The following is a 115,343-nucleotide window of genomic DNA, read 5'->3' on the forward strand; positions in this document are numbered from 1 at the left end:
TCTATTGATTTTCCAGGATCGTCTATAAAATCATCAATTCCTTTTAAAAAGTCTTTTCCCACTTGGAGGAGGCCCTTTTGGATGCCCTCCGCGGTTTCCAGCATAGTGACGATTTGTTTTTGGTCATCATCGAGATTTTCGATGCCTATTTCTTTCGCGATTTTTAAATACTCACTTGGCGTGGAAGCTTTTGCGAGTTTCTTTTGCAGTTCTTCAATTCGATCCACTTTTTCTGTCTCTACTCTTGAACAGGTACTTCCTACCTCATCCTTCAGCCAGCCATCTGATACTGACTTAATGTGCCGCTTGTATAGATTGGATAATTCTTCTAAGGCTTGACTTTGATTGTAATCAAATCAATCGACTTTTTCTATCCGATCTGTTTCAATGACCTTCCAGCCATGTTAAAAATTAAAAAGTCTCCCAATCTACATACTTGAGAAAGGGGAATTCTATAGCTTGTATTCTTTTGTTTAAATAGTTTTGGGGACAGACACCTAAACCTAAAAGTCAATTGACCAACCTACTGTTGTTTACACTAAGTATTCAGCTTCCCACTTATCCTGTTTTTCTTCAGAACTAATTTCTGATATGTCCTCATACCCATAGTTAAGTTTCATTCGCCCCATGTTATCTAAGATATATGTTAAATTTGTCCACTGTTCTTGACCTTGAACTTTAAATTCATTCCAAAGTTTTTCAAAACATTCGTACAGTTCTTGTTTTAATTTTCTATGCAAAGTTTTATCGATATTAAAAACATCTACAATATCCAAGCTATATACTGGTTGTTTTTGATTTATTGGATAGTAATAGAAATAGATTTGAGAAAATCCCTCTCTAACCTCAGCATATAGTAAAATCTTTTCCCATTCTTCTGGTATCATTTCAACTAAAATATTCGCTACTTTTTGGTAGGTGACTTCCATGTTTTTTGTCTCCAATTTTAGCTACCTCCCATTATAATTATTTAAATTAACTTCATACTTCTTTTCGTTAATTTTATACTCTACTTCAAACTTTGAAGGACGAGAAGAATTATCTTTATAAACGCGAAATTTTTTCTGTGAAGGGGGTACCCCCTTCACAGAAAAAAATAAAACAAGCCTTAAAAATACAAATCTTGGATACAAATGAAACTGTAACCTTGTGTTTTAATTTACACAATTCTTTGGACTTGACTTGGCTTCTTTTACTGTGGTCATTCCTATCTTCGTTACAGTGCCTAATCCTTTGGTGCCCACTACGGATAATACGACGTTTCCTAATGCATAGGAGATCATCTCGCTCGTGACTTGGCATCTCCATTGACCACATCCCGTTCAAATGCTAATGAATCCAATTAAAATAATTCGGATTTAAAAAGCCTTCAATTTTTGTAGAGATTAAAGACTTTATTTGTATCTTATTTTCAGAATTGTTTGAGTGCCTGACACCAAAACTTCACACCGAACTTTTAATGTTTTATAATACACTCTTCAATGCTTCATTAATCATTTCTTCAAAGCCGTTATATTTCTGAACAATATCCCCACTTGGCTTATCTAGTTCAAGAAACACATCCTTATCTATATCCATACAGTACCAAGAAATACTTGAATCTCCAAAAAACAAATAATTGTTATCCCATTCCCTATCTCTCCAAATTTCATTTGCTCCGATAAAACCATTATTTTTATCATTAGGTTGAGCATTGTAGATAACTAATCCATTAAATTCTAAACCATCTACTTTTTTTAATAAATTTTCGTATTCTTTTATCCATAGATTTTCACGTACATTCTTTGAAGTCCACTTTTTTATGGATTGAATATTTTTATCACTTGCAGGTAACATAATGGACTTTCCATCTTGATTTTTAATTTTCTCAATATCTTCTAATAATTCTAAAACCATATTTTCACCTCTATTTTTTAGTTGTTGGGTATATAAATCCTTCTGGGATTGGCCACTTAATATTTATTGAGTCTTCAACATTCAAGCCTTTAGTCAAATCTTTTTGTGAATTAGTAAGAACTTTATGGTATGGATCATTTTTAATTAGTATTAAATTTTTAAAATCATTTGTTCCTCCATCATCTAAAGGAAGTTTATGATGAATCTGATATCCATCTGGAACCAATCCTTTTTTTAGATTTTTAATATCTGTTTCTGTAATACCTGCCTTTATGAGCTGTTTAATTTTTTTCTCATTGCTGACTAGATCTTGTAGAAAGTTTTTTCTAACAGAACTATTAAATTTATTTCTCAATTGTTTAAATTCTTCTCGATCACGCTTAGTATAGATTATTTCTTTTTCAAAGATGTCCTTTAGCAATACTTCTTTACCTTTTAATTTACCCACATGTTCAGCATTCTTAGTGATACTTACCTTATCGCTACCCATCGTCTCCATTTTCGCCATAGAAATCAACTGATCTCTCAACCCAACACTATTCACCGTATTATAAGGCACAACCCCTGCGTTCACACCAACTAATTGATGTTGGGGCGCATACGGATACAGGTCGAGCGTCGGGATTTTTTGGGCTGCGCCTTTTACCTTGCGGACTCCTACTTTAGCGGTGGCTTTGACTGTGGTCATTCCTGTCTTCGTTACAGCGCCTAATCCTTTGGTACCCACTACGGATAATCCGAGGGTTCCTAATGCGTAGGAGATCCATTGTGCGCGTGACTTGGCATCCCCATTGATGACATCCCGCTGAAAGGAATCAGTAATGGATTTCGAAAGATAATCGTACGTTTCGATGGGATGAGCAATGGCATCCATTGTACTTTCTATTGTTTTTGCGGGATGAGTGACGAAGTCAAATATGCCTTTTACAAAGTCTTTTCCCGCTTTAAGGAGACCCTTTGAGATGCCCTCCGCGGTTTCCAGCATAGTGACGATTTGTTTTTGGTCATCATTGAGATTTTCGATGCCTATTTCTTTCGCGATTTTTAAATACTCACTTGGTGTAGAAGCTTTTGCGAGTTTCTTTTGCAGTTCTTCGATGCGATCCACTTCTTCTGTCTCTACTCTTGAACAGGTACTTCCCACCTCATCCTTCAGCCAGCTATCTAGCTGATACTTGCTTAATGTGCCAATGGTATAGTTGGCTAGTTGTAGCTTTCCACTCTTCATCTGCGCTTGGATGCCATCTATGTAATTTTGCATGTTCGACACATCATTGGATAATTCTTCTAAGGCTTTACTTTGATTGTAATCAAATCGATGGACTTTTTCTACTGTCGTCTGAATTTGTTTTTGCGCGTCCGTCACTTCCTCCAGAAAAGAGACATCATTCAATGATGGTGTAGCCACAATATCTTGGATGGAAAGAATGGTTTGGTTAGCTTCATCTGTGAGGGTGATGGTACGATTGGCTGTGTTTTGGAGGCTATTTTTTAAGTCCTCTGTTAAAAAAGCTTCGTCAATCCGGCCATTTTCGGCGGATTCTAGCTTTTGTAATTCATGGTCCATAGCTTTTAGTTGACGCTCGTAATCGGCTATAAAAGCTTGATAATAGGAGATAAATGGCAGGTGCACTTCTTGATAATAGGCTCGAATTGCATCCCCACTTTGTCCTTTAAAGGCATCTTCCAGCGCCAGTATCCCTTGTACCGCTTTTTGAATCTCCGCCATCTCAGTTTGTTTATTCTTTAAGGACTTGAGCGTTTTCTCGATGCCATTCTGTAAACCTGCAACATCTAGTACCTTTGTGATAACGATCCACCTGCCTTTACGTTTCGTTCAACTTGATCCGTTTTGTGTTTCACTGTGTGCTAGCTAAACCAGTCGGGGGTATCCACCACTTTTTACTACTTCGTAATGAAATGGATTTTCCTACCTCTTCTACCCCTTCATAAACGGCTCATTTCAGCATTTGATGGTGATCTCCCAGCTTTTCATCCAATTCGACCATGCTTTGAACAGCTTGTCGGCTGGTTTCCTCGTTTTGTATTAATAGAACTTTGTAGGATTCTAACACTTGTCCGAGTGCTTGATGGACGTCTTTCCATTTCTGGATGACCGTTAGAACATTATCCTCACCGATTGCAGAAGGGAGCGAAGTATGAAGCGTATTTGTGGAGGATTTCATCTTAGAAAGGGCTTGGTCAATGTCCGTTTGTTTGATTTTAATTTCCGTACTCATCCCATCGCGTCTCCTTTGATTTCAGCTATTTTGCTTTTGCCTTCTCTTTCTCCTTTTCAGCGGCAAGAGCTTCTTCCAGACTTTGAATCGTCTGCTTGATCGTACTGATTTCACTTTGTAAGCTGCTCGTTTTGTCGCTTATGGCCTTATAAACGGCATCAAATTGTTGCGTGTCTAGCTCAAGATATTTTGTCTTCATTTGTTCATGGCGAGTTTGATCAAACTTATTACCTAATACCCCTTGCCAGGTATGACTGGAGAGGTCAGGTTGTGTCAGCTTTTTTTCATACCCAATCAATTCTTGTTGATATATGTGTAGCTGATTGCTACAGTTCTGAAGCCTTTGAAGTTGATATTGCTTTTCACTTAAAAGTGCATAGTAATACGTTAAAGACACAGGTTCCTCCCCCTTTTATAAAGTGAAGCTTCCATCAGTGGATGGTTAGCTAAACCAATCGGGCTTTTTGGGCAGTTAATCCCCCACCTATCTTTTTTGGTTCTCTCTAAACCTTGTGATGGGGATCTTTACTGCCCATTAAAGCGGGATAAAAAACAAAAATTTTCTAAAATCTTTCAGGATCATTCAATAATTATTATCATCCATTAAAAATGGAATTCTATTATGTTAATATTTATCAATTATACCATGTAAAAAACATACTATTGAGATTATTTTTGCCTATTTGTTCTAATGCAAAATAGGAAATATAAACTAATTTACTGGTACCCAAATCTAAGACTATCTAAAGAAAAAGTCCTTAACCCCTAAAGAGATGAAGGACATCATTTGCACACTATTGTCTGAATTGTTTCAGCGCCTATCACCTGCAGATTTTAGAAGAAAACAAGAATAATCCATACACTGTACGCCGATGTTATGACAAAAAAAGAAGCGTTTCCCCTTCTAATCTTTTTAATCTAGCTTGACAGATATTCCTTTTAGAAGCGCTTTGATTTCCTTATGAACTTTAAGGACTTTCACCCTAAAATAAAAGTAAACACAATTGTGGATAAATATATTAAGATCACTAAAATCGTTCGGATAAAAGCCAATACAGAAACAAACCGTCCAATTATTAAAACTCCTTTATATTTGGACAATTATGCCATCAAATATAGAAGGAATGAGCAGTTGAAGAAAAAGTATACAACATACATTTTTCACTCTCAAAAGAACGTCAACCTGTATTTTAATCATGAGTAGAATGAAATCCTCAGCAAAGGAGATGAATGGTTCAGATATGCTGCCTGACACCTGATTTTTTTGTAATCTTTTGTGATTTTTTAGGACCTTTTGTTAACTTTTATTGACTTTTTAAAGTGTCATATTTCCACAGGGTACCCCCCATCCCTTTATTTAAATGGAAATCTTTGATACACTTTATATGAGAATGCTTCTTCCAGTGAGTTAGAACGCCTTCTCCTTTTCTATATTTCATGCATGGATTGAAAACCCAAAGCTCATGAATGTTTAAATTAAACATCCCCTGATTTGTAAATAATTATTTATAAAGTGAAACTCCATCCGTGGGGGTTCTCTTCATCCCCCACGGATGGTTAGCTGAACCTATCGGACTTTTACGGGCAGTGGATAATCCCCATCTATCTTTCTTATTTCTCTCTATATCTTGAGATGGGAGTCTTACTGCCCGTTAAAGCGGGATAAAAGCGCTTACTTTTCTTACCTTTCCATATTTTATTTGTAATATTTTTGAAAATCAGGGTAATTTGATGTGAAAAACAATAAGGAGTGAGTTTCATGCTAAAAATGGAACATGTATCTAAAATCTATAAGGGAGGAAAAAAAGCGGTTGATGATATGAATATCGAAATTGAGCGTGGCGAGTTTGTCGCTTTTATCGGTACAAGTGGCAGTGGAAAAACGACTGCGCTTCGTATGATCAACCGAATGATCGAACCAACCAAAGGAACCATCACCGTAGATGGTCAAGACCTCTCTAAAAAAAACCCAGTTTCTTTAAGACGTAGCATTGGCTATGTAATCCAACAAATTGGATTGATGCCACATATGACGATCCGCGAAAACATTACACTAGTACCTCGACTTCTTAAATGGTCAAAAGAAAAGAAAGATCAAACAGCGGAAAAATTGATAGAATTGGTCAATCTACCACAAAATTATCTTGACCTATATCCAGTACAATTATCAGGTGGACAGCAACAACGGATCGGCGTACTTCGTGCACTTGCTGCAAACCAGGACCTTATACTAATGGACGAGCCATTTGGCGCATTAGACCCCATTACGCGAGACACCTTACAAGACCTTATCAAGGATTTACAGCAACGTCTTGGGAAGACGGTCATATTCGTTACCCATGATATGGATGAAGCCATCAAATTAGCAGACCGAATCTGTATTATGCATAATGGTAAAGTTATACAGTTTGATACCCCCGATAATATCTTGTCACACCCTGCAAATGACTTTGTTCGCGAGTTTATTGGTTCTCACCGTTTAATCCAAGAAAAACCGAGCGCCAAAATAGTGGACGATGTTATGATCACCCCCGTTACAATCTCTCTTGAAAAAAGTATTGATGATGCCATCCGTACAATGGTGAAGAAACGTGTAGATACATTATTTGTAGTAGATGGGCAGAATCATTTAAAAGGATTGATCGACGTAGAAGGATTGACAGCAGCGCGTCATAAAACGAACTCTGTTTCGGACGCAATGGAAAAAGAGATTTTCTATGTCAAAAATGGCACTAAACTTCAAGATTCTGTTCGTCGTATTTTAAAACGTAATTTAAAAAACATCCCCGTTGTCGATGATGAACATCGACTATTAGGTCTTGTCACTCGTGCCAATATTGTAGATATTGTTTATGACACCATTTGGGGAGATGAGGATGAGAGTCAATCAAACCAACAACAAGAACAATAAGAAACAAAATAGAAGGGATATGAGAAGATGATCGATTTTATCACCAACAATAGTGATGCCATCATCCAGAAAACTTGGGAGCACTTCTATATATCTGCAATCTCTCTACTTCTTGGTATTATTGTTGCCGTTCCGTTGGGTGTGATCTTAACCAAAACACCAAGAATAGCGAAGATTGTTTTAAGTATTACAAGTATCCTTCAAACGCTGCCTTCCCTTGCGATCCTTGCTATGATGATTCCATTTGTAGGGATCGGGAAAGTACCTGCCATTATCGCATTATTTATCTATACACTTTTGCCTATTCTAAATAATACTTATATTGGTTTAAATAATGTCAATCGAGATCTTAAAGCGGCAGGCATCAGTATGGGAATGACTCGTGTACAATCGATCTTCATGGTCGAACTCCCATTAGCCATTCCTGTTATTATGTCAGGTATTCGACTATCCGCTGTATATGTCATTTCATGGGCAACTTTAGCCTCCTATATTGGTGCTGGCGGACTTGGTGATTTTATCTTTAATGGATTAAATCTATATCAACCTGATTTCATCATTGGTGGTGCAATTCTTGTCACTTTACTAGCATTATTAGCTGAATTTATATTAGCTAAAATCGAACGCTTAGCAACACCAAAAGGACTAAAAATTGAACGGTAGAAGGGAGCAAACAAGATGAAAAAGATGAAAATGCTTGTCATTGTCCTTGCTAGTTTGCTGCTAGTTTTATCTGCTTGTTCATGGAATAGTTCAGATGACGAAGAAACAGTCAAAATAGCTACAATGACAACAACCGAAAGTAACATTATGGGAAATATGATCAAACTAATGATTGAACATTATACGGATGAAAATGTCGAAATGATTAATAATCTTGGTTCCAGTGTTGTATTACATCAAGCCATGGTAAATGGCGATGCGAATATTTCAGCCGTACGTTACACTGGTACGGATTTAACTGGCGCTTTAAAAGAAAAACCCCTCAAAGATCCTGAACAAGCCATGGCATTAGTACAAAAATTATTCCAAGAACGTTTTGATCAAACATTCTTTGATTCGTATGGTTTTGCCAATACGTATGCTTTTATGGTGACCAAAGAGACAGCTAAAAAGTACAATCTTAAAAAAGTAAGTGATTTAAAAAATATCGCCAAAAACTTACAAGCTGGTGTCGATTCCTCATGGGTCAATCGTGCTGGCGATGGTTATAAGGATTTTGTGAAAGCCTATGGATTTGATTTTAAGGATGTTTACCCCATGCAAATCGGTCTGGTATATGATGCTTTAGCGGCCAATAAGATGGATATCGTCCTAGGTTATACAACAGATGGTCGTATTGCCAGCTACGATCTTGTCGTCTTGGAGGATGATCTGCACTTCTTCCCTCCTTATGATGCTAGCCCATTAGCAGTCAATCAATTACTAGAGGAAAAACCACAAGTTAAAAAAGCCATTGAAAAACTCATCGGCAAGATTTCAACGGAACAAATGCAAAAACTGAACTATGAAGCAGACAATGATTTAATCGAACCCGCAATTGTTGCTAAACGTTTTTTGGAGAAAAACAACTATTTTGAAGATCAAAAGGAGGAATAACTTATGAGTGATATGAATACGTTTCAGCAATTCCTCTACTACTTTTCTGAGAATGGGACCTATGTATTTCAACAATTTTTAGCACATTTTCTGATCTCTGTTTACGGCGTACTTTTAGCAGCCATTGTCGGCATTCCACTTGGTATTTTAATCGCCAAATATAGTAAATTGGCTGGTTTTATCATTACGATCGCCAATATTATCCAAACCATACCCGCTTTAGCGTTACTGGCTATTTTAATGCTAAGCATGGGGCTTGGCAAACAAACTGTAATAGTAGCCGTATTCCTTTATTCGTTGTTGCCCATTATTAAAAATACTTATACGGGGATCAAGAATATCAACAAAAACTTGATCGACTCTGGTAAAGGAATGGGCATGACCCGTACTCAGGTGCTCTATATGATTGAGCTCCCACTGTCACTATCCGTTATAACTGCCGGCATCCGCATAGCATTAGTAGTAGCCATTGGCGTAACCGCTATTGGCGCATTTATCGGTGCTGGTGGACTCGGTGATATTATCATTCGAGGGACCAACGCAACAAATGGCACAGCGATTATACTTGCTGGTGCAATACCCACTGCATTAATGGCTGTATTTACTGATGTGATCCTCGGTATCATTGAACGAAGACTAGACCCAGTCAAACGGCACAAAAAAATAACAACACCTACTATTCAGTCTTTAAAGGACTGATTGTTTAACAAGAGGCTAAGAGGAACGGAACTAAATGAGCCTCTTCCAAAGCTGAATAATTGAACTTATAGAATTATGGTCAAAAGAAAATCCGAACTATGTGAAATCCTAATTAGGATTTTGATTCATAGTTTGGATTTTTTATTATATTTCTATTCATTTGAATCAATTTCATAATGCAAGATTCAGATAAAAAACACGAACATTTTAAATCAGCATGAACATTAATATTCAGAAATTTTTGTTCCTCTCCAGACGGCGCTTTCCACGGGCTTGGCTTCAATCTCCTCGTCACTACGTTCCTGCGGGGCTTTCAGCTCAAGCTTTTCCCGTAGGAGTCGCCGTCTTCCGTTCCACAACTATCAAAATTAGTTATTATTAAACGTTCGTATTTTTTTAGAAGAAAATGATTTATGAAATTGATTCATTTACTTTTTAATTTAATTAATACATAATCTTTTTTGACTTTATAATTGGTAGACTTATCAGCACGAGATGATAATATAGTACCTACATTCGGAGCATAATAATTCACACGGTAATCTTTTCCTATACTATCACTTATTTTAACAACAACTACATTTTTAAAAATACCAGCTTTTGTTTTAATCGTTTTTTTAGAATCTATTATTTTAAATTTATAGTTATCGTTATACCACACCTTTCCTTTTTTAACTGGGTAAGAAATGATTTTTGTTCTAAATGAATCATAAAGGCCTTTTTTTGTTTCTTTATATGCAAAGCAAGGTACATTATCTTTATTTACCCACTCGTCATAGCCATAACTAGTTTTTTGCTTAAATTTGACAGTGATAGTATCGGAGGAATAACGATAATAAGTATATAGTTTTTTCTTATTCATTAAGTAGCTCGTTTTCTTAGAAGCCTCAGCTGATAAATTTATAAACGATAAAGCAACAAAATTTAAAAGTGAAAGTGATAATATGATTTTTAATAAATTTTTCAACGATATCTCTCCTCGAATACTATTTGATATATCAATGTGTAAATTTTAATTACTTTTAACTACCTACATTTCTTGGACTATATATACTTTTCGTTTTAATTCTATAAACTTTTATCTTCAATCATTTCTTCAAATACTTTCCTGGTACAGGTACATATTTTATGCCACCTGCAAATGAAGCGACCTCATATGGATCGAATACGACTTGAAGACCTTTTTTCGTCCAGATGAATGAGTGACCGGCAATGGTTGTTTGTTGATCAGCGAATGGGTAATTGTTCGGATGATTCAACATATAGTTCTTCGCATATTTCTTACCAGCTGTATAGTTACTTTCGGATTTGAATGCAGATTTAAGTCTGATTACTTTGCCTTTGTAAAGATTAAAAGATTTCACATATGGCATACCGTGCGCACCACCATCGTATGTATCATTTATACATAAAATACTGGTTTTGTTGGTTGTGTTGTATCTTTTCCTGCAGCTGACAGTTGACCAATACTTCATGCCTTTCATAGCTCTTCCTGCTTTCAAATCTTTTTTCAATCTTGTTTGAAGCTTTGCATTTGCTTGATAGACGGTTTTCGTGTATTTCAACATCTTCGCGTTCGCATTCTTATATTTTGTACCGCTTATGACTGCATATTGGAAGTTCTTGTTGTTTTTATAGTGCTTAATTTTAACGGTCGGTCCTGTTGCGGATACATTATTAGAAAATGTCGTAATTACTAAAAGACATATCATTAACATGCCCATCATAGAAATGAATCTTTTCTCCATGTAAATCCCTCCTAATTTTATATTTCTATTTTACTATAAAATCAGGATTTGAAAACCTATTTATTTTCATGATTTTTCCATTATAACATCCTCTAAGTTCAGGTGCCAGTCACCGAAACAATTCTGAAAATGAATTATAATTTAAGTCCTATACTCCTTTTGGGACTTTTTATATGGGTATGAAAAAATGAATTGGCGAGAAATTAATCTTTTATAGTAGCAATTAAGAAAGGACAGATTGGTGAGTGATCCTTTCATTTCAAATGGAAGTTTCTATTTGTTCATTAGCTTTGATAAAAAGTAGTTTCTAAAAATATTGACATTACATAATAAGTAAATCAGTACTTTTTATAAATAGTTTTATGAGTCTATCATATTTTTACTAATATTCAATAAATTTTAAAAGTATAAAATAATATTATTAGATATATTTAAAAGGAGGCTTAGTAGGGGGCTTATGAGATTGAAGTTTGAATCAAAGCCCTTATTACTAATATACGAGGAGAGGAAATAATGATTGAGAAGATAAAAATTGAAAACTTCAAATGTATTAATGGAAGCTTCATATTGGATCTCAAGAGTGGGATTAATATTTTAGTAGGAAATAATGAAGCAGGAAAATCAACTATACTGGAAGCAATTCATTTAGCTTTGAGTGGGATTTTTAGAGGGAAATCTATAAGAGGAAACCTAACTCAATATTTGTTTAATTACAATGTCGTTAATCAATATATAGAGGATGTAAACAATGGTATTCCAACAGAACCACCGTATATTCTTATTGAATTGTATATGAATGGAAGCTTTCCAATACTTGAGGGAGATAAATTCTCTGAAAAGAATACAGCTGGCAAGACAAGTGGAATTGCACTAAAAATAGCTTTAGATGAAAAATACAGAGAAGACTACGAAGCATTAATTACTGCTGGTGATATAGCAAGTTTACCAATAGAATACTATGATGTGGAATGGTATTCATTTGCCCGAAAAGCATTAACATCTAGAAGTATTCCAATTAAATCTTCGTTTATTGATGTAGGTTTTAGCAAATTTCAAAATGGTTCAGATATTTATATATCAAGAATTGTTCAAAATATACTTGATCCAGATGAAAAGACAAAAGTTGCTCAAGCTTATCGGAAAATAAAAGAAACATTTTCAAAAGACCCATCAATTACTAATATTAACTCTAAGATAACAAACATTTCAAAGTTAAGTAATAAAGAAATAGAATTAACAGTAGACTTAGGCTCACGCTCAACTTGGGATGGTAGCCTTATCACACAACTTGATAAAATTCCTTTTGATTTTATTGGAAAGGGAGAACAGGCTATAGTAAAAACTGATTTAGCATTATCCAATAAAAAAGCTGAATCTTCTTCAGTTATACTTATAGAAGAACCAGAATGTCATATCAGCCATACTCGACTTAACCAATTATTAAAAAATATAAAGGATAATTATGATGATAAACAAATTATCATATCTACTCATAGTAGTTTGGTTTCTAATAAATTAGGTTTAGATAATTTGATATTATTAAATCAGCAAAAAACAATCCGTTTTGATGCTTTAGAATCTAAAGATTTTTTTGAGAAAGTGTCTGGCTATGACACTTTAAGATTAATACTTTGCAAAAAAGCTATTTTAGTTGAGGGAGATTCAGATGAATTAGTACTTCAAAGAGCTTATATGGATAATCATAACGGAAAACTTCCTATTGAAGATGGAGTAGAAATTATCTCTGTTGGAACCTCATTCCTTAGATTTTTAGAGATTGCTAAACATTTAGATTTGCCTGTGAAAGTTGTTACAGATAATGATGGAAGTATACAAGCATTAGAAAAAAAATATAGTGACTATATTGGAAAAAATAAAAAAAATAACATTGAAATTTGTTATGACAAAAACGAATACACTGGAGCATTAACTTTAGGAAAAGATAAAAAACCGTTTAATTACAATACTTTGGAACCACTTCTTTTAAAAGCAAATAGTTTAGAAACACTTAATTCTATATTTGGCACTGATTATTCTAAAGATGACGAATTACATAAGTTTATGAAATCCCATAAAACAGATTGTGCTTTAAAAATATTTTCATCTAATAACAAGATTGACTACCCTAAGTATATTATGGAGGCAATATTATGAAAAATAAACTTCTTATTGCCTCTGCTGGTGCTGGAAAGACAACTCTTTTAGTCAAAGAAGCTATTAAATGTACTGATACCGTTTTAATCACAACCTTTACTGAAGAAAATGAAAGAGAAATAAAAAGAAAATTTATTGAATTAAATAATGGAATCATTCCATCACACGTTACAATTAGGACTTGGTTTTCTTTTCTGATAGAACATGGTGCAAAACCATACCAAGGAAAATTAACAAATAAAACAATAAACGGTTTATTTCTTGTAAACCAAAAATCTGGAATTAAATATAGAAATGGAAAATTCCCAGTATATTTTAAAGAAGATGAAATCGAGAAACATTATTTCACAAACGATTTTCAAATATATTCTGATAAGCTTTCAAAATTTGTAGTTCGTTGCAATGAAAAAAATAATGGATATGTAATTGAACGAATCTCCGCTCTTTTTAAATACATATTTATAGATGAAGTACAAGATATGGCAGGTTATGATTTAGAGATTATAAAACTTCTGTTCAAAACCGACTCTATAATTAAAATCGCTGGTGACCCCAGACAAGTAACCTACCATACACACTTTGCAGATAAATATAGAAAGTATTCAGACGGGAAAATACAAGATTTCATAGTCAACGAGTGTAAATCTATATGTGATGTTGATACGGATACTCTTAAAGGAAGTTGGCGTAATAATCAAATCATATGTGATTTTGCAAATAGTCTATTTCCAGAATATCCGCAATGTGAATCATTGCAAGATAAAAAAACAGGACATGATGGTGTGTTACTGGTAAAAGAAAAAGACATTAAACGATATTTAAAAGAATATTCTCCGACACAATTAAGATATTCCAGAGCAAAAAAAGTGAACAGCAATTACGAAATTAAAAATTTTGGTGAATCTAAAGGAGCAACTCGCGATAGAGTTCTGATTTATCCAACACAAAAAATTTCAGATTGGCTGTTTAATAACATGGATTTCAATAGCTTTGAAATAAAATGTAAATTCTATGTAGCTGTGACAAGAGCAAAATATAGTGTTGCTATTGTATGTGAAAATAATACTGAAACAAATATACTGCCAATATATTAAGTTCAGATACCAGTCACCGAAACAATTATTCGATCCATACGGAGTCGCTTCCTATACTGGTGGGATAAAACATGTCTTTGTGCCAGAAAAGTATTTAAAATAGTGGGCTGGCACCTGTGTTTAAAAAAGGGATACTAGTTGATAAAAAGTAGAGTCTATTCTATTTCACATAAACTCTACTCTTAAGAGAAGGATAATTAAACTACCATTTAAGATAACCGCCTTCTCTAAAAATACTTTTATATTTTTTAAAAGTCCCTTTTTTTACATTAAGTTGATAATAATTAATTATATATCCCGGTGGATTATATGCATTGTTGTATATAGCAACTTTAAATTTATATTTGCCAATATTTTTGGGCCTTAGGGTATTGCCTAAACCGTTCTTAGCCTTTTTTAGTTTGCCATTATACATATAGTAGACTGATGTCGAACGATAACTACTAGTTTCTGCTGATGAGATAAGTAGTAAATCTGGTTGTCCCTTATATTTTGAAGAAATTTTGTAAACCATCTGTTGTGTCTTATTATAGGTGTAGTTTCTTAATTTTTGTGAGCTTTTTATGTTATTTACATAAAATTGAAAGTTTCCATGATAAATTCGATCTCCCTCATTTGCTCCTGCCCAAACCATCTCATATGGTTTGTCCGAATTCCATGATGCAATACCTGATTTATCATTTATCCCTGCCAGTTTGATCTTGTATTGTTTTCCAGATGAAGATTTTAAAGTTGTAGAATATCGAGTCTTATTCCCTTTTGCCAGAACATCTCCTATATTGGGTGTTATTAGGCAAATAAGAATCATAAAAACGAAAATTCTTTTCCAAAATTTGAGCATTTATATTCTCCTTTTTTAGTTATTGTTAGGCTATATATCTATTCTGCAATTAAAGTCTCACAATTTTCTATCGTAAATTTTTGATATTTTTGGTATCTATAGGTGACCATCGTTTGTCTTACACTACTTATACTAAGTTCAAGTGCCAGGCACCGAAACAATTAAAAAGTTGATTTTTATCATATTTTATAAAAAACGAACTTTTTCAGTGGTCTGCACATGCACATCAAGAAAGTGAAAACTCAAATACCATTTGACAACGAGTCAAGTTCAGGTGCCAGTCACCGAAACAATTCTGACAATGAACTACAAATTAAGTCCTTAACTCTTCCAACGAGTTAAGGACTTTTTGTATGGTTAGGATGGATTTGGCTGTTGTGCTTGAGATGTTTTTTCCATGAAATGGCTTCGTCTATGGCTGTATCTGTGATGTCTTTTGTTCCTGCAAGGTCTGTAATGGTTCTTGCGATTCGGATGATTTTAAGTTGTGTGCGGTTGTTGCTCCATTTTTCGTGGAAACAGGTAACGGCTAATTGATCGAGTTGTTGTTTGGTGATGCCACAGAGCTGTATAAGTTGATCAGATGGTACTGTGCTATTTAAAAATGATGGATGATGATAACGCTTTTTTTGTTGATTTCTTGCATTTGTTACTCGTTGGCGGATGGTATTTGAGTCTTCATTTGTTTCTTGATGTGAGAGGTGAACACTTTGTAAAAATAATTGAAAATCGAAACGATCAAGCAATGGACCAGATGCTTTTAGCTGGTATTTTCGAATTTCGTTCGGTGAGCAAGTACAATAATGATCGTTTGAACCATAATAGCCGCACATGGACAAGGATTGGTTGCTGCAATAAGTGTAAAATCGGCAGGGTAAGTGACTGTTTGTCGCACACGACTGATGCTGACCACACCTGTTTCCATTGGCTGACGCAACATATCAAGTGTTTTTCGTGAAAATTCGCCTAATTCGTCTAAAAACAGTATGCCTCGATGTGCTAATGAGATTTCCCCAGGCTTTGGATATGTTCCTCCTCCGATTAAAGATGTAGAGGAGGAGGAATGATGTGGCGCTCTATAGGATGGACGCATCGAAAAGGTAAATGGTTCTTTGGCTAAATGATAAATGCTGTATACTTCTAACATCTCTTCCTGTGTTAACTCAGGAAAAATGGTTTGAAAGGCATCTGCCAACATACTTTTCCCACACCCAGGAGGACCATTGAGCAGAATATGATGTCCACCTCCTGCTGCAATTTCCAATGCCTGTTTGGCTTTTGCATGACCAAAAATCGCAGCAAAATCCGTTTCTTTATTCGTTTTTTCCCTTTCTCGTATAAAAGGTTGAATCTTAGTATCTGGTAAATGTAAAAGGGTTTGTCCCTTTGCGTATTGTACAAGCTGATGCAAATCATCTATCGTGATGAATTCCACATGTGGTACTTTTCCAAGGAAATATAAATCAACTGCTGGTAAAATGATCCGTTTAAATCCTAATTCAATCGCCTGTTGAATGGATGGAATCATGCCATGAAAAGAAACGAGCTTACCATTTAATGTTAATGCGGCCAATACACATGTGTCTGCATCTATTTGAAGAGGCATATCGACTAATTGCTCGATCACTGCTAAGACCATTGCTGCATCATAGCCGGTTCCTGTTTTTCTTTTATCAGATGGAGACAGCTACAAGGTGATTTTTTTCATGGATAGATCGTAGTCAAGTGCATGTAAATTACTCAAAATCCGTTCTTTCAATTCTTTAATCGAAATATCAGGTAGTCCAATAATCGTACATATTTCCTTTTCTGTTCGAATATTCGCCTCAATCAGGACACGATAACCTCGCATCCCTTCAAGACCAACACTCCATATAGTCATAAATAGCTCCTTTCTTTATCCTGCCATAATGGGCAGTAGACATATTTAGTCATTCATTTCCTTCTCATCTTGCTCACAAAAAAGACAGTAATCTTCAATCGTTTGTTTGGAGTATACAGGCATACAAGACGGCAAAAATGTAGTTATCATATAGGGGATATTGTGGGGTTGGTTGGTTTTGTAAAGATAATAGCTACTATAAGAATAATGCTCCATTCGCTCAACCATTGGTTTTTTCGTCGCAATGGGGTTGCGATGAATATAGCGACTAGCTGCAAGAATTCCCTTTGCATCCATCGTAGCTTCAGCAAAATATCTACTCTCATATAAATGACCACAATAGTGATATTTTCGCTTGAAATAGTCACTGTATCGCTTATTCAGCGTACCCATGACCTTACTCAAAGACTCGTTTGGGGAACGAATCAAAAGGTGATAATGGTTATTCATAATACAATACGCCACAATCTCAAAAGGATACCGATTATACGTATAATAGAGCGAGCGAAAAAATTCCGCATAATCCTCCGCATGTTGGAAAATCACCTGTCGATTATTGCCACGCATCACCACATGATAAAACAAATCAGGACTCCAGGCCCTTCTTTTTCTAGGCATATATAACCTCCTTTCTTCTGATTATATAAGATAGAAAAGGAATATACTAGAATAATATATTGAATATTGGAATAAATTTTTGCTGGATATTCATAAGCAGAATAAGCAAAAAAACCTTCACCCTAGGAATGAGTTAAGGACTTAAATTGTTTCGGTGACTGGCACTTGAACTTATGAACTCGTTGGAAGAGTTAAGGACTTAATTTGTAGTTCATTGTCAGAATTGTTTCAGTGCCTGGCACCTGAACTTGGCTAACAGTTCCTACTGCCAAGTCTGTAGCGGACTTTCACCACCAAGTAATCACTTATGCCGGGCGCACCTAAAAAACTCCTATCTTCCGAAGAAGATAGGAGTCTCTTTGAATCCGTTCGCCCAATAAGGTAAGGGAGTGGATAAATAATCGGTTAGATTATTTTAAACCTGATAGAAATTTTTAATTAGTTTAAAGTAACTTTAATACCAGTTGAAGCGATATCTGCTGTGTTGGTTGCAGTATCTACTAATTTGTAATCATCAGATACTAGTGTTACACCATTAGCAATATCGGTAGAAGTTAATTCTTTATTAACTGATACAGTTACAGTTTTAGAAGCTGTAGGATTTGCAGTTACTGAAGCCACTGTTCCTGAAACTTCTTTACCAGCGATGTAAACTTTGTAATCTTGGTTAGCAGAAACTTTAACTTCTTCGCTTAATGTTAAAGTAATAGTTGTTGTACCAGCTGTAGCACTTGCACCAGCAACACCACCAGTAGTTGTTACTGTAACTTGTTCACCACCAGCTAGAGTTGCACCAACTGCTGACGCTACATTTAATCCACTAATTACATCACCAGAAGTATATTCCCATGCAGATGTAGTATTGTTATAAGTATATACTGCTGAACCATTTTGAGTACCATCATAAGTAGCAGTAGCTAAAGTTTCATCACTAGAAACAGCAGTTGCTTTTACTTCTGTTACTGCGTCAGTTGCTTTAACAACATTAGTAACTTTTGCAGATTGAACAGTTGGTTTTACGTTTTCATTAAATGATTTAGTTGTAGTAAAGTCATCCATAACATTACCGTTTGTAGCTTTAACACCAGTTACTTTAACAGTACGGTTACCAGTGTAATTGTTTGAACCAGATACAAGTTTAACTGTAGCTTTACCTGAGCCATCTAAAGTAACAGAATCAATTGTCGCACCTGCAACATAGTAATTTGCTTTGTTTACAACAGTTGAATTATCTAATTCAACAGATGTACCAAAGTCTACTGTAAATGTGTCGTTGTCAACAACAGTAATATTCCCAGCTGTTAATACAGGTTTAGAAGCATCCTTATCAGCACCACGAGTAAATGAGAATGCTGCAGTTTTAGCTTCGTTTTTGTTACCAGTTACATCAGCAAATACATCTGCAACTAAGTCTACTGTATAAGTAGTATCTTTAACTAAATCTGCAGCTGAACCACTAGCAGGAGTGAATTTAACATCAGCTAATGCAACTGTATATTGAGTTGAAGAGCCTGTTACTGGTACTAATTTAGAAGCATCAAATGTAAGTGTACCAGTAGTAGTTACAAAGTTTTTAACAGCTTTAGCTGGAAGTGTAACTGTACCTGATACAGCTTTAGTAGTATCTTCACTTGTAGTAAATGTTAATACTTGGTTACCATCTTTGTTTACAGAAATAGCAGCTGTTGCAGTTGGTTTTACTGTATCAGCAGTGAAGTCTACTAATTGTGTAAATGCTTTACCTGGTTCTCCTGTTAAATCTGCATAATCAGTAGATACGTCTACTTTTGTTAAACCAGATACAGCAGTATCTAATTCAACAACATATTTAGTTTTGTCAGTTTTATCTTGAGTAACAGATTTTACTGATGAATTAGCAACTGTTAAATCTGCTACATCAAATCCTTGAACTTCTTCAGAGAATTTGATTGTGAATTTTTTAGCATTAACTGGAGTTAAGCTAGATACTTCTGGAGCCACACCATCTTTAGCACCTTTTTGAATAGTTACTGAGAAAGGTGTTTCTAGAATGTTAGTAGCGAAGTCAGTTAGTCCAGCAAATGATACTGTAATATCTTTACCAGCTTCTACTGATGCAGGTAGAACAACTTTAATTGAAGAACCATCTACTGTAATGTCAGAAGAAGGAACTGTAAGAATAGAGCCATCTGCATTTTTAAATACGATTGAACCTTTGTCATTGATTGGTTCAGAGAAGTTAAATACAAATGTTGAAGCATTTTCTTTAGTGAAGCCTACATATGTAGGAGCTACTTTATCTTCAACTTTCACAAGTTTAGTAGAAGCTTCTACTTTATCTCCAGCTGTTGTTTTTACTGAATCAGTAACTGCCACATTGTATTCACCATTAAATGTTGTACCTGAAATAATAGTTAATGATTTTTTATCGTCAGATAATTTAGCTGTTAAGCCAGCTTCAGCTGTTGCACCAACTTTAGCTACTGTGATGTTAGTAAGAGCATCAGAAGTGCCAATTACAGAAGCTTCATCGATTGATTTATTGAATGTAACTTTAATTTCTTTAGCGTTAATCGCTTTTTACTAACCATAAATTGGAAACTTATAAACACCTTCACTAGACCATGTGCCGCAAGAGATTCTTAAAAAGTGGCATCATTTCCAACAGTTCATCAAAAGCAAAAATAAAGAAACTTCTTGCATAAAAAGCTGTTAAAAAAAAAGAATCTAAAAAGTCCATCAATAGTTTTCTTCCACATAAAATTCTTTCATTGTACTACTCTTCCCTAGTTACCCCTCACATCATTTCTTTCATCCCTACTAGTAATTCATGGTACATAACACTTTCCAAACAAACCCCAATTTCCCCACTTTAAATCAACCATAATAAAAAGTTCAATCTAATCATTTTAGAGAGATAGGGTGTTGCCGAACTTTGCCCTGCTCCGCATTCTTTGGATAAAGCAGAATGTACTTAGTTCCTCTTGTTCCATTTACCAAAAACCATTCAAGCTTTGCAATCTGTTAGACCTAAAAACTGGTATAATTTATTCAATTACATAATTATAAAAACATACATTGGTAATTACTTACATAAGAAAAGAGGTTGAATAATGGTTTTTGGTTTTCTCTTCAAGAAAAAGAAGCAAGCTGAAAAGGAAATTACCAATAGTTTTGGTAATAAATAATGACAATAACTAGCTCTATTATAATAGTAGAAACTATTATTTTTCGGATAACTTTAATACTAATTGAAGCCTTGTTTTGAGAACAAGGCTTCAATCATACATCAATCTTTAATGAACAAAAATCCCAAAACGACTAATAGCAAAACTACCCATAAGCAAAATACTGCTCCAAAACAGTTGTCACCATAACTCACTCTTCCAAACCCATAACGTTAAAAAAAATAATCCTCACAGATAATGTTCTGTGCTGTTACCAGCATCATGTGTTTTAGGTATAAACAAGCTAATCATTAATAAAATAATTCCTAGAATTCCTCCAATAAACTCTGCAATGTAGAAATCTCCATCTCTTACAAATCGAATTAAAAAACCTCCACCAAAAATGATATATAATGATATACCTAGAGACATCAATGTTCTTTTCATTTGACTTCAACTCCCATCTCTTGATGAAATCGCAAACCTTTCGTAACTATACAATTCCTAAAAAGGTTGTATCCATTCGAAGAAATTCAAATACAAAGTAATTGAAAATGAAAATAATACAATAGTTAACGCAAATCTATTTTGGATGATTTCTTTATAAATAACAGGCTTTAACTTATCTTTTAATACAAATAATAAACCAATTATTAAAGCTGGTATAAAGCTTTCAGGAAAAGCCATAAATATAGTGACATCACCAATTGCTAAAAATGCTTCTATTAAAACACCAAAACCAACTAACATTAATTTAGTCCAATGTAATTGAATGAAAAAAATTGACTGATTAAAAAATACTTTCAATCTATTGAATAACTCCATATGATTCCTCCATTATCAAGGCAGATATTATTTCCATTATTATATAATTTTATCAAAAAATATTAACGAAGAACAATATTGAATAAAAAGTATTGAAGCCTTGTTTTGAAAACAAGGCTTCAATCATACATCAATCTTTAATGAACAATAACCCAAAAACAACTAATAGCAAAACTACCCATAAGCAAAATACTGCTCCAAAGCAGTTGTAACCATAACTCACTATATAGACAAAAATATTATTTACACTTATTTATGTACTTTGTTTTCAAAGGTGGGGAAATTGGGGTTTTAGTGGTCAGCCCTTGTTACAACTGGTTTTGTGAGTGGGAATGTCTTTGTGTCATGGAGGGGAATGGGGCACAAAAGAAACCGTTGTGCCCTTTGGTTTAGGTATTTTTCAACAGGTTTTGTACTTCAAAATGATAGCCGTACTTTATCAAACATTCAATGATTGCTACTTCGTAGAATTCTTTTTGTACAATGTTAAACTCTTGGCAAAATTGATTCGCTACTGCTTGTAATCCCAAAGCCATTTGAATGGATTTAACCTTTGCATCCCCACGAATTTTGTACCGAGGAAATTGTGAAGAGTCTTTAGTTTCTTCATCTGAAATCAATTTTTGTAATTGTGGAAGATGTTCATGTAACCATTCAATGCTTGATTGGTATTGAGTCAATTCATTTGTACCTGTCTCTTGTTTCTTTGGCTCTTGATGAATGACTGTGGTGTTCTTTGGTTGACCTTCCATTTTGTTTGGAATGGATTGAACTACACCATCGGAATCTACTATGCCTGCTAACTCAATGTAGGTACGTTTATCTGCATCCCATTTGTAGCCTTTTTCCGTCATGTATTCCCCTAAGGTTTCAATATCATCTAACCCTACACGCTGAGCTATTTCATCTAATTCAATCCCTTCTGAAAGGTATTCAATGATTCGTTGTGTTTTTCTTTGTACTACCTGTTTCGTTTTCTTTTGTTGTTCGTAAAATTTAGGGACATAGGTTTTCTCAACCTTGTCCCATGTAAAATTTCTTCTACGCATGTACATATCAATGGAATGATAATCTGTATGACCAAAATCCTCTGCCAATGTATCTCTATCTTTTCCATTCTGTAACCCTTCTAGTATTTCGTAAACTCTTGTATTGTAGATTGGTTTAGCACTTGTCATTCTAATTATCCTCCCTTTTACAGAACTGAAACGGCATCTACTAGTTCTTCATTAGCAAGATGAAGGTAAAACGATGTTGTTTTTAGGCTTGAATGCCCTAGTAATTTTTGCACTGCTACAATATTTACATTAGATGAAACCAAATTGGTCGCAAAACTATGTCTTAGAACATGGGCAGTAACGTGTTTATTCCAACCAAGTTGTTTCGTTACCTTGTTTAATTCACGATTAACATATTGTCGAGAAAGGCTATTGGTTTTCTTTAGCGAAAAGAACATATTTCCTGTTCCTTCTCGTACATTAGTGAGATAGTTTTGTAGAATTTGCTCCAATTTATCGTTAATTGGTACAAATCGTTCTTTATCCCCTTTCCCGTGACGGACATGAATCTTTTTCAATTCTAAGTCAACATCATCCAATGTAAGTGTTAAACATTCATTGATTCGTAGCCCTGTGAAATAGAGAGTTTGTACACAAGCATGAATGTGAGGATGCTTAATGTTAGCGATTAGAACTTCTACTTCTTTTGCTGTTAGGAAGCATCGTTCTTTCTGTGGACATTTACGTTTTTCGATTGGGTCTGTGACTAGAATGGAAGCATATCTCTTTTTCACACAATACTTTGAAAATGAACGATAGGTACTAAGATGGCGGTTAATGCTTACAGGTTGGTAATGATGCTCTTCTTGCAAGTTTATGAGAAATGCTTCGATGGATTCGGTTGTGAAGTCTTTTAATGTCATGGGGCGATTTAGTTGATTTTCAATGTGTCTTTGAATGAGTCGTAAATCTTTACGGTATCCATCAATGGTATTCGGACTCATATTTTTAGCTTCTAAATCTGATAGAAATTCTTTTGCAGCTGTTCCAAAAGGTATTTTAGCGATTGTTATTTCCATTTCAATAACTTCCTTTCAATTGTTTTGTACAAATTGCTACATTGTTTTCTAATGAAGAGGTGCAAAGGTAGAAACATCTACCTTTGCACCATTAAACGTTTTGATTATTCAAGAATGGCAAGCCAATATCTTCCTCTGCCACTGGTTCTACAAAAATATCGTTACTTTGTTTATCAACATATTTTTGTAACAAGGAGTGTTCTACTAGTACAACATAAACTGTTTCTCGTTCGTTGTTTGTTACAATACGACGATTAGTATTTTTTCCAGCCTCTGTTTTAAGGTAGCCTCTTTGTTTCCAAACCTTTAGGACTCCTTTTAGATTCGTCACCTCTGCTTTTTCAATTAATTCTTTAAATCTATTTTGCAAAATGGATACTTCTGCTTTTGGTGAAGTCATTTGGATTTTGCCCCAACACTCATTTCCAAATTGTCGATTATTTACAATAAAATTCTTATGATTAGTAATAATTTCTTCGACGATAAATTGATATGCTTTGTCATCTGCATCTCTTTCTTGTCTTGATTCTTCTTCCATTTCGTACATCACACTCATCATGCTGTCTAAATTTAGCGTTAAGTTGAATACTTCGTTCATCATTTCAGCAGTAGCAAGAATAATACCAAATTTTTCAGAAACTCGTGACAAGTATTCAGATGAAGGTAGTGAACTCTCACATTGTTTTCTCCATTTCTTGCATCGTTCATGAATAGTATCAATGCCTAGTTTTTGGAGATATTCTACAAAGACGATTCCTGCATGACCATAGTTTTTTAACACACCTTCTGAGATTGCATTGGCATGTTCCGCTGATTCAGTCCAATAGACATTTCCTACTTCAAATGCTCTTACACGTAATCCCTCATTACTATTGGTTTTTTCAAAGAGAGAGTGTTCAGCAGTTGATATGATGGTAGTAGCCCATTTACCTTGTTCACGTAGTTGTCCATCCTTGGTCATGCGTTCTTTTTCTCGATTTTCTGCAAACATGTAAATCATAGAAGTGAAATCTTTAATTTTTGACATAGATGCTTCGTCAAAAACGATTGGAACACCAAAGTTATTACGGAGCGGAACAAAGGTAGCATTCATGGTAGCTCCCCAACTTTTGATGAATCCATCTCCCGTCTTAGTGGGCTTACCAAAAGGTGAAACGGCTAATTTGGTTGCAGTCGTTTTCCCTCGTGAACTTTTTCCGTAGATGTGAAACAGTAGGGAATCCCCATCAAATTCAGTTGAAAATAGTCCAACGACTGGTGCAGAAAAACCCACAGCTAGAATAAACTCTAAATACTTTCGATTGATTACATGCTCTTTGATGATGTGTAACCAACCTTCAAATGAACCTTTAGGTTTTATGTCAAACTTGCCACGATACTCTGACTGGTTTTCATCGTGACCAATTTGTTTGAAGTGTTTATACACTAAGTCACCATTGTCTTTTTTACACCATCCCAAGTGAGTAAAAACATGTTGGTAAGGTGCATCGTTTTCTTGTTCTCTTAAATAGTAGCTCACTATCTTTTCATTTCCGTCGTAAATATCTACACCTTTTTTAGCTAACTTGCGTAATTCACTGACAACATAAATCTGGTCTCGTGTAACTTCTTCTGTATGGTACTTACCATTAAAAAGATACTCTAGTGTAATGGTTACATCGTTTGTTTCTTCACACTGTTCAATTAATTTCACTTTTAAATATTTGCAAAGAGAGTAATACTCATAAGCAGGAGCATCGGCACTCTTTTTTTGTTTCTTCTCTTCAAAGAGCTTTTCAACATGTGTTGGTGAAATACGAAAATACCTTTTACCATTCACATATTCATACTTGGAATGAGAGCTACTATTTTTCGTAACATTCGTTGTAGATTGTTGCACTGATTCAACTGTTTTTTTTACCTTTACAGATTTTACTTTTTTTATTTCCATTAAAACTCCTCCTACATACTTGATTGGTTGCCTATAACGTACTAATTATTTTTCGGTTATAGCACTATGTAATTGTCAATGTGCAAGTTCAGTAAGGAGTATGGTTAGACAAAATAAAAGATGCCTATTCCAAATAAAAAACCCTTACTTTATAGAAAAGGACATAATTATCCCCTCTATTTATAAGGATTAAAAATTTAAAATAAGCATCTAAAATTAGTTATATTAAATTAGTTTTCTTGAATAATATCTGATTTAACTCTATTATAGATTTTAAATTATGTCAAATAAAAATCTTTTCCCTTTTTACATTTGATTTTTCCATTTTCAATAAAGAAGAGCAATTTAGCTCTCCTTTACATTTATTTAGTACGGGTATTATTATTTTTTCGGAGCTGGATAAACATCTACAACATTTTGATAAATTTGCCCTTTCCATAGTTTAGGCTTTATTTTCAACCCAACACGTTTACCAATCAGTTCTTTTAAATCAAAGAAATCATAATCTTCACCTACTGCTATATTGCAAAGTTTATTTATTTTATAGTCATATCCTATTCCCGTTAGAAATGACTGCTTATAAAGCATGTGTTTTTCAGAAACAAAATTAATTAACACTGTTGGAGAATATATCTTATCGTTATCAACTGTTTTCCCTTCTTTTGCACTTACTATTGTTGCCACTTCTAATCTTTCTGAAAATGGTAAAGCTGGATTTTTATAATTAGTCATTCCAATTGCCCCCTTTTTGATAAATCCATATTACATCCTAAAAATTTATAGTCAACCCCACAAACTCTTTCATATCAAGGGTTTCAAAAGACTCTCTCAGACTTTTACAATTGTAGACCAAGTCTTCCCGCCTGAAGCAGAAAGTGTTTTTATGGTAAATAAAAAATTTTTTAAGCGTTATTTTTCATGATTTATAATAGATTAACAGCGTTCATCTTTTCTTGTTTAGTAGTCTGAATGTAGAATTTGGCAGTAATACTTACCGAACAGTGTCCTGCAATTTTGCTAACTGTAGTTAAATCTACTCCTTTTTTCAATAGCCTTGTGCAAAAGGTGTGTCTAAACAAGTGTGGATGTATATGGAATCCTAACTCTTTTGAGATGTTGGCTAACCAATCTCTTACAGCATCACGATGCATCTTTTTTGCTCGTTGGCTTACTAAAAGATACTCACTTTGATTAAAATTGGACTCAGAACGCTCTTCTTTTATGTACTGTTGGATTAATTGCACAACATCTTGCCTAAGACCAATCTCTCTCCATTTACCCCCTTTTCCGATGACTGTTAATTGACATGTTAGAAAGTCAACATCTACAAGTTTGATTCCAACTAGTTCGCTAACCCTTACACCCGTATATAGCAGTATATAAACAATCAGCTTGTTTCTAGTACTAACCTTATTTCGATTTTCCACGTAAAAAAGGAGTTGCTCTACCTGTTCATCTGATAAAGCATCTACTGACTCTTCACTTCCGTTAGCTATTTTAATCTTATCTCTCTTTAATTTAATGAACGTTTCATTTACTACCCCTTTGATTCTTAGAAAATCGTTGTAAACCTTTAGACTGTTAATCTTCTTGTTAATTGTTGAAATAGCATAGTGCTCCTTTAACAGATGTTCCTTATATCGAACAAAAGAAAAGCGTGAAAGGTTTGGAATATCCTTCGACTTTTCTTGTAAGTAAGATTGGAATCCTTTGACATCGTTTGTGTAGGACTGAATTGTCTTTACTGCCTTTCCTTCTTCTAGTAACCACTCTGTAAATTCTTCTATTAGGTTCATTCGTTATCATCCTCTTATTATATTTTCATTAAAAAAAGTAAACCCTAAACCATTAATGGTTTAGGATTCTTTTGTCTTTTCCTGTAATAGTTTTACGACTTCTGTTAAAACTGTTACTGCAATTGTTAAAATAGCTTTTGATTTCATACTCTTTTCCCTCCTAAAATTGAAACTCACGACAGTTATATAATAATGTCGTGAGTTTTTTTGCACACAAAAATAGCCCATGCCTTGTGCCGCATGAACTTGTCCTTTTTACTATTCTATTGATTTACTTTTGTCGTGAGATTTCGAGTAGTTTTGTCGTGAGTTTAATCGTTCTCTAACTGAATTTCTCCATTCTTTAACCAAATTGTTTTGACATGGTGTTGGTTACTTTCATCGTAAACATCCATCATTAAGTAATCTTCATTACTTTTTGTTAAGTAACTAATGGCTGTTACCATGCAAACTTTCGGTAATGTTTTAAACTCTTCTTCTGTAAAGAATCGCTCGTCCATTTCAGACTTAAAAAAACTAATAGTCTCGTAACCAATGGAATCCAAGGTCACTTGTTCAGTTGTTCTTAGTGCCATTCCTTTTAAAAATCGCTCGTAGCTGTATGTCATGTGTTAATGCTCCTTTACTTGTAGGTTTCGTAGGCAATTACTTCATCATTCTTCTTCCACAGTTCAAACAAAACACCCGTTTCTTTGCAGATGAAATATACTTCCCAATGATTACCTCTAATATCATCATGTGCACAAGAGTAGGCACTAGTTGCTAGTTTTAAATTCCATTTATTCTCCATTAAATGCATGTACCGTTCTAGGTCTGGATGCTTTAAATCAATGACGTTAATTTCTACATTTGATGCTTGTGGGTACACATGAAATACCTGTCTTAGTTGCTTCGTAAACCATTCTTTCACAAAAATCTCTTCCATTTGGATTCTCCTTTTCTATTAAAACCTTGAATTAGACTTGTAAAACGATTACTTTTAGAACTCCTAACTTTCTTAGGCTCGTTTAAAGGTAATCGCTTTTTAGGTACTGTATGTTTCTTTGAGAGCACTCATTCATATTCCCTCCTAACGAAAAAAGCTCACATGTACAAGTACATGAGAGCTAGAATTCAAGATAATAATATATATTTAAAAAGAGAATCCAAACGCTATAAAACAAAAAAACTCCCATCTTCCGAAGAAGATAGGAGTCTTTGAATCCGTTCGCCCAATAAGGTAAGGGGTGGATTTAATAATCTGGTAGATTATTTTGAAGCAGAAGCTGTTAATCCAGCTTTAGCAACGTTACCAGCTGCATCAGCTGTAGTATTACCAGTACCTAGAACTTTTACAGATACTTTAGCAATTGTACCAGCTAAGATATCTTTACCTGCAGTATATGTTTTATCGCCATCAACATCGATATAATTACCTGCAGTTGCATCATTTTCATAATTGAATGTAGCTACAATGTTACCAGCATCTGAACCAGTACCAGCAGTGAATGTGTAAGCTGTAGTTGGAATTAGAGTATCATTAACTTTAACTTCATAACCTGCTTCAGCACCAAGAGTTGAAATATTTTCATTGAAATCTAATGTGAATGAACCGTTTGTATTCCAAACAACTTTGTTTAGTTGTGGAGCAATGTTATCTTTTACATTAGCGAAACCAACGAATGCTGATAATGCAGAACCATCAGCTGCTTTTACATTGTTAACAGTAAATACAGCATTTGAATCTGTTTTTGCAACAAAATCAGAAGGTAATGTAATTGTTACTACTTTACGAGCAGAGTCAATATCAATATTTGTATCAGCTGGAAGAGCTTGACCAGCTAAAGTATAGTTTGCTGGGTTATTAGCAGCAGTTGCACCGAAGTCACCTATAACTTCTTTAGCAAAAGTGATTTTGATAGTATTTTGAGTAGTAGTATCTAAATCGCCTTGTACTAATTTGAAAGCAGAACCTGCTTTATCAAATGCTACTGTTTTAGAAAATGCAGTTGAATCATTTGCAGTTAAAGCAGTATCTTGTACAAATGCTTTACCAAATGCAAAGTTATATTTATTTCCTTGTGCAGCTGCTTTTACTCCAATTTCAACAGTTTTCTTATCATCAGATAATTTAATAGCTGTAGCATCTAATAAATCAGTAACTGTTGCAGTTGTACCAGTACTTGCATCTTTAGCAGAAATACCAGATAAATCAGTAGGTGCAGCTTTTAACTCTTCACTGAAAGTAACTTTTAGAGTTTTAGCATTACCATTTGCATCATTTTCTACAACAACATTAGAAGCAGTTGGAGCAGTTACATCTTTTGTTAAAGTTACTGCTTTAGTTGTTGTTGAAACTTTATTTCCTAGTGCATCTTTAGCAGCATCATCAACAACTACTGTTAATGAACGTGAAGCAGCATTATCATAAAGTGTTGTACCGTTAATTGTAACTAAGAATTTTGTTTTACTTGTACCAACTTGAGTTACTGTAGAACCCACTGTGCCAAGTTTTTCATCAAGAACTTTAACAGCACCTGCTACAGTACTTACAGTCATATCTTTATCGAAAGTTAATAGAATAGCATGGTCACCACTTGCTACTGTTGTTGCAACTGGAGCTACGGTATCTTGATTTACTGTGAATGTTTTAGTTTGTAATGGAGTTACATTATTATTGTAGTCAGTTGCATTAAGAACTTCTACTTTGTGTTCTGAAGATGTGCTTAATGATAAACCATTGAATGTTAATTCATCAGTACCAGTACCACTAGCTGCTGAGTAAACTGTTCCATCAATTTTAACAACAGCAGCTGAAACTGGTTCAGAGAATTTTACTTTTGCAGAAGTTGCAATAGTAGCATTTGTGTTTGCAGTTACTGATTCTACAGTTGGAGCAACTTTATCAGAAATTGAGAATGCTTTAGAGAATTCTTCAATACTTTCTTTACCAGTAGTTTTTACTGCTTTAGTTGCACTTAAAGTGTATGCACCATCAAAAATTTCACCAGTGCCAAGTGTAATTACTAATGTTTTAGCATCTGTAAATTCACCAGTTGCATTTGCAGCAGTTACTGTAGCAGTAGAATTTGAAGCTGATTCTTTAAAAGTAATAGTACCTGCTACTAATTTTGAATTTGAATCAAGAACAGTATCTTCATCGATTGATTTGTTAAATGTAACTTTAACTTGTTTAGCGTTAATCGCTTCTACCGATTTAACTTTAGCGCCAACTTCAACACCGTTTTCGAATGCTTTTTCAACACCGTTATCATCATAAGTACCATCAGCTAGATCAGCATCGTAGTAATATTTGTCTTCATATTTTTCTAAACCTTTGTTAAGATCTGCATCTTTGTAAAGTTTACCGTCTTTAAGTGCATAACCTACGTTAAGTACACCGTCTTTATAAAGTTTTTCTTTGTAAAGATCAAGGCCTGTTTCAAGAACACCTTTGTTGTAAAGTTTTTCTTTGTAAAGACCAGTTACTAATTTACCGTTAGTGTAAACTTTGGCTTTGTATTCGCCTTCGACACGTTTACCATTGTAGTAAGTGTAACCGTATTTTGTTGTACCAGTGTAACGTTTACCATCTACATAAAGGTTACCGTATTTTGTTTTACCATTGAAACGTTTACCGTTTACATAGTAATAACCATATTTTGTTGTACCTGTGAAACGTTTACCGTTTACATAGTAGTAACCGTATTTTGTTTTACCAGTGAATTTTTTACCTTTCACATAGTAAACACCTGAAGAAGTTTTGCCAGTGAATTTTTTACCGTTTTTATAAAGTTTACCTTTATAAGTTTTGTAACCTTTCACCGCTTTGTTAGTTTTTGCGTTTACAAGTGTACCGTTCTTGTTCACTTTGTAAGTAGTTTTTGCTGAAGCATCCGCGCCAGGTACTACTACAGCAGTAGTTAGTACAGAAGCACCAAGTACAGCCGCTGTTGCTGATTTAACAAATTTGAAATTTGCCATGAATAAAAATCCTCCCTTATGAATATGATTAGCATTTTGCTGGTTATAAGTTTCATCAGCTAATCATGCTTAGCCTAATTATCGACTATCAGAGGGAGAATTTCCACCTTTTTTTCTGTAAAATTATTGAACATAGTAATCCGAATATCATATTTTTATAAAATAATCAAAAAAATATTATCCAATATTTTCATTTATGATTTTTTATTACAAAATAAATGATATTTTTATCATCATGACTTTATTAATAGTTATAAAGTATCATTTTATAGATTAGCAATTTGCTATTTTTGAGTGTTTTTTACATCAAATAACTTTGTAATATTTATATAAAAATGAAATATACGCATTCTTTTAAAGCCGTAGAATGATCCTTACTTTTTCTGCTATTTATTTTGAGTTTCTTCCTTTATATATAGCTATTTTTTACATACTATTATTTTTACCACTTTTTTTATCCTTGATTTTCAAGCATACCATCTTTTGGTACGACTGTTACAAATGTTACGAAAACAATGAAGTTTGTAATAAAATAGCATATCGTGTTGAAGTGTCTTTCTCCTTTTTGTTAAATTTCTCTTGTATAACTTTTTTTATGTCCTGATAAGTGCTAAATATGTGTAAAAATTTGCGATTACTTTTCAATAGTTTAGAAAAATCATTTTAATTGAGGTTACTAATAAGAGATTTTGAGGGGAAATTGATATAAATCTTTTTTACAGCTATTTTTAAAAAGCTAGTTTTGCCACCTATATGGGGGAATTCACGTTCATTTCAAAGAATCAGCATTTGATGGCTAATAGATTCTTGCTCTTTTTTGAATTATATTTTTAGTAATTTAGATTACTTTTTTGTTGCCGCTTCTTTTAGACTAGTGATTTCGAAGGGGATTTGCTCTTATAATGAATTGTGTCTTTGGTTTGAGGAATTTTGTTATGATCATCTAGATTCGTTTGGCATAATCGAGAAGGAAAACAGCACACGCTATTCAAAATTGCTGTGTGCTGTTTTGCTTGAAAAGCTGACTATGGCTGTGGTTGTTCTGTTGTTAAGGTTGAAAAGAAATCAGTTGCGTTTGTACCAGTTACTGTTACTTTTCCTTGAGTGGTATTTGCCTTTAACTCAAAAGTATCGCCATTTGCTACTGCTGTAATTGCTACATTGGCCGTTTGGAGTTGGCTGTTTAGATATGTTACAAGATTTTCCATACTATTAAATTTACGAGTTAGCTGAATCGTTGCTGTATTCGTCCCATCGCTTACTGTGAACATACGATTTTTTGAATAATCAGTAGGTGTGCTAGTATACGTTGGCTGTTCAAAGAAGTAATTCCAATCTGGTCCACTCAATGTAATTTGATCACCTGTTTTGAATGCAGTGAGATAGAAAGTATCGCTAAATCCAAACGCTCCAAATGGTCTTTCCATAAGTGAAATACCATTTGCATTACAATAATCCTGTATTGTGCTATCGATAGCGGATGCTACGACCTGCGCAATCGTAAATGTCTGTTCTCCGTTAAAAGTCGGGATATTCCAATATAGATTGATTGGGATCGTTACTTGACCGTTAGAAATACTAAATTGCTTTGGATTGTCTCCAAAATTGGAGGTTGTCATTGTTTTGCTCGTTGCTTGTGCTTGTGTGCCATTGATCGTAGCAAAATCTAAATTTGGAATGGTTTTGCTGACTAATTTAGGCGTGCTTAGCGTTGTACCTTGTATTGATATCGTTTGAGCTTGTACATTGTTATATTGATCTTTCGCTGCCATATAAATCGTATACAAAGTTGCTGGATTAAGGTTTGGAATGGTGAAAACTTGAGGGGTAAACCCTTCATTTACAGACCATTGTCCTTTCCATGCAGCTTCTTGCCCATTGCCATCTTTCCCATCTATTATTTGTTGAACACTTGGTGGCGTATTAATGTCTGCATTAGGCACTGCAACGTAATAGATTGTGCCCTTTTCGTTTAGTATTGACGTAGCGCTTATTTGATCTGTAGTTGTATTTGTCACACTCGGTAGCGGTGGCATAAACACAGGAGCTACTGTATCCACTACATTTACTGGTATTGTTAGAGATGATATACCTCCTTTACCATCGTTTGCTGTGATAGTAATGTTGTCAGTACTAATATTAGGTCCCCCTGACAACGATATACTGCTCCCATTTATAATGCCACTTATATTAGTATTTGTTGAAGAAAATGTATACTGTAAACTGTCTTCATCAGGATCATTAAAATAATCGGTTAAGTTTATATTAACTCCAGCACCTGATCTTTCGAGAATGATCATACTTGGGTCAGGTTCAATAATTGTAGGTGGTTGATTTGCTGCTACAGCAGGTGTTGTTGGGCTACTTGTAACTGTTTGACCTTCTCCTTTAGCATTTTTAGGTGTTACTTTTACTGTGATGGTTTTACCAATTTCGGATGCAGTGAGTTGATAAGTTTTGTTTGTGGCTCCTTGAATCGCTGTTCCATTTGCATACCATTGAATCGTAGTACCATGGTCTTCGTCATTTTCTGCATCTTGGTAGTCATAGCTTACTGTTAGGGTTTGTCCTTCTTTTACTGTGCCTGTGATGGTTACGTTGCTTGCTATCGGCGGTGTATCGACTTTGACTGGCGGAGGGTTCCAGCTTCCTCCACTGTTTGATGTTGTCTCTTCCCCATCAGTGACCGTAATGGTTCGTCCATCTGGAGTTGTAATGGTGCCAGATGCTAAAGTTGAACCATTGTACCATTTTCCTCCAACATACATGATGCCTTCGTTTAATGTTTCCCCATTGTAGAGTGCACCGTTGAATAAGATAAATCCTTTGTTCAATTGTGAGCCATAATATAATTTATCTTTGTATAGGATAAGTGCTTTATTTTCGGAAGGACCGTTATATAATTTATCTTTAAACAAAATTAGACCTTTATTCGGTGCTGAGTCATTGTACAATGTCCCTTTATAAAAGATTAAGCCCTTGTTCGTTTCTGTACCATTATAGAGTCTGCCTTGATAAAGGACTAACCCTTTATTTGCCAAGGAGCCGTTGTATAATTTTCCTTTATATAACGTTCGACCTTTATTCAAGGAATAGCCATTATATAGCTTATTTTTATAGAGAATTGACTGCTTGTTAAGTGATGGTCCATTATAGAGTTTCTTTTGAAATAAATACAGACCACTATTGATTTTACCATTTACAAATAGCTGATTCGATGATGTTTTGATTCCTGTTAATGGTCTACCCTTTTCATACCACTTTCGATTTTTACCGATTCCATACCATGTAGCGACTGCTACTTTTCCGCTGATAAACAGTCTACCTGTATTTTTGCCGAAACCGGTTAATGGTCTGCCGTTTTCATACCATTTTCGGTTTTTGCCGGTTCCGTACCATGAAGTTGCTTTTTTACCAGATAAATAAAGGATCGTTTTATAAATCCCTGTTAATGGCTTACCATCTTTGTATAGTTTTCCTTTGTATGTTACTACACCTTTTTTTAGTTTTTTTGTTGATTTGGAAATTAGCCTTCCTTTTGAAACTTTTAAATCTGATGACTTTGCTACGGCTGTTGTGGCTGGAAATAGTGTGGATGTATTGCTCAATAACGCAGCTACTAACGCAATAGATGTGAGTGGTTTGACGAATTTTAAATGATAATTTTCCATATAGCACCTCCTACTTTTCAATTAGTATTGATATCAAAAATTCAGACCTATGATGTTTTATACCATTTATATTGAAAATATAATATAGTATTTTTTTGATATTATTGTTCTTTATTTTGGATTAAATATTGAAAAATAAAGATATTAATGTTTTTATATGTAAATACGTTCTAAATAGTAATAATCTATTATTTTTGTTTATAAAGATAGTTGAAAGTATTCAAGATATCATATGTTAACTATTTTTATTAATTGGTTGTCATTTTTGAATGGGAGGATGAAGTGATAGGCTTATTGGTCAATTTTGGTCAAAAGTATTTCTTTTGGGATGAGTTATTATAGATATATTGAATTGTTTCGATGAGTTTATTGGGTGCTTTTTTAGGGATTTTTCCAATTAGCTTAGAGTTAAAGGTATTAGCACTTTTCGACAGATTATTTGCTCTTACTAGGGACCTATCTGTTCTTTTTCGAATTGTATTTGCTCTTTCAACACTTAGCTCTTTTTCGTGGCAGAGATTCGTGATTTTCCCTGTGTTATTGAATCAGCATGAAAGTTTAGACTTTTTCTAGGAAGAAAAACCCCAACAACCTTTCCGTTGCTGAGGAATCTTATCCATATTTGCCTCCATTCACTACTACTAAGTTTGGTGGTGGAGGGGTGATTGTTTTGGCATTGGCTATTCGTATGAGTGTTTCTCTTAGTGTATCGGCATCCTGCTCTAGTATGGAATCGAGCATCTGATAGAGTTTTTGCTTGTCGATGGGTTCTGCTTTTCCGATAAAGATTTTCGGGAATACTTGTTTTTTTTGGATTTCATCTTCATTTAATAGTTCTTCGAATAGTTTTTCGCCAGGTCTGATGCCCGAGAACTTGATGCCAATTTCTTCTTCTGTATAACCGGACAGTGTGATGAGATTTCGAGCCAAATCCACGATTTTGACGGGCTCCCCCATATTTAGGACGAATACTTCTCCCCCTCTTGCCAATGTGCTTGCTTGAAGAACTAGCCGTGATGCTTCTGGAATGGTCATAAAGTATCTCGTCATTTCTGGATGGGTCACCGTTACGGGTCCACCCGCTGCGATCTGCTTTTGAAAGAGAGGGATAACGCTGCCCCTGCTTCCCAGCACATTGCCAAAACGCACGGCTACGAATTTCGTACTACTTTCTTTTGCTAGGTTTTGAACAATCATTTCTGCGAAGCGTTTCGTTGCGCCCATGATATTCAATGGGTTGACGGCTTTATCGGTCGAAATCATGACGAAGCATCCGACCCCAAATGTGTTTGCTGCTTCCGCTACATTCTTCGTACCAAAGATGTTATTTTTCACCGCTTCCGTGGCATTGAACTCCATCAACGGTACATGCTTATGGGCTGCGGCATGATAGACGACATCTGGTACATACTGTGCAATGATTCCATATATTCGATCTCTATCTCGAATATCGGCAATGATCGGGATTAATTCAATCTCATTTTGATAGGCTTGTCTTAGTTCCATGTCGATGTTATAAATGCTATTTTCACCGTGCCCTAAAAGGAGTAGTTTTTTAGGATGGAATTTACAGATTTGTCGGCATATTTCGGAGCCGATCGATCCTCCCGCACCTGTTACTAACACGGTTTTGCCTGTTAGCTCTTTTGAGATGCTCGTCATATCAAGCTCTACAGGTTCTCGTCCTAGTAAATCTTCTACTTGTACATCACGAATATGATGGACAGCTATTTTCCCTGTGCAAAAGTCTTCAACGGATGGCATGATTTTGGTATTCACTTTTGTTTTCGCACATTCCTTGTAAATTCGATTGAGTTCGGATTTTTTCAATGAAGGAATAGCAATGATGATGTTTTCTATTTTTAATTTTTCTACTAGCTGTGGAATGTCTTGAATGGTCCCTTTTACCTCTACCCCATAGATTTGGAGTCTCATCTTTTTTAGATCATCATCTGCAAAGGCGATCGGATAGAGATCCGTTTCAGTGCTTTTGAGTAATTGCCGAGCGATCATCGAACCCGCAGAGCCAGCTCCAACAACGAGTGTCCGCTTTTTATCGGTGTTCAGTGTGATAAAACGATCACGAAATAATCGCCATGAGAATCGGGAGCCTCCAATGAGTAGCATATGCATCATCCATGTAATGCCTAATACCCGTATATCTATCGTTCGAAAGGCGATCACCTGAACGATGATCGTTGTTAAAATCGAAAATGTAATCGCCTTTATAATCGCCAGTAATTCTCGAATACTTGCATATTCCCATGTGTTGCGATACATCCGATACACAGCAGCAAATATATGATGACTAGTAAGTAATGTGATGGAACTAACCAACAAGAATGACATGGCGGTATATGGTAATGCAGGATAAACGATCAAATAGCTCAAAAATATTGCTGTAAAAACGATAGTAGAGTCTAATAGTATTAATAACAGTAGTCTTTTATTGTATAGCAGTGTGTATCCTCCTCTAATGTTTAATTGAAGCCATTTCATTATATGGGGCTTTTTTAGTAGCTATGACTGAAAAATATTTTTCTTTATTGGAAATTGGTCAAAATGACTGAGATTTGGCTAACCAAGTAACTATGAGAGATGACGCATGCGGTTTAGTCTATGAGAATAGTGGGAGTTTATGGATAGATGGTTTTATTTATTGGGGAGGGAGCCAGGATTGAAGGACTCCCTGCGAATGGACTTTATCCATGGGAAATACTCTCTTATCCACGGGAAATAGACCTTTATCCACGGAAGGAGAGGTTCTATCCACGAATGAAGCTCCTCCATCCACGGAAAAACGAATTGTATCCACGAACAAGAATATTTAAGTCTTAAATTGCTTACTCAGAGCTCCAAATGATGGTTGGTTTTTCCAAAATAAGAGTAGTCAAGGGTTTTTCTTTGGAATTAGGAGCTGTTGCTCTAGTGGGAACGATCTCCTATTCGAAGATTTGAACCTCTATCTGGGAAAATAGCTTTCTATCCATGAAAATGGAGAGAGTTCTACTTATGGGATAAGACTCTCCCATGATGGAGAAGGACAATCTGCGAATGAGAAACTTTCTATCCACGGGAAATACTCTCTTATCCGCGGGAAATGACCTGCCATCCACGAAAGGAGAGGTTCTATCCACGGACGAAGCTCTTCCATCCATGGAAAAGCGAATTGTATCCACGAACAAGAATATTTACGTCCCCCAATCGCTTATTCAGAGCTCAAAAACGGATTATTTTACCAAAATAAAGTAATCATCTTTTAAATTAGGAAGTGTTGCTCTATCGAGTAGAACTGCTACTTTATCGATAGCGTTATCCCATTAGAAAATCCCCCTCACTGTCCACGCCACCTCTCTTCCCACCTGATATTTTGTGAAAAAAGCTCATTAAAAAACACCATCTGTGATTGATCCATCAGATGGTGTTTGAATTTGCCTTTGGTATCATTAGAAATTAGTATCACTAGAATCATTAGAATTTTGTCACGATTGTGGAGCTGACCCACCCTTTTGTTGTTTTGCCAGGAATAAAGACTTGATACCATGTTGTTCCAGCTTCGTCTGTTGATGTTGCTACCGCTCCTTTGGCATCTGTTACAAGTTTTAGGTAGGTATCTTTTTCTAATTTTACGATGACGGTTGAATCTTTGGTTGTAGCTTTGTTACGGACATTTGAATCGTCATAATTGGTGACGGCTAGATTTTGAATGTTTAAGTAGTCGCTTCTGATCCATGCTTGGTCATTGCCGTTGTAGCTGACACGGAACCAGCGTCCTTTGAAATTGCCGTTGCTGTCTTTATAATCTTTGATGTCTGCGTTATGTCCTAAAATAGTAATCTGTTGTCCTAATGCTAGTGTCCCGATTTGTCTAGCAGACGTAGCATATGGCATAGAGTAGACAGGTGTTAATAATGTTGCAGATGCCACGATTCCTTGATCGAATGTGTAGAATGTATCTGGTAGCGGCTTGTCCGCTGGAATAATGTGACTATAGACTTTGGTGATCGGCGCTGGATTTAATGTGCTAACTGGTTGAGCCGTGTAATATTTGCTGTCGTACGGTTTCATCTCTTCCATCAGTCTAGCAATGCTCCGTCCCCAATTTGTGTCTGTTGCATATTTTGTATTCATCCCGGCAATGTTGACACCATAGTTATAGATGGCGCCCGCTTTTAAATATTTGTTGTAGATGGCGTCTGCGTAGTATTCGAGCCCTTCTTGTCCAGATGGAAAATATAAGGCACAGGTAAATGGTGCTGAATCATAGGCTTGATAGCCGAAGAAATTGTTTTTGTATTGTGAGATGGCTGAACCTCCCCAGCCTGTTTCCCAAATAGCATGGGCCAGCATAAATTGCGCATTGATGCCATATTCTTTTTGGACTTTGAGAAATGCTGGAATCATTTTGTAAAGGTTGTTTGTTTGGATGCTCGTTCCTTTTTTCTTTACCAAATAATCTTCCATTTCTTTTTGCGTGATATTCGATACTTTTCGCAAGTTTTCTGCTATATAGCTATTCCCGGTCTGTTCTGGTGAAATCCAGACGGTTTTACCACTGATGGTTCCTTGATAGTAGGTATTGCCATTGATGACTTCCGTTTTCTTAGCTGTGAAAGCGGTTGCTCGGTAGTCTGCAAGTGAGTCATATACCACATTGTTCGTTGTACCGTTTGAGATATTATAAGCTTTACCGAACCCTGTTAAGAACAGTTTTAAATTGGATGTAGTAGATGAAGTGATATTAGACAGAGTGATCTGCCCTTCTTCTACCCACCCGATTGCTTTTGTTGAGGTGCCATCTGTTCGGCTGATTTCGTAATAGGTTTTGTTATCAATGGTTGCTTGTTTGTATACATAGAAATTTTCTTTTGTGTATATCGTACCTGCTTGTTGTGATGTAGCCAAGTCTGTTAGATCTTGATAAATTTTAGTTGATGTACTTTTCAAGATACCTACTTTCGTAATGGCTGCTGTTTCTGGTTGAACGGGCGTTTCCGTATTCGTTGATGGAGCATTTTTTACTTGTGTTGATGAAACCCAGATGCTTTTATTGTTCGGTGTTATACCTTGATACCAGATTTCATTGCCTGCCTTGATCGCTTTTTTGATCGTGAATTTTTGATCTTTGTAGTTCGCTAATGATTTTTCGGCAATGCTATTCGTACCGCCCCATTGAATGTTGTAGCCCTTGCCCGTACCCTTTAGTACTTGGGGAGTGGTTGGCACTTTAGCAGTTGTTTGAGCTACACTTTTTAGATCCGTGCTTTTGACCCAACCAATTATAGAAGTTGTGCCTGTTTGAGATGTGCTCAGTTGGAAGTAGATCGTTTTTCCAATTGTTGCTTGTTGATTGATGTAATAAGTTTTTTCCGTCTTTTTAGATGTTGCGGCTGCTGATTTTTTTAGGTTATTGATATCTGAATAGATTTTAGCAGTTTGGGTGTTGATACGACCAAGTCTATTTACCTTTTTTAGTACGGGTTTAATCGTCGTTGAAGGTTTTTTCGTGGTTAATTGATTCGCTTTTAACCAAATGGTTTGACCATTCAACGTGCCGCTATACCATGTATCGCTGCCCACTTTTTCGGTTGTTTTTGTTTTAAAAAGGGTGTTTTTATCCGTACTAAGAGAAATAAAAAGGATATTTTTTGATCCTCCCCATGGTCTTGTATAGCCTTTGCCAGTGCCTAATATATATCTTTTAGTTGTACTGTTTTTGAGTAATTGATGCGCTTTTGTTGTGAGATCTTTTGCCTTCACCCAACCGATTGCCGCACGGGATGCGCTTTTGTAATTACTGATTTGATAATACGTTGTTTTATTGTAAACGGCTTTTTTATTTATGTAATACGTAAGTTGTAGTTTTTGAGCACCAGCCTTTGTTCCCTTTGTAGCGGTTGGCACTTTATAAATGATGGCTTTTCCAGTTTTGAATCTGCCTAGTCTACTCGTTTTTGTTTGTTTGACGGTTTTTGTTGGTTGTGTAACTGTTGTTTTTGCAGTTGCTTTTAGTGCCGGTAAATACATTGTCGCAGTTGATGCAAGCATGGCTGCTGATATAACCGCTGTCGTAAGTCTTTTATGAGACTTTTGCCGTGTAAACATCTATAATCTTCCTCCCTATTAAAATAGTGGATTTTTACTAACTATAGCATATATTTGAGTGATTTGAACAGATTTTCACAGATTAGAAACAAAAGCTGGGAAGGGCGTAAGATATGGCTAGGATCTTTTGATTTGTACAATTTGTGATAAAGTTGAGACTAGTGTGAAATATAGCTAGATTCTTTTATTGACCTTGAGGATAAGTCAGGTATCTTGAAATTGATTCAGAAGAAAAGCTAGAATGCTTTTTCAAATTATCATCTGTCGAATAGGCTTTCTTGAGAGTGATTCAAAAGCAAGCTAAATATTTTTTCAAACCATTATCTATCGAATGGACATCCTTGAAATTGGCTCAAAAGCAAAGCCAGAAATGCTGATGTTTCAACTTTTCTGGCTTGTTTCATTATTTTGGCATGATTTGTTTCATATTGGCTACGATATCGTTTTCAGACATTTGGCCGGTGATGATTTTTTCGATCTTGCCTTCTGGGCTGATAAGCAGTGTTGTTGGTAACGGATCGATGTTGTATGCTCTCATCACTGACTTGGTATGGTCGATCAGGACTGGAAAAGTTAATTCTTTGCGATCGATATATTTTTGGCCAGAGAGTTTCGGTTCTGCGATGTTGACCGCTAATACTTGAACACCTTGATTTTTGTACGTTTGATATTGTTGATCGATTAATGGAAATTCCCGTTCACAAGGTTTACACCAAGTTCCCCAGAAATTGAGGAAGACGCCTTGTCCTTTGTATTCTGATAATTGATGCTCTTTCCCGTTCATATCGACTAGCACAAAATCAGGTGCTTTATCACCTACTTTTATTATCTCTGCCTGATCTTTCGTTGCTGTATTGTAAATGGTATACACAATGGCTGCGAAAAGGACAAGCAAAATAACTAGGCGCAGATAGAATCGTTTTTTCTTATTCATAATCCCCTTCCTTTCCTATTTGCGAGACCGCTTGAAAAGTCGTTCATATCCAACGAAATAATAAAAATCAGCTTCTTATCGGCAAAAACATATTTTTTTATCATAAAAGTGAAAATGCTATCATTTTTCTAATGGTTTCCTTCCTTATTTACGTTTCCAAAGTACAAGCATTGAGATCGTAATGATGGTAAAAGCAATCAATGCTAAAAATGGAATGGTGATAAAACCAAGCCAATTAATATATTGACCAGAGCATGGAACGCCACTTGTACATGTTGCGAATTCATGCATGGATGGGATCTTTTGGAGCGCATAATGATAGCTCGAAGTTGCCATCCCAATGATGGATATCGGTAAAATGTATTTGTAAATGGTTTTTTCTTGATGATAAAAAGCGATTCCTAGAAAGATGACAAGCGGATACATTAAAATTCGCTGATACCAGCAAAGGGTACATGGGATGAAGTCCATCACTTCGCTAAAAAATAGGCTACCTCCCATAGCGATAATGGACGTCACCCATGCAAGCAATAATGGTTTATTGATCATTTGGAAGCCTCATCTACCATCTTATTGAAATCGTCCATTGTCTTTCCCTTAAATTCCTTACCGCCTATGAAAATCGCTGGTGTTGCTTGTACTTTTAATTTGTTTGCTGTTTTCATATCTTTCTTGAAAGCATCTTTTGCTTTGTTTTTTTCGAATGCTTTTACTACTTTTTCAGTTTCAGCTTTATTAGCAACTTGACCTAATACGGCTTTCAAGAAATCTTCAGTCATTTGATTTTCTTTGCCGGCTTTTGTTGTTTGGTTCGCAAATAGTAATTCGTGGAATTTCCAAAACTTTTCGTTGCCTAGTTGTTGATAGACTGTTTCAGCAAATTGTGCAGCTGTTGTTGAATCCGGTGCAATAAATGCATAGTTCATGAAATATAATTTTGCTTTTCCTGTTTCAACAAATTGTTGTTGGATGTAAGGAAGTAGACTTTCATTGAATTCGGCACAGTGAGGGCATTTATAATCGCCAAATTCAACGATTTCTACTGGTGCAGACTCTTTACCAATATAAGGTTGATCCTTATAATCGATGGTTGAAGCTGCAGATTTATCACTTTTTCCATTTAATACAATTAGAGCGATTAGGCAGATTGCTATAACGCCTATAATCCAAAATATTTTCTTAGACAAATGATTTCTCTCCTTTTATAACTATATAATGTAGTGCTGTTTATGATTGACATTCCAAAAGTTTGCTTGATGTCCAGCCTTTATAACTACACAATGTAGTGTAATTGTGCAAAAAATTTACGCACTACGCAAGCACGTAAATAAATACGATGCAGATCAAGCTAAAAATCATCACTGATTTGAAAGCTATGTCTACTGGGATTTTCAGTTTAAAATCTTTTAAAGGATTTAACATATATTCGATTCTGTAGTTGATCGATGTATCCGCAAATGATACGTAAACCAAAGGCGTTGCGTCTGCCTTCCCTACTTTCAACATTTTCAACAGTGCACTACCAATATTCATCGATGTGGCTTGCTTTTCAATCGCTAAATTATCCGCCAATAATTCTTGAATAATTCGATACTGACTGCTAAACCATTTTAAGATCGGGATGTAGAAAAACGATGATGCACAAAATGATAGCAAAAAGATTTTTAGTGGATCAAAGTTTTTTTGGTGATGCATTTCATGGTAAATAACCGCGTCGAGTTCGTCATCATTCAGTAAATTCATAAGACCTGTTGAGATAATCACTTTAGGTGATAAAAATCCCATTGTAATGGCAAGTGGAACAGGATAAGAAATGACGATAATCGATTCTTTTTTTGCGCCGTATTTTTTGTTTAACTCTTTCGTTAATGCAGAATTTTGATATAGACGGAATTTTATCTTCAACGTGAAGTAGCGGACCATTTCCGAACCCAATTTCCATAGTGCAAATAGTAATGTAAAGACAACCAAGGTATCAAGAAGGTATTCAAATGATGATAAGCCGATCGCCTTTAATGTCACATGGCATACTTCAACAAGGTTGTGGAATTTTAAACTTGCACAACCAGTAGTCATAGCTATGACATACAAAACCATCTGTAAGAAGATCGTTCCAGAGATCAAAAATGTGGCGATTAACATCATGCCGGATATGCGTTTTTGGCGTTTTTCCATATGTTATCGTTCCTTTTTCAGTTCTTTAATCTTCATCTCAAGTTTGGCCACTAGTTCGTCATCTACATCCTCTAGCGCATCGAGCATATGACTGACCACGACATTGCCAAATTCATCCATCAGCTCAGTGGTCATTTCTTTGGATTGCACATTGAGAAATTCATCTCTAGACTGAACAGGCTTGTACAGGGAAGATCTTCCTTCGGTTCTCTTTTGAAGGATCCCCTTTTCTACTAACCGGTTCATCACCGTCATGACCGTATTAAAATTTTTCGTCTTGTCTTTTTCAAGAATATGTTGGACTTCTTTGATGGTCATTTCATCATGATTCCACAATATGTCCATAATCTTGGCTTCAAGCGGCCCAAAGAAACGATTGAGTCCACTTTCATGCATCTTAAATTTACGAATATTCATATTGGACACCTCACATCGTTACATTACTCATTGTAGTGTTAGGAAGAGTGGGCGTCAACTGTTATTTCTTTTTGGAGGGAAGTTGATTGGTGATAGTGGAGCTTGGGCGATTCTTTGAGAGGAGTTGATTCGTAGTAGTGGAGAGGCGCCGATTCTTTGGGGTGGATGGGTTGTAGCAGTGGAGAGGCGTCGATTCTTTGAGCTGAATGGGTTGTAGCAGTAAAGCTAAATAATTGAACTTATGGAACTATAATAAAAAAATCCGAACTACTGTGAAATTCTGGTTAGAGTTTCGTTTCATAGTTCGGATTTTTATTAGCTGAAATACTTTCGCCTCAGCGTCTTTTGAATTAGTTGTACATTTGAACGAGTGAACCACTAATCCAGACTTTTTTGGTGGTGCCTGGTTTGTAGATTTGGTACCATACGTTTTTATTTTTATCTTTTTTTGTGACGAATTTGTTTCCTGTTTTCACCAATTTAACAGGTGTGTTTTTCTTGACGGATGCTACTTTTGTATATTTTGTATCAGCACCAGCTCTTAGGTTTGATCCATCACTTGTTGTGAAGGCTAGGTTTTCGACTGCAATTTGATCACTGCGGACCCATGCCTGTTTGCCGCTATAACTAATCCGATACCAGCGAACCGCTTTACCGCTTGTGTTTTTGAAATCGCGGACGTCCGTGTGATAAGCCTTTAGTGTGATAGATTTCCCTTTTTTATATGTGCCATAGTGCGATGAATAGATATAAGGCAAGCTATAGACCGTCGCACCTGTCGTAATATTGACTTTCGCTGTAATCGCTGATGGCATGGCACGATATTGTTCTGGCTGTGCCTTTGATGACGGAATGACGTTATCGTATTCCTTTGGTGCTGGGAATACTTTTGTACTTGCACTTTTTTTGCTGTAATAGGAACTGCTATATGGTTTCATTTGCTTCATCAGGTTGGCGATCTTTTCACTCCAGCCTTTATCTGTCGCATATTTGACGTTCATACCCAGTAGTGTTGGCCCGTTATAGTAAGCACCTGTTTTTGTTAGATAATCTTGATAAATTTTGTAGATATATGCACTTAAGCCATCTTTCCCTGTTGGGAAATATTTTGCACATGTTAACGCGCATGTGTCATATGCTTGGTAGCCAAAATAGTTGTTTTTGTATTGTGCGATGGTCGAGCTGCCCCATCCCGTTTCTAGAATGGCATGTGCAAACATAAATTGTGCGTTGATGCCTGCTTCATTTTGCAATGTGATAAATGTTGGTGCTAGTTTATAAAGGATGTTGTTTGGTAATTTTCCTTTACTTAATAAAAAGGTCTGCATTTCCTTCGCTGTCATATTAGATGTTTTTCGAAGGTTCAGTGCGATATATGGATTTGTTTCGATATTTGTTGCTGAAATCCAAACTTTTTTGCCACTTAGTGTTCCTTGATACCAAGTTGCTGTCCCTATTTTTTCGGTACGGACTATTTGAAATGTTTTTGCGCGATAGTTACTTAATGTGTACTTTTTGTTTTTGGTGCCGCCCCATGGTATGTCATAAGCTGTTCCTGATCCCGATATGTATGCAATGGATTTTTTCGTGTTGAGGAGCGTACGTTTATTGCGCTTTAAGTCGCCTGAAGCAACCCAACCTATTTCTTTAGAACCTTGGTAAAGTTGGTAATACGTTGTTTTGCCGATTTTTGTTTTACTTTTTGCGTAGTAGGCTCGCCCTGTGTAGGTTGTGTTCGCCAATTTAAATTTATTTTTATCATCAGGACTTTTGTAGATTTTATCAACTTTGGATTTGATGTGCGCAATCTCGTTGATTTTTGTTTTGACAAAAGATGTTGATTCTTTTGCAGAGACTTGTCCATTTGTGATGTAAATCGCTGCTAATAGGATTGAGAGAATCAAGCCTATACGTTGAATACTGGTTTTCATTTTTGGTCTCCCCTTCTTTCCGTCCATCCTTATAAGATTATTGTATAGGAATAATTCTTCCAGGTGAACGGGTATTTCAGACTAGTTCTGAAAAGTTTTGAGAATTATACATAACTATTTTTGCCAAGAACGCTCTTTTTTAATATCTTTTTCTGAAAAAAATGCATTTTAGTGACGAATTATAGCTTTTTGAATGAATAGTTGGGGGATGGTTGTGGAGAGATAGGAAGGGAGGGGACTTAAATTATTTGGTTCGTGGATACAATTTGTTTTTCCGTGGATGGGAGGGGATATTTCGTAGATGGAGCCCTTTCTTTCGTGGATTGGGGGTCTGCTTCCGTGGATGGAAGCGCTCCTTCCGTGGATTGGATTTCTTCTTCCATAGATGGAACCTCTCCTTCCGTGGATTGGATTTCTTCTTCCATGGATGGAACCTCTTCTTCCGTGGATGGAATCTCCTTTCCTTGGATTGGACCCTTTTTCCGGGATTGGATCTCTCCTTCCATGGATGAAACGTCTCCTTCCGTGGAGTGAATCTCTCCTTCCATGGATGGAACCTCTCCTTCCATGGATGGAATCTCCTTTCCTTGGATTGGACCCTTTTTCCGGGATTGGATCTCTTCTTCCATGGATGAAACCTCTCCTTCCGTGGATTAGAACTTGTTTCTCGTAAATAGAAGTGTTGAATTTTTTCTAAGCACATTTATTTGTCAAAAAATTTTCATAATTTCTATAAAAAATGAACGAAATTGGATTTTGAATGACTTTTATAATATTTTTACATCATTTTTAATTAATTTAATCAAAATATTATTATTTTAGATTATTCATTATTAATTTCGGTTTTGCATAAAAATTGGCTCCTCTATATAATTCTATTTAAAAAATAGAAGCGATGGAGGGGATTTCTTGATTGGTAAGGCTTTTTCTGAAACACATTACTTGGATGCATTAGATAGGATGATTCGACGGCTTTCGACATTAAATCCGAAGCGAGAAGCATTAATAGATGAGTATAACCGTATTCAGGCCGGGGATTTTGGTGAGAAGGTCGTGATAGAAGTATTGGAACAGCTTCAACTTCCTTATCATTTTTATGTATTTCACAATCTTTCTTTATTGCTAGAAACGCGTGTCCAATTTGATGTTTTGTTTTTGACTGCATATTATATCATCATTTTAGAAGTTAAAAATATTAAAGGGACTGTTGTATTAAGGCAAAATCCAAGCCAACTCGTCCGAACATTACCTAATGGAGAAGTTAATGTGTTTAACAGTCCGGAGCCCCAGCTAGAAGAATATATGTATCAACTCAAAAATTTCTTTTTGAATAAGGGATTGAACATCCCCATATATGGCGCAATAGTTTTTCCTTTTACATCAAGTTTCATCGAGCAAAATTCTAACAAAACAACAATTCTGCGGAAAAATGAATTGAAATCTTTTATACGAAATATACCTGTAAATACTGAGTCTATAACTGACAATGATCTAGAATCTTGTAAAAACTATTTTTTGAGTCATCATAAAGATTTTAATCCATACCCATTAATTGATCGATATAATATTTTACGCAAAGATATACTAAATGGAGTTTTTTGCGAAAAGTGTGGGAAAGTCGGCATGCGGAGGATTCCTCGTTATTGGGTATGTCCAAGTTGCAATCATAAGAGTACAGATGCTCATAAGAAAGCAATATATGATTATTTGCAAATAATTAATAATTCTATTACTAATACAGAATGTCGAGAATTTCTTGGCATCCGTAATCCAAATCAATCTTATAGAATGATACAAAATATGAACTTAATAAGGGTGGGGAAAAATAGATGTGCTAAGTATATGCTTCATGATCGGTGATATGTTTTATAGGAATATTAGGAATATCAGTTGGATTAGGTATGAGGAATGGGATGGTTGTAGAGAATGGAGAAAGTGAATAGGACGACTTAAGTTGTTGTGTTCGTGGATACAATTTGTTTTTCCGTGGATGGGAGGGATTCTTTCGTGGATGGAACCCTTTCTTCCGTGGATTGAGGGTCTTCTTCCGTGGATGGCACCCCCTCTTCCGTGGATTGGATTCCTTCTTCCATGGATGGAATCTCTTCTTTCGTGGATGGGATCTTTTTCCGTGGATGGAGCCCTTCTTCCGTGGATGGAATCCCTTCTTCCGTGGATTGGAACCCTTCTTCCGTGGATTGGAACCCTTCTTCCGTGGATGGAATCCCTTCTTCCGTGGATTGGAACCCTTCTTCCGTGGATGGAATCCCTCCTTCCGTGGATGGAATCCCTCCTTCCGTGGATGGAATCCCTCCTTCCGTGGATGGCACCTCCTCTTCCGTGGATTGGATTCCTTCTTCCATGGATGGAATCTCTTCTTTCGTGGATGGGATCTTTTTCCGTGGATGGAGCCCTTCTTCCGTGGATGGAACCTCTCCTTCCGTGGATGGAACCTCCTCTTCCGTGGATGCCCCCTCCTCTTCCATGGATTTTCAATAAATTAAAGGCAGATAAAAAAACTACACCGCCAATTGTTAGATAGCGTCTAACAATTGGGGTGCAGTTTGCAACTGAGGCTGTTTTTTAACTTTCTATAGAAGCGGTTTTTGCATGTTTTCGGCAATGGTTTGTTCGATTAGTTTGTGCCATTGGTTGTAGTAGGTTTCTGGTGTGTATGATTCTTGGATCAGGTTAAAGGCGTTATCGCCCATTCGTTCGGCATCTGTTGGGTTTTCTAGTAGACGTTTGATGCGATCGGCTAGGGCTTCGATGTCACCGTTTGGTACGAGATAGCCCGTTTCGCCGTCTTTGATGACTTGAGCTGGACCATAGTTGATTTCGTAGCTGACCACTGGTGTACGATTAGCGAACGATTCAAGCATCACTAGGCTGAATCCTTCTGCTGTGGATGTCACGAGTGAAACAGCTGAGTTGGCGAATACTTCATCGGTTCGGTTCGTATAGCCTTTTAGTTTTACACTGCGATTTATTTTTAATTTTTTAATCAGTTTTTTGAGTTCTTCTTCTTCTTCGCCTGCTCCATAGATTTCCAGCTTGGCGCCTGGTACATCGCGCGCTACTTCTAGGAAAGCTTCGATGGCCTGATCGATCCGTTTTTCTTTGGCATAGCGAGCTACCATGGACACAAGGAGTGGATCTTTTTCAACTTTTACGACTGGTATATCTACACAGTTCGGGATGACGTGGATATTGCCACGATTACCGATTTCTTTGTGTAGGTCGAGTTGTTGCTGTTCCGTTAATACGACGACTGGATAACCTTGTGGAATAATATCCAAAATCGACTGTACGGCTTTTCGATATGGGCTTCCAAGTGTATACGGTTGTTCGAAATGATTGGAATGGAGCATGAAAATTTTGAATGCTAAATCATCATCCATATTGATCACACGCTCTGCGGTTGCTGCTCCGTCAACGATGATCACAGGTTTTACGACTTCTGTTCGGCATAATTCTTCTAACCAGAACGTATGGAATTCTCTACGGTTGGCAAAGTCCAGCACTTTTTTATGTGTCGGCTCGAACAAATAGATATGTTGTTGTTTCCCCGTTTGGTGGTTGAACCACATCGTTAAAAAACAAAATCCGTCCGGTGTGAAGTAGCGTTCTTGGTTTTTTTTGTTGTTTGCCGGATGATACAATGTTTCGCGAATTTTATAGCCCTGTGGATGATATTCTTCGCGACGAATACGAACACGATTTTCATCGAAATAATCAATAAATTTCAGGATGCCATCGTTGTCCCATTGTTTATATTTGATATAAGTTCCATTCCTGAAATAACGTGCAAAATAGTCTCCGTCTTGTACCCAGTAATCCTCTTCATATTTTTTGATATTTTGTGCGTATTGTTCTTTTTGTTCACTTGTAACCTCTTTTGAAGAAAATTGTTCACGGTAATAGTCGTAGACGTTTATGATTTTGACATCTTGTTTTAGCTGACCTGTTGCGCGTAATTCTGCTTCAATTTCAGGGTAATTCATTTTAAAATCCATTGTTAGAAGGACTGAACAATAGTCTTGGTTTGAGAATAGTCCAGAACGGCGAAGCATGACTTTGTTGACGCCGCCTTTTTCAACATCCATATCCCATGCAGTCATAAATATGGTTCTTTTCATTAGAAAATTCACATCCTTTTGCGATATGTAAATGGTAAATGAAGAGGCTAGGACAAGACCTCATTGAAAATGAATAAACTATATGAAATCAAATTTATAAGCCTTGCTTTAATACAGTTCTATCTTCAAGACTTGTGCTAAAATCGATTAGTTTTCAACTTATGTCCTAGCCGATCATTAATTATATGGTAAATATTCAGATTTTTGTTTTATTCATCCGGGTTCATTATTTTGCTATGTTTTCGTCGGTCTGCTAATTGATCTCGGAATGCTTTTTGTTCGGCTGGAGGTAGTCTATGATATTTTTTGATAAAAGCTGCGTAATTTTTCATCACAACATTTGTTGGGCCGAATTCTCTTAAATGCCCACCTTCGATCCAAGCGATTTTTGTGCAGAAACTACGTACCTGGCTCAAGTTGTGACTGACGAAGAAAATCGTTTTGCCGCGTTTCTTATATTCATTCATCTTCTCAAGTGACTTGTCCGCAAAGGTTTGATCCCCTACAGAAAGAGCTTCGTCGATGATGAGAATATCAGGATCTGCCGTCACACTGATAGCAAATCCTAATTTAGACTTCATACCACTTGAATATTTTTTCACAGGTTGGTAGATGAAGTCCCCTAGCTCTGAGAATTCGATGATTTCAGGCAACACTTTGGCGATCTTCTCTTTGCTATAGCCCATAAGCAAGCATTTAAATTCGATATTTTCAATGCCTGTTAGTTGATTGCTAAGACCGGCATTAATGGCGATGACGTTGACTTCCCCATTGACGATGACCTCGCCAGAAGTAGGAGGAATAATTCCACCTATAATATTCGAAAGTGTTGATTTTCCTGAGCCATTGATGCCAACAAGACCGACAACGTCCCCTTTTTCAACTGCAAATGAAATGTTCTCAATCGCATTGAAACTACTCCCTTTTTTACCTGGGAAGATTAAATCACCTAGCTGTTCGCCCTTTGTTTTATACATACGATATGTTTTGGTTACATTTTTGATAATGACTGATTCCGCCATGTAAATTCTCTCCCATATTATTTTTAGATAAAGTCAGAGAAGCGATTTCTGAATTTGAAATGTGCTTTCGAGCCAATGAGTAATAGGACAAAGATAAGCGCCCAATTGTACAGTGTAAGTTCCCAATGGGACACGATATACCAATCATGAAATAGCAATGATGCACGATAGCCATTCGCTAAATAATAAAATGGATTTAACATTAAAATTTGATGAATCCATTCTGGCATTTTTGTTGTGCGATCCCAAAGAATCGGGGATAGGAAGAACATTACCTGTAATAATGATTGGATCAGCATTTGAATATCACGAACTACAACTGTTAATGTTGACGTTAGCAGTGTGATGGCAAATGCCAGAATATAACTCATTGCTAAGAAATAGATTAACTGTAAATAGTAAATACTTGGAGGATAGCCTCCAATCCAGCAGACGACTATAATGGCACCGACTAATACGAGATGTCCGTAGTATTTCCCCATTATAATGTAGCTAGGCAATACGGATAGCGGGAAGTTCATCTTGGCGACCATTGCATATCTTTGATAAATGGCTTTCGAACCATTTAAAATGGCTTTGTTGATAAAGAACCACATCGAAATCCCAGCCAGCATCCAGTAGACATAAGGAACCTCCTCGAGACCGTTTTCGCTTTTCATTACACCACGATCCATCGCAAAGCCGAAGACAAACCAGTACATCGTCATTTGAATTGCGGGATTGAGAATTTCCCAAGCAAAGCCTAAATAGTTATTCTGATTGTCGATCCGTAATTGGAATTTTGCTAAGCGCATGATCAAATAAAATGAATTGAATTGTTCTTTTATAATTTTAATAAATGCTCTCATTTCGTTTCTTTCCTCAATTCATATATTGAATTTGTTCTGAACTAGTAGTTTTGTGTTTTTTTATTAGTATAGCTAATTTGGTAACTTTTCATAACCTTTCTATTAGTTATGATATTTAGTTATGATATTTTTGAAAGAAATAGTAAGATTTCTTTGGATTTAGCTCTATTGTTTTAGGCGAGTTTTTTCATTGGTCTGTTTTCTAACGCCTTTTAACACTTCTGAACGTTTCTTAACATAAAACGTTACTTTGCATTTTATGTTTCATATACTTTATTTTCAATATGATATCGTTTCAAATGAAGCTTTTTTTAAGTGATTTGTTGGTACCTATAGAAAAACACTTCACATAGTATAACATATTAGTGGAAAATATTCCGAGCGTGTGATGAGAGTTTTTTAATAGTTACGAGAAATTGAATTTTGGGATAAAGCATAGATAATGGATCAGTAATGGAAATCTTAATATCGTAAAATTGATGTGATTCAAATGATTTTCTGGTTGTGAGTTGTTTTGGATTATTTGCTTTTTTATGCAAGTAGAGTATTGAGGTTTTTAGGCTGATTTTTTGTGAAAGAATCCTAAGTGCATTGGATATTTTATTTCTGAGGCTGAATGGTTGAGTTTTGGATGGATTTGATGGGATTTTAGTTGGATTTTAAGACTTAAAATTTTCCGTTCGTGGATACAATTCGTTTTTCCGTGGATGGAACTCCTTCTTTCGTGGATGGAGCCTCTCCTTCCGTGGATTGAACCTCTTCTTCCGTGGATTGAACCTCTTCTTCCGTGGATGAAACCCTTCATCCGTGGATTGGATTTCTCCTTCCGCGGATGAAGCCTCTTCTTCAGTGGATAGAACCCTTTCTTTCGTGGATTGGGCTCCTTCTTTCGTGGATTGGGTCCCTTCTTCCGTAGATAGCCCCACCTCTTCCACGGATAGATTTCTCATAGGAAAAGCCCACCAATCTTGGCGGGCTTTTAGGAATTATTTTCCGAACACTTGGTTTACGACACGTTCTGTTGCTTTGCCGTCTTCCCAAACGCAGAATTTTTCGTTAAAGCGGTCGAATTGCGCTTGTGAATAGTGGCCTTCTTTTAGGGCACGTCCAATTTCTTCAAATAGGTCTGCTTCGTTCTGAACAATTTTACCTGGTGCATCCGCTTCGATGTCGATGTAGAAGCCACGGAGACGATCGCGATAATCTTCTAAATCGTACATATAGAAGATGATTGGACGATTTAAGATAGCATAGTCAAAGAATACGGATGAATAGTCTGTGATCAACAAATCACTGATTAAGTATAGGTCTGCTATATCATAGTAGTTTGAAACATCTTTGATGAAATCACCGTATTGACTGAAATCAAAGTTTTCAGATACAAGATAGTGCATACGTGCCAGTAGTACGAAATCATCACCGTATTGATCTTTTAATTTTTGAATGTCAAATTGGAATTGGAATTTGTATTTTCCTCTTTGGAAGAATTGGTCATCACGCCATGTCGGTGCGTAAAGGACGATTTTCTTATCATCTGGAATATTGAGCGACTTGCGGATTTTTGCAATTTTCGCTGTATCTTCGTTTTGTAATGCGTCATTACGTGGATAGCCCGAATCAATCATTGTTCCATTGAAATGGAATGCCCGTGCAAGAATTTCATGTGTGTATGGGTTAGGGGCTACTAAATAGCTCCAGTTTTTAGATTCAGCTTTGATATTCTTACGATATTTTTTTGTTTTTGTACCTGGCATATGCACTTCTTCAATGTCTGTTCCTAGCTTTTTAAGTGGCGTACCATGCCATGTTTGAAGATAGGTCGTATCCTTTGGTCGCGTCATCCATTTTGGATAGCGTACATTATTCACCCAATATTGAGCGCGCGGGAAAGTGAATAACCATTTTAATGTGAAACGTTTCATATAAGGAACGCCTAATTCTTGGAACAAAGGGATACTATCCTTAGCAACACTCCAAATAAGTTTGTATTCTGGATTATGTTCCTTCATATATTCATATATCGCGCGTGGATTATCGCTGTAGCGTTTTCCGTGAAAACTTTCGAAAATAACTAAGTTTTTTATACGCGGCGCTTTTCGACCTATAAATCGAAAGGCTTTACCAAAATACTTTCTAAATGTTTTATTTTTCAACATTATCTTTTCACTCTTTCATATGGTATTAAAAAGTTGCATCAAAATGAAAACCTCATTGATGGGGAGGAAGTATTATTATATGTAAAAATTTAATCTGCCAATTATCATAACATAGTTGATGACGTCCATCAATCCTTAAGAGACGGTAATAGCAACGTTTCAATTCGTATATATTGCCTTTTAAAAGGCGATAAGCGGACATACTCATGTCATTTAAATGAAGATATTTTATTCCTCAAAGTTCCTTACAAGGCAACCCATATAGCTTAGGTAGAGACCACTGAAAAAATCTATTGATCTCCCATATATAATGAAAATCAATTTTTTAAATCCCCAAAATGAAAGAGCAGATAGATTTTTGTCAGCAAAAGGACATACTAAGTTTTTCACTGTCCTCAGTTAGATCGAGGTGCAATTGCCTGTATAAGGTCGTTTCGTTCAACTAACACTAATAGTAGGTCGAAGAAAAACGCCACTGTGTGAAGTTTCGCTTATAATAAAGAATATATGCTACCAACTATCTATTTTGCCAGCCTAAAAAAAATGCTACTATACGATAGGTATAGTTTTTAGTAAACGAGGTGATCTCCAATGATTTTGAATGAATTCTACAAAAATTTCAAAGAAGTATTAGATGACCGTTCACAAAAAGAACAACATCGAAAAAATCAATTATATGCAAAGTTCTATGACACTTTGCCAATCGTAGATCATTCCATTTTATATGAAGTTCGAGATGGGCAAAGTATAACTGACTCTCCCTTTGCTCTTTTCAAATATATATTAGAGCACGATCAGGAGAAAAAATACCAACATATTTGGTCTATTCAATCTTCTGAAGAGCTAGAGAAAGCGATTTCTCCTTACCTTGCTATGTCAAATGTTACTTTTGTAGAGCGTGATAGCGAGGATTATTTAAAATGGCTTGCACAAGCACAGTATCTTTTGAATAACTCTACTTTTCAATCTTTCTTCGTTCCTCGCCCTGAACAAACATATATTAATACATGGCACGGAACCCCTTTAAAACATATGGGCTACGATATTCCCGGCAACCCAGCTGGAAGTCAAAACGTGATTCGTAATTTTTTGAATGCGGATTATATTATTAGTCCGAATGCTCATACAACAGAAATTTTTTCAAAAGCGTTCCGTTTAGAGGGCATTTATGAGGGGACCATTTTGGAAATGGGCTATCCTCGTAATGATTTGACCTTTCATTCAAATCGTCAGGCAATTGTGGAAACATTAAATCAACAAGGCCTCTCTGTTTCGCCTAATGAAAAAATTGTATTGTATTCTCCTACTTGGAAAGGTACAGATACAAAGAATGCTCAGGACAATATGAAGAAAATCATTGTAGAGATGAATTTTTTGGCTGAACAGCTTGGCCCTGAATATCATGTACTCTTTAAAGTCCATCCATTTTTGTATACTATTGCGACAAACTATCCGGAAGCTCGCAGTCGGTTGATATCCGATCAAATGGATATGAATGAGTTGCTAAGTATCGTCGATATTTTAATCACCGATTATTCTAGTGTATTTTTTGATTATTTAGTAACGGATCGTCCTATTTTATTTTACGCATGGGATCAGGATCTGTATGCTCAGGATCGTGGGATGTATTTAGATGAGAAAGAATTGCCTGGACCGATTTATGAGCATATCGATGAGGTAGCAAATGCGATTCTCCATATTGAAGATATAAAAGCTTCTTATCAAAATGTCTATCAAGCAGCCAAAAAACGGTTTGTTGGTTATGATGATGGAAATGTTGCTGAACGTTTGTATCACCTAGTCTTTTGTAAGGAAAACGTTGACCATGTGAAGATCGTTCAGTTGAGAAATGATAAAGAGAAAATATTGATCTATCCAGGTGGCCTTTTAAATAATGGGATTACTAATAGTTTTATCAATCTAACCAATAATATCGATTATGATCGCTATGATGTCACTTGTTTTTTAGGTGCCTCTCATCACGAAGACATCCTTTATAATCAAAATCGGATTCATCCAAAAGTTCGTCTGCTTTTTAAACCGGGCATCCCTGTTTATAGGTTTCAGGAGGCTATAGCAGACCGCTTGATTCGTTCACATGGATTAACATCAAAGCTAAAATCCCGTTATCCAGATAAAGCCTATCAACGTGAAATGCGCAGATTGACAGGCGGCGTACATTTTGACTATGCCATCGACTTTAGTGGTTATAGCTATTATTGGACAAAATTAGTATTGGCGGCGAATAGTAAACGGAAGATCTGCTTTTTACACAGCGATATGATGGCCGACCGTATGCGTACAATAGACGGAGTTCGCCCTCACTATCAAAATTTACTGACGATGTTCTCCGTTTATCATAAATTTGATAAGTTATTGGCGGTTTCAGAAGCAACGATGAAACTAAATATATCCAATTTGGGTAAATTCACAACGACCGAGCAATTTGGTTATTGTATGAATACGATTGATCCAAATCGGATTTTAAATCCTCCTAAGAAAACGGTTACCCAAAAGGATGAAACTTCCCAACTTATTTTGGTCAATAAAACCGGCAGATGGGACTCGTCCATTCAATCCGTTGCTATTTATCGTACTTTGGCTCAATTGAATGAGGGGAAACCTGCCACACCATATACTGTTCAAGCTGATGATCAGATTCACGTGTTTGCTTATAATCATTGTCATGGTGAGGATTATTATAAAATAGCGATCAACGATATCTATGTAGGCTGGTGCAATGCTTCTTCTCTAAATATGACAGGTACTGATACTAGCGAGGAACAGGGTGAACAGATTTTATATGAGGATATGCATGCAATTGGTAGATTGGACAATGTTTCTCCTAAGTACTACTTATGGGATTTACCATTTGGCGCTCCTGATGCTCATAAGAAGTCTGATATTTCCTTGTTCAAAGATGTCATTGTCTATATTTCGAACGTAGCTAAAACAAGTCGTTCCTCTTATTATTTAATTGAAATTGACCAACAAGAAATTGGTTGGATTGACTATCGTGCCGTTACTTTAATGGACAACCTGACTTCAATGTTCACAAATCCTTTAACAAAACTTGTGGCAAATTCATATATTCAGGCCAATCATAAGAAACATCACGCCGCACTTAGAACCGTAAGTGAAATTGCTTCTTTAGAAGAAAATGTGAAGCAATATGGATATATTTTGAAAGATATTGAAGGCTATCAAATTTTGACGCAGCCACCTATGCATCCTGACAGCCGAGTGATCCGACATAAGAAGGATCTACGTGGAAAAGTGTTATTTGTACACAAAAGAAAAGTTTATAAAAAACGTACCTATTATTATGTAAAAAAGGGCTCGATCATTCAGGGATGGATCGATAGTCGTTGTATTCGACTAGTGCCGAACGATTATTCAGAATTTATCTCTGAAAAAGAAATTACGTATCCTGCAATTGTTGAAAGAGCAGCTATCGAAGTCTACAAGGAACTGCCTACTACTGCGGATAGTGGCGATTTTATCCTACCAGATGAACTGTATTTGAAACCATTAACTATCCAAAAAGAATTGCGTACAGGACATGGTTATTCTGTGTTGCTTTACGATGGCGATACTAAGATTGGCTGGGTGGATAAAGATGCTACCTCACCATATAACTGCTGGATCGATATTCATAACCATATTATTACGCTTGAAAATGATGATTCCTTTAAATTCGTAACAATGGGGCGCCTTTCTCCTGAGAAGGCACAAGATAAATTGATCAAAGCGTTTGCTCAGCTTCATGAGGAGTTCCCAAATACCAAGCTATACTTGCTCGGTGATGGTCAATTACGAAAACCTTTAGATACATTGGTTCAAAAGTTGAAATTAAGAGATTCTGTATTTTTAACAGGTCAACTTGATAATCCTTTCTCATTCATGAAGCAATGTGATGCTTTCGTTCTTTCTTCCAAGTATGAAGGACAGCCAATGGTGTTATTGGAAGCATTAACATTGAAGATGAAAATTGTAGCAACGGATATTGTGGCCAATCGTGCAGCCCTGGCAGATGGCGACTATGGCCTATTGACGGAAGATACTTCAGTTGAAAGCATCTATCAGGCAATGAAGAAAATCTATCTTGAGCCTGATATCACCTTTAAAGAATTCGACTATCGTGCTTATAATCAAAATGCGATTAACCATTTTTATGAAGAAATCCGAGGATAACGGATGAAGGATATCCTGTTCGAAAAGTCAGTTGGTTGGTTATTACTGATTTTTCGGATGGGCTTTTTTGGTGAGGTATTGTGGGGGTATTCGCTCTCTCCGAGGGTTTATTTGCTCTCTCCGAGGGTTTATTCGCTTTCTCTGGGGATTTATTCGCTCTCCACGGAGGTTTATTCGCTCTCTCCGGGTTTATTTGCTCTTTCCGAGGGTTTATTCGCTTTCTCTGGAGGTTTATTCGCTTTCTCCGGAGGTTTATTCGCTCTCTCCGAGTTTATTCGCTCTTTCCGAGGGTTTATTCGCTTTCTCCGGAGGTTTATTCGCTCTCTCCGAGTTTATTCGCTCTTTCCGAGGGTTTATTCGCTTTCTCTGGAGATTTATTTGCTCTCTCTGGAGATTTATTTCGCTCTCTCCAAGTTTATTCGCTCTTTCCGAGGGTTTATTTGCTCTCTCCGGAGGTTTATTCGCTCTCTCCGAGTTTATTCGCTCTTTCCGAGGGTTTATTTGCTCTCTCCGGAGGTTTATTCGCTCTCTCTGGAGGGTTTATTCGCTCTCTCCGAGTTTATTCGCTCTTTCCGAGGGTTTATTCGCTTTCTCTGGAGATTTATTCGCTCTCTCTGGAGGTTTATTCGCTCTCTCCAAGTTTATTCGCTCTTTCCGATTTTAAAAGCTCCATGTCTAGATTAAAACGTAATTGGGTCATTCTGATCTACCTTTCTTAAAATGTATTCGTGGTTGAAAACATTCTAATCAAAGTAGATAAAATGACCCTTTTTTATAAATTATACGAACTTAATCGATTTATTCGCTCTTTCAACAATTTACGTCATAAAATGTCTAAAAAATATTTATTTTGATAACGTGTATTTAGTACCTTTATAGTTCCCTATTTTTTCCAAGTTCATTCTCCTTAACATTTTATTTGTTTGATTAATATCTTCGACTTTGAGAAATTCTCTGCATTCTTTATTTGTTATCGTGGGGTGAATAAGCGTCAAATAATCGTATATGGCACTCTCATGTGCATGAGTGCTTTTGTGATGACAACGCTGGCAAGACCAATAGTATGGAAATCGTTTCATACCAATTGTTCCACATCTGGGACAAATAACTCCATTCGATATGGTCTCTTTTTGAATGCTATATCGATTGATTAATGGATAGGGATTAAATTCTTGATGATTGTTTAAAAAATATTGTTTTAATGATTTCATATGACCTTCAGTAAGTGGTTTTCTATTGATTGGGATATTGCGTAAAAAGGTTTTTATTTCATTTTTCCGTAAAATTGTTATCTTTTCTGCAGGGTGTTTTATGAAACTTGATGAAAAAGGAAAAATGATTGTTCCCAAAACGGGTATTTCCATGCGATGATTTGAGAGAAAATGCTTTAGTTGATACTTATATTCCTCTAATTGAGATATAGGACTGTTAAATCCCTGTATTATTCCATTCGGTAAAGTTCGTATAAGTTGACTTGGGTTTTGCTGAAACTCTATAGTACCTTTGATATTTTTCACTTCAAAAATCACGAGATAATATTTAGTTAAAAGTAATATATCCACCTGAATATTGGACTCTATACGTAAGCCAAGGTTGTGAAAAATATAGAATTCATAAGGAAGCTGAAGTTGTTCAAGTGTTTCCATAACCATTTTCTCACCTATATCCCCAGCGTTTATGCGATTGAATTCATCTTCTAGTTCTTGTTTCTTTGAATCCGTTGGTGAAAGTCGAAGAATCAAATTTTTTAATGCGTTTAGATAATGTGTTGTTGAATATGCTTTGATAATCAAAAGAATGTCCACCATCTTTCTTTTTTAAACAAAGCATATAGGTTTTGGTGATTGAATGCAAAATGGCGAAATACGTAAAACACATAGTTTTTTGGGGATGAAATTTCATTTTGAATAGTAAATTTGCTATTTTAGGTAGTCAAAAATTTGTTTTGCGCATTTTTTAATTTATTTTTTAATGATAAGGTGTTTGCTCTTTCTGAGGACTATTTGTTCTTCCAAAGAGAGGAGTTTTATTTGCACAATTCGAGGATTTATTCGCTCTCTCCTGGGGATTATTTGCTCTCTCCAAGGGGTTATTCGCTCTCTCCAAGGATTTATTCGCTCTCTCCAAGGGATTATTCGCTCTCTCCAAGTTTATTCGCTCTCTCCAAGAGGTTATTCGCTCTCTCCAAGGATTTATTCGCTCTCTCCAAGGATTTATTCGCTCTCTCCAAGTTTATTCGCTCTCTCCAAGGGGTTATTCGCTCTCTCCAAGTTTATTCGCTCTCTCCAAGTTTATTCGCTCTCTCCAAGGGATTATTCGCTCTCTCCGAGGATTTATTCGCTCTCTCCAAGGATTTATTCGCTCCCTCCGAGGGGTTATTCGCTCTCTCCAAGGGATTATTCGCTCTCTCCAAGTTTATTCGCTCTCCACGGAGGTTTTATTTGCTCTTTTCGAGGATTTAATCGCTCTCTCCAGAGATTTATTCGCTCTTCGGGAGGATATTCGCTCTCTCCTCCGGGCATTTTCCTTCTGCTTGTTACTATAAACCATAGGAAAATCCTTAACCTTTATAAAAAAATTAAGAATTTTAATTGTGTGGTGCTATTAGAATTATTTGAGTGCCGAACAATTGGAGATTGGGAGCTTAACACCATTTTCTTATAGACATACAGGTAGATCAATTTGTTTGTTGACTGTCGTTAATCAAGAACAGTGAATGATGTAATTAAATAATCTGAAAATGGTCTTTTGATGATGGTCCTAGATAAATGCTTACCGTTCTTTAGATCGAAAGCATTTATTTCTCCGCGTTCTATATCTTTTTGTTCATCTCTGACTCTATAAGTAGTCTGAATGTAAGCGATGTGATTTTTAACTTCTATCCCTTCAGTAAATGTTATATCATTTGATAAAAAGTTCTTTTGTTTATCGTTTACACCAAATTCTAGTTTTGTGAATTTTTCTTTTTTATTCATCTTATAAGCATAGTTATAATCATCTAATATCACTAATTGCCCATCTACTATATCAAGCGAATCTGGTCTAAAATATTTATCAGGAATATTAATCTTTTTTATAGTATTCAAAGTTTTGGGGTCTATTACTACGATTTTTCCATCTTCCTTACTATCATCAATTCCTCCGCTTATTGGATAATATAAATAGTTATGATATAAAAGGAGGGAAGGATTGCTTGGTAAACCTGAATGATTATTTTGGTCTTCTGGAAGATCCAGTTTTTTAGTAGATAATACTTTTCCCGTTTTTAAATTACATCGATTAATATAAGCCACAGCATCAGGATCTTCTGTGATGATAAATGCGGTATCTCCTTTAATATATACGGAATGTAAAAATCCATTAGGAATGACTAAAGTTTTCTTTTGATCAGAATTTTTTCCTTTCCAGTAAACCAAAGTCTGTCCATTCTCTAAATCATCTGCCACATCATAAAGTACATAGTCTTTATTTGCATATAAGGAAAATGAATGACTGATATTTAAATCTGGAGCATTCATAGATTCAATTTTTCCTGAATGCAAGTCTATTTGATAGCGTCCTGCAGATCTATTACTGATTACATACGCTTTTTCACCATCATTCACCATACCAATAGGTTCAAGCATATTTATTTTTTTACTTTGTGATACGAAATCACCATTTTCATCTACTACATATAAGGCGCCTGATTTTTCAGGCGAAAAATTCCCTACCTTAGAAAAGGCAATAAGATATTTACCCTTAGTATTTAACGTTTCTGATTCGGCAGGGAGATTTTCAACTAATTTTTGTCCATTAGTATGACTTGGAGAATAAGCTAAATATAATATAAATCTTGGTAAAATAGCTGCACAAATCATAACGACAATAATGAATGAAAGGCTAATCAATAGCCATTTTCGTTTTCTCATATTTTCCTCCAATTGAAAAAATGCCAGTCACCGATGCCATTTAAGTCTTATGGATACGATTTCATTCAATATTGGATGTGGTAGCATCATTTCATCAGATTAGTGTTAATTTATATCTTAACTTGCTTGGTTACCTGACATTTTTAACATTTTGCCTTTTTGTTAACTATTTTTGCATTCATCATCGATCATTTATGGCTGCCATAATGTATGAAGCGTTGCCTGTAATAGCTGTGATTTCTGTACTAATTCCCTTTTCATGAGCCAACCATTTTGGATAGTAAGGAAAGACTTTTATAAAGTTATCTTTGTAAATAGTACGCGGACTTTTTAATTTGCTAGATGGTTGTCTATTTGATTGGCGTACAGTTAAATGCTTACCATTAGAAACTAAGTTAAAATGGAGCCCCGTCTTTGTTTTAAGTTCTATTGGCTTTTCTGAACCACTTACAATCAAGCTTTCCCATACTTCTTCTGCATCCATCTCTCCTTCGCCCTTTCTGTTTAAGTATCTTGTTTCCTATTTTCTCTTCTCTTTGCACTTGCACTTTAGCAATGCCATTCTCCCCACAACCGGCAAGCATCTTCATAAAAATTCGCAAAATTCAACTGATTTTGAACTTGACGGAATTCTTGCTCTGTCAAAGAAACCTCATTGAGCACATCTTTATTATTTTCTAGCTTTTATTTGAAGTTCTCCCATGACTGCTCTTCTGTATGCAAATCCTCTCGATATGTCCATTGTGATTTTCCACTGATTAATTGCTTGATCAAATTATCTTCCAAAACCGCTTCCGGTGTAACACTTCTATTCATTGATATCACCTCATCCAATTCAGCTGTTTGTGTTTTATGTAAAGTGTGAATCGATAAAATTTCCGTATATACATACATTGCTCATTACATTTAATATACCATTTTCAAAGTTGTCAAAAAAAGAGAATTTTTTTGTTTGGGAGCAGCGTAAAATGTCCGATATGAAAGATGTCCGAGATAGTACGCACAATTCTCCTAAGTACCACAATGAAGGTCATCCGCTTGTAACTTCTAAGAATTTGACTAATCACGGACTTGATATGACTGATGTTTCGCTGATTTCGGATGAAGATTTTGAAGCAATCAACCAACGTTCAAAAGTCGATATTGGTGACATAATTTTCGGGATGATTGGGATTATTGGGAATCCAGTAATCTTAGACCGTGATGATTTTGCCATTAAGAACGTAGCACTATTGAAAAATGGTGGTGAAGTCGATAATACTTTTTTGATTCAGCTTCCGAAATCGCCAGTATTTGACCGCTATATGCGAAAAGAAAATGCAGGGCGGAACTCAAAAACTCTTGGGGCTCAGTCAAATACGAAATTTCTAATTTTTGACACCAACGATGGATGCGCAACTTAAAATTGGTGAGTTCTTTGGCTTGTTAGACCACCTCATCCCCTTCTTCAGCGTGAGCCATAAATCTAACTCACAGGAGGATAAAATCATGTTAGATGAAACAATCAAAACTGAACTCTTCCACGTTTATTACAAGCGTTGGATTACTGTCTACAAAGAAGGTGCAATCCGCAAAGTCACAATGGCTAAGTATTTGATGACACACCAATGGCTCGTGAAACTTGTACCTAATCTTAAGCTCTGTGATTTGACTCGCATTTCTTATCAGCAATTGCTTAACGACTACGCACAAGAACACGAACGTCAAACAACAATGGACTTTCATCACCAACTTAAAGGAGCAATCCTTGATGCAGTTGATGAAGGTTTCATTGATCGCGATCCTACTCGTAAGGCAATCATCAAAGGCAAAACACCACGTGAGAAAAAGCCAAAGTATCTCAACCAGTTTGAACTTCACACAATGCTAGCCAATCTCAACCTTTCTCAGGATATTAACTGGGACTGGTTTATTTTGCTTGTAGCAAAGACTGGAATGCGTTTCTCTGAAGCATTGGCACTCACACCTAAAGATTTTGATTTTGCCCATCAAATGCTATCTATTAATAAAACTTGGGATTACAAAGCGAATGGTGGATTTTTACCAACAAAGAATCAATCCTCCGTTCGTAAAATCCAACTTGACTGGCAAACTGTCATTCAGTTCTCTGAGTTGCTCAAAGGTCTTCCAGAAGATAAACCAATCTTTGTGTATACCAAAGGGAAAATTTACAACTCAACAGTAAACGGGATTCTTGCCCGTGTCTGCAAAAAGTCTAAAGTGCCAACAATTACAATTCACGGCCTTCGTCATACTCACGCATCACTTTTGCTCTTTGCAGGTGTTTCAATCGCCAGTGTGGCTCGACGACTTGGACATGCTAGTATGACCACAACCCAGAAAACGTATCTCCACATCATCCAAGAACTTGAAAACAAAGATGTTGATTTGATTATGCGTTCACTTTCTGGATTAAGTTAATCATCAAATCATCAGCGGCTCACGACTCACGCTGATGAAGGGTGATAAGAATGTCTAAACTTTTAAAAAAGCTTCCAATTTGTTTCTGTTCTTCATCACATGGTAAAGTAATCTCTTGATTTTTTACTAAATCAGAATTTAAGTTAACTTGACTACCAGGCTGTCCATATTTTTTCCAACTCGGGCGGAACATCTCCAACCACTGAAACATAAATTCACGTTCAAATTTCGGATTCATAAATATTAAAAATCCATCGTGTACACCCGTTTTAACATAGTTCACAACTGGTTTCCCAACGGTTGCAGCTATACTCAATAATAAATGTGATTCAGTCAGTACACGGGTTTTTTTTTGACCAGCTTTTGATATATGTTGTTTTAAATAATGAATATGTCCGTCTTGTTCTGTTACATCTGAAATTCTTAACCATCCAACATCAGAACTATCATCAAACCACTTCGGATCTTGAATAGGTCGAGGACTCGCACCTCGTACAATATTGGCAAGTTCCCCCAACTTACGCTGTTCCCAAGTGTTTGCATTTCACAAATTTTGTGACGGCAGATTGAGTATCATTCGAGTTTCAGCTCTCGCTTGGGAACAGCGTAACTGGAAAGATACCGTTGATATTTCAACAAATATGGTTGACCCCAAAACAGGTGAATACGATGATTTACCACACATCGGACCAGGTAACATTGAATCATTTAGTGGTCGCTTATTGAATAACGTCAACACAGTTGCTGAGGACAAACTCATCAGCGGAAAGTTCCACTTCAACACTGGTGATGTAATCTATGGAAAAATCAATCCACAGTTAGGAAAATACGTATTTGCTCCGTTCGAAGGGCTTGCTAGTGCTGACGCTTATGTCCTTAATGCAAAAAATGGATTGAATCAAAAGTATTTGTACACCATGCTTCAGACACGAGATTTCTTTAAATATTCGGTCTCAGTTTCGAGACGTACCGGTATGCCTAAAATTAACCGGGATGAACTTAATATGTACAACTTTGTTGCTCCATCGGAAGAGGAACAAGCTAAAATTGGTGACTTCTTTATGAAGATTGATGATCTCATCACCCTTCATCAGCGTGAGTGAAACTACTGAAAAATAGTTAAAGTGTAATTTCTTGAAATTACAAAATTTAAAATATTGACTTTAGAAATTTTTGGTGATAGAATAATTTCATGATTAAAAAGTAATTTTAGAAAGGCACAAAAAATAAATGAGAAGAGTACAAGATGTAATCGAACTCGTCAGCGGATCACCACAGTTCCGAATAAAAGAAGTTTTGGATGATACAGCACCTCTTTATACCTATTACGGGCAATCCGAAATCGAAGATGATTTAGTGGGATTAGATATAAATAGTGTTGAAAACAAGCAGGTGCGTACTTTAGATAAAATCAATACTGTTAATCAAGGTGATGTGCTGTTTAGTCTAATATCTGGAAAGGCAACGCTGGTCAGAAGTATTCATCAAGGTTATCTGTTCACGCAAAATTATGTGAAACTCATTCCTAATGATGATATTGAACCAAAATATCTAATTTACTTGTTAAATGAAGATATAGGTATTAAACGGCAACTTCAAATGAGTTTACAGGGTTCAATGGTGCTGAAGTACACCGTTAAGCAATTGAAAGAACTCGAATTACCTAAAATGCCTTCTATAGAAAAACAGAAATTGATTGGCGAACTCTATTTCAACCAACTTAGATTGCAAGCTTTACGAGAACGAGCGGCAACATTAGAAACTACTATAGTACTAGAAAAACTCAAGGAGGCTAAAAGCGAATGAACGAGAACCAATTTGAAACAGAGTTGATTCAGTACATCACAAGTGGAACCATTACCAAGCCAGAACACCTAGATGGTATTGGTGATTTCGAGGTAAAAGAAAAAACAATTGACTATGTGATAAAAACAAAGCTCTGGAAATACGAACCAGAAATTAAAACAACTGAACAGCTTTGGGATAACTTCAAGCAAATTCTTGAACAGCACAATCAAAACACATTAGAACACCCGCTTAGTTCTGTTGAATTTAACCAAGTCAAGAAAATCATTTCTGACATTCAAACGCCTTATGAAGCCGGTCAATTCTTATATGGACTGAACGGCGTTTCTCAAATCGAGATTGATTTAGATGACGGACGTCACGTTTTTCTTACTGTGTTCGACCAAAAACAAATTGGTGCTGGTGATACGGTCTATCAAGTAGTTAATCAAATTGAACGACCAGCGGTAATCACTGGTAAACAAAACCGTCGTTTTGACACAACTTTGCTTATCAACGGTCTTCCAATCATTCAGATTGAAGAGAAACGTGATACTCACGATGTTAATGAAGCATTGAATCAAATGCACCAATACACCAACGAAAATCAGTACCGAGACATTTTCTCAACATTGCAAATCCTTGTTGCGATAACACCAAACAATGTCAAATACATGGCGAATACGACTCCAGATAAATTCAACAAGGACTTTGCCTTCAACTGGCAACGCAAGAGTGACAATGGTATTGTTCGTAATTGGAAAGAGTTCGCTGACTCAATGCTTTCAATTCCAATGGCGCATCAAATGGCGACAAACTATATGATTTTGGACGGCACAAAAAACAAGCAAACGCTTAAGGTGATGCGTCCATACCAAGTCTATGCCACACAAAATGTCATCGAAGGATTAAAGCGAGCTGACTTTGAACTCGGCACTAATAAAATTGGTTATATTTGGCACACAACAGGTTCTGGTAAGACAATCACAAGTTTTAAGACAGCTTGGCTTGCTAGTCGTATGCCAAATATTGACAAAGTTGTCTTCGTTGTCGACCGTATTGCCTTAACGAAGCAAACGAACGAAAACTACAAAGCTTATGATCCGGATGCCACAGACGATATGGATGGTAGCGTTCAAAACACGAACAACACTACGGATTTGAGCCGTAAACTAAAATCGAAAGACAACAGCATCATTGTAACATCTGTTCAAAAACTCGATACGCTGGTTAAACGTAAATCATTCAAAGCACCAGATAAGAATATTGTCTTTATCGTTGATGAAGCGCACCGTTCAACTGGGGGTGACTCATTCAAGAATATTCAAAAAGCATTCAAACGTGCTGCTTGGGTGGGCTACACGGGTACACCTATGTTTGATGAAACAACATCTGGACTGCGTACTGAAGATATCTTTGGACCTCTGCTACACGCTTATACGATTCGTGAAGCGATTGCTGACCGTAACGTTTTAGGTTTCAAAGTTGACTTTGAGACAACAATTAACGAACAAGAAATGAAGGAGAAATACCTTCCTGCTTTCTATCGTGAACGTTATCCAAAATGGACTGAGGAGAAGATTCAAGAGAAAATTGCTAATCTGTCTCAGGATGATATGGATGATGCTGTTGAACCAAGTTTCTATGATGAGAACCCAGACCATGTTCGAGAAGTAGTTAAAGACATTTTTGATAATTGGCGCAATCGTTCAAATGAAGGTAAGTACAATGCTTTGTTTACAACTCACGTTGGTGGTGGAAAAGCAAGTACCCCAATGGCAATGATGTACTTCAATGAGTTTCAACGTATGAATGCAATCATCAAATCTGAAGGAAAACAAACCCTAAAAGTAGCGGTTACTTTCAGTCAAAATTCATCAAATAATGATAGTATGCTTGCGACTAACAGTGGACTTCATACTGCTATTGATGCTTACAACGCTGAGTTCGGCACGAAGTTTGGTATGGATGATGTTTCTGGCTATACGCAAGATGTCACTTCACGCTTGAATAAATCAGCAAGCGATGGTAATTTCCTAGATTTAGTTATTGTCGTCGACCAGCTACTAACAGGTTTCGATGCACCAGAATTAAATACACTCTACGTTGATCGTACTTTGAAAGGTGCGGGGCTAATCCAAGCGTACTCACGTACAAACCGTATTGCTGATATGCAAGAGAAGCCATGGGGACGTATTGTCAATTATCGTTGGCCAGCTCAAAACGAGAAGTTGATGAATCAAGCATTGGCGATTTATGCCAACAAGAATTCAGCAAACTTGTCAGATGAAGAACGTAGCAATCAAAACGTGCAAGATGGTATTACAGCACCTATGTTTGAAGATGTGTTCGCAAAGGTTAAAGAAACGGTTACCAAGCTGTCTAGTTTGACGAATGACTTCATGCAACTGCCACCGTCCGAAAAACAAAAGAATTTCATGCTCGACTTGCTTCGTGACTATAATACCGGCATGGCCAAGTTGAAACAATATGATCATGACCCTGAAAGTGCTAAAGGCGAAGGATTCGACTATGATAATCCAGATGATTTAATTAACGCTTTAGGGATGACTTCAGAACAAGAAGTGATGTTGACAACTGTTTTGACTAACGAGTTGAAAACACATATTTCTAAAGAGAAAAAGATTCCGCTTTATCAGATTGAGCTTCGCATGACTCACGTTAAAGACGTCAAAATTGACTATGATTACCTAACCGAACTGGTTGAACAATTGTTGAATGAAGTTCATGAAGGTAAAACGGAAGAAGCAAAAGAAACGCAAGAGAAAATCAATCAATTTGCGAATGGTTTGGATGACCGTAACTATGCGACGAAGATTATCAATGCGGCAGTTGCAATCATCAAGGGACACTTCCCACCAGCCGGTTCAGATTTTACTTATCCAGCCAAGTTAAAAGATAGTGAGACGATTATCCAAGCTGCAAACAACGTCAGCCTAGATAGAACCTTTCTTGATTTCCGTGTGAAGTGGGGAATTACTGATATTATCACAAGCGCACAAATGCGTGAGTTGTTCAGTCGCCATCGCTATGGCATGCAAGATTTAGATGACACTGGACAAATCCGTGACATCATTGCAAAGGCAAGTACTGATTATAAGACATTAGCGCATGATGAAGCCGTTCAAAAACTTTCGAAGATTAAATATCGTAATGGATTACGTGAAGCAATCTACGAATTAGCCGATGAATTGGCAGAAAACTAATTAAAGAATGGTTATCAACTATTTGTTGCGAACCACTCAAATAAATCTAATAATAAAGTGGAGGAAGACATGAGCGACAATTTAAATGAGATTCAGTTTCTAGTTTATGAATCAGATAGTCCGATTGAGGTTATTGTTCAAGATGAAACTATCTGGGCGACTCAAAAATCAATTGCTCAACTGTTTGATGTTGGTGTACCTGCAATCAGCAAGCATTTAAAAAACATTTTTGAGTCAGGCGAGTTGGATGAAAAAGTGGTTGTTTCCATTTTGGAAAATACCACTCAACATGGCGCAATCGAGGGAAAGACTCAGACAAACAAAGTTAAGTACTATAACCTGGATGCTATTATTTCTTTAGGGTACCGTGTCAATTCGCAAAAAGCGACGAAGTTTCGTATCTGGGCAGCTGATGTCTTAAAAGAATATATTCAAAAGGGCTTCAAGATTGATGTTGAGCGTATGAAACAGGGCGAAGTTGCCTTTGGTAAAGATTACTTCCGTGAGTTGCTTGAAACGGTTCGTAGCATTCGGGCAAGCGAACGACGTATTTGGCAACAAATCACAGATGTGTTTGCGGAAATTTCTTATGACTATGACAAGAACTCAGACATCACGAAGAAATTCTATGCAACGGTACAAAACAAGTTTCATTACGCAATTACAGGAAAAACAGCTGCTGAGATTGTCTATGATAGCGCTGATAAAGACAAAGACCATATGGGACTTACTAATTGGAAAAACTCCCCAGATGGTAGAATCTTGCAATCAGATGTAGTAGTGGCGAAGAACTATTTGTCAGAAAAGGAAATCCGTAGTCTTGAACGAAATGTATCAGCTTACTTTGACTATGTTGAGCGGCTTCTTGAAGATGAGACACTTCTTGGGATGCAAGACTTTGCGACAAGTATTGATGAATTCTTGAAGTTCAACCGTTATGAAATTTTAGAAGGCAAAGGTCGAATTAGCCATAAAGCAGCCAAAGAAAAGGCAATCGGTGAATACAGAGAATTTAACAAACACCAAAAAATAACATCAGACTTTGATAAAGTCATCAAAAAGTTGCAAAAACCACAAGGAGGACAAAATGAGCGAAAATAGTAAAAAAGAACCAAAATTAAGATTCCCAGGATTCACTGACGCTTGGGAACAGCGGAAGTTCTCAGATGTCGTTGATGTTCGTTCAGGTCGTGACTACAAACATTTGAACGAAGGCAATGTTCCAGTATATGGAACTGGCGGTTATATGTTAAGTGTTGATGAGGCTCTTTCTTATGATGAAGACGCAATTGGTATTGGTCGAAAAGGAACAATCGATAAACCTTATCTGCTAAAAGCTCCTTTTTGGACTGTTGACACGCTATTTTATGCAGTTCCGAATAAAGGATTTAACTTAGACTTTGTGAATAGTATTTTCCAACGTGTAAATTGGAAGAAGTATGATGAATCAACTGGTGTTCCAAGTTTGTCGAAAACAGTGATTAATAAAGTACCAGTTATTGTTCCAAGTGAAGATGAACAAGTCAAAATCGGTACCTTTTTCGCCAACCTCGACCACCTCATCACCCTTCATCAGCGTAAGCTTTCTGATGTTCAAAATTTGAAGGCAGGATTGCTTCAAAAAATGTTCCCGAAAAATGATGCTAATGTCCCAGAAATTCGCTTTCCTGGATTTACTGACGTTTGGGAACAGCGAAAGTTGAGTGCAGTAGCAAGTTATAGAAATGGAAAAGCACATGAGAAAGACATATCTGATTCAGGTGATTTCGTTGTAGTAAACTCAAAATTTGTATCTACAAGTGGACGAATAAAAAAATATACTAATAAACAAATAGAACCACTAGAAAAAGATGAGATTGCTTTTGTGCTAAGTGATGTTCCTAATGGTAAAGCAATTGCGAAGACATTCTTGGTACCAGAGAACAATAAGTACTCATTAAATCAACGAATAGCAGGGATAACTCCATACGACAATACTGATCCATATTTTCTTAGTGAATTAATGAATAGACATCATTACTTCTTGAGGTTTGATGATGGTGTTGGACAGACAAATTTGTCAAAAAAAGATGTTGAGGATTTTGAAGAGTTTTATCCGGCAGTTGAAGAACAAAGGAAAATTGGGCAATTTTTCAAACGAGTAGACCACCTCATCACCCTTCATCAGCGAAAGTTAGAACACTTGCAAGAACAAAAGAAATCATTGCTTCAACAAATGTTTGTATAAGAGAGGAATCAAATAACATGAGCGATTTACATACAATCACATCCAAACTGTGGGCCATGGCTAACGAGCTCCGTGGCAACATGGACGCAGCAGAATATAAGAACTACATCTTGGCATTTATGTTCTATCGATACTTGTCAGAGCACCAAGAGCAATACTTGGTTAACAACAACGTCATTGATGTTGAGCCAGGACAATCCATCAACAAGGCATATTTGGAACAAGCAAATGGAGATGACTTGAATGACTACCTTGAAGATATTTCATCAAGCCTTGGGTATGCGATTGCACCACTCGATACTTGGGAATCATTGATTCAAAAGATCGATAATAGCATGGTCATCCCAAGTGACTATCAAACCATTTTTGATAACTTCAATAAGAATGCTGAACTCAATAAAGAAGCTGTGCAAGACTTCCGTGGTGTTTTCAATGACATCAATCTTGGTGATTCACGTCTAGGCTCATCAACAAATGAACGTGCGAAATCTTTGAACCGTATCGTGAAATTGGTTGATGGAATAGACTACAAAGGTAATGACGGGGAAGATATTCTAGGTGCTATCTATGAATACCTGATTGGACAATTCGCCGCATCAGCTGGGAAAAAGGGCGGAGAATTCTACACGCCACACGAAGTTTCTAAAATCTTAGCCAAAGTCGTAACGGATGACGTTGAAGAATCCGATCAAACCTTTTCTGTGTATGACCCTACCTGTGGTTCAGGATCATTGTTGCTTACAGTTCAAGGAGAAGTGCCTGGCGGAGATAAACCTGGTGCTATCAAATTCTACGGTCAAGAGAAGAACACGACAACTTACAACTTGGCTCGTATGAACTTGATGATGCATGGTGTTTCATTTACTAATATGACTTTATCAAACGCAGACACTTTGGAAAGTGACTGGCCAGACGGCATCGATGCTAAAGGTGTCGATCATCCACGTTCGTTTGATGCGGTCGTAGCAAATCCACCCTACTCTGCACATTGGGACAATAACGAAACGAAGTTGAAAGATCCTCGTTTCAAAGATTATGGGAAATTGGCACCAAAGACAAAAGCAGACTACGCCTTTATCTTGCATAGTCTTTATCACTTGAACGAAGAAGGAACAATGGCGATTGTCTTGCCACATGGTGTTTTATTCCGCGGAGCAGCTGAAGGGACGATTCGTGAAAATTTGATTGAACATCCAAGTGGAAACCGTATCTACGCAGTAATTGGTCTTCCTGCCAACTTGTTCTACGGAGTGACAATTCCAACAGTTATCATCGTGTTTAAGAAGAAACGTACAACGAAAGATATTCTCTTCATTGACGCTTCAAACGAATTTGAAAAAGGCAAAAATCAAAATCGTTTGACAGATGAAAACATCAAGAAAATTGTTGAAACTTACCATAATCGTGTCGATGTTCCTAAGTATGCTCATTTGGCATCAATTGAAGAAATTCGTGAAAATGAATACAACTTGAACATTCCTCGTTATGTGGATACGTTTGAAGAAGAAGAAGCGATTGACTTGAATGAAGTTCAGAACCTATTGGCTCAGGATAAACAAGAAATCGCTGAACTTGAAGCAACCATTGCAGAACAGCTTAAAATTCTAGGTGTTTAATAACTCGGAACGGAGGTGCAATATTGGCTATTGATTTTGAAAAAATCTGGTCCGATATTGCAGTAGACAAAATCGACAGTATGACTATCTCTGAACACAAGAATTATGTCTTTGCCTTTTTGTTCTATCGATATTTGTCTGAAAATCAAGCACGCTAGCTAGTTGATAATAACGTGATTGATATAGCAGATGGTGTCAATCTGTTAATGATGCGTATGTGCTGCAGAATACTATGATTGAAAGTATCTTGATGATATACGTGGCTCAAGGTCCTACTTCTAAAGGAGTTAGTCAATGACTAACTCCTTTATTATTTGCTTATTTCAGGCCAAACATATGCCAATCAACCTTGTTATTGTAGGACTTAAAAATTCTCGTTCGTGGATACAATTCATTTTTGCGTGGACGGAAGAGCTTCATCCGTGGATAGAACTTCTTCTTCCATGGATGGGAGGTCATTTCCCATGGATTGAACGATATTTCCCGTGGATAGCATTATTTTTTGGTTATGAAAGTAAGGCTGGATTGACTGGCACTTATCACTCTTAACAAAGACTTTTATCTTCTATTAAAAAAATAAAAGACCAGTATCTAATTGATCGACTACTGATCTTTTATTAAAATAAATGTGATTGATCGTAAATTTTGCCTTCAACAATGTATTTCTTCAAAATCTCAATTACTGTTTCTAAATTCTTAACATTCGTATGTTGACGTTTAGCCGGATCATATGGAATATGATGATGGTGATATTGATCCTTTTCAAACATGGGTGGACCTGAATGATCTTCATTCCCAAATGCAGTTATATGTCTTCTTTGCTTACTTAGTTTTTCTACCTCTTGGGAGAGTTCCCAACCATAGTGATATGACGTGATTTCTCCATTATCATCTAAAATCTCTGAAATATTTAAAATGGTGGCACTATATTTTGGATGGTTGATTAACGGCAATGTTGCTACGACTTTACTGATACCTTTGGCTTTGATCTTTACCATTAAAGGATTTTTTCTATCAAATAAATCAAGATTCTCTTCGAATAAGCGCTGAATCTCGCTAATTCTTTGCTGTTGAACGACATTCATTTAAAGATTATTCCCTTGAACCTTTTCAAGATCATTTAATAAATCTCGCCAATCCTTATAATCATCTGGCTCATCTAAGTCGTAAATATCTAATTTTCCATTAACGACATCTGCAAATACCTTATTGAACGGCCCACCATATTGCTTTTCATATTCTTGTATTTCCTTTTTGATTTCTTCAATTAAGTTTGTTTTACTTTGATCCCGCAATTTGAAGTTTTGTTGTAAGGCTTGAATACGTAATGCCCAAACACTATCTTTCCAGTAAAAAGCATTGTGCTTTGGATAATGTTTATGACCTATTCCTTTTTTATTGACTGTCTCCATACCATTATCAACATACCGTTTGATTGTCGCGCGAGATACTCCCATTTTTTCGCCTAATTCCTTGCTTGAAACTAAATAATTGCTTCGATAGCAAAATTCAAGTACACCTGTCTCGGTCATCTCATAAAACAACTTCTCCAAATAATATTTCACGAGAGCAAAATTGTTAACTGATATATCGCTAGAAGCGGCTTTCCGTAAATTTTCAAGAATATCTATTTCTTCTACATCTTTATTAGAAAAAATGGTATTTTCACTGTGAGTAATGTTGACGATAAAATCTCGGAATTTAAGCTGAATAAAAAATGCAAGTTTATAAAACGTGCCTTGATTGTCAAGAAATTCATTGTTCTCTATCATATTCGGATTAATCTCTCCAATTGAATGCTTTGTACCATTGGGTCGTAGAGCAATCATTGCGTATCCCTCCTTTTATTTTAGAATAACACATTTGATACAAAATAGCATTTTTGTTTCATTGTATGCAGAAAAATCAGAAATTATTCTTTTTAATGGTGATTTGTCAAATTAAGTGCAACAGTTGTTCATAAAAGGCCTTGTATACCTTTTTAACCAAGAGATTTTCGTGATCGATTACGACAAAGTTTTAAAAAATGCCAGTTACCCATATGATTTAAATCTTATGGATACGATTTCATTCAATATTTGACGAGATATCATTAAATTTAGAATAATTTAGACCTAAAAAAGCTGTTCGTGACATGGATCTGTCATAATCTCTGTTATCGTAGGACTTAAAAGTTCCGGTTCGTGGATACAATTTATTTTTGCGTGGATGGAAGAGCTTCATCCGTGGATAGAACTTCTTCTTCCATGGATGGGAGGTTATTTCCCATGGATTGAACGATATTTCCCGTGGATAGCATCATTTTTAAGTATATTAGTTGGGAGACTAGTATCGAAAAAAGCGCAAAATGTTGGTGGAACAACATTTTTGCGCTTTTTAATTACCATTTCAGCATCAACTAGGCTACAATTTAGACCCTTAGCAATCCACGGAAACCTCTAGCTGCGTAGTAGGAATCTGCTCCATTGTGGTAGACAAAAACAGTGTCATAGCGACGATCACAAAAGATGGCGCCACCGAGGTTTCGAATATGAGGTGGTGTTTGTATCCAGCTTGAGGTTTTTAAATCGAATTTTCCGAGTTTTTGTAGTTCGCGATATTGTTCTTCGTTTAAAATTTCAATGCCCATGTCCGTTGCCATATCAATCGCGTTATTTTCTGGTTTGTTTTTCTTCCTAGACTCTAGCGCTTCTTGGTCATAACAAACACTTCTTCGACCTTTAGGGCTTTCCGTTGAACAATCATAAAAAATGTATTCGTCTGTCTCTTTATCGTAGCCAATGATATCTGGCTCACCACCAGTGTTTTCCATTTCATTCAGCGACCATAGTTTTTCATTGTTGGCTTCTAGCTTTGCCTGTACATGAGCCCATTCAAGTTCTTTGTGACGATTCATGTTTCCCTCAAAGCGAGCTCTCAATATTCCGAGTATTTCTTCACATTGTTCTGGTGACAAGCTCTTTTTTTCTTTTTTCATACTAAAACCTCTCCATATAATATGTTTAGAATTACTTTTTCAAAATGGCTTCATTCTTAGCACTTTTTAATCCCATCTCTTGAACCTGACTATACACTCCATCTTCTATTACAAAAAGTTTAAGGTTGGTATTTTTTGAATAGAGTGCGATCTTTCTATTTTTAAACTTTTTATATTTTCTACTGTCTTTTAAAGTATTGAACTTTGCTTAGAATATAATTTCCAAGTTTAGCTTTTATTTTTCTTCAATATATCATTTATCTTCACTCTTCGTCATTATCATAATTTATAACGTCTCAATATATACTACTCGATTGAGTTTTTAAAAGTGATGCAAAATTCTGAGGACCAATCTTTCACTACTGACGGCATTATGAAATTGACTGATCTCATTAAATTTCCTTTTTTATTCAAATGAAAATCCCCTAATTGAGCCGCCTTCCCAGCTTCCACTTTTTATTTAGCTTCCCAATAGGAGGAAAATATCTCTACCTTTATAGAATTTCTACTTATCAAAGGGTTTACCTTGTATAAAACACGTCAGAATAGAAAATTTCTTCCCCTTTAAAGGATTTCTACATACCCTTCTGCTCCATGTACACGAATTCGTTGCCCATCTTTTATCAGTTTGGTGGCATTTTCTACTCCGACAACTGCGGGTAAACCATATTCACGTGCGATCACTGCTCCATGAGTCATCAGCCCACCCACTTCGGTGACTAAGCCTTTTATGGATACAAACAAGGGTGTCCAACTAGGGTCCGTAAAGGTAGTGACTAATATGTCTCCCTCTTCTAGATCAGCACCTTCTATGTTTAAGATAACACGTGCTCGTCCCTCTATCACTCCGGAAGAAACAGGTAGACCCACAAGAGCTTTGGCTGGGAGATTCTCACGTTTGTACTCACCTGTAACAATTTCTCCATCAGATGTGATTACACGCGGTGGCGTTAGTTTTTTATATCATCAAACCAATAGTACATACAGAACCTACGTTTACCAAAACAGTAATTGTGATATAATCTATTTTAAACTATGGATTTTGCGGAGGAGTAACGGATCATTGCCAGAGATTAACCCTCCGCATCCAAATTATCTTTCGATGAAGAAGGCGGATCAAACGATGGCAAAACGTCAGTATATCATTTTATTAAGCTCTCTTTATGTAATTTTCATGATCTTTGTAACCGTTTACTCTTTTGAAACCGGGAATCGATTTTCAGGATCAGTCGGTCTTGCCGGTATTCTGTGCGGAGCGGTACCTATCCTGCTGACGGTTTTGACTCGTCTCAAATTGGATTTGCCGCTTGTCATCACTTATCTTATTTTTCTGTTTGGATCGCAATTTCTTGGGTCAATTCTGAACTGGTACCATAATTTTAGCTGGTGGGATCTTTTACTACATGGCTTAAGTGGTATGATTATCGCCTTTTTCGCGATCGCTATTTACAAAAAGCTGGTTCTTCAAAGGGTGAATGGACAGGTTTCTTCAGGGTTCCTTTTCCTTTTTATTCTGTCTTTTGCCGCGTTTTGCGGTGTCTTATGGGAAATCTATGAGTTCAGTTGCGGTGGATTATTCGGTGTGATTATGCAGAAAGACAACACAGATACGATGACAGATCTGATAGCCGGAATGATCGGCGCGCTTATGATTGCCTTATGGACAGAAATAAGATCAAAGTGAAGCTTGTCGGAAAAGTAAGCTGTCATGTTCTAAATGCCGATGCCGGTGCTCTTTGAATACATTGTTCCTGTTCAATGTGTTCTCAAAAGAAGAATGGATTTGCTCATTCTAAATAGTTCAATCAAAGCATGAATCGCAAAATGCGCGCGATATTTTATATTAAGAGGAAACTTTAAATCTTTCAGCAGAGTAGGTTTACGCCCGCTCTGCTGTTTTAATCTAGCCCGTAAACCCGAACATTATGGAATGGGTAGCACTTTACTTTGGTTAATTGTAGCATTTAATTAACCACTTGAAGTAGAATTGAAAACTATTATATAAAATCCGTTTATCACTAAAATAACGAAACATATTGAAAGGCGGATTTATAATATCTTATACTACAACTTTAAGCCATTAGAAATCGGATTAACCCTAATATGGCAAAGCTGAATAACACTGTCCCAGCTCCAATACCCGTTATGGCACTGTTAGCAACATTTAGCTTTTTAGAAAGCCACAACGAAATAATTGCCACTCCAATGAGAAGTACGGCTAATATATATAAACTAAAATCATTAAAAATATTTTTCAACCAGAAAAAATGAGTACCTACTATCAAGACAATCCATGGGGCAACATAATCATTCTTTTTTAATCTAATTAGTAAGAATGCTCCTATTCCTGCCAAAAGAAATTCAACAAATACAAAAATTAAGTAATTGTGAAATACAGACGAATTGGATAAAGCCGTGCGTTCATGCCAATTTGTAACACTTAGGTATACGCCGATTAAACAAACAACAAGTGACAATCCAGAGGCCATTCCAATATACTTGCGCCAACTTTTTCTAGGGTTTTCCTGAGCCCATCCAAGATGCCTAAAGTTTAACAGATTCCCTGCTATATAAGACTTAAAAAGTCTAATTCGTGGATACAATTCATTTTTGCGTGGATTGGAAGGAGAATAGCGTGGATAGGAGTGTGAATTTCGTGGATTGAACAGTATTTCCCGTGGATTGAGTGTTATTTCCCGTGGATAGCATTGTTTTTCGGTTTAGCAAGATTGGATTAGGAGATTGGCACTTATAAAAAGGCATAAAAATGTTGCAATAATAACATTTTTATGCCCCCTACGCATACGAGTAGAGAGCAAGTCTCGGTGATGATCTCATCCTATAACGGTTCCCTGTAAATGGAAATATGTAGAGAAAAAGGATTCAAATCGGATATCCTATCTATCATCATATATAATTTCCTTTTCTCACGATAAATCCATTAAAGTTAGTCGGCCTGCATCTTCTTTCTGAAAATGACAATTGCCAGTATGGTTAAAATAATGGCATAGCCTAAAACCCACCAAAGATGTGGAAACATTGCACTGTATTGGCCATTAAGCACTGCTTTGCCCATAGCGACTGCATGTACAAAGGGCAGTAAATAAGCAATGTCTTTGAATAGACCACCAACTAAATCTAAGTCAAACCAAATGCCTGACAACCATGCAGACAAATTAGTAAGAAGAGCTCCACAAATCCCCACTGCCGCTTTTTCGCTTAGCAAGGAACCGCAGATAAGTCCTATACTAACAAAAATCAAAGAAGGCAGGATTAGTAATAGAATGGAAAAGATCATAGAAGCTGTGATGGATAAACCAATTAAAATAGCTACGATATAACAAATGATTCCTTGTGCAATAGACATTACAAGTAATGGTACGCTATAACCGATAATAAAGTCCTTGGATGTCATTGGTGTTGTAAAAAGTCTTGTTAAAAATGAGTTTTCTCGATCTTTGGAAATCACTTGTGCTGCAAAAAGCCCCATAAATGACAGTCCAAATACTGCAATTCCAGGTGTTATTTCATTGATATCGAAAAGCGTGACAGGGATACTTCTGTTTATGGCCGATAAGAGAAGTAATAATACAATTGGAAAACCCAATCCAAAAAAAATAGAAAGTGGATCACGAACAATCTCTTTCGTCGTTCTACCTGCGAATAAAAAAATTCTCATTGTATGTCACCTCCCGTTACAAAATAGACAAATGCATCCTCGAAAGTTGCCGCTTTAGAAATTTTAATGAGTTCTTCAGCTGTACCGATTGCTTTCATTTTCCCATCTTTCATAATGCCGATTCGATCACAGAGTGCCTCTGCCTCTTCTAAATAATGGGTCGTTAAAATAATGGTTGTTTTTTCTTTCAACTTTTTAATAAGTGACCATAATTCGCGTCTTCCGAGTATATCCAGTCCCAATGTTGGTTCATCTAAGAATAAAATCTGTGGCTCACTAATTAATGCCATAGCGAGGCTGAGTCGACGCTGCCAACCACCCGATAATGTTTTGCTTCGCTGATTTTCATATGGCTTCAAAGAAAATCGCATGATTATTTCATCAGCTTTTCTTTTTCTATTTACTTTATTTAACCCTTGTATACCAGCCATCAGCTCTAAATTCTCACGCACCGTTAAATTTGGCGCAATCGCCGTTTCTTGTGGCGATACCGCAATCAATTGATGGACTTGTTCCGGATGCTGAGTAATATTTTTTCCTAGTAATTTTGCATCGCCATTTGATGGCTTTATCAAACAGGAAAGCATTTTAATAAGCGTCGTTTTCCCTGCACCGTTCACACCAAGGAGACCAAACAATTCGCCTGCATTGATCGAAAAAGTAACGTTGTCTACAACAGTTTTTTTATCATATTTTTTGGTTAACGATTGGACTTCAATGGCTATCGTCATGTTCATTCCCCTTGTCTAAAGTCGTTTTAACTAAATTGAAAAAAGCGCTCATCATCTTTTCTGGAACAAGAGCTATTCCTCGTTCATCATCACCAACAATGATCAACTTATCACCAGCACTTAATTCAAATACTTCCCTTGCTTTTTTTGAAATAACAATTTGTCCTCGTTCCCCTAACGTCGCAACGCCAAAAAAATGTTTGCCTTTCGGTGGAATACCTAATTCACTTACATCATCCTTAAAATTCACTAGATCATCCAAAGTAACATGATATAGGCTTGCCAGTTGGACACAATACTGAATATCAGGAGTAGACTCCCCTTTCTCCCATTTCGCAATAACTTGGCGAGATACATTTATACGTTCAGCCACTTCCTCTTGCGTTAGTTGATGGCGCATTCGTAAGTTTTTTAAATTCATACTTATCATACTTTTCCAACCTCCTAATTTTATTATCAAGCAGAAATGAAGGTGCGTCTATCAATGATCTGTAACACTTATGTTAAAATTCGTAGCATTTTATCCCGCTTTAACGGGCAGTAAGACCCCCATCTCAAGATATAGAGAGAAACGACAAAGATAGATGGAGGAACAACTGCCCGTAAAAGTCCGATTGGTTCGGGCCAACAAGACGTTGGTCACTCAAGTGTTGCCACAGGACGTGGCGCTTTTAACCTGAGTTCCTCTATTCCAGTGGGAGGATGAAGAAAACTCCCACTGATGGAGTTTCACTTTATTATTTCCAGTTTGTCTTGAATTCACCATAAAAAAATAGCCGAACCAAGATTGGTTCAGCCTTAAATATGGATTTTATTTACTTATTAATAGAAGAAATGACTCAGGAATAAATGGATTTATATTTCTTATTTGATACATCCAATTATAGATCTATAACAAAATGAAAATATAATGCTTGACAATTACATATTGTATTTCCATTGCACATAAAAACCACTTGCCAATATGCCTAATCCTCATAAGCTTATCTTCTAGCTATGATGCGATCTTCACTCTAGTTAAATCGGTATGATCAAACAAACCAGAGAACGTGTTCGAGTCATTCAAATCTGTGATTCTCTAGCATCACTTCTACACCTTGCAATAGTTCTGACGCAAGTATCACTGCATTATCAGGCAACTCCATAGCTATACCTCTGTTATTTCTTTTCTGTGATTCAGATGAATTCCTATATGTCCGATTCCTAGAATAATAACAGCAATAAGCATCCATAGGTTCTTCCCATACACTCCAAGTAAGAAAAAGGCACATACCGGAAGTGTTGCGCCTGCTACAGGAATTCCAAACAGGCTGCTGTAAAAGTCTTTCATTGTCTTTTCGCTTTTGAAATATCTTATCCAATATATTTCATACAGTAACATCAGTATCATAGCTGCTACTAACCACAATATCCACACAGACCCTGTTCTGATATTAAAATCCGAAAATATTAGTGCAACACAGGTAACGAGTACTTCCCCGATTCTCTCAAATACGAGCAGCACCTTGTTTTCATGAGATACATATTTTTCATAATCCTTGGGCCGATTTTTTGTCCATACAATATTGGGTACCATCAACATGGTCAGAAAAATTAATCCCATATAAGAAAATCCAAAATTCATCTACTTCTCCTTAATCGGATGACGGATTACTGTTTTCCATTTCTCCGGAACAACTTTTCTGATATCAGACATATAGATTTCATGATGCAGGCGCTTGTCTGTCATATCATTCACATATTCGTTTTCAGCAAGATATGCATCCATTAATACAACTGATGCTGGTTCATCATCAAAAGCCCCTATATGCATCATCTGCACACAAAGCCCTTCCTCTAACGTAAGGTATTCCGCAGATGAACAGTCCATCTTTTTTTTCTTGGATGCAGTTTCCACAGCCCATTCAAAATCTTTCTTCGCAACAAAATCCGGAAGACGAATCACAGAAATCCAGTTGAAAGTAGATTTATCAGCGTAATCCACACCTGCCACATCATCCTGCCACCAGAAACCTTCTAACGGAGGCACCACATATTCGAAAAATCCTTCGATTTTGTAATCACTTTTGTAGCTCATTTTTAATGTGTATGCGACTGCATATAGCATACTGATTGCCTGTTGGTAAGTACCGCCTTCTTCGTTCGGATTGCCTTTCCCGCGAACAGCGATATAGTTCGCCTTTGGAACTGTCACAATCTCCGGCTTGCTCTTCGGCATATAAAATTCTTTATATTCCTTCTTAAAATCAAAAGCCATGTTTTATTCTCCTTCCAAGTAGCTGTTCTCTGATTTAACCAAGATCTGTAGTTGTTCTAGTGTATGAAACAATGCTCACCATTCTTCATCACGGTAAGTTTGATATGAAAACTTTCGTAAAATTCATCAATGATTGCTCTGTCTGGCATATGAACATAAGTGCCAGTCAACCGTATGAAGATAAGTACCAGGCACCCATACAATTTAAGTTTTCCCAATTCGATTTCATTCAATATTTGATAAGATATCATCATTTCATCAAAATGATATCTGTTTGTGACTTAATTTATCTCGATGGTTGGTAGTTGTTACTTTTCCCCATAGTTTAGATCTTTTACTCAACAAATTGCATTTAAATATAAGTCAAGAGATTCTTCGACTACCTGTTCAACTAGTAAGATAAAATCGCTATAATTTTCTGTTGTATGTGCTTTATCAAGTGCTTCGTAATAGGCTAATCGATTTTCTACTTTAATAATTACTGGAGGAAACCCATTCTTCATTAATTCTAAATTAAGTAAAAGCCTGGAAGTCCGCCCGTTTCCATCGATAAATGGATGGATTCCAACAAAAATAGCATGTAACATAGCTCCACGTTCAACTGGGTGTAAATGTATTCCTCTATGATGGTACCAATTCAACAAATCTTCCATTTTTTCTTGAATCAGAAAATGAGGTGGTGGTGTATGTTTGGCACCTGCTATGAAAACTTGCGCTTTACGATAAATTCCAGCGTATTCATCATCAATTCCTTTTAATACCAAACGATGTATATTTTTTATTTGCCATTCAGAGAGCACCTCGTTCTTTTGAACAATTTCTTCAACATAACGAATGGCGTCACGATGATTAATGACCTCCAAATGCTCTCTCAATGTTTTACCGCCAACCGTTATCCCCTCTAGAACCACTTTTGTTTCGTTCATTGTGAGTGTATTTCCTTCGATTGCATTAGAATTGTACGTCCACTCTAGAAATAGCTTTTCTCTAAGACTTTTCAGTGTATATTGAGACAATGGACGAGAAGCATCTAATTGCGCTTTCTTTTGATTAATGGTTTCAAACACTCTCTTCACCTCATTTTGTTTACCTGGGGATTATTTCTATATATTGTAACAAAGTCGTGTATGAATGCATAATTTTTCAGGCGTGTTGATTAGGAAAAAATAGGTGACAAATTTAGCATAATTCTATAAAAACATGTATTTTATCTCCATCTATATAGATTGGAGCGGAGGCTTGCTCTACTCCCTCGGGAAAAGCGAATAGATGAGACCCCGCAGCGAAGCGAGGAGGCTCAGCGTTCGCCCGCAGGAAAGCGAGCAAGCCGTAGCGGAAATCAGCGAATACACTATATTTTGTGGGGAAAATTGGATAATCAACACGATTGATAATTTTTATAAGTTAATTAACACTAGAATTTATTATGTTTTTAAAATTATTAAATTGAGGTCAACCATACAATTGAAGTCTTCCCAATTCGATTTCATTCAATATTTGATAAGCTGGCATCATTTCACCAAAATGATATTCATTTAACATTTCATCTGTTTATGCAACTTGTTACTTTACTTAACTTTTCCATTTTCTTTTTACATGTTCCATCTTTCTCAGCAATCCATATGAAACATGAATTTTTTCATTTTGTAATGGAATACCTGGCGTAATATGCATCCAAAGAGATTTTGAGAACGCAACTAATTGATCAGGATATACACTTCTATGCCCTATAACAATATAAGCGGTGATACAAGCACCTACTACATAAATTCCTATGTTACCACTAAATAGCTCATAGCCCATGAAAACTGCAGATAATGGTGTATTCGATGCAGAGGCTACCACAGCTACCATGCCAATTGCTGCTCCAAACGCCGGATCTACACCTAATAAATTGGCAAACATATTGCCTGAAAGAGCTCCAATAACAAATTGAGGAGTAACAATTCCTCCATAAAATCCCGAACCTAATGTAATAGATACTAATAATATTTTCCAAAATATACTTGAATAAGGGATTGATTTTCCGTCAAGAGCTCCCTCCATTATTGGAAGACTCAAACCTAAATAGCTGGTTAACGTTGGAATGCCAAAAATAAGAAGAGCGATTATAATGCCTCCAATAAAGGGCATAAAAGGAGGCCATATTCCGAACCTTTCTTGGAGAAGATGAAAAATAGTCGTTGTTTTTTCAAATACTTCAATAAACAACCACGCTAACAAGCCACACAGAATACCAATGACAATAACCTTTAAAAACAACGTTTCAGAAAAATGGGGCGGTACTTGGATGGGAAAATAGCGATAAGTCATTCCCCACCATTTACTAATCTCAAAAGATGCAATACTTGAAATAATTGCTGGAAAAATGATGTCATACCGTAAACGTCCGATCGTTAAAATTTCAATACCATAAATAGCTCCCGCAATGGGCGTCCCAAACACACTGGCAAAACCTGCACTCACTCCACATGCAACCATTCTTTTTTGGAGATTTGGCTCAAGTTTCAAAATATGCCCTATCCATGAAGCGAGCGAGCCCCCTATGTGTGAACATGGTCCCTCTTTCCCAGCAGACCCACCAGATGCTAGTGTAATAATAGCCGCTATCGGTTTAATGGGCATTGTCTTCATCGGTAATTTTCCTTCTTGCTCATGCACTGCGGCAACTACTGAATCTTTATTTCCTGACTTGACATGACGATACGCATAAAAAAGCATCAAGCCATTTAACAATCCTCCGAGAGGTAAAATGACCATCTGTACCCACAGAGGAATTGAAGCCGTTTGTCCAAGAATACTATATAACCCCTTTAAAAATAAGGTCGTACCACATCCAACAACTGAACCTGTTATGACCGCCAATATAAACCAACGACATAATGTTGCTATCATAATAATAGGTTCAATATAATTGATGCGAAACAAAATGATCACTCTCCTCTATAAATACTGATATATCAACATTTTGCCCATTTTTAATAACTTTTTAAAAATTTTTTATTGTATGGATCTATTAGTATTTTCTAATAATGCAACAGCTTAAGAATACGCTTCACTCCTTATAACTTTCAAAATTGCCTACATACCGATGATATGAACTTGTTTCAATAATTAATTTCTTATTATTCCCATCATATCATCTATATTCAAACTTACTATAAAAAGCGCTTTTCTTCTACATGGCTATGCTGATCTATTCGATAGCTTTTCACACATACTACGGTTTAAGTTGGGTGGATGGATATAGTATGAATTCCACCTATAGTGAGTTTCGTGTTCGAGCTAAACTTATATTAGGACTTAAAAATTCGAATTCGTGGATACAATTCATTTTTGCGTGGATTGGACGGAGAATACCGTGGATAGAGATGTGAGTTTCGTGGATTGGATAGCATTTCCCATGGATTGAACGTTATTTCCCGTGGATAGCATCGCTATTGTTCCTTAAATCAATCTAACTCAAAAATAAAAAAACGCCAGATGTTCGAAAACGCAACTGTTTACGTTTCAAACACCTAGCGAAAAATCTTAATCACTCACAAGCCCACATTGAGCATACTTCTGTACCAACATAGTAAAGTTCTACTAAAAGTCTCTCGGAAACCTGCATTTCTTTGTCTTATACCCACCACCTTCTAAACTTTCAAGTCCCGAGCCAGTGTAAATAGGTCACAAGATACATAAACAATACGGCTTTAGACGCGCTGTTCTAAAATTGTCTTCAACAGCGATTTGTCACAGCTTTTTATTGGTGGGGCGATCATCAAGACATATGTAGCTTTGCCTTCTTTATTCCTCACTCTACTATTATTTATTGATTTTCTTCCATCTCTATATTCTTTCTATCAATCTTTAGCAACTTTCGAAGTTTCATTGTAACGCAAAATTTCTTCATTCTTATCCGAAATGATTCGAACCCTTTTTGCTCCATATAAGACATAATATAAAATTGAGACAATGAAGATAAAACTGATTACGTAAAGTAATGGAACTTCGTTGCCAAACACCCCAAGAGAAGTCGTTAATATACTATATTTAATGATACTATATAAACAAACAATTCCTAGTATCAAGGCAATTCCTGGTACAATCGGATACATAACTTTAAAAGGGCGTTCCAGATCAGGTTCCTTTATTCTCAGAATAAACAAGGATACCATGCTGATACAATACATAACGACTGCTCCAAAAACAGCTAATATAATAAGGGCATTAGCAAAAGTCGCAGAGCCGGCACAAATAACGCCAATAGCACCAGGGAAGATTAGCCCCCAAGCAGGGACACCTCTACTGTTAAGTCTTGATAAAAAACGAGGCAAATATCCTTCACGTGCTAATGCAAAGGTTTGACGTGAATACCCAATAATAATTCCATGCAAACTTGCAATAACACCAAACAAACCTATAATGGCTACAATCGTTGGAATGAAGCTTCCTTCACCATAAACGCTTTCTAGCGCCTGTGGCAATGGATAATCGGCCAGTTCCCCTAATCCACCACCTAAACCTGCAGTTACAAACAGGGTGAAAAATGTTCCAACCGCTAATGTCAAAATGGCGCTAATAAAGCCCTTTGGAATATCTTTTTTAGGATTTTTTACTTCTTCAGCTGACATCGCTCCACCTTCAATAGCTAAATAGAACCAAATCGCAAAAGGAATAGCCGCTAATATTCCTGTACCCCCATTAGAAAATGAGTTCTCATTAATGATGTTGCTTATTTCAATATGCGGCAGGCCTGCCACATAAAAGATTGCCAACCCGACCAAGGCTGCAATAGTTGCGATCAATTCAATAATCGCCGCTTCTTTTACACCAATTAAATTGATTAATATGAATAGGATGAAAACACCGATCGTCGCATAAACCGGGTTGATTGCTGGTATTAGGAAATGAAGATACGCCCCAGTTGATACTGCGATGGCAGGAGGAGCAAACACAAACTCTATTAAACAGGAAACCCCTGCCATGAATCCAGCGAAAGGCCCCATCGCTCTTTTGGCATATGCAGAAGGTCCACCTGCATGCGGAATCGAAGTGGTAAGCTCTGCAAAACTGAAAATAAAGGTTGTATAAAAAACCGTGACAATCAGTGCAGCGACCGCAAGTCCAAGAATTCCTCCTTCTTTAAATCCATAGTTCCAACCAAAATATTGCCCTGAAATGACCATTCCAACTGCAATTGCCCATAGATGAACAGGTTTCAAAAACTTTTTCAACTCTTGTCTTTTTTCCATTTTTTTCACTCCCTCTATAAATGTCGATATATCAACGATTTGCCCCGTTTTTTTATGATTTTAAAAAATTTTTTAGATGCTCCTCTTTAAATAACCAAACTAACACCGCTTGTCTTTTGTTCTAGCATTTTGTGAATCATCGTACCCATGTGTGCAGCAGCCTCTATCGGTGTGGTACCCCTTTGATGAATATTCGAAATGACCATTCGATCGGATTCCTTTGTTCCTACTCTTGGTCTATAACACATATAGGCACTAAGAGAATGCGCACAAACAAGGCCCGGACGCTCCCCAATCAATAGAATAAAAGCTTCTGGCTCAAGCAATTCTCCAATTACATCCATACAAGCGACTCTCCCTCCTCTAACAAAAAAAGGTGTTCCTGTTGTTAGATTGTAAGATTCAAGAGAGTCTAACAACGTGGGATATACATCACGTAAATTTTCTTCAATCGCATTGGAACTTAAACCATCTGAAATGACGATCTGGACCACCGGCCTTTTCACACATTTTTCTAGTATAAGTGCTTGTGCGTCTTCTGCAAAAATCCTTCCTAAATCAGGGCGTGTCAGATAACGCTCTTTTGTTTCAAAACACGTATCAACTGTAAACAAATTAAATTGATCAAGTAATTTGGCTGATACTTCACCATATACCGTATCAACGGCTGCCGCATGGTCAATTCGCAATAATAAAAAGTCCTTCGTTAGTGGTCTTGTTCCCGTTCTGCCTACTCCAATCCGTGCAGGTGTAGACTTTTTTAAAGCTAAAAGCGAATCCTTATTCATCTTTCATCCCTCTCTTCCTATGCTCTGTTCATAAACAGTGTTGGATCACCAGCAGCCAGACCCAATTTACCATCTTCGAGTATCCCGTATTTTTCCATCCATTTTTCAAATTCAGCCACAGGCCTTAATCGAAAAACACTGCGCAATGTAGCGATATCGTGATAACTCAGCGATTGATAATTCAGCATGCAATCATCAGCCATCGGAACCCCTATTACGTAATTGACTCCAGCAGTGGCAAGCAGCGTACTTAAATTTTCCATATCATTTTGGTCGGCTTTCATATGATTGGTATAACAAACATCCACTCCCATAGGCAGACCATGCATTTTTCCCATAAAATGATCCTCTAAACCAGCACGAGTGACCTGCTTACTGTCATACAAATACTCTGGACCAATAAACCCTACAACCGTATTTAGTAAAAACGGCTGAAATTTTTTGGCAAGACCATAACATCTGGCCTCAAGTGTAACCTGATCAATATCAAAATGGGCATTAGCAGAAAGCTCTGAGCCTTGCCCTGTTTCAAAATACCAGCGATTTGATCCTTTAGCCGTCCCTTTTTCAAAAATGAGGGCTGAGGCTTCTTCCAGCATAGAAACTGAAATTCCAAATGATTCGTTCCCCGCCTGGGTACCCGCCAAACTTTGAAAAATGAGATCAGCAGGGGCTCCCTTTTCGATCGCTCTCATCTGGCTTGTCACATGTGAAAGGACACAATTTTGCGTTGGAATCGCAAACTGCTCCATCACTTCTTTTGTTTCACATAAAAGTCCATAGATATTATTCGTTGTATCTATGACAGGATTAATACCAATGACTGCATCACCGGCTCCATAGCTTAATGCTTCATATAAGGATGCCCTCATGCCTAATAAATTGTCAGAAGGATGATTAGGCTGTGCTCTCGCCGCTAGCACCCCTTTATGACCGACTTCGGTATTACAATGGGTTATAACCTCAATCTTAGAAGCCGCCTGGATTAGATCAAGATTAGACATCAGCTTTGCCACGGCAGCGATCATTTCACTTGTCAAACCTCTTCCGATGGTTAACAAATCATTACTTTCATGACTTTCATCCAAGATATATTCACGCAGTTCAGCGACGGTCCAGTTCTTAATTTTCTTGTAAACTTCAGTATCCATCCCCTCCTCAATCACCCTACTTACTTCATCTTCCTCAGGTGACAGCAACGGATAATTTCGAAAATCACTCAAAGGCAAATCTGCCAAAATAGTTTTTGCAGCCATGCGTTCCTTCATATTCTCAGCACTAATACCTGCTAGGATATCACCAGATCGTTCTTCATTCGCTTTTGCCATGATTTCTTTTAAACTATGAAATTGATAGATGTTCCCTAATAAAGTTATCTTTTTATACATCTTTATCACCTCTTTATTTTTTAGAAAGCCAATGTTTTGACCGATATCGAGATGGATTCTCCGGCAACCGGAAGACCGAGATCAATATAATCGCCATAAGTAAAATCAATCTGATCGATACACAAAATATCTAATGTGCCGTGACATCTTCTAGCAATCGCTTGGCCAAGTGCTTTTGCAATATCTGAATCACAGAGAATGACCAAACAATGAGAAGAAGGAAAGTTGTTCCGAAATTGTTCTAGGATTGAAGCTGACAGTTCTTGCAAGATTTGATACGTACAATTAGGAATATTAGATAAAGCTAATGCAATGGGCGGTTCATTCTCTTTAGCATGATAGATTTTACCTGCCTGTTCCAATAAATCCCCTAATCTTATCTGAAAGCTCTCCGGTTCCCACTGATGATTTTTTTCCACTACTGGAATCGTACAAATCGGAATATTTTTGATTGGTAATAATGCTTCATTAACATAAATGGTTGCTCCACTCACTTCTGTATTTTGCATTCCCGCACCAATAACTGTTGCTTTAGTGGTCTCTTGAGCTTGTGTGAAAATGAATGAATAGGCGTGGATCGACTCATTTAAGGAGTGAGCCAATTGTGGCCCAATGTCCCCGTATTTGGTCACATTCCTGATGGTGGCAGGAGGACCGTTTCTCATCATTTGCCCGATTCCACCCGAAATAATCACTTCGTCGATTGGAAAAATCTCAGTTGGCTGCGAATCTAGTAATAGTAATTCTGCCGAATACTGAGGACAACCACTCAGAAAAGAAAACATGCTGTCACTCATCTTGTTACAGATTTCCTGTACTTGAGGAAAGGTGAGAGTGTCTCCAAGTTCCAAATAAAAATCATTCTTCTTAAGCCATAATTGTATGGCATCTGAAATGTATACAATTTTTCCATTTTCAGTAAGTCTGATAAGTCTACCGCCAACGTTGAAAGTAATAGTTTGTATGGCTCTTCCATTCTGAAACAACGCCACATTAGCAGTACCGCCACCAATATCGATATTTGCAATGATCCCCTCAACCTGAGTAGATCGCCTTAGAGCTCCTGATCCTTTGCCTGCCAATATCCCTTCTAAATCAGCGCCAGCTGTGGCAACCACAAAATCACCAGCTCTATCCGCTAGATAGTGGATAATAGACTGTGCATTTTCTTTTTGAGCAGCTTCACCCGTTATAATAATGGCACCGGCTTTGACGTTTTCCATTCTTATTTGTGAGTTCCCATATTCTCTTTCCAATATGCATGTAATTTTATCCATATCAATTTTGTAATCATTTATTAAAGGAGTCGTATAGATTGGACTAGAATATGTGACCCGACGATCCACGATTTGACAGCTTGGAAGACTAAATCCATTACCGCTTTCACTTATAAGTAATTGACTAGCAATGAACTTTGTCGTGCTTGTGCCGATATCGAGTCCAATACTAGTTATCCAATTTTCAGGCATGTTCTCCCCTCTCCCTTCCTTATGGAATTTTCAAACATAGGACAAACAAAAAGACGCTTTGAGTCCTCACACATCTAACAGAGTGTTCAAAGCGCCATTGCTATATCATTATTTACTTTTGTAATCTATTATTATCTGCTCCGCAAGTTTCGCTAAAGGAATATGAGTAGCCATGCTATGCTTTTGCATACTTCTGTATGCATCATACTCCGAACAGGATAACTGCTGCATCAAAATTCCTTTCGCTCTTTCGATAATCTTCCGTTCCTCCATTTTTTGGTTTAACCTATATATTTCTTTTTGAAGGGCTTTAAAGCGGGATCGTTCACTTAGGGTCATTTCAACTGCCGGCAACAACTCGCGTTCACTTACCGGTTTAACGAGATATCCATTAATCTCTGCATCTTTCGCTTGTTCAATCAACTCATGATGACTGTAGGCAGTTAACAGCAAAATAGCACAATCTGAAAAACCTCTAATCACGGACGAAGTCTTAATCCCATTAACTTTTGGCATCTTTACGTCCATGATAATTAAATCTGGTTTCAGATAGTAAGCTTTTTCAATCGCTTCTTCGCTATTTCGTCCTTCTCCTACAACATCATATCCACTTCCTTCTAATATTTCTCTAATATCCATTCTGGTAATCGGCTCATCATCGACAATCATGATTTTTTCTGACATCATTACATCACCTTATCGGAAATTGGAAATGTTAAAGAAACTTTTGTTCCCCGTTTGGAGTAAAAAAACGATAAATCTCCTTGTAATTTTTCCTCAACCAGCATTTCAACTAATTGCAAACCCAGAGATGATGTCTTTAGGTCAGACCTTTTCTCTTTTAAACCTTGCCCATTATCTTTAACGGTAATGTATGCCATTTGTTTTCGAGAATTCACATTGATTTCAATCTTTCCTTCCTGCTGGTCAGGGAATGCATGCTTGATGCAGTTTTGAACCAATTCATTCACAACAAGGACAACGGAGGTCGTAATATCCGACGGTAAAAATAAGGATTCCCCTTGAACAGAAACATTAAACTTTTTTTCCTGGTTATTCGATAAGGAAATTAATAGTGCTGAAATTTGCTCCATTACAAACTTCGTATCTACTTTTTCAATACCATGCTGTGCCAGATAATCATGGACAATTGCCATACTTGAAATTCGGGATATACTATCACGTAATACTTCAACGGCTTCACTTGAAGAAGAACATCGTCTTTTTTGCAGTCGCAGTAAACTTGTAATGATCTGCAGGTTATTTTTCACGCGATGATGTATCTCTTGAACAATCACTGATTGGAATACGTCATCTTTTTCTTTATTATCCTTACTATTCATTAAAGTCTTCACTTTTTGCTCGTTTAAAATTTCTTGTGAAATATCTCGCTCTTTTATTAAGACAGCAATCGTTTGATGAAAGCTATCCTTAATCGGGACAATATCCTGTTGCATAACAACATTTTCCTGAGATATGCCTTTCGAGCCAATGACGGGTTTTCCTGTTTTTAAACTAAACAAAACACCCGGTTCAGAATCTTCATATGCAATTTGACCGACTACAGAATTTTTATATAATGATTGTGTGGTGCAGGGTTTTGCTTCAGCCACCACAATAGCAGCATCCTGATTATTTAACAGACAATCTATGAAAATATCTGCTTGAGTGAGATCGGCAATTAGTGGAAGATTGTTGAACATATCATATAAGATCCCGCATTGTTCATCTGTTAAGATGGTGACATCCTCCAAACAAAACGAATTATCCATGTTGATAGAATTCCTTTCAGCTATGCTTCAATTGCAAAACGGAGAAAAAAGTTTTCTGTAAAATCATTTACTTTCAACTACTATAACATAATAGAAATGATGAGACCATTAGTATGTTAGATAATCTAACATATAAAATTTCAAGATGAATGCTTGCGATCATTTTAGGCAAAAATGTTAGGCAACTATACAATGAATATTGGTTAACATAGAGACCCTTCTTTCGATATGATTTGGTATGGTAACTCAATTTTATCAACAATGGTTCTTATTTTTTGCGTAATGGATGTTATCGAGAAGGAGTGGCATCTGCTTTTTTCCCCTTACCCTTTCTTTCCATCTTCACCATAGAAATCAACTGGTCTCTCAAGCCAACACTATTCACTGTATTATAAGGCCTAACACCTGTATTCACACCCGCTAATTGGTGTTGGGGTGCATAGGGATACAAGTCTCTCTACCATGCAAAAATATCTTTTCGTCCGGTTTATCACACTTTTCATGTTTTGCAAGTATTAAAACATAATGCTTCGATGATACAACCATCATGAATTAAGCATTTCTTATGTCGTCCATAGTATCAATTGCTCACAAAAAGAGGTTGGGACAAAAGTATTTTAGCTAATAAAAGATCCGAACAATAATGTGAAATTCTATTTAAAATTTCACATTTGTTCGGATTTTCTTTTTATTATTATTCTATTGAATCTATTTCAATAATGAAGAATTTGTACAAAAAGCATGAACATTTAATATATATTTTTTCGTAACATTCAGTTTTATGTTCTGTTCCAGACGGCGCTTTCCGCGGGCTTGGCTTCAATCTCCTCGGGTCGACACGATGTTGGCCCCGAAGCCATTGCCACAGGACGTGGCGAACTTAGGCTTTGTCCCTTAAATTGTTCCTGCGGGGCTTTCAGCTCAAGCTTTTCCCGCAGGACTTTGAATAAGCCTCCTTGAACTAACACCGCACGAAGGAAATGCGCATGCATTTTCGAGGAATCGTCGTCCTCCATTTCACACCATTTTAAACGATGTCCATTATCGAATAATCGTATTTTCTCAAAAAAAGACGCTTTATGAAATTGATTTTATTAAGTTCAATTATTTGGTTTTGGGTAGGGCTAATTTTGTTCTGCTCCAGCCTCTTTATAGTCAGCTATATAAATGTAATCCATTGCTAATATTTCTTTTTATTCTTCAGTGTCTTCATATAAATTATCCAAGAATTCATCAATATTATTTGCTAAAAAATGCATATTACTCATATCATCGGGTTCTTCTGTTTCTTGCTCATGATTCCAAAAATAAATCTTATCATAATAAGGATCCTTTGTTCCTAAACATACAACATTTCCTGATGGGTCATCTCCAATTGGAATAAATCCTAATGGTAATCTTTCATCCATTATATCTATAAAATCTGTCAAATTATCATACATATCGCCAATACCATAAAAAACATTCAAGACACTTGGTCCTTGTTCATTAGATATCATAAATAAATTGGGTATTACTTTTCCCCCATTCCATTTTAGTAAAAAGCTCTTATATAGTTCTGTTAGTTTAACATTATTTTCAATTTCAAATTTTTCTATTTGTTCTAACGAAAGATTATCATGTGAACCAAAGATTTTCGCCATATATATCCTCCTAATTATTTTCCATTAACAATACTAACTCCACCTGCATGAGTAAATTCTCTATGGACCTTTTTATCAACAAGAATCATTGTTTTTCCATCTTGATGATGATGCCAAGTATACCCTTCAGGCGCTTCATTTAAAGAAGCAACTGGTGGATCAGAATCTTTATTCAATCTCGCCTTTATATTTGCGTTTTTATAATCTAAAGGACGATTTGTAGGACTTGCAATTTCAATTTCTACAGGCTTAATAGTTGGATGTGAATATTCGGCAAAGTCTGGATAACCATCAGGATACCTTACAGTCTGTCCCTTCTTATTTGTATATACCCAAGTTCCATCTTCATCTATCTTCATAGTCCCACCCTTTTTTATCCACTTCTCTGGAACAGGCGCATATAGCGGCTTAGTAGCAAGCTGTTCCTTTGCAAATTTTACCTTCAAAGTATCCTTACCCTTACCAGTGCCTCTTACCTCCACCTTCGCCATAGAAATCAACTGATCTCTCAACCCAACACTATTCACCGTATTATAAGGCACAATACCTGCGTTCACACCGGCTAATTGATGTTGGGGCGCATAAGGATACAGGTTGAGTGTCGGGATTTTTTGGGCTGCGCCTTTTACTTTGCTGACGCCTACTTTGGCAGTGGCTTTGACTGTGGTCATTCCTGTCTTCGTTACAACGCCTAATCCTTTGGTGCCCACTACAGATAATCCGAGGGTTCCTAATGCGTAGGAGATCCATTCCGCACGTGACTTGGCATCCCCATTGATGACATCCCGCTGAAAAGAATCAGTAATGGATTTCGAAAGATAATCGTACGTTTCGATGGGATGAGCAATGGCATCCATTGTACTTTCTATTGTTTTTACGGGATGAGTGACGAAGTCAAATATGCCTTTTACAAAGTCTTTTCCCGCTTTAAGGAGACCCTTTGAGATGCCCTCCGCGGTTTCCAGCATAGTGACGATTTGTTTTTGGTCATCATCGAGATTTTCGATGCCTATTTCTTTCGCGATTTTTAAATACTCACTTGGTGTGGAAGCTTTTGCGAGTTTCTTTTGCAGTTCTTCGATGCGATCCACTTTTTCTGTCTCTACTCTTGAACAGGTGCTTCCCACCTCATCCTTCAGCCAGCTATCTAGTTGATACTTGCTTAATGTGCCAATGGTATAGTTTGCTAGTTGCAGCTTTCCGCTTTTCATCTGTGCTTATTGTGTGGGTGCCTGTCACTTGAGCTTTTTAACAACCATAAAAAAGATTTATCTAAGGATCTTCATTACAAAAGAATTGTTTCAAGTGCATCAATCAACATAGAATCAAAACTTTCAAATGATTGAATTAAAGTTCCTGAGAGTTTGTCGAGTTCTACATATATACTCTCTTTTAGATCATAACCATACCATGCTGTATCAGAGTCTCCAAAAAATATATACCGCTTTTGCCAATCATTTTCATGCCAAAGCTCGTTTGTCTCAATAAATCCATGGATATCTTCGTCTACTTCCTTATCAAGTAGAACTTCATCAACGCCGTAGATTACCAATCCGTTGAAGTCTAACCCATTTATTCTCCTTAGAAATTCGATATATGACTCAGGTAACACAATGTTTCCTAATTTCCGCTGAATATTATGATTCATTTTTTTGATTTCTGTATATGATGCAGGATTTCTGAGTGAACTTCCATATTTTTTTTCAATTTTTTCTATTTCTATTAACAAGTCTTTCCACTGGGGCATATCTACTATTCCCTCCTTTTAAAAGGTTTTGATGGGTAAATATCATCCTCAAACATCGGCCAATTTATCGTTTTACTTTGTTTAGGGACTAATCCTCTTGTTTGAGAGTTTTGTTCATTGGTAACCGCTTTATGATAAGGGTCATTCTTTATCAATACTAAATTAGCGAAATCATTTGTACCACCATCATCTAAAGGTAAATTGTGATGAATTGTGTGTGTGCCTGTCACTTGAGTTTTAGTGTCGGGATTTTTTGGGCTGCACCCTTTACCTTGTGGACGCCTACTTTGGTAGTGGCTTTGGCTGTGGTCATTCCCGTCTTCGTTACAGCGCTTACTGCGGATAATACGACGGTTCCTAATGCGTAGGATATCCATCTCGCTCGTGAATTGGCATCCCCGTTGGTGACAACTCGTTTAAATGATAATGAATCTAATTAAAAATAATTCGGATTTAAAAAGTCTTCAATCTTTGTAGAGATTAAAGACTTTATTTGTAGCTTATTTTCAGAATCATTCGAATTCTTGGTACCCCAATTTTAAAATTCGTATTTTTTATGTGAAAAACAATTCACGAAATTGATTCATCTAATATAACTACAAAAATTACACTTTCTCAAAACTACCAGTATAACTGGTGGTTTTGATTTGTTTACTTTTCTTCAAATTCCTTCATTCTCTCTATTAAATCTAAATCTAGCTGTTCTTTGTTTTGACTTATATATTTATATTCAAAATACTTAATTCTATCTGTTGGACCAAATTCACTTTCATCCCAATTTGTATAATCAAAATGTACGTTTAAATTACCTGTATCATTTAAAATTAATGTAACTGAAAACCAAGGATCTTGGTCATTATCAGTAAAAACTTTTTTGAGTTCAACAGTTAGTTGAAATAATTTATGTAGTTCTTTATTATAAGCCCTCTTATCTACACTATATAATTTTGGAATATAATGTGAAAAAATGTATTGTTCCTCACCTTTGGGCTTAAAAAAGAAGAAAACTCCTCCTTCTCCCTCCTTAACTTCACCATTAAAACAGAAATTATCCCATTCAGTTGGAATCATATCATTAACCTGTTGTGCAATTTCTTTATATAACTCGTTTAATTCTGTTTCAAAACTCATCAATATCAGCCTCCTGATTTATTTGCGATCTCGCGAATCACTGGAAATTGGCCTTCAATTTCATATTCGACCATAAAGAAATCCGGTCTCATTGAATTATTAGAGTAGATCGGTTCAATACTAACAGAGACTTTCTTGGGCGGTACCTCTTTCAATGCACTGGCCCACTCAGTCTCCATTTCATACCAAACTCCACCCATCCTATTAATTTGACTATTTTGTGGTACAAGATTATCAATATCAGGCGGACCATTAAATTGTGCTCCTATTAAATGTCCGCCATCATCATCTGGTAATCTGTCTTTTCCCCCTACATTTGCCTGAGCATATTTATTTCTATTAGCCTTTTTCAATACAAGTTCGGGGGCATCTACATTTACAATACGTCCAAGTTCATCGGTAGTATATCTATAGTTATCATTGGTTGCATACTTAGTATTTGGAAGTAGTTGTTTCTTACCATTTTCACCTTTTATTATATGCTTTCCAAAATCAATTTCTTTAACTTCTTTGACTATATTACCTTTACTCGTATCCTTAGTACCATTACCCTTCGAATGCACCTTCTCCATAGAAATCAACTGATCTCTCAAGCCAACACTATTTACCGTATTATAAGGCACAGTACCTGCATTCACACTGGCTAATTGATATTGAGGCGCATAGGGATACAGGTTGAGTGTCGGGATTTTTTGGGCTGCGCCTTTTACCTTGTGGACGCCTACTTTGGTAGTGGCTTTGACTGTTTTTGATACAGCCCCTAATCCTTTGGTGCCCACTGCGGATAATACGACGTTTCCTAATGCATAGGAGATCCACTTGGCACGCGACTCGGCATCTCCATTGATTACATCCCGTTCAAATGAATCAGCGATGGATTGGGAAAGATAATCGTACGTTTCAATCGGATGTTTAATGGCTTGGATAGTGCCCTCTATTGATTTTCCAGGATCGTCTATAAAATCATCGATTCCTTTTAAAAAGTCCTTTCCCACTTGGAGGAGGCCCTTTTGGATACCCTCCGCGGTTTCCAGCCTGGCAACTATTTGTTTTTGACCATTATCGAGATTTTCAATGCCTATTTCTTTCGCAATTTTTAAATATTCCTCTGGTGTGGAAGCTTTTGTGAGTTTCTTTTGCAGTTCTTCGATTCGATCCACTTCTTCTGTCTCTACTCTTGAACAGGTACTTCCCACCTCATCCTTCAGCCAGCTATCTAGTTGATACTCGCCTAATGTACCAATGGTATAGTTGGCAAGTTGTAGCTTTCCGCTTTTCATCTGTGCTTGGATACCATCTATGTAGTTTTGCATGTTCGACACATCATTGGATAATTCTTCTAAGGCTTTACTTTGATTGTAATCAAATTGGTGAACTTTTTCTACCGTAGACTGAATCTGTTTTTGAGCGTCCGTCACTTCCTCCAGAAAAGAGGCATCATTTAATGACGGTGTAGCCACAATATCTTGGATGGAAAGAATCGTTTGGTTAGCTTCATCTGTGACGGTGATGGTACGATTGGCTGTGTTTTGGAAGCTAGTTTTTAAGTCTTCTGTTAAAAAACCTTCGTCGATCCGGCCATTTTTGGCGGATTCTAGCTTTTGTAATTCATGGTCCATGGCCTTTAGTTGACTCTCATAATCCTCTATAAAAGCTTGGTAATAAGAGATAAATGGCAGGTGTACTTCTTGATAATACGCCCGTATTGCATCCCCACTTTTTCCCTTAAAGGCATCTTCCAGCGCCAGTATCCCTTGTACCGCTTTTTGAATCTCCGCCATCTCAGTTTGTTTATTTCTTAAGGACTTGAGTGTTTTCTCGATGCCATTCTGTAAACCTGCAACATCTAGTACCTTTGTGATAACGATTCACCTTCCTTTGCGTTTCGTTCAACTTGATACCGTTTTGTGTTTCACTGAGCGTTAGTTAAAACAACCGCTATATCCCCCACTCTATAACTATTTCATCATCATTTCCTATCTATTCAGTAACTATCTTCCATTAAAAAGAAGTATATTACATGTTAATATTTATCAATTATACCATGTAAAAAACATACTATTGAGATTATTTTTACCTATTTATACCAATACAAAATAGGAAATACAAACTAAGTACTGGTACCCAGATCTAAGGCTATCTATAGAAAAAATCCTTAACCTCTGAAGAGATTAAGGACATCATTTACACCCTATTATCTAAATTATTTCGTGCCTGGCTTTTGTATTTATTGCAAAATCGTCATAGATATTTCTTTCAAAGTCAAAATTATCATTACTCTTGTCCATTTGAACAATCCCTACCCTTGTTCAATATGTAAGAATTGATCAACGTTAGAATACATTTCCAAACCAATATCTTTGGCAACATTGAAACTCATTAAAGCAATTTGCAAACGATCCCTGTCCTTAAGGCAGTACAATAGGTTTTGTTTTGCTTCGTAGCCTCATTAAAATGGACTCTAAATGGTTCTCTGGGTCATAATCTTTAAAATCATCTTGGATAGTATCATTAAGAATATTTCTGTAAACAGGCTATCTTTCATAGTTATACAATGGCGCATTAACAAAATAATGGTATTGATATAGATACATACTAAGGACATTATTTTTTCATTTCCTTCACAAATCTACAAAAGCATCATATGACTATGCTTTAATAGGGAATGTTCTTCTATTTAAATTAATTTATCAAGCCCGTTGATTATCCAATTTTGCCCACATAATATAGTATCTTTTGATTTCCGCTACGACGTGCTTGCTTTCCTGCAGGCATGTCTCGAGCCTACTTAGCGAAGCTGCGTTTTTTCAACTGTTTGCTTTTCACGAGAATTTATTCGCTCTTTTCGTGGGGCCATTTGCTCTCCTGGAGGATTTATTCACTCTCTCTGAAGGTTTATTTGCTCTCCCAGAGGATTATTCACTCTCTCAGGATTTATTCACTCTCTCTGAAGGTTTATTTGCTCTCCCAGAGGATTTATTCACTCTCTCGGAGACTTTATTCACTCTCTCGGAGGATTTATTCACTCTCTCAGAGACTTTATTCGCTCTCTCGGAAGGTTTATTCGCTCTCTCAGAAGGTTTATTCGCTCTTTCCGCAGGACATTGGATTGTCTTCATCGAGTATGATTGCATGAAGGAAACGAGCTAGCCGCAACAAAGAGCGAGCTACATAAATGGAGCTAAAATACATGGCTTTTTAGAATTATGCCCAATTGATTGCCTTTTTTTCCTGATCGACACGCCTGTTAATTTATAATCTACAGATCTATATAACACACTCAATTCTTTGCAATCAGCCTATCAATGGTCTGTGATACATTTTGTAAAATCGTTTTCCATTTTTCTTTTAAAGTTTTACTTAGTCCAATATGGAAACTTATCTCGTGAGGCTCCACTCCTATGAGAAAACCCTTTATCGATGCTTTCTGTTGATATAATGATTGAAATAAATGAAAGTTATGCGCTGATATGTCTAACGTTTGATATTCATGTAAATCGGCAAGTGGATAAACGGTAATCTCTCCTGGTTTGTTTCCTGAAAACACAGCATCCACAATGATGACAAATGTAGCTTTCATGATTTGATCCATGCAGTAATCAATATCGGATTCTCCAATCAGAAAAGATACATGGGGTGTACAATTCAGCTCGGATAGTTGCTCAATGAGATAAATACCGATTCCATCATCCGTCATTAATCGATTGCCGATACCTAAAACGATTATTTTTTCCATTAAAACACCTTTATCGTTTTTACTTGTTTTCCTGGACTATATACATGAGTTGCACATGACATACACGGATCAAAAGAACGAAGAATTCTGCCAATCTCTGCCGGTTTATCTGGATTTTGAATGGGTGTACCGATTAAAGCTTCTTCAGCAGTACCTCTATAGCCTTGATCATCCCTAGTTGAAAAATCCCATGTAGAAGGAGTAATAATTTGATAGAAGGAGATTTTCTTATCTCGAATCTTTAACCAATGGCCTAATGCCCCTCTCGTTGTATCCAGTAACCCTCTTCCAGATGACGATGCTGGAAGTTCATATTTTTTTTGCACATTTACTCCTGGAATGAGTTGCTGAAGTAATATTTTCATAATTTCTGTGATTTTCTTTGTTTCTAACACTCTGGCAATGGTTCGATCCATAGCGGAGATTCCGTTGTTATACGCTCCACTTAATATTAATCTTGCCAACGGACCGACCTCAAAAGGAAGACCCTTATATCTTGGTGCCTTCACCCAGGAATAAGCTTTTTCTTTATCCATGTCCGGCTCTGTTACTTCTTCATTCGGTTGATTGCTGTTCGTTATTGATTTGAAATAGGCGTAATCTATTTTTTCTTGAATTTTACTTTCATCAAATGTTTCAACAGATCCCATTGTGGATACAAGCGGATCCACATAGAGTGTGCCTAACTCCTTATAATGGTTAAAAGCACCGTAGGTTAAAAGGTTGCCATACCCTCCACCCATACGAAAATAATCTTCATAGAAGTGCGCAATATCATATACGTCCGGGATCATTTTTTCATCAATAAATCTGGCGATCCGCACTAAAATAGAATCAATGTGAACGACTTTCTCGGCTGTTGCCTGAGTTGTAATCCCTCCAATAAAAACCCCATGATTATGGGGAGCTTTACCTCCTAAAACGGCTAACATCTGGTGAGCTAGACGACTGAACTTGAGGGAATCAAAGTAATGCTGTGAAATCCGGTCATTCATGTTTTTAGGTAATCGAAAATCGTCGTGGTCGGTCTGGAAAAGAGAGTTTTGTTCAATCTTTACAAAGTCAGGAACAGTATATTGATAAAAATGGCGGATATGGTTTTGTAAAAACTCACAACAATGGATGATATCTCGCAAATAGTTTCCTTGTTCCATTGGTTCAATGTTTAAAGCATCTTCTAAAGCATGGGATGAAGCCATTGAATGAGCTGCAGAGCAAATGCCGCATATTCGCTGAGTAAAATAAACGGCATCGAACGGACTTCTCCCTACTAACATTTGCTCAAAGCCGCGAAATAAATTTCCTTTTGTTTTAGCATCAACGACCTGATTCTGGTCGATCGTCACATCAATTTCCATAAAACCACTAATTCGTGTCAACGGATTAATCACAATTCTCTTACTCATTCTTCACCACCCTTGTCGTGTCATAGCTAATGAATGGCGCCATGGCATCTGGAAAACCAAACTGAGCACAGCCAATGCATGGCGTATTGTCTCCTATCGGCCAATTCACATGACCATTCCATTGTCTTGTTGGACAATCCACCCTCGTCACAGGTCCCCGGCAACCAAGCTTAAATAAACAGGTTTTATCCCCTAATTTTTCAGCAAAAATCCCTCGGTCAAAAAACGGTCTTCTTGGACAACGGTCATGGATCAACGTACTATAAAACATTAAAGGCCGATCTAAATTGTCTGTTTCCGGCTCCCCATATAACAAAAGATGCGCTAATGTCCCTAAAAACCAGTCTGGATGAACAGGACAGCCAGGGAGTTTAATCATATTTTTGTCAGGCAGGACCCGTTGCAACCCCACAGATTGGGATGGATTTGGTTTTGCCGCTGACACCCCGCCATGTGTGGCACAAGCACCCACTGCTAAAATATGCGAAGCCCTTTCCCCGAGCATCTTAGCTGCTTGAAGACCTGTAAGAGGCTTCCCGTCCCAATTGCCGATAATATTGTATAAACCATTGTTTTTTAACGCTACGGCTCCTTCAACTGCTAAAATATACTCTCCGTCCATTGCATTTATTAGTTTGTCGATGGCCTGCTCTCCTTCAGCAGCCATTAAACTATTGGAATACTTAAGATCAACCATTGAATTTAACATGTACTCAAAGTCTGGATTCTGTCCATTTAACAAGGAAATGATATTACCGGAACAACCATTTAATTCTAAGTAAATGAGGGGTTTTTTCTTGATCATCCTCTTTTTAAGGCTCTCCAGTGCCGTACTTGTTAACCTTTCCGCAATGGCTTCATTTGTTAAAGACTCTGGCGGCAAAATTTGTCCTTCCATTAAACCAGCCTCCCTACAACCGGTAGTGTAGCTAAGATTGATTGTTGCCCAGCATGACAAGAAGCAAATTCCTGCGTATAATCTTTACCTGCAATTAAACCAAAGTGGGTAGCAGCTGCCCAAGCTCGATTGTTTGTCACATCATAGACAATGCCATTAACCGCAATATAAGCTGGCCTCCCATTTTTCCCAGTGAATGTGGCTAATTCTCCAATTGTAAATGTTCGTTGATTAGACTGTGCTATAGGTAGAGTGGGTGAAGGAGTAATTGGAGGAATTGGTGACTGATTTAAATTCCCTGAAGGAACTGGATAGGATGATTGTGAAGGTAAAATAGGATAACTAGTCTTCGCCTGATTTGCGAGCCATTCACTAAGAAATTGAATAGTTGATAGCGCATCCCATAACCGTTGCAGAATTTGCGGCTTCATGGAAGTGTCACTCAATGTAGCTAACGTATAGATATCATGGTGTGCTTGTGTAACAAGATAATTGATTTGCATTCTAATCATTTCGATGTTTTGCATGATGTTCTCCCCTCTAGGCCATTTCCCCCTATCCTATGCTTATATATCAAAATGTTTAACAAATCCTAGGCAAAAGCTGACCAGATAGGCGATTAAGTCTTCTTGTTGTACCAACAGCTGTTTTTAAAAGTAATTTTCCGGATTGAACATGACAGGATGTAATTTGACCAATGACACCTGCATCCTTTCCCAGCTCATGATTCTTCAAGATATCAAGTGCTTTTTGTCGATCATTTGAATCAACAATGATCACTACTTTCCCTTCATTTGCTAGATAAAGAGGATCATAACCTAAAATATCACATCCACCTTGAACATCCCTACGTACTGGAATAGAAGCTTCATCTATTTCCATTGTAAAATGACAGTCTTCACATAATTCTACTAGTGTCGTAGCTAATCCACCCCTTGTCGGATCCCGCATAATTCGAATTCCTTCGATTTCCTCCAATAATTCATGAATAAGATGATTTAATGAGGCACAATCACTCCTAACATCTGTGAGCAGTCCAAGCTCCTGACGTGCACTCAGGATAGCAACTCCATGATCCCCAATTGTGCCGCTAATAATGACAGAATCCCCTTCTTGAACCATTTCAGGTTTCAATCGATGCTGTTCTTGGATCACACCAATTCCTGTCGTATTAATAAATAGCCCATCCACACTCCCCTTTTCGACTACTTTTGTATCACCGGCAACAATATTCACCCCGGCTCTTTCTGCTTCACTTGCCATCGTGTGGACAATCTCTTTTAGACTTTTTATTGGAAACCCTTCTTCAATCATAAATCCAGCAGTGATCACATGAGGAATAGCACCACTTACAGCTAAATCGTTTACTGTTCCTGTTATTGCCAGTTTCCCTATATTTCCACCTGGAAAGAAAATAGGTTTGATCACATAGCTATCTGTTGTTACAGCGATGGTTTGTGAAGGAATAGCAAGAATCGCAGAATCAAGCTTTGTTTGCTCTGAATGTCCAAATGATTGGATAAAGAGATCTTGTATCAGTTGGTGTGTTAATTCTCCACCTTCTCCATGCGCTAGACTAATTCGCTGCACTCAAGTTACACCTCCCTCATAAATTGAAAATGTGCCGCACAGGTTCCTTCTGTTGATACCATACAAGGCCCAATAGGGTGAGTGGGCGTACAGCTTTTATTGAACAGCACACATTCTTCTGGTGTAATTAATCCTCGAACAATTTCACCACAGCGGCATTTGGTTACTCTCGGTTCTCCTACCAAAATGTTAAACTTCTTTTTTGCATCGAATTGTGCATACTGTTCTTTCAGCACTAATCCACTGTTGGAAATGGTCCCCATCCCTCTCCATACCTCATCATGGGCTTCTAAATATTCTTCTAGCAAGGTTTGAGCAACGACATTTCCTTTATCCCTTACAACATATGTATAATCATTGATGATTTTAACCCTTTTTTCTAACTGAAGAACCAGGAGCTTATAAATCCCACTGAGTAACTCAACCGGTTCAAAACCAGTAATGACACCCGAAATAGTATATTCATCCGCTAAATAACGATAGCTCTGTTTTCCTAAAACAACAGAGACATGACCAGGCAAAAGAAATCCATCAAGCTTTACTTCTTCTGAACTAAGAAGTGCTCTTAAAACAGGCTCTACTAATTTGGTTGCCATCCATATCGAATAATTATTTAAATCCTTTCTTGCTGCCTCGCGAACAGTAAGAGCGAGAATAGGAATCGTTGTTTCAAATCCAATGCCTAAAAAAATGACTTCCTTATCAGGATTCTCCTCTGCTATGTGGACACTATCTAACGGAGAATATACGACTCTGATATCCTTTCCTTCTGTTTTCGCTTTCATTAAGGTAGATTTAGAACCAGGAACACGCATCATATCACCAAATGTACAAAGAATGGTGTTAGGTTCTTCTGATAATTGGACCATTGCATCAATCGACTTTTGATCTGTGACACATACAGGACATCCCGGCCCAGCAATCAACTGTACGTAATCTTTCAGTCTCGCTTTTATTCCTGTTTTGGCTAATGCCATCGTATGCGAACCACATACCTCCATGAATACTGGAATTCTGCCTTTTTCTTCTTTAAATCTCTTCGCTAAATCGATAACCGCTTCAACTGATTCACGAGTTAAGACCGGATCTGAAAAAAGATCCATGTTTGCCATCTAACACATTCCTCCATTCTTCTATACTCTCTTTGGCATATTCCTCATCCACTACAGTAATGGCCTGCCCAGCATGGAGTAAAACATAATCATCGATCCTAACCTCTGGAACAAAAAAGATCCCTACATACATCCTCGAACCCATGACATCTACTAGAGCTCTTTGCTCTTCCATTTCAATGACCTTAGCCGGTACTCCTAGACACAAATCAATTCACCACCTTCATTCTTCATGCCCCGATTTGTTGGATCTTCATACCCCACTTGGCAATCATGGCACATCAAGATGATTTTGAACCGTTCCATTGAGGTGATATTTTTTTGAAAGAGCGCAGATAAATAGACGAAACCTAACTCCCTATATCTTTCCTCCCATGATCACTTTTATGGTTTTATACATTGACGATGTGCATCCTTTATCCAATTAATCCATTCTTCCATTCCTTCACCCATTTTGGCGGATAGTGCTATTAATTGCGCTTGTGGATTAATTTCTTTTAAATTTATCTGTGCTTCTTTTAAATCGAAAGACACATAGGGAAGGAGGTCAATTTTATTTATGATGGTTATATCTGTACGTCTAAACATGACAGGATATTTTGGCATCTTATCGTTGCCTTCAGGAACACTTAAAACGAACACTTTATCTTGTCCTAAATCATAACCAGACGGGCACACTAAGTTCCCAATGTTTTCAATAAAGAGAATATCAATGGCATTTAGTTTGAATTCTGGTAAGTTTTTGCAATCATCCTTGCATCAAGGTGACAGCCACCTCCTGTGTTGATTTGAACTGTCTCGATTCCTAGTGAACGTAATCTTTCTGCATCCCTCTCTGTTGCTAAATCACCTTCGATCACAGCTATATGAAACTCATTCATTAAAGCTTTAACCGTCTTCTCCAGTAAAGACGTTTTACCCGCTCCTGGAGAACTCATTAAGTTAATGACAAGCGTATGGTTTTTTTGGAATGTTTCTCTATTGAACGCAGCAGCCAAGTTTTGATCTTTTAACACATCTTCTTGTAACTTGATTTTCATCGTTCATCACATCCTTCGTATGATTGAACCCTAAAGGTTTCACCAGAAATGAGTAAGCCATTTGGTAATCCGCACTTTGGACACATTGCCAATCTATAGTCTGGTATAAAGTCAAACAGACACGTTTGACATTGTGCTTTAGCTGCTTCACGTATAATCTCTAATTCCGTATTTTCATCAAGAATACCTAACCCTTGTTTTTGAAAATAGAAAAAGGCTAACTCTAGAGCATCAGGCAATACATTTGATAAATCACCAACAACCACATCTATTTTATCTACTTTGCTAAAACCATGTGATCTAGATCTTCAGAAACTATTTTAATTATCTCCAACACAAGTGACATCTCGTGCATCCTTAACACACCTTCTGTTATTATCTATCTTCAATGTTTATGCGTGGATTTATTAAATAGAACACTTTGCAACATAGCCCTCATGAACTGCTTTAAGGGACATGGGAGTAAAGAAGATTCAGCATTGTTAACCATCAACACAGCCATAGAGATTTTTATTCATAGAACGAAAAAAAGGCCTCCCATCAGTTCAGGTAAACTAATGAAAGGCATTTAAATGTAATTCCATTTTATCTTTTTCAAAATATGACCTTTTCCAAAGGATCGGCTCTTTGCTCACTGTTACATCTTTTAATTATTTTTTTCTTACCAGTAGTGAACAGCACTCTTCACGGCTAGAGCGAGCCGAATTGATTTACTGTTATTTTAATCTATTTGAAATAACGCTAAATCACTTCACGTTTTTATTGACATCACTTTTACTACCGGCATCTTTCGGAATCCTCTAATATGCCACAGTTCTTTTTCAAACACCCGAGGGCATTTCCTACAAATTGGAAGTAATTTCCCACAGATTGCGAATTTGTAAGTTGGCTATTTTATTTATGGATCGCAAATTGCCAATCGTTAGGTTGAGGATGGAGCTCTCTCCAGAAAATTTAACATTATTTTTACTAACGACTGCTAACTAAAAAAGCACAAGAATGTCGTCGCAACAACATTTTTGTGCTTTTTATGTTTATTGTAATTCCAACCATGCCACACATGAGTTGATATGATTCATTTTCCCTCTAACTTTTAAGCATTACCTCATTTCACTGTCTCCGTCCCATCCACATTCAAAATGATCGAGTAATTGACGCACTTCATCCGTTGACTTTGTGTTCATCAATTGATTTCTTAATGTACTTGCCCTAGGAAATTCTTTGACATATATTTTGAAAAAACGATGAAGTCCAGTGATTGGACGTGGCAGTTCTTCTAAATAGTTGTCATGAAGATCAAGGTGCAATCTTAGAAGATCGAGATATTCCATACTACTATGCTCTTTTGGCTCTTTTTCAAAGGCAAACGGATTTTTAAAAATTCCGCGCCCAATCATAACTCCATCTACACCATATTGACGAACAAGCTTCAGTCCTGTTTCACGATCGGGAATATCTCCGTTGATGGTTAGTAGCGTATTGGGTGCCACACGATCACGTAATCTCTTGATTTCTGGAATCAGCTCCCAGTGCGCCTCTACTTGGCTCATTTCCTTTCTTGTACGTAAATGAATAGAAAGATTCGCGATGTCCTGTTTTAAAATATGCGTTAGCCACTCCTCCCACTCATTTACATCCTTATAGCCAAGTCGTGTTTTCACGCTGACAGGCAGTCCACCCGCTTTTGCTGCTTCAATAAGTTCTGCCGCAACGTCCGGACGCAGAATAAGGCCACTGCCTTTCCCTCTCGATACCACATTTGGTACGGGACAGCCCATATTAATATCGATGCCTTTAAATCCTAGCTCTTTCATCCCAATACTCATTTGTCGAAAATATTCGGGCTTATCCCCCCAGATATGTGCCACCATCGGCTGTTCATCTTCTGTAAACAACAAACGACCACGAACACTGATCTTTCCCTCAGGATGACAATAGCTATCCGTGTTTGTAAACTCTGTAAAAAATACATCCGGTCTACCTGCTTTACTTACTACATGGCGAAAAACAACATCCGTCACATCTTCCATTGGCGCAAGTACAAAAAATGGCCGTGGTAAATCACGCCAAAAATTATCAATCATTTTCAAACTCAAATCCTCTCATATGGATACAACTTCATACTCTCGATTAAAAAATATAAAGCCGAATATATCACTTTTTTTACACTTATAGCACATTTAGCAACTGTTCATCATACAACAATTACATTTAGCTATTTATAATTTATGAAAATCGGTCATGTTTATTTTAACGAAAATCGATCCTAAATGGTATTTTTATAAACAAAAAAGCAGATGGAATAGATTTTTCACTATTTCACCTACTTTTTTATTATTATGTATTCTGCTACAACACAAAAAATAGTAATACTTTATTCTGTACTTCCAAAATAAAGCATTACTATTTTTAATCGAATATTCTAACTAATACTATTACGCTTTCGCAAGTGCTTGCTCTAAATCCCAAATGATATCATCAATATTTTCTACCCCAATAGATAAACGGATCAAGTCAGGAGTAATTCCTGCCTCTAATTGAGCTTCAGGTGATAATTCAGCATGTGTTGTACTAGCTGGATGAATGACTAATGATTTAGAATCTCCTACATTAGCAAGTAGAGAGAACAATTTTACGTTGTTAATGAAACGTTTTCCTGCCTCTACTCCACCCTCAATTCCAAATGTGAAAATAGAGCCAACACCCTTCGGTAGATATTTATTTGCTAATTTTTTATATTTGCTATCTTCAAGTTCAGGATAATTAACCCAAGTAACTTTTGGATGTTTGACTAAGAAATCCACTACTTTACGTGCATTTTCAACATGACGTTCTACTCGCAATGATAGAGATTCTAGCCCTTGAAGAAGGTAGAAAGCATTTTGTGGACTAAGAGTCGCTCCTGTATTTCGAAGTAATTGTACTCGTGCTTTAAGCGCATAAGCAACTTCGCCAAGATCAGCATACACTAAGCCGTTATAGCTTTCATCAGGTGTAGTGAAATCAGGGAATTTACCACTTGCACGCCAGTCAAATTTACCACCGTCGACAAGTACTCCACCTAAGGTCGTTCCGTGTCCTCCGATGAATTTAGTCGCAGAATGGACCACTACATCTGCACCAAATTCAAATGGGCGAATCAAATATGGTGTTGCAAATGTATTATCGATAATCAACGGAATCTTATTTTCATGTGCAATATTCGCTACCGCTTCTATATCAAGCACATTGATTTTCGGATTTCCAAGTGTTTCACCATAAAGAGCTTTTGTATTATCATCAATCGCTTTTCGGAAGTTTTCCGGATCATCTGGATCAACAAATTTAACTGTAATCCCAATTTTCGCTAAAGTAACATGGAATAATTCATATGTACCACCATATAATGTGCTGGCTGCAACGATATTATCTCCAGCATTCGCAACGTTTAAGATGGAGTAAAGAATGGCTGATGCACCTGAAGCTGTTGCTAGTGCTGCAGTTCCTCCTTCTAGTTCTGCGATACGTTTTTCAAACACATCTTGCGTTGGATTCATAATACGTCCATACACATTACCTGGTTTCTTAAGTTGGAAGAAATCAGCCGCTTCATCCGCATCTTTAAACACATAAGAGGTTGTTTGATAAATAGGTACAGCACGTGAACCTGTTGTAGGATCTGGTACTTGTCCTGCATGTACTTGCAATGTTTCAAAACTGAATTTTCTTACTTCTTCGCTCATTAAAATCGCTCCTCTTCAATCAATTAAATTTGGATTAAATAGAATCTTATTTTGAGGAAACTAAAAAGCCTCTTTCTTAAAAGATAAGAAAAAGGCTTTACCGCTCGGCTTCACTTTCTTATCTCTCAGACTTTTAATCTGTGGGAATTAACACCATACACGTTGAATCTGTGCTGGTTGTCGGGTTTCATCGGGCCTATCCCTCCACCACTCTTGATAAGATTTATTTAATTGACTTCATATTACCATCAAAAAAAGCCTATGTCAAAGAAAACTTAGTATTTTAGTATGATTATATGAATGATTGATAAAGTGAAACTTCCAACTATTGTGGTTTTCTTCTTTCTCACGGCTATTTAGCTGAAACTATTGGGCTTTTACGGGCAGTTGTTTCCCCCTCCTTTCTCTCTATTTAGAGGAACTATTCACCCGTATAATGGAGAAATTATAAAAAATAAGATTTTCTTATTTCTTATATAATTTCCAAATGATTAAACGATTCCCCTTAATTTTCTTTCCTACTTTTAGACAACGTTTTGCTTCTCCCATTGTTCTTAAATCTATTGATGTTCTCTCTAACATTCAATTCATATTTTCTTCTTATCAGACATACCTTACAATTTACCTGTTCCTTTTGATATATTTATATATCTGTTTCATCAAGCTGTTTCTTAACATCACGACCACTGTATATAATACGGATAATATAAACAGTATTCTCCTGTTCCTTTGGCAAATAGAATACCAGATAGTTGTTCACAGAAAAGAAACGCAGTCCTTTGCTGTGCCACGGTTCGTCCTCATAAAGTTTGAAACGCATTGGCATACCATCTAACTTACGAATTTCTCTCATAATTTTCTGAACCTGACCCGTTGCGATATCCGGAACAAGGAGATTGTATGCGATATACACATATACATTCCTTAAATCTCTGCGAGCCGTCTCGGTGTATTGAATTTTAAAACTCATACACCATAATCCTTTCGCATTTCTGCTTCGATTTCATCAGCTGAATAAACTCTGCCATTTTCTATATCGGCCATTCCTTTATTTATTTCCGCATTGAATTGTTCTTTTGTCAGAGAACCATAAGCCAGCGGTGCTTCTGATGGAAGTTTCACTTCAAAAGGAATTCCTCTTTGTAAAACGACCTGTCTTAAAAACATGCCGACTGCATTTGACATAGGTATGCCGAGCTGATTGAGGACGGCCTCAGCCTGCTCCTTTACTTCTGGTTCAACTCGTGCAAATACATTTGATGTTCTTGCCATAATAATCGCCTCCTGACACTATCGTATGCGTTTAGCATGCGAATTGCAATCATATAAAATATTATTATTATAAATTTACAATTCAGGATACAAAAAGCATCCCACCTAAGTAAGCAGGATGCCCTCATGGCAATTTTGTTATTTCTTTAGTAAGCCCAAATTATAAAAATAAGCACTCCTTCATGGTACGCACGACGAATAACATCTTTTTAACAAAAGTCCCAAGCATCTACACAATTTAAGTCTTAATTTATCAGACGTGTTGATTATCCAATTTAATCCATAAAAATAGGGTGATTCGTTGATTTCCGCTCCGACTTGCTCGCTTTCCAATAATTATCTTTAGCTTTTTTTATATATGAAACTGTTTGAAAATAATTATTAGGCATTACATTTATTTTTGCTTGTTCATTCACCTTGGCAGTTTCTTGCATAATTCTAATTAACTCTATCTCAATCTTTTCTAAAATTAATATTTGATTGAAATGATTTTGAATGCTCTTTTTCTCTTCTTTCTCTGCCATGTAATGATTTTCAATTTCTTTTTCTTTTCGAAATAATTCTTGTTGTTTTTCAATTTGAATTTTTGCGACCTTATTAGCTATACCACCAGTTATCCCTGCTCCTAACAACGCTCCCATAAATGTTGAAAAAGTGCCTATTAAATTATAGTCAAAAATAGATTCAAATTTAAAAATCGAGTTAACTATTCCTAGAATTAAAGATATGATTATTAGAACTAAAGTGAAAACAATTACTATTAAAAACTCGTCTATCAGTATTTACTTCCTTCAAAACTTCTTCTCCCCTTCTTTAACTAATTAAAATAGAATACGACTTTTTGACTACATTATATCTAACATTAGGATATTTCGCTCAATTATTTCTAATTTTCTCTTGGATAAATAAAAAAGGAGCACCAAATAAACGCGATTACCACGTAAATTCAGTGCCCTAGGTTGTTCTGATTGGCTTATTAAGTTAAGAATATTTTAGCATATTTACTATATTTTTTATAATTTTGTTAGTTCATATAACTAAAGGTTTTTAGTTAATATTTTTTATTATTGACCATGTAAAGAATTAAATAAACGATGAGCTGAATACAAATTAGAATACCAATTATTTCAGCTATATTACTCTCGTTGCCAAATATATAAGCTATGGCTATTATTGCTTCTACGGTTAATCCTAATCCAAATGCTTCTGCTCGTGACTTAGTTGAAATAAATTGATTTCGTTCGTCCTCATTCTTGATAGCAACTTGTTTTGCATAATCTTTATTATTTTTTATTCTAATTCCTTGATATAGTCTTACTAATGCTACACCTAAAAAACCGGATCCTAAACTTAGCAACAAATCATTTGATGATCCTTTCATAAAATATATTACTACTACAAGTATACCTATTAGAAAAACGATGCTATTCCAAATTAAATTGATCCCTGATTTTTTCATAATTATGTCCCCTTTTAATTAGATTCTTCTTCAAAAACAAAGACCTCTTCGATGGTTTTATTGAATAACTTTGAAATTTGGTACGCTA

At 36.6% G+C, this 115,343-nt stretch carries 96 protein-coding genes, 6 pseudogenes and 1 riboswitch (1 of these 103 only partly in view); of the genes and pseudogenes, 19 read left to right on the forward strand and 83 right to left on the reverse strand.

Going from position 1 to position 115,343, the window contains the following annotated elements; all coding sequences use genetic code 11:
* The 6 genes and pseudogenes from FEU33_RS18855 to FEU33_RS12725 form a co-directional block, all read right to left on the reverse strand.
* Window positions 1–227 (reverse strand): annotated as a pseudogene (locus FEU33_RS18855) (hypothetical protein); the annotation flags it as partial.
* Between the two features lie 306 nt (window positions 228–533).
* The gene (locus FEU33_RS12705) at window positions 534–944 is read right to left on the reverse strand and encodes an immunity protein YezG family protein (protein WP_146549726.1); all 411 of its coding nucleotides are present in this window, start codon (window positions 942–944) and stop codon (window positions 534–536) included.
* Between the two features lie 520 nt (window positions 945–1,464).
* Window positions 1,465–1,896 (reverse strand): YrhA family protein, encoded by a 432-nt coding sequence (locus FEU33_RS12710; protein WP_146549727.1) that lies wholly within the window; start codon window positions 1,894–1,896, stop codon window positions 1,465–1,467.
* Between the two features lie 10 nt (window positions 1,897–1,906).
* On the reverse strand, window positions 1,907–3,712 hold the full coding sequence (locus tag FEU33_RS12715; RefSeq protein WP_222433432.1) for a T7SS effector LXG polymorphic toxin: 1,806 nt from the start codon (window positions 3,710–3,712) through the stop codon (window positions 1,907–1,909).
* Between the two features lie 142 nt (window positions 3,713–3,854).
* Window positions 3,855–4,136: a YwqI/YxiC family protein gene (locus FEU33_RS12720; protein ID WP_146549729.1), complete on the reverse strand. Its 282-nt coding sequence runs from the start codon at window positions 4,134–4,136 to the stop codon at window positions 3,855–3,857.
* A gap of 25 nt (window positions 4,137–4,161) precedes the next feature.
* Window positions 4,162–4,533 carry a YwqH-like family protein gene (locus tag FEU33_RS12725; protein ID WP_146549730.1) on the reverse strand — a complete coding sequence of 124 codons (372 nt, stop codon included), beginning with the start codon at window positions 4,531–4,533 and terminating at the stop codon, window positions 4,162–4,164.
* Between the two features lie 1,362 nt (window positions 4,534–5,895).
* On the opposite strand from FEU33_RS12725, the gene FEU33_RS12730 reads away from it, so the two are divergent.
* From FEU33_RS12730 to FEU33_RS12745, 4 genes are read left to right on the forward strand one after another with little or no spacing between them, the layout of a single operon-like run.
* On the forward strand, window positions 5,896–7,047 hold the full coding sequence (locus tag FEU33_RS12730) for a betaine/proline/choline family ABC transporter ATP-binding protein (protein ID WP_146549731.1): 1,152 nt from the start codon (window positions 5,896–5,898) through the stop codon (window positions 7,045–7,047).
* A gap of 27 nt (window positions 7,048–7,074) precedes the next feature.
* Window positions 7,075–7,710, forward strand: coding sequence for an ABC transporter permease (locus FEU33_RS12735; RefSeq protein WP_146549732.1), 636 nt, complete (start codon window positions 7,075–7,077; stop codon window positions 7,708–7,710).
* Window positions 7,711–7,725: 15 nt separating this feature from the next.
* On the forward strand, window positions 7,726–8,646 hold the full coding sequence (locus FEU33_RS12740; RefSeq protein ID WP_222433421.1) for an osmoprotectant ABC transporter substrate-binding protein: 921 nt from the start codon (window positions 7,726–7,728) through the stop codon (window positions 8,644–8,646).
* A gap of 3 nt (window positions 8,647–8,649) precedes the next feature.
* On the forward strand, window positions 8,650–9,345 hold the full coding sequence (locus tag FEU33_RS12745) for an ABC transporter permease (protein ID WP_146549733.1): 696 nt from the start codon (window positions 8,650–8,652) through the stop codon (window positions 9,343–9,345).
* A gap of 424 nt (window positions 9,346–9,769) precedes the next feature.
* Here the strand turns inward: FEU33_RS12745 and FEU33_RS12750 are convergent, their stop codons facing one another.
* Both FEU33_RS12750 and FEU33_RS12755 read right to left on the reverse strand, forming a co-directional pair.
* Entirely contained in the window at window positions 9,770–10,312 is a 543-nt protein-coding gene (locus FEU33_RS12750) for a hypothetical protein (RefSeq protein WP_146549734.1), read from the reverse strand.
* Window positions 10,313–10,433: 121 nt separating this feature from the next.
* On the reverse strand, window positions 10,434–11,093 hold the full coding sequence (locus FEU33_RS12755) for an RsiV family protein (protein ID WP_146549735.1): 660 nt from the start codon (window positions 11,091–11,093) through the stop codon (window positions 10,434–10,436).
* 513 nt (window positions 11,094–11,606) lie between these two features.
* Between FEU33_RS12755 and FEU33_RS12760 the strand changes: the two genes are divergently transcribed.
* The gene (locus FEU33_RS12760) at window positions 11,607–13,247 is read left to right on the forward strand and encodes an ATP-dependent nuclease (protein ID WP_146549736.1); all 1,641 of its coding nucleotides are present in this window, start codon (window positions 11,607–11,609) and stop codon (window positions 13,245–13,247) included.
* Window positions 13,244–14,341, forward strand: a complete 1,098-nt coding sequence (locus FEU33_RS12765; RefSeq protein WP_146549737.1) for a UvrD-helicase domain-containing protein — start codon at window positions 13,244–13,246, stop codon at window positions 14,339–14,341. Before FEU33_RS12760 ends, FEU33_RS12765 begins: the two co-directional genes overlap by 4 nt.
* Window positions 14,342–14,543: 202 nt before the next feature.
* Here FEU33_RS12765 and FEU33_RS12770 read toward each other — a convergent pair whose 3' ends face one another.
* The 5 genes and pseudogenes from FEU33_RS12770 to FEU33_RS12795 all read right to left on the reverse strand — a co-directional run bounded on the left by FEU33_RS12770 (window position 14,544) and on the right by FEU33_RS12795 (window position 19,662).
* A complete protein-coding gene (locus tag FEU33_RS12770; RefSeq protein WP_146549738.1) occupies window positions 14,544–15,182 on the reverse strand; it encodes a hypothetical protein in 639 nt (212 codons plus the stop codon).
* A gap of 338 nt (window positions 15,183–15,520) precedes the next feature.
* Window positions 15,521–15,928 (reverse strand): magnesium chelatase subunit ChlI family protein, encoded by a 408-nt coding sequence (locus tag FEU33_RS19145; RefSeq protein ID WP_244951021.1) that lies wholly within the window; start codon window positions 15,926–15,928, stop codon window positions 15,521–15,523.
* A gap of 15 nt (window positions 15,929–15,943) precedes the next feature.
* Window positions 15,944–17,064 (reverse strand): annotated as a pseudogene (locus FEU33_RS19150) (YifB family Mg chelatase-like AAA ATPase); the annotation flags it as partial.
* 45 nt (window positions 17,065–17,109) lie between these two features.
* On the reverse strand, window positions 17,110–17,682 hold the full coding sequence (locus tag FEU33_RS12790; RefSeq protein ID WP_146549740.1) for a transposase: 573 nt from the start codon (window positions 17,680–17,682) through the stop codon (window positions 17,110–17,112).
* A 438-nt stretch (window positions 17,683–18,120) separates the two neighbouring features.
* The gene (locus FEU33_RS12795; protein WP_146549741.1) at window positions 18,121–19,662 is read right to left on the reverse strand and encodes an Ig-like domain-containing protein; all 1,542 of its coding nucleotides are present in this window, start codon (window positions 19,660–19,662) and stop codon (window positions 18,121–18,123) included.
* Window positions 19,663–19,711: 49 nt separating this feature from the next.
* On the opposite strand from FEU33_RS12795, the gene FEU33_RS12800 reads away from it, so the two are divergent.
* Window positions 19,712–20,248: a hypothetical protein gene (locus tag FEU33_RS12800; RefSeq protein WP_146549742.1), complete on the forward strand. Its 537-nt coding sequence runs from the start codon at window positions 19,712–19,714 to the stop codon at window positions 20,246–20,248.
* Window positions 20,249–21,077: 829 nt separating this feature from the next.
* Here the strand turns inward: FEU33_RS12800 and FEU33_RS12805 are convergent.
* From FEU33_RS12805 to FEU33_RS12900, 20 genes are all read right to left on the reverse strand, one after another.
* The gene (locus tag FEU33_RS12805) at window positions 21,078–21,275 is read right to left on the reverse strand and encodes a hypothetical protein (protein WP_146549743.1); all 198 of its coding nucleotides are present in this window, start codon (window positions 21,273–21,275) and stop codon (window positions 21,078–21,080) included.
* Window positions 21,276–21,332: 57 nt separating this feature from the next.
* Entirely contained in the window at window positions 21,333–21,653 is a 321-nt protein-coding gene (locus FEU33_RS12810) for a hypothetical protein (protein ID WP_146549744.1), read from the reverse strand.
* A 389-nt stretch (window positions 21,654–22,042) separates the two neighbouring features.
* Complete coding sequence (locus FEU33_RS12815; RefSeq protein ID WP_146549745.1) at window positions 22,043–22,831, reverse strand: CSN8/SAC3 domain-containing protein; 789 nt, start codon at window positions 22,829–22,831, stop codon at window positions 22,043–22,045.
* A gap of 17 nt (window positions 22,832–22,848) precedes the next feature.
* Window positions 22,849–23,730: a tyrosine-type recombinase/integrase gene (locus FEU33_RS12820; RefSeq protein WP_146549746.1), complete on the reverse strand. Its 882-nt coding sequence runs from the start codon at window positions 23,728–23,730 to the stop codon at window positions 22,849–22,851.
* Window positions 23,731–23,821: 91 nt separating this feature from the next.
* A complete protein-coding gene (locus FEU33_RS12825; RefSeq protein ID WP_146549747.1) occupies window positions 23,822–25,660 on the reverse strand; it encodes a DUF927 domain-containing protein in 1,839 nt (612 codons plus the stop codon).
* A 381-nt stretch (window positions 25,661–26,041) separates the two neighbouring features.
* Window positions 26,042–26,392 (reverse strand): hypothetical protein, encoded by a 351-nt coding sequence (locus tag FEU33_RS12830; protein WP_146549748.1) that lies wholly within the window; start codon window positions 26,390–26,392, stop codon window positions 26,042–26,044.
* 191 nt (window positions 26,393–26,583) lie between these two features.
* Entirely contained in the window at window positions 26,584–27,456 is an 873-nt protein-coding gene (locus FEU33_RS12835) for a tyrosine-type recombinase/integrase (RefSeq protein WP_146549749.1), read from the reverse strand.
* 311 nt (window positions 27,457–27,767) lie between these two features.
* Window positions 27,768–28,064: a hypothetical protein gene (locus tag FEU33_RS12840; protein WP_146549750.1), complete on the reverse strand. Its 297-nt coding sequence runs from the start codon at window positions 28,062–28,064 to the stop codon at window positions 27,768–27,770.
* Between the two features lie 14 nt (window positions 28,065–28,078).
* On the reverse strand, window positions 28,079–28,381 hold the full coding sequence (locus tag FEU33_RS12845) for a hypothetical protein (RefSeq protein WP_146549751.1): 303 nt from the start codon (window positions 28,379–28,381) through the stop codon (window positions 28,079–28,081).
* Window positions 28,382–28,704: 323 nt separating this feature from the next.
* A complete protein-coding gene (locus FEU33_RS12850) occupies window positions 28,705–31,419 on the reverse strand; it encodes a hypothetical protein (RefSeq protein WP_146549752.1) in 2,715 nt (904 codons plus the stop codon).
* A 1,025-nt stretch (window positions 31,420–32,444) separates the two neighbouring features.
* Window positions 32,445–35,090, reverse strand: coding sequence for a hypothetical protein (locus tag FEU33_RS12855; protein ID WP_146549753.1), 2,646 nt, complete (start codon window positions 35,088–35,090; stop codon window positions 32,445–32,447).
* A gap of 612 nt (window positions 35,091–35,702) precedes the next feature.
* On the reverse strand, window positions 35,703–37,589 hold the full coding sequence (locus FEU33_RS12860) for a polysaccharide biosynthesis protein (protein WP_244951023.1): 1,887 nt from the start codon (window positions 37,587–37,589) through the stop codon (window positions 35,703–35,705).
* Window positions 37,590–38,561: 972 nt separating this feature from the next.
* Complete coding sequence (locus tag FEU33_RS12865) at window positions 38,562–41,195, reverse strand: glucosaminidase domain-containing protein (RefSeq protein WP_146549754.1); 2,634 nt, start codon at window positions 41,193–41,195, stop codon at window positions 38,562–38,564.
* 403 nt (window positions 41,196–41,598) lie between these two features.
* A complete protein-coding gene (gene resA / locus FEU33_RS12870; protein WP_146549755.1) occupies window positions 41,599–42,129 on the reverse strand; it encodes a thiol-disulfide oxidoreductase ResA in 531 nt (176 codons plus the stop codon).
* Window positions 42,130–42,273: 144 nt separating this feature from the next.
* Window positions 42,274–42,675, reverse strand: coding sequence for a disulfide oxidoreductase (locus FEU33_RS12875; protein ID WP_146549997.1), 402 nt, complete (start codon window positions 42,673–42,675; stop codon window positions 42,274–42,276).
* A complete protein-coding gene (locus FEU33_RS12880; protein WP_146549756.1) occupies window positions 42,675–43,316 on the reverse strand; it encodes a DsbA family protein in 642 nt (213 codons plus the stop codon). The genes FEU33_RS12875 and FEU33_RS12880 overlap by 1 nt, the downstream gene beginning before the upstream one ends.
* Before the next feature lie 124 nt (window positions 43,317–43,440).
* The gene (locus tag FEU33_RS12885; RefSeq protein WP_146549757.1) at window positions 43,441–44,304 is read right to left on the reverse strand and encodes a M56 family metallopeptidase; all 864 of its coding nucleotides are present in this window, start codon (window positions 44,302–44,304) and stop codon (window positions 43,441–43,443) included.
* A gap of 3 nt (window positions 44,305–44,307) precedes the next feature.
* The gene (locus FEU33_RS12890) at window positions 44,308–44,721 is read right to left on the reverse strand and encodes a BlaI/MecI/CopY family transcriptional regulator (protein WP_146549758.1); all 414 of its coding nucleotides are present in this window, start codon (window positions 44,719–44,721) and stop codon (window positions 44,308–44,310) included.
* Between the two features lie 350 nt (window positions 44,722–45,071).
* Window positions 45,072–46,652, reverse strand: coding sequence for a glucosaminidase domain-containing protein (locus tag FEU33_RS12895; RefSeq protein ID WP_186731402.1), 1,581 nt, complete (start codon window positions 46,650–46,652; stop codon window positions 45,072–45,074).
* Between the two features lie 239 nt (window positions 46,653–46,891).
* Window positions 46,892–47,281 (reverse strand): hypothetical protein, encoded by a 390-nt coding sequence (locus FEU33_RS12900; RefSeq protein ID WP_146549760.1) that lies wholly within the window; start codon window positions 47,279–47,281, stop codon window positions 46,892–46,894.
* A 280-nt stretch (window positions 47,282–47,561) separates the two neighbouring features.
* Here FEU33_RS12900 and FEU33_RS12905 point away from each other — a divergent pair, with 280 nt between their 5' ends.
* Complete coding sequence (locus tag FEU33_RS12905; protein WP_146549761.1) at window positions 47,562–48,512, forward strand: NERD domain-containing protein; 951 nt, start codon at window positions 47,562–47,564, stop codon at window positions 48,510–48,512.
* Window positions 48,513–48,601: 89 nt separating this feature from the next.
* Here FEU33_RS12905 and FEU33_RS12910 read toward each other — a convergent pair whose 3' ends face one another.
* From FEU33_RS12910 to FEU33_RS12930, 5 genes are all read right to left on the reverse strand, one after another.
* Window positions 48,602–49,138: a hypothetical protein gene (locus FEU33_RS12910; RefSeq protein ID WP_146549762.1), complete on the reverse strand. Its 537-nt coding sequence runs from the start codon at window positions 49,136–49,138 to the stop codon at window positions 48,602–48,604.
* Window positions 49,139–49,243: 105 nt separating this feature from the next.
* A complete protein-coding gene (locus FEU33_RS12915; RefSeq protein WP_146549763.1) occupies window positions 49,244–50,791 on the reverse strand; it encodes a glycosyltransferase in 1,548 nt (515 codons plus the stop codon).
* A gap of 209 nt (window positions 50,792–51,000) precedes the next feature.
* Window positions 51,001–51,813: a teichoic acids export ABC transporter ATP-binding subunit TagH gene (tagH, locus tag FEU33_RS12920; RefSeq protein WP_146549764.1), complete on the reverse strand. Its 813-nt coding sequence runs from the start codon at window positions 51,811–51,813 to the stop codon at window positions 51,001–51,003.
* Between the two features lie 23 nt (window positions 51,814–51,836).
* The gene (locus FEU33_RS12925) at window positions 51,837–52,661 is read right to left on the reverse strand and encodes an ABC transporter permease (protein WP_146549765.1); all 825 of its coding nucleotides are present in this window, start codon (window positions 52,659–52,661) and stop codon (window positions 51,837–51,839) included.
* A gap of 986 nt (window positions 52,662–53,647) precedes the next feature.
* A complete protein-coding gene (locus FEU33_RS12930; protein WP_146549766.1) occupies window positions 53,648–54,817 on the reverse strand; it encodes a CDP-glycerol glycerophosphotransferase family protein in 1,170 nt (389 codons plus the stop codon).
* 591 nt (window positions 54,818–55,408) lie between these two features.
* Between FEU33_RS12930 and FEU33_RS12935 the strand changes: the two genes are divergently transcribed.
* Window positions 55,409–59,011, forward strand: a complete 3,603-nt coding sequence (locus tag FEU33_RS12935; RefSeq protein WP_146549767.1) for a CDP-glycerol glycerophosphotransferase family protein — start codon at window positions 55,409–55,411, stop codon at window positions 59,009–59,011.
* Window positions 59,012–59,856: 845 nt separating this feature from the next.
* On the opposite strand, the gene FEU33_RS12940 is transcribed toward FEU33_RS12935, so the two are convergent.
* The 4 genes from FEU33_RS12940 to FEU33_RS19310 form a co-directional block, all read right to left on the reverse strand.
* A complete protein-coding gene (locus tag FEU33_RS12940) occupies window positions 59,857–60,804 on the reverse strand; it encodes a nuclease-related domain-containing protein (protein WP_186731403.1) in 948 nt (315 codons plus the stop codon).
* 906 nt (window positions 60,805–61,710) lie between these two features.
* Window positions 61,711–62,922: a hypothetical protein gene (locus FEU33_RS12945; RefSeq protein ID WP_146549769.1), complete on the reverse strand. Its 1,212-nt coding sequence runs from the start codon at window positions 62,920–62,922 to the stop codon at window positions 61,711–61,713.
* 181 nt (window positions 62,923–63,103) lie between these two features.
* A complete protein-coding gene (locus FEU33_RS12950; RefSeq protein WP_146549770.1) occupies window positions 63,104–63,406 on the reverse strand; it encodes a hypothetical protein in 303 nt (100 codons plus the stop codon).
* Between the two features lie 200 nt (window positions 63,407–63,606).
* Window positions 63,607–63,738, reverse strand: a complete 132-nt coding sequence (locus tag FEU33_RS19310) for a hypothetical protein (protein WP_280524846.1) — start codon at window positions 63,736–63,738, stop codon at window positions 63,607–63,609.
* A gap of 152 nt (window positions 63,739–63,890) precedes the next feature.
* Between FEU33_RS19310 and FEU33_RS12960 the strand changes: the two genes are divergently transcribed.
* The gene (locus FEU33_RS12960; protein WP_186731404.1) at window positions 63,891–64,325 is read left to right on the forward strand and encodes a restriction endonuclease subunit S domain-containing protein; all 435 of its coding nucleotides are present in this window, start codon (window positions 63,891–63,893) and stop codon (window positions 64,323–64,325) included.
* Between the two features lie 85 nt (window positions 64,326–64,410).
* Window positions 64,411–65,343, forward strand: coding sequence for a site-specific integrase (locus FEU33_RS12965; RefSeq protein WP_146549998.1), 933 nt, complete (start codon window positions 64,411–64,413; stop codon window positions 65,341–65,343).
* Between the two features lie 19 nt (window positions 65,344–65,362).
* On the opposite strand, the pseudogene FEU33_RS12970 reads toward FEU33_RS12965, so the two are convergent.
* A pseudogene (locus FEU33_RS12970) lies at window positions 65,363–65,866 on the reverse strand (restriction endonuclease subunit S); the annotation flags it as partial.
* 43 nt (window positions 65,867–65,909) lie between these two features.
* Here FEU33_RS12970 and FEU33_RS12975 point away from each other — a divergent pair.
* From FEU33_RS12975 to FEU33_RS13005, 7 genes are all read left to right on the forward strand, one after another.
* Window positions 65,910–66,446, forward strand: a complete 537-nt coding sequence (locus tag FEU33_RS12975) for a restriction endonuclease subunit S (RefSeq protein ID WP_222433422.1) — start codon at window positions 65,910–65,912, stop codon at window positions 66,444–66,446.
* Window positions 66,447–66,573: 127 nt separating this feature from the next.
* On the forward strand, window positions 66,574–67,149 hold the full coding sequence (locus FEU33_RS12980; protein ID WP_146549772.1) for a restriction endonuclease subunit S domain-containing protein: 576 nt from the start codon (window positions 66,574–66,576) through the stop codon (window positions 67,147–67,149).
* Window positions 67,146–70,355: a type I restriction endonuclease subunit R gene (locus FEU33_RS12985; RefSeq protein ID WP_146549773.1), complete on the forward strand. Its 3,210-nt coding sequence runs from the start codon at window positions 67,146–67,148 to the stop codon at window positions 70,353–70,355. The genes FEU33_RS12980 and FEU33_RS12985 overlap by 4 nt, the downstream gene beginning before the upstream one ends.
* A gap of 69 nt (window positions 70,356–70,424) precedes the next feature.
* Window positions 70,425–71,456, forward strand: coding sequence for a virulence RhuM family protein (locus FEU33_RS12990; RefSeq protein WP_146549774.1), 1,032 nt, complete (start codon window positions 70,425–70,427; stop codon window positions 71,454–71,456).
* The gene (locus tag FEU33_RS12995) at window positions 71,443–72,582 is read left to right on the forward strand and encodes a restriction endonuclease subunit S (RefSeq protein ID WP_146549775.1); all 1,140 of its coding nucleotides are present in this window, start codon (window positions 71,443–71,445) and stop codon (window positions 72,580–72,582) included. The genes FEU33_RS12990 and FEU33_RS12995 overlap by 14 nt, the downstream gene beginning before the upstream one ends.
* A 17-nt stretch (window positions 72,583–72,599) precedes the next feature.
* Window positions 72,600–74,198 carry a type I restriction-modification system subunit M gene (locus FEU33_RS13000; protein WP_146549776.1) on the forward strand — a complete coding sequence of 533 codons (1,599 nt, stop codon included), beginning with the start codon at window positions 72,600–72,602 and terminating at the stop codon, window positions 74,196–74,198.
* A 294-nt stretch (window positions 74,199–74,492) separates the two neighbouring features.
* Complete coding sequence (locus tag FEU33_RS13005; protein WP_146549777.1) at window positions 74,493–74,747, forward strand: hypothetical protein; 255 nt, start codon at window positions 74,493–74,495, stop codon at window positions 74,745–74,747.
* Window positions 74,748–74,815: 68 nt separating this feature from the next.
* Here FEU33_RS13005 and FEU33_RS13010 read toward each other — a convergent pair whose 3' ends face one another.
* The 4 genes and pseudogenes from FEU33_RS13010 to FEU33_RS13025 form a co-directional block, all read right to left on the reverse strand.
* Window positions 74,816–75,283: a toxin-antitoxin system TumE family protein gene (locus FEU33_RS13010; RefSeq protein ID WP_146549778.1), complete on the reverse strand. Its 468-nt coding sequence runs from the start codon at window positions 75,281–75,283 to the stop codon at window positions 74,816–74,818.
* Complete coding sequence (locus FEU33_RS13015; protein ID WP_146549779.1) at window positions 75,284–76,027, reverse strand: helix-turn-helix domain-containing protein; 744 nt, start codon at window positions 76,025–76,027, stop codon at window positions 75,284–75,286. It abuts the gene before it with no gap.
* Between the two features lie 581 nt (window positions 76,028–76,608).
* A complete protein-coding gene (locus tag FEU33_RS13020; RefSeq protein ID WP_146549780.1) occupies window positions 76,609–77,175 on the reverse strand; it encodes a DUF4256 domain-containing protein in 567 nt (188 codons plus the stop codon).
* 564 nt (window positions 77,176–77,739) lie between these two features.
* Window positions 77,740–78,138 (reverse strand): annotated as a pseudogene (locus FEU33_RS13025) (PEP-utilizing enzyme); the annotation flags it as partial.
* Between the two features lie 100 nt (window positions 78,139–78,238).
* Here FEU33_RS13025 and FEU33_RS13030 point away from each other — a divergent pair.
* Window positions 78,239–78,859, forward strand: coding sequence for a DUF2238 domain-containing protein (locus FEU33_RS13030; RefSeq protein WP_244951024.1), 621 nt, complete (start codon window positions 78,239–78,241; stop codon window positions 78,857–78,859).
* A 388-nt stretch (window positions 78,860–79,247) separates the two neighbouring features.
* Here FEU33_RS13030 and FEU33_RS13035 read toward each other — a convergent pair whose 3' ends face one another.
* The 36 genes and pseudogenes from FEU33_RS13035 to FEU33_RS13210 form a co-directional block, all read right to left on the reverse strand.
* Window positions 79,248–79,652 carry a hypothetical protein gene (locus FEU33_RS13035; protein ID WP_146549781.1) on the reverse strand — a complete coding sequence of 135 codons (405 nt, stop codon included), beginning with the start codon at window positions 79,650–79,652 and terminating at the stop codon, window positions 79,248–79,250.
* A gap of 470 nt (window positions 79,653–80,122) precedes the next feature.
* On the reverse strand, window positions 80,123–80,854 hold the full coding sequence (locus FEU33_RS13040) for an ABC transporter permease (RefSeq protein WP_146549782.1): 732 nt from the start codon (window positions 80,852–80,854) through the stop codon (window positions 80,123–80,125).
* Complete coding sequence (locus FEU33_RS13045; protein ID WP_244951025.1) at window positions 80,851–81,585, reverse strand: ABC transporter ATP-binding protein; 735 nt, start codon at window positions 81,583–81,585, stop codon at window positions 80,851–80,853. Before FEU33_RS13045 ends, FEU33_RS13040 begins: the two co-directional genes overlap by 4 nt.
* Window positions 81,569–82,015, reverse strand: a complete 447-nt coding sequence (locus FEU33_RS13050; RefSeq protein ID WP_146549784.1) for a helix-turn-helix domain-containing protein — start codon at window positions 82,013–82,015, stop codon at window positions 81,569–81,571. The genes FEU33_RS13045 and FEU33_RS13050 overlap by 17 nt, the downstream gene beginning before the upstream one ends.
* A gap of 717 nt (window positions 82,016–82,732) precedes the next feature.
* The gene (locus FEU33_RS13055) at window positions 82,733–83,209 is read right to left on the reverse strand and encodes a hypothetical protein (RefSeq protein WP_146549785.1); all 477 of its coding nucleotides are present in this window, start codon (window positions 83,207–83,209) and stop codon (window positions 82,733–82,735) included.
* Window positions 83,210–83,842 (reverse strand): GyrI-like domain-containing protein, encoded by a 633-nt coding sequence (locus FEU33_RS13060; protein ID WP_146549786.1) that lies wholly within the window; start codon window positions 83,840–83,842, stop codon window positions 83,210–83,212. It abuts the gene before it with no gap.
* A gap of 338 nt (window positions 83,843–84,180) precedes the next feature.
* Window positions 84,181–84,909: a Fic family protein gene (locus FEU33_RS13065; protein ID WP_146549787.1), complete on the reverse strand. Its 729-nt coding sequence runs from the start codon at window positions 84,907–84,909 to the stop codon at window positions 84,181–84,183.
* Between the two features lie 505 nt (window positions 84,910–85,414).
* The gene (locus FEU33_RS13070; RefSeq protein ID WP_222433423.1) at window positions 85,415–86,770 is read right to left on the reverse strand and encodes a chloride channel protein; all 1,356 of its coding nucleotides are present in this window, start codon (window positions 86,768–86,770) and stop codon (window positions 85,415–85,417) included.
* Window positions 86,771–87,690: 920 nt separating this feature from the next.
* Window positions 87,691–89,082 carry an ethanolamine permease gene (gene eat / locus FEU33_RS13075; RefSeq protein WP_146549788.1) on the reverse strand — a complete coding sequence of 464 codons (1,392 nt, stop codon included), beginning with the start codon at window positions 89,080–89,082 and terminating at the stop codon, window positions 87,691–87,693.
* Window positions 89,083–89,168: 86 nt separating this feature from the next.
* The gene (eutC, locus tag FEU33_RS13080) at window positions 89,169–89,870 is read right to left on the reverse strand and encodes an ethanolamine ammonia-lyase subunit EutC (protein ID WP_146549789.1); all 702 of its coding nucleotides are present in this window, start codon (window positions 89,868–89,870) and stop codon (window positions 89,169–89,171) included.
* 17 nt (window positions 89,871–89,887) lie between these two features.
* Window positions 89,888–91,258, reverse strand: a complete 1,371-nt coding sequence (locus FEU33_RS13085) for an ethanolamine ammonia-lyase subunit EutB (RefSeq protein ID WP_146549790.1) — start codon at window positions 91,256–91,258, stop codon at window positions 89,888–89,890.
* A gap of 20 nt (window positions 91,259–91,278) precedes the next feature.
* Complete coding sequence (locus FEU33_RS13090; RefSeq protein WP_146549791.1) at window positions 91,279–92,727, reverse strand: ethanolamine ammonia-lyase reactivating factor EutA; 1,449 nt, start codon at window positions 92,725–92,727, stop codon at window positions 91,279–91,281.
* A gap of 108 nt (window positions 92,728–92,835) precedes the next feature.
* Window positions 92,836–93,411 (reverse strand): ANTAR domain-containing response regulator, encoded by a 576-nt coding sequence (locus FEU33_RS13095; RefSeq protein WP_341786511.1) that lies wholly within the window; start codon window positions 93,409–93,411, stop codon window positions 92,836–92,838.
* 2 nt (window positions 93,412–93,413) lie between these two features.
* Window positions 93,414–94,499 (reverse strand): sensor histidine kinase, encoded by a 1,086-nt coding sequence (locus FEU33_RS13100; RefSeq protein ID WP_146549793.1) that lies wholly within the window; start codon window positions 94,497–94,499, stop codon window positions 93,414–93,416.
* A 1,193-nt stretch (window positions 94,500–95,692) separates the two neighbouring features.
* On the reverse strand, window positions 95,693–96,142 hold the full coding sequence (locus tag FEU33_RS13105; protein ID WP_146549794.1) for an SMI1/KNR4 family protein: 450 nt from the start codon (window positions 96,140–96,142) through the stop codon (window positions 95,693–95,695).
* Window positions 96,143–96,156: 14 nt separating this feature from the next.
* On the reverse strand, window positions 96,157–97,353 hold the full coding sequence (locus FEU33_RS13110) for an HNH endonuclease (protein ID WP_146549795.1): 1,197 nt from the start codon (window positions 97,351–97,353) through the stop codon (window positions 96,157–96,159).
* 74 nt (window positions 97,354–97,427) lie between these two features.
* On the reverse strand, window positions 97,428–97,889 hold the full coding sequence (locus FEU33_RS13115; protein ID WP_146549796.1) for a YrhA family protein: 462 nt from the start codon (window positions 97,887–97,889) through the stop codon (window positions 97,428–97,430).
* Window positions 97,890–98,540: 651 nt separating this feature from the next.
* The gene (locus tag FEU33_RS13125; protein WP_146549797.1) at window positions 98,541–99,020 is read right to left on the reverse strand and encodes an immunity protein YezG family protein; all 480 of its coding nucleotides are present in this window, start codon (window positions 99,018–99,020) and stop codon (window positions 98,541–98,543) included.
* Between the two features lie 5 nt (window positions 99,021–99,025).
* Window positions 99,026–100,888: a T7SS effector LXG polymorphic toxin gene (locus FEU33_RS13130; RefSeq protein WP_342355270.1), complete on the reverse strand. Its 1,863-nt coding sequence runs from the start codon at window positions 100,886–100,888 to the stop codon at window positions 99,026–99,028.
* A 360-nt stretch (window positions 100,889–101,248) separates the two neighbouring features.
* Window positions 101,249–101,539, reverse strand: a pseudogene (locus FEU33_RS19160) (cupin domain-containing protein); the annotation flags it as partial.
* Window positions 101,540–102,300: 761 nt separating this feature from the next.
* Window positions 102,301–102,756: a hydrogenase maturation protease gene (locus tag FEU33_RS13135; RefSeq protein WP_146549798.1), complete on the reverse strand. Its 456-nt coding sequence runs from the start codon at window positions 102,754–102,756 to the stop codon at window positions 102,301–102,303.
* Window positions 102,756–104,162, reverse strand: coding sequence for a nickel-dependent hydrogenase large subunit (locus tag FEU33_RS13140; RefSeq protein WP_146549799.1), 1,407 nt, complete (start codon window positions 104,160–104,162; stop codon window positions 102,756–102,758). The genes FEU33_RS13135 and FEU33_RS13140 overlap by 1 nt, the downstream gene beginning before the upstream one ends.
* Complete coding sequence (locus tag FEU33_RS13145; RefSeq protein WP_146549800.1) at window positions 104,155–105,060, reverse strand: hydrogenase small subunit; 906 nt, start codon at window positions 105,058–105,060, stop codon at window positions 104,155–104,157. The genes FEU33_RS13140 and FEU33_RS13145 overlap by 8 nt, the downstream gene beginning before the upstream one ends.
* The gene (locus tag FEU33_RS13150; protein WP_146549801.1) at window positions 105,060–105,587 is read right to left on the reverse strand and encodes a cytochrome b5 domain-containing protein; all 528 of its coding nucleotides are present in this window, start codon (window positions 105,585–105,587) and stop codon (window positions 105,060–105,062) included. The genes FEU33_RS13145 and FEU33_RS13150 overlap by 1 nt, the downstream gene beginning before the upstream one ends.
* 55 nt (window positions 105,588–105,642) lie before the next feature.
* Complete coding sequence (gene hypE, locus FEU33_RS13155) at window positions 105,643–106,650, reverse strand: hydrogenase expression/formation protein HypE (protein ID WP_146549802.1); 1,008 nt, start codon at window positions 106,648–106,650, stop codon at window positions 105,643–105,645.
* Between the two features lie 5 nt (window positions 106,651–106,655).
* A complete protein-coding gene (gene hypD / locus FEU33_RS13160; protein WP_146549803.1) occupies window positions 106,656–107,762 on the reverse strand; it encodes a hydrogenase formation protein HypD in 1,107 nt (368 codons plus the stop codon).
* Window positions 107,719–107,970, reverse strand: coding sequence for a HypC/HybG/HupF family hydrogenase formation chaperone (locus tag FEU33_RS13165; RefSeq protein WP_146549804.1), 252 nt, complete (start codon window positions 107,968–107,970; stop codon window positions 107,719–107,721). Before FEU33_RS13165 ends, hypD begins: the two co-directional genes overlap by 44 nt.
* 176 nt (window positions 107,971–108,146) lie before the next feature.
* Window positions 108,147–108,802 (reverse strand): annotated as a pseudogene (gene hypB / locus FEU33_RS13170) (hydrogenase nickel incorporation protein HypB).
* A complete protein-coding gene (locus FEU33_RS13175; RefSeq protein ID WP_244951026.1) occupies window positions 108,799–109,068 on the reverse strand; it encodes a hydrogenase maturation nickel metallochaperone HypA/HybF in 270 nt (89 codons plus the stop codon). Before FEU33_RS13175 ends, hypB begins: the two are co-directional and overlap by 4 nt.
* Window positions 109,069–109,902: 834 nt before the next feature.
* Complete coding sequence (locus FEU33_RS13180; RefSeq protein WP_146550003.1) at window positions 109,903–110,886, reverse strand: tRNA-dihydrouridine synthase; 984 nt, start codon at window positions 110,884–110,886, stop codon at window positions 109,903–109,905.
* Window positions 110,887–111,237: 351 nt separating this feature from the next.
* On the reverse strand, window positions 111,238–112,524 hold the full coding sequence (locus FEU33_RS13185) for an O-acetylhomoserine aminocarboxypropyltransferase/cysteine synthase family protein (RefSeq protein ID WP_146549805.1): 1,287 nt from the start codon (window positions 112,522–112,524) through the stop codon (window positions 111,238–111,240).
* A gap of 115 nt (window positions 112,525–112,639) precedes the next feature.
* Window positions 112,640–112,747: riboswitch (SAM riboswitch) on the reverse strand.
* Between the two features lie 420 nt (window positions 112,748–113,167).
* Window positions 113,168–113,494: a type II toxin-antitoxin system RelE/ParE family toxin gene (locus FEU33_RS13190; RefSeq protein ID WP_146549806.1), complete on the reverse strand. Its 327-nt coding sequence runs from the start codon at window positions 113,492–113,494 to the stop codon at window positions 113,168–113,170.
* Window positions 113,491–113,796 (reverse strand): type II toxin-antitoxin system RelB/DinJ family antitoxin, encoded by a 306-nt coding sequence (locus tag FEU33_RS13195; protein WP_146549807.1) that lies wholly within the window; start codon window positions 113,794–113,796, stop codon window positions 113,491–113,493. Before FEU33_RS13195 ends, FEU33_RS13190 begins: the two co-directional genes overlap by 4 nt.
* Window positions 113,797–114,071: 275 nt before the next feature.
* Complete coding sequence (locus FEU33_RS13200) at window positions 114,072–114,428, reverse strand: hypothetical protein (protein WP_146549808.1); 357 nt, start codon at window positions 114,426–114,428, stop codon at window positions 114,072–114,074.
* Between the two features lie 419 nt (window positions 114,429–114,847).
* Window positions 114,848–115,255: a DUF2178 domain-containing protein gene (locus FEU33_RS13205; RefSeq protein ID WP_146549809.1), complete on the reverse strand. Its 408-nt coding sequence runs from the start codon at window positions 115,253–115,255 to the stop codon at window positions 114,848–114,850.
* Window positions 115,256–115,269: 14 nt separating this feature from the next.
* On the reverse strand, window positions 115,270–115,343 hold the end of the coding sequence (locus FEU33_RS13210; RefSeq protein ID WP_146549810.1) for a helix-turn-helix transcriptional regulator. 130 nt of this gene lie beyond the right edge of the window; 74 of the gene's 204 nt are visible here — the last part of the coding sequence; the start codon falls outside the window, past its right edge; its stop codon occupies window positions 115,270–115,272.

The sequence above is a fragment of the Rummeliibacillus suwonensis genome (genome assembly GCF_007896435.1).
Taxonomy (GTDB): domain Bacteria; phylum Bacillota; class Bacilli; order Bacillales_A; family Planococcaceae; genus Rummeliibacillus; species Rummeliibacillus suwonensis.

What these genes read in the sequence shown, in the direction of transcription:
- FEU33_RS12710 (WP_146549727.1), bottom strand. Translation starts at nt 1,896, where the DNA reads ATGGTTTTAGAATTATTAGAAGATATTGAGAAAATTAAAAATCAAGAT.
- FEU33_RS12720 (WP_146549729.1), bottom strand. Translation starts at nt 4,136, where the DNA reads ATGAGTACGGAAATTAAAATCAAACAAACGGACATTGACCAAGCCCTT.
- FEU33_RS12730 (WP_146549731.1), top strand. Translation starts at nt 5,896, where the DNA reads ATGCTAAAAATGGAACATGTATCTAAAATCTATAAGGGAGGAAAAAAA.
- FEU33_RS12735 (WP_146549732.1), top strand. Translation starts at nt 7,075, where the DNA reads ATGATCGATTTTATCACCAACAATAGTGATGCCATCATCCAGAAAACT.
- FEU33_RS12740 (WP_222433421.1), top strand. Translation starts at nt 7,726, where the DNA reads ATGAAAAAGATGAAAATGCTTGTCATTGTCCTTGCTAGTTTGCTGCTA.
- FEU33_RS12745 (WP_146549733.1), top strand. Translation starts at nt 8,650, where the DNA reads ATGAGTGATATGAATACGTTTCAGCAATTCCTCTACTACTTTTCTGAG.
- FEU33_RS12755 (WP_146549735.1), bottom strand. Translation starts at nt 11,093, where the DNA reads ATGGAGAAAAGATTCATTTCTATGATGGGCATGTTAATGATATGTCTT.
- FEU33_RS12760 (WP_146549736.1), top strand. Translation starts at nt 11,607, where the DNA reads ATGATTGAGAAGATAAAAATTGAAAACTTCAAATGTATTAATGGAAGC.
- FEU33_RS12765 (WP_146549737.1), top strand. Translation starts at nt 13,244, where the DNA reads ATGAAAAATAAACTTCTTATTGCCTCTGCTGGTGCTGGAAAGACAACT.
- FEU33_RS12770 (WP_146549738.1), bottom strand. Translation starts at nt 15,182, where the DNA reads ATGCTCAAATTTTGGAAAAGAATTTTCGTTTTTATGATTCTTATTTGC.
- FEU33_RS12790 (WP_146549740.1), bottom strand. Translation starts at nt 17,682, where the DNA reads ATGCCTAGAAAAAGAAGGGCCTGGAGTCCTGATTTGTTTTATCATGTG.
- FEU33_RS12800 (WP_146549742.1), top strand. Translation starts at nt 19,712, where the DNA reads ATGTTAGTAGCGAAGTCAGTTAGTCCAGCAAATGATACTGTAATATCT.
- FEU33_RS12805 (WP_146549743.1), bottom strand. Translation starts at nt 21,275, where the DNA reads ATGAAAAGAACATTGATGTCTCTAGGTATATCATTATATATCATTTTT.
- FEU33_RS12810 (WP_146549744.1), bottom strand. Translation starts at nt 21,653, where the DNA reads ATGGAGTTATTCAATAGATTGAAAGTATTTTTTAATCAGTCAATTTTT.
- FEU33_RS12815 (WP_146549745.1), bottom strand. Translation starts at nt 22,831, where the DNA reads ATGACAAGTGCTAAACCAATCTACAATACAAGAGTTTACGAAATACTA.
- FEU33_RS12820 (WP_146549746.1), bottom strand. Translation starts at nt 23,730, where the DNA reads ATGGAAATAACAATCGCTAAAATACCTTTTGGAACAGCTGCAAAAGAA.
- FEU33_RS12825 (WP_146549747.1), bottom strand. Translation starts at nt 25,660, where the DNA reads ATGGAAATAAAAAAAGTAAAATCTGTAAAGGTAAAAAAAACAGTTGAA.
- FEU33_RS12830 (WP_146549748.1), bottom strand. Translation starts at nt 26,392, where the DNA reads ATGACTAATTATAAAAATCCAGCTTTACCATTTTCAGAAAGATTAGAA.
- FEU33_RS12835 (WP_146549749.1), bottom strand. Translation starts at nt 27,456, where the DNA reads ATGAACCTAATAGAAGAATTTACAGAGTGGTTACTAGAAGAAGGAAAG.
- FEU33_RS12840 (WP_146549750.1), bottom strand. Translation starts at nt 28,064, where the DNA reads ATGACATACAGCTACGAGCGATTTTTAAAAGGAATGGCACTAAGAACA.
- FEU33_RS12845 (WP_146549751.1), bottom strand. Translation starts at nt 28,381, where the DNA reads ATGGAAGAGATTTTTGTGAAAGAATGGTTTACGAAGCAACTAAGACAG.
- FEU33_RS12850 (WP_146549752.1), bottom strand. Translation starts at nt 31,419, where the DNA reads ATGGCAAATTTCAAATTTGTTAAATCAGCAACAGCGGCTGTACTTGGT.
- FEU33_RS12855 (WP_146549753.1), bottom strand. Translation starts at nt 35,090, where the DNA reads ATGGAAAATTATCATTTAAAATTCGTCAAACCACTCACATCTATTGCG.
- FEU33_RS12860 (WP_244951023.1), bottom strand. Translation starts at nt 37,589, where the DNA reads ATGAAATGGCTTCAATTAAACATTAGAGGAGGATACACACTGCTATAC.
- FEU33_RS12865 (WP_146549754.1), bottom strand. Translation starts at nt 41,195, where the DNA reads ATGTTTACACGGCAAAAGTCTCATAAAAGACTTACGACAGCGGTTATA.
- resA (WP_146549755.1), bottom strand. Translation starts at nt 42,129, where the DNA reads ATGAATAAGAAAAAACGATTCTATCTGCGCCTAGTTATTTTGCTTGTC.
- FEU33_RS12885 (WP_146549757.1), bottom strand. Translation starts at nt 44,304, where the DNA reads ATGGAAAAACGCCAAAAACGCATATCCGGCATGATGTTAATCGCCACA.
- FEU33_RS12890 (WP_146549758.1), bottom strand. Translation starts at nt 44,721, where the DNA reads ATGAATATTCGTAAATTTAAGATGCATGAAAGTGGACTCAATCGTTTC.
- FEU33_RS12895 (WP_186731402.1), bottom strand. Translation starts at nt 46,652, where the DNA reads ATGAAAACCAGTATTCAACGTATAGGCTTGATTCTCTCAATCCTATTA.
- FEU33_RS12900 (WP_146549760.1), bottom strand. Translation starts at nt 47,281, where the DNA reads ATGGAAGAAGAGATCCAATCCCGGAAAAAGGGTCCAATCCAAGGAAAG.
- FEU33_RS12910 (WP_146549762.1), bottom strand. Translation starts at nt 49,138, where the DNA reads ATGGAAGAGGAGGGGGCATCCACGGAAGAGGAGGTTCCATCCACGGAA.
- FEU33_RS12915 (WP_146549763.1), bottom strand. Translation starts at nt 50,791, where the DNA reads ATGAAAAGAACCATATTTATGACTGCATGGGATATGGATGTTGAAAAA.
- tagH (WP_146549764.1), bottom strand. Translation starts at nt 51,813, where the DNA reads ATGGCGGAATCAGTCATTATCAAAAATGTAACCAAAACATATCGTATG.
- FEU33_RS12925 (WP_146549765.1), bottom strand. Translation starts at nt 52,661, where the DNA reads ATGAGAGCATTTATTAAAATTATAAAAGAACAATTCAATTCATTTTAT.
- FEU33_RS12930 (WP_146549766.1), bottom strand. Translation starts at nt 54,817, where the DNA reads ATGTTGAAAAATAAAACATTTAGAAAGTATTTTGGTAAAGCCTTTCGA.
- FEU33_RS12935 (WP_146549767.1), top strand. Translation starts at nt 55,409, where the DNA reads ATGATTTTGAATGAATTCTACAAAAATTTCAAAGAAGTATTAGATGAC.
- FEU33_RS12945 (WP_146549769.1), bottom strand. Translation starts at nt 62,922, where the DNA reads ATGAGAAAACGAAAATGGCTATTGATTAGCCTTTCATTCATTATTGTC.
- FEU33_RS12950 (WP_146549770.1), bottom strand. Translation starts at nt 63,406, where the DNA reads ATGGATGCAGAAGAAGTATGGGAAAGCTTGATTGTAAGTGGTTCAGAA.
- FEU33_RS19310 (WP_280524846.1), bottom strand. Translation starts at nt 63,738, where the DNA reads ATGAATAGAAGTGTTACACCGGAAGCGGTTTTGGAAGATAATTTGATC.
- FEU33_RS12960 (WP_186731404.1), top strand. Translation starts at nt 63,891, where the DNA reads ATGTCCGATATGAAAGATGTCCGAGATAGTACGCACAATTCTCCTAAG.
- FEU33_RS12965 (WP_146549998.1), top strand. Translation starts at nt 64,411, where the DNA reads ATGTTAGATGAAACAATCAAAACTGAACTCTTCCACGTTTATTACAAG.
- FEU33_RS12980 (WP_146549772.1), top strand. Translation starts at nt 66,574, where the DNA reads ATGAGAAGAGTACAAGATGTAATCGAACTCGTCAGCGGATCACCACAG.
- FEU33_RS12985 (WP_146549773.1), top strand. Translation starts at nt 67,146, where the DNA reads ATGAACGAGAACCAATTTGAAACAGAGTTGATTCAGTACATCACAAGT.
- FEU33_RS12990 (WP_146549774.1), top strand. Translation starts at nt 70,425, where the DNA reads ATGAGCGACAATTTAAATGAGATTCAGTTTCTAGTTTATGAATCAGAT.
- FEU33_RS12995 (WP_146549775.1), top strand. Translation starts at nt 71,443, where the DNA reads ATGAGCGAAAATAGTAAAAAAGAACCAAAATTAAGATTCCCAGGATTC.
- FEU33_RS13000 (WP_146549776.1), top strand. Translation starts at nt 72,600, where the DNA reads ATGAGCGATTTACATACAATCACATCCAAACTGTGGGCCATGGCTAAC.
- FEU33_RS13005 (WP_146549777.1), top strand. Translation starts at nt 74,493, where the DNA reads ATGACTAACTCCTTTATTATTTGCTTATTTCAGGCCAAACATATGCCA.
- FEU33_RS13010 (WP_146549778.1), bottom strand. Translation starts at nt 75,283, where the DNA reads ATGAATGTCGTTCAACAGCAAAGAATTAGCGAGATTCAGCGCTTATTC.
- FEU33_RS13015 (WP_146549779.1), bottom strand. Translation starts at nt 76,027, where the DNA reads ATGATTGCTCTACGACCCAATGGTACAAAGCATTCAATTGGAGAGATT.
- FEU33_RS13020 (WP_146549780.1), bottom strand. Translation starts at nt 77,175, where the DNA reads ATGAAAAAAGAAAAAAAGAGCTTGTCACCAGAACAATGTGAAGAAATA.
- FEU33_RS13040 (WP_146549782.1), bottom strand. Translation starts at nt 80,854, where the DNA reads ATGAGAATTTTTTTATTCGCAGGTAGAACGACGAAAGAGATTGTTCGT.
- FEU33_RS13045 (WP_244951025.1), bottom strand. Translation starts at nt 81,585, where the DNA reads ATGACGATAGCCATTGAAGTCCAATCGTTAACCAAAAAATATGATAAA.
- FEU33_RS13050 (WP_146549784.1), bottom strand. Translation starts at nt 82,015, where the DNA reads ATGATAAGTATGAATTTAAAAAACTTACGAATGCGCCATCAACTAACG.
- FEU33_RS13055 (WP_146549785.1), bottom strand. Translation starts at nt 83,209, where the DNA reads ATGAATTTTGGATTTTCTTATATGGGATTAATTTTTCTGACCATGTTG.
- FEU33_RS13060 (WP_146549786.1), bottom strand. Translation starts at nt 83,842, where the DNA reads ATGGCTTTTGATTTTAAGAAGGAATATAAAGAATTTTATATGCCGAAG.
- eat (WP_146549788.1), bottom strand. Translation starts at nt 89,082, where the DNA reads ATGGAAAAAAGACAAGAGTTGAAAAAGTTTTTGAAACCTGTTCATCTA.
- eutC (WP_146549789.1), bottom strand. Translation starts at nt 89,870, where the DNA reads ATGAATAAGGATTCGCTTTTAGCTTTAAAAAAGTCTACACCTGCACGG.
- FEU33_RS13085 (WP_146549790.1), bottom strand. Translation starts at nt 91,258, where the DNA reads ATGTATAAAAAGATAACTTTATTAGGGAACATCTATCAATTTCATAGT.
- FEU33_RS13090 (WP_146549791.1), bottom strand. Translation starts at nt 92,727, where the DNA reads ATGCCTGAAAATTGGATAACTAGTATTGGACTCGATATCGGCACAAGC.
- FEU33_RS13095 (WP_341786511.1), bottom strand. Translation starts at nt 93,411, where the DNA reads ATGTCAGAAAAAATCATGATTGTCGATGATGAGCCGATTACCAGAATG.
- FEU33_RS13100 (WP_146549793.1), bottom strand. Translation starts at nt 94,499, where the DNA reads ATGGATAATTCGTTTTGTTTGGAGGATGTCACCATCTTAACAGATGAA.
- FEU33_RS13105 (WP_146549794.1), bottom strand. Translation starts at nt 96,142, where the DNA reads ATGGCGAAAATCTTTGGTTCACATGATAATCTTTCGTTAGAACAAATA.
- FEU33_RS13110 (WP_146549795.1), bottom strand. Translation starts at nt 97,353, where the DNA reads ATGAAAAGCGGAAAGCTGCAACTAGCAAACTATACCATTGGCACATTA.
- FEU33_RS13115 (WP_146549796.1), bottom strand. Translation starts at nt 97,889, where the DNA reads ATGCCCCAGTGGAAAGACTTGTTAATAGAAATAGAAAAAATTGAAAAA.
- FEU33_RS13125 (WP_146549797.1), bottom strand. Translation starts at nt 99,020, where the DNA reads ATGAGTTTTGAAACAGAATTAAACGAGTTATATAAAGAAATTGCACAA.
- FEU33_RS13135 (WP_146549798.1), bottom strand. Translation starts at nt 102,756, where the DNA reads ATGGAAAAAATAATCGTTTTAGGTATCGGCAATCGATTAATGACGGAT.
- FEU33_RS13140 (WP_146549799.1), bottom strand. Translation starts at nt 104,162, where the DNA reads ATGAGTAAGAGAATTGTGATTAATCCGTTGACACGAATTAGTGGTTTT.
- FEU33_RS13145 (WP_146549800.1), bottom strand. Translation starts at nt 105,060, where the DNA reads ATGGAAGGACAAATTTTGCCGCCAGAGTCTTTAACAAATGAAGCCATT.
- FEU33_RS13150 (WP_146549801.1), bottom strand. Translation starts at nt 105,587, where the DNA reads ATGCAAAACATCGAAATGATTAGAATGCAAATCAATTATCTTGTTACA.
- hypD (WP_146549803.1), bottom strand. Translation starts at nt 107,762, where the DNA reads ATGGCAAACATGGATCTTTTTTCAGATCCGGTCTTAACTCGTGAATCA.
- FEU33_RS13180 (WP_146550003.1), bottom strand. Translation starts at nt 110,886, where the DNA reads ATGATTGATAATTTTTGGCGTGATTTACCACGGCCATTTTTTGTACTT.
- FEU33_RS13185 (WP_146549805.1), bottom strand. Translation starts at nt 112,524, where the DNA reads ATGAGCGAAGAAGTAAGAAAATTCAGTTTTGAAACATTGCAAGTACAT.
- FEU33_RS13190 (WP_146549806.1), bottom strand. Translation starts at nt 113,494, where the DNA reads ATGAGTTTTAAAATTCAATACACCGAGACGGCTCGCAGAGATTTAAGG.
- FEU33_RS13195 (WP_146549807.1), bottom strand. Translation starts at nt 113,796, where the DNA reads ATGGCAAGAACATCAAATGTATTTGCACGAGTTGAACCAGAAGTAAAG.
- FEU33_RS13205 (WP_146549809.1), bottom strand. Translation starts at nt 115,255, where the DNA reads ATGAAAAAATCAGGGATCAATTTAATTTGGAATAGCATCGTTTTTCTA.